74 protein-coding genes, 1 tRNA gene and 26 pseudogenes are annotated in these 102637 nt (G+C 64.5%); 53 read left to right on the top strand and 48 right to left on the bottom strand.

The genetic code is table 11. The annotated features are described in order from the left end of the window. A partial coding sequence (locus OWR21_RS05955) for an FAD-dependent oxidoreductase (RefSeq protein WP_332394788.1) occupies positions 1-199 on the bottom strand: 199 nt, incomplete at its 3' end. Between the two features lie 122 nt (positions 200-321). Here OWR21_RS05955 and OWR21_RS05950 point away from each other — a divergent pair. From OWR21_RS05950 to OWR21_RS05940, 3 genes are all read left to right on the top strand, one after another. Continuing rightward, a complete protein-coding gene (locus OWR21_RS05950; RefSeq protein WP_332394787.1) occupies positions 322-822 on the top strand; it encodes an Lrp/AsnC ligand binding domain-containing protein in 501 nt (166 codons plus the stop codon). 59 nt (positions 823-881) lie between these two features. Then, positions 882-2501: an alkaline phosphatase D family protein gene (locus OWR21_RS05945; protein WP_332394790.1), complete on the top strand. Its 1620-nt coding sequence runs from the start codon at positions 882-884 to the stop codon at positions 2499-2501. Positions 2502-2583: 82 nt separating this feature from the next. Continuing rightward, positions 2584-3708 (top strand): PA0069 family radical SAM protein, encoded by a 1125-nt coding sequence (locus OWR21_RS05940; protein WP_332394786.1) that lies wholly within the window; start codon positions 2584-2586, stop codon positions 3706-3708. On the opposite strand, the pseudogene OWR21_RS05935 reads toward OWR21_RS05940, so the two are convergent. The 4 genes and pseudogenes from OWR21_RS05935 to OWR21_RS05920 all read right to left on the bottom strand — a co-directional run bounded on the left by OWR21_RS05935 (position 3709) and on the right by OWR21_RS05920 (position 6316). After that, positions 3709-4184 (bottom strand): annotated as a pseudogene (locus tag OWR21_RS05935) (NINE protein). A gap of 167 nt (positions 4185-4351) precedes the next feature. Continuing rightward, a complete protein-coding gene (locus tag OWR21_RS05930; RefSeq protein ID WP_332394785.1) occupies positions 4352-4534 on the bottom strand; it encodes a hypothetical protein in 183 nt (60 codons plus the stop codon). Positions 4535-4659: 125 nt separating this feature from the next. Further along, entirely contained in the window at positions 4660-5049 is a 390-nt protein-coding gene (locus OWR21_RS05925) for a hypothetical protein (RefSeq protein ID WP_332394784.1), read from the bottom strand. 193 nt (positions 5050-5242) lie between these two features. Next, complete coding sequence (locus tag OWR21_RS05920; protein ID WP_442968602.1) at positions 5243-6316, bottom strand: PQQ-dependent sugar dehydrogenase; 1074 nt, start codon at positions 6314-6316, stop codon at positions 5243-5245. Positions 6317-6461: 145 nt separating this feature from the next. Between OWR21_RS05920 and rpsP the strand changes: the two genes are divergently transcribed. The 6 genes and pseudogenes from rpsP to OWR21_RS05890 all read left to right on the top strand — a co-directional run bounded on the left by rpsP (position 6462) and on the right by OWR21_RS05890 (position 10523). Next, entirely contained in the window at positions 6462-6716 is a 255-nt protein-coding gene (gene rpsP, locus OWR21_RS05915; RefSeq protein WP_012761578.1) for a 30S ribosomal protein S16, read from the top strand. Positions 6717-6847: 131 nt separating this feature from the next. Continuing rightward, entirely contained in the window at positions 6848-7399 is a 552-nt protein-coding gene (gene rimM, locus OWR21_RS05910) for a ribosome maturation factor RimM (protein WP_147214239.1), read from the top strand. Between the two features lie 23 nt (positions 7400-7422). Further along, a complete protein-coding gene (trmD, locus tag OWR21_RS05905) occupies positions 7423-8163 on the top strand; it encodes a tRNA (guanosine(37)-N1)-methyltransferase TrmD (RefSeq protein ID WP_332394782.1) in 741 nt (246 codons plus the stop codon). 120 nt (positions 8164-8283) lie between these two features. Then, a complete protein-coding gene (gene rplS, locus OWR21_RS05900) occupies positions 8284-8670 on the top strand; it encodes a 50S ribosomal protein L19 (RefSeq protein ID WP_012761581.1) in 387 nt (128 codons plus the stop codon). Positions 8671-8773: 103 nt separating this feature from the next. Continuing rightward, positions 8774-9476, top strand: a pseudogene (locus OWR21_RS05895) (CoA pyrophosphatase). Positions 9477-9610: 134 nt separating this feature from the next. Then, positions 9611-10523, top strand: a pseudogene (locus OWR21_RS05890) (CobD/CbiB family protein). Between the two features lie 35 nt (positions 10524-10558). Here OWR21_RS05890 and OWR21_RS05885 read toward each other — a convergent pair. The 3 genes and pseudogenes from OWR21_RS05885 to OWR21_RS05875 form a co-directional block, all read right to left on the bottom strand. Next, entirely contained in the window at positions 10559-10873 is a 315-nt protein-coding gene (locus OWR21_RS05885) for a hypothetical protein (protein WP_316888151.1), read from the bottom strand. Between the two features lie 30 nt (positions 10874-10903). Beyond that, positions 10904-11850, bottom strand: a pseudogene (rsgA, locus tag OWR21_RS05880) (ribosome small subunit-dependent GTPase A). After that, positions 11847-13105 (bottom strand): annotated as a pseudogene (locus OWR21_RS05875) (M48 family metallopeptidase). Before OWR21_RS05875 ends, rsgA begins: the two co-directional pseudogenes overlap by 4 nt. Before the next feature lie 76 nt (positions 13106-13181). Between OWR21_RS05875 and orn the strand changes: the two are divergent. Continuing rightward, positions 13182-13829, top strand: a complete 648-nt coding sequence (gene orn, locus OWR21_RS05870; protein WP_374220483.1) for an oligoribonuclease — start codon at positions 13182-13184, stop codon at positions 13827-13829. Here the strand turns inward: orn and mog are convergent, their stop codons facing one another. Both mog and yjgA read right to left on the bottom strand, forming a co-directional pair. Next, positions 13830-14477, bottom strand: coding sequence for a molybdopterin adenylyltransferase (gene mog / locus OWR21_RS05865; protein WP_147214141.1), 648 nt, complete (start codon positions 14475-14477; stop codon positions 13830-13832). Then, positions 14474-15091, bottom strand: a complete 618-nt coding sequence (gene yjgA, locus OWR21_RS05860; RefSeq protein WP_332394781.1) for a ribosome biogenesis factor YjgA — start codon at positions 15089-15091, stop codon at positions 14474-14476. The genes mog and yjgA overlap by 4 nt, the downstream gene beginning before the upstream one ends. A 93-nt stretch (positions 15092-15184) precedes the next feature. On the opposite strand from yjgA, the gene pmbA reads away from it, so the two are divergent. Then, positions 15185-16558 (top strand): metalloprotease PmbA, encoded by a 1374-nt coding sequence (pmbA, locus tag OWR21_RS05855; protein ID WP_316874197.1) that lies wholly within the window; start codon positions 15185-15187, stop codon positions 16556-16558. Between the two features lie 64 nt (positions 16559-16622). On the opposite strand, the gene OWR21_RS05850 is transcribed toward pmbA, so the two are convergent. Beyond that, a complete protein-coding gene (locus OWR21_RS05850; protein ID WP_332394780.1) occupies positions 16623-17126 on the bottom strand; it encodes a dihydrofolate reductase in 504 nt (167 codons plus the stop codon). Between the two features lie 4 nt (positions 17127-17130). Beyond that, the gene (locus OWR21_RS05845; RefSeq protein WP_332394779.1) at positions 17131-17925 is read right to left on the bottom strand and encodes a thymidylate synthase; all 795 of its coding nucleotides are present in this window, start codon (positions 17923-17925) and stop codon (positions 17131-17133) included. 217 nt (positions 17926-18142) lie between these two features. Between OWR21_RS05845 and OWR21_RS05840 the strand changes: the two are divergent. Beyond that, positions 18143-19143 (top strand): annotated as a pseudogene (locus OWR21_RS05840) (threonine dehydratase). Here OWR21_RS05840 and OWR21_RS05835 read toward each other — a convergent pair. Further along, a complete protein-coding gene (locus tag OWR21_RS05835; RefSeq protein ID WP_147214147.1) occupies positions 19140-19832 on the bottom strand; it encodes a TerC family protein in 693 nt (230 codons plus the stop codon). The pseudogene OWR21_RS05840 and the gene OWR21_RS05835 sit on opposite strands and share 4 nt — an antisense overlap. Positions 19833-20346: 514 nt before the next feature. On the opposite strand from OWR21_RS05835, the gene egtD reads away from it, so the two are divergent. Both egtD and OWR21_RS05825 read left to right on the top strand, forming a co-directional pair. Beyond that, positions 20347-21393 (top strand): L-histidine N(alpha)-methyltransferase, encoded by a 1047-nt coding sequence (gene egtD, locus OWR21_RS05830; RefSeq protein ID WP_316889195.1) that lies wholly within the window; start codon positions 20347-20349, stop codon positions 21391-21393. A gap of 67 nt (positions 21394-21460) precedes the next feature. Next, complete coding sequence (locus OWR21_RS05825) at positions 21461-22759, top strand: ergothioneine biosynthesis protein EgtB (protein ID WP_316888142.1); 1299 nt, start codon at positions 21461-21463, stop codon at positions 22757-22759. A 121-nt stretch (positions 22760-22880) separates the two neighbouring features. Here the strand turns inward: OWR21_RS05825 and OWR21_RS05820 are convergent, their stop codons facing one another. Further along, a complete protein-coding gene (locus OWR21_RS05820) occupies positions 22881-24746 on the bottom strand; it encodes a DEAD/DEAH box helicase (RefSeq protein WP_332394778.1) in 1866 nt (621 codons plus the stop codon). Positions 24747-25239: 493 nt separating this feature from the next. On the opposite strand from OWR21_RS05820, the gene OWR21_RS05815 reads away from it, so the two are divergent. Beyond that, positions 25240-25428, top strand: coding sequence for a hypothetical protein (locus OWR21_RS05815; RefSeq protein WP_012435166.1), 189 nt, complete (start codon positions 25240-25242; stop codon positions 25426-25428). 113 nt (positions 25429-25541) lie between these two features. Here OWR21_RS05815 and OWR21_RS05810 read toward each other — a convergent pair. Beyond that, positions 25542-25616, bottom strand: a tRNA-Arg gene (locus OWR21_RS05810). Between the two features lie 312 nt (positions 25617-25928). On the opposite strand from OWR21_RS05810, the gene OWR21_RS05805 reads away from it, so the two are divergent. Further along, positions 25929-26144 carry a hypothetical protein gene (locus tag OWR21_RS05805; protein ID WP_316874202.1) on the top strand — a complete coding sequence of 72 codons (216 nt, stop codon included), beginning with the start codon at positions 25929-25931 and terminating at the stop codon, positions 26142-26144. 132 nt (positions 26145-26276) lie between these two features. Then, on the top strand, positions 26277-27251 hold the full coding sequence (locus tag OWR21_RS05800) for a Kdo hydroxylase family protein (protein WP_316874203.1): 975 nt from the start codon (positions 26277-26279) through the stop codon (positions 27249-27251). A 60-nt stretch (positions 27252-27311) separates the two neighbouring features. On the opposite strand, the gene OWR21_RS05795 is transcribed toward OWR21_RS05800, so the two are convergent. Then, positions 27312-28223 carry an amino acid ABC transporter substrate-binding protein gene (locus OWR21_RS05795; protein WP_332394777.1) on the bottom strand — a complete coding sequence of 304 codons (912 nt, stop codon included), beginning with the start codon at positions 28221-28223 and terminating at the stop codon, positions 27312-27314. A 472-nt stretch (positions 28224-28695) separates the two neighbouring features. Continuing rightward, positions 28696-28902 carry a hypothetical protein gene (locus tag OWR21_RS05790; protein WP_206275766.1) on the bottom strand — a complete coding sequence of 69 codons (207 nt, stop codon included), beginning with the start codon at positions 28900-28902 and terminating at the stop codon, positions 28696-28698. Positions 28903-29075: 173 nt separating this feature from the next. On the opposite strand from OWR21_RS05790, the pseudogene OWR21_RS12585 reads away from it, so the two are divergent. From OWR21_RS12585 to OWR21_RS05750, 10 genes and pseudogenes are all read left to right on the top strand, one after another. Next, positions 29076-29909 (top strand): annotated as a pseudogene (locus OWR21_RS12585) (ABC-F family ATP-binding cassette domain-containing protein); the annotation flags it as partial. Between the two features lie 201 nt (positions 29910-30110). Further along, positions 30111-30422 (top strand): annotated as a pseudogene (locus tag OWR21_RS12580) (ATP-binding cassette domain-containing protein); the annotation flags it as partial. A 258-nt stretch (positions 30423-30680) separates the two neighbouring features. Further along, positions 30681-30986 (top strand): hypothetical protein, encoded by a 306-nt coding sequence (locus OWR21_RS12575; protein WP_410003868.1) that lies wholly within the window; start codon positions 30681-30683, stop codon positions 30984-30986. A gap of 169 nt (positions 30987-31155) precedes the next feature. Next, a complete protein-coding gene (locus tag OWR21_RS05780; protein ID WP_332394775.1) occupies positions 31156-33141 on the top strand; it encodes a DNA topoisomerase IV subunit B in 1986 nt (661 codons plus the stop codon). 16 nt (positions 33142-33157) lie between these two features. Beyond that, the gene (locus OWR21_RS05775) at positions 33158-34048 is read left to right on the top strand and encodes a lytic transglycosylase domain-containing protein (protein ID WP_147214156.1); all 891 of its coding nucleotides are present in this window, start codon (positions 33158-33160) and stop codon (positions 34046-34048) included. Positions 34049-34097: 49 nt separating this feature from the next. Next, a pseudogene (gene parC / locus OWR21_RS05770) lies at positions 34098-36439 on the top strand (DNA topoisomerase IV subunit A). A gap of 4 nt (positions 36440-36443) precedes the next feature. Then, positions 36444-37015 (top strand): annotated as a pseudogene (locus OWR21_RS05765) (chromate transporter). Next, positions 36997-37542: a chromate transporter gene (locus OWR21_RS05760; RefSeq protein ID WP_316888132.1), complete on the top strand. Its 546-nt coding sequence runs from the start codon at positions 36997-36999 to the stop codon at positions 37540-37542. Before OWR21_RS05765 ends, OWR21_RS05760 begins: the two are co-directional and overlap by 19 nt. 237 nt (positions 37543-37779) lie before the next feature. Then, positions 37780-39162 carry an amino acid permease gene (locus OWR21_RS05755; protein ID WP_332394774.1) on the top strand — a complete coding sequence of 461 codons (1383 nt, stop codon included), beginning with the start codon at positions 37780-37782 and terminating at the stop codon, positions 39160-39162. 47 nt (positions 39163-39209) lie between these two features. Further along, positions 39210-40529 carry an MFS transporter gene (locus OWR21_RS05750; protein WP_332394773.1) on the top strand — a complete coding sequence of 440 codons (1320 nt, stop codon included), beginning with the start codon at positions 39210-39212 and terminating at the stop codon, positions 40527-40529. A 3-nt stretch (positions 40530-40532) separates the two neighbouring features. Here OWR21_RS05750 and OWR21_RS05745 read toward each other — a convergent pair whose 3' ends face one another. Further along, complete coding sequence (locus OWR21_RS05745) at positions 40533-42365, bottom strand: ABC transporter ATP-binding protein (protein WP_332394772.1); 1833 nt, start codon at positions 42363-42365, stop codon at positions 40533-40535. A 515-nt stretch (positions 42366-42880) separates the two neighbouring features. Further along, on the bottom strand, positions 42881-44557 hold the full coding sequence (locus OWR21_RS05740; RefSeq protein WP_147214163.1) for an L-lactate permease: 1677 nt from the start codon (positions 44555-44557) through the stop codon (positions 42881-42883). Positions 44558-44828: 271 nt separating this feature from the next. Here OWR21_RS05740 and OWR21_RS05735 point away from each other — a divergent pair. The 3 genes and pseudogenes from OWR21_RS05735 to OWR21_RS05725 all read left to right on the top strand — a co-directional run bounded on the left by OWR21_RS05735 (position 44829) and on the right by OWR21_RS05725 (position 51692). Further along, positions 44829-47172 (top strand): annotated as a pseudogene (locus tag OWR21_RS05735) (patatin-like phospholipase family protein). A gap of 180 nt (positions 47173-47352) precedes the next feature. Beyond that, positions 47353-48534, top strand: a complete 1182-nt coding sequence (locus OWR21_RS05730) for an efflux RND transporter periplasmic adaptor subunit (RefSeq protein WP_442968601.1) — start codon at positions 47353-47355, stop codon at positions 48532-48534. Positions 48535-48536: 2 nt separating this feature from the next. Continuing rightward, positions 48537-51692, top strand: coding sequence for an efflux RND transporter permease subunit (locus tag OWR21_RS05725; RefSeq protein WP_332394770.1), 3156 nt, complete (start codon positions 48537-48539; stop codon positions 51690-51692). Positions 51693-51704: 12 nt separating this feature from the next. Here OWR21_RS05725 and OWR21_RS05720 read toward each other — a convergent pair whose 3' ends face one another. The 7 genes from OWR21_RS05720 to OWR21_RS05690 form a co-directional block, all read right to left on the bottom strand. Further along, positions 51705-52529 carry an alpha/beta hydrolase gene (locus OWR21_RS05720; RefSeq protein ID WP_332394769.1) on the bottom strand — a complete coding sequence of 275 codons (825 nt, stop codon included), beginning with the start codon at positions 52527-52529 and terminating at the stop codon, positions 51705-51707. Next, a complete protein-coding gene (locus OWR21_RS05715) occupies positions 52526-53812 on the bottom strand; it encodes an MASE1 domain-containing protein (RefSeq protein ID WP_332394768.1) in 1287 nt (428 codons plus the stop codon). Before OWR21_RS05715 ends, OWR21_RS05720 begins: the two co-directional genes overlap by 4 nt. Positions 53813-53901: 89 nt before the next feature. Beyond that, on the bottom strand, positions 53902-54543 hold the full coding sequence (locus tag OWR21_RS05710; RefSeq protein WP_027677818.1) for a glutathione S-transferase family protein: 642 nt from the start codon (positions 54541-54543) through the stop codon (positions 53902-53904). Between the two features lie 46 nt (positions 54544-54589). After that, entirely contained in the window at positions 54590-55780 is a 1191-nt protein-coding gene (locus tag OWR21_RS05705; RefSeq protein WP_147214170.1) for an aminotransferase-like domain-containing protein, read from the bottom strand. Between the two features lie 130 nt (positions 55781-55910). Further along, positions 55911-56381: a RidA family protein gene (locus OWR21_RS05700; protein ID WP_147214171.1), complete on the bottom strand. Its 471-nt coding sequence runs from the start codon at positions 56379-56381 to the stop codon at positions 55911-55913. A 45-nt stretch (positions 56382-56426) separates the two neighbouring features. Continuing rightward, positions 56427-57365 (bottom strand): DMT family transporter, encoded by a 939-nt coding sequence (locus tag OWR21_RS05695; protein ID WP_332394767.1) that lies wholly within the window; start codon positions 57363-57365, stop codon positions 56427-56429. Between the two features lie 8 nt (positions 57366-57373). Continuing rightward, on the bottom strand, positions 57374-58093 hold the full coding sequence (locus OWR21_RS05690; protein ID WP_332394766.1) for an alanyl-tRNA editing protein: 720 nt from the start codon (positions 58091-58093) through the stop codon (positions 57374-57376). A gap of 130 nt (positions 58094-58223) precedes the next feature. Here OWR21_RS05690 and OWR21_RS05685 point away from each other — a divergent pair, with 130 nt between their 5' ends. The 3 genes from OWR21_RS05685 (at position 58224) to OWR21_RS05675 (ending at position 62233) form a co-directional block, all read left to right on the top strand. Next, positions 58224-59702 carry an aminotransferase-like domain-containing protein gene (locus OWR21_RS05685; protein WP_316874223.1) on the top strand — a complete coding sequence of 493 codons (1479 nt, stop codon included), beginning with the start codon at positions 58224-58226 and terminating at the stop codon, positions 59700-59702. Positions 59703-59804: 102 nt separating this feature from the next. After that, positions 59805-61727: a molecular chaperone HtpG gene (htpG, locus tag OWR21_RS05680; protein WP_332394765.1), complete on the top strand. Its 1923-nt coding sequence runs from the start codon at positions 59805-59807 to the stop codon at positions 61725-61727. Between the two features lie 8 nt (positions 61728-61735). After that, positions 61736-62233, top strand: coding sequence for a DNA-deoxyinosine glycosylase (locus tag OWR21_RS05675; RefSeq protein WP_316901538.1), 498 nt, complete (start codon positions 61736-61738; stop codon positions 62231-62233). A 7-nt stretch (positions 62234-62240) separates the two neighbouring features. Here the strand turns inward: OWR21_RS05675 and OWR21_RS05670 are convergent, their stop codons facing one another. Then, a complete protein-coding gene (locus tag OWR21_RS05670) occupies positions 62241-63035 on the bottom strand; it encodes a type IV pili methyl-accepting chemotaxis transducer N-terminal domain-containing protein (protein ID WP_147214178.1) in 795 nt (264 codons plus the stop codon). Positions 63036-63060: 25 nt separating this feature from the next. Continuing rightward, a complete protein-coding gene (locus OWR21_RS05665) occupies positions 63061-63795 on the bottom strand; it encodes a type IV pili methyl-accepting chemotaxis transducer N-terminal domain-containing protein (RefSeq protein WP_332394764.1) in 735 nt (244 codons plus the stop codon). A gap of 433 nt (positions 63796-64228) precedes the next feature. Between OWR21_RS05665 and OWR21_RS05660 the strand changes: the two genes are divergently transcribed. The 3 genes from OWR21_RS05660 to OWR21_RS05650 all read left to right on the top strand — a co-directional run bounded on the left by OWR21_RS05660 (position 64229) and on the right by OWR21_RS05650 (position 66568). Beyond that, positions 64229-64738: a DUF1993 domain-containing protein gene (locus tag OWR21_RS05660; RefSeq protein WP_332394763.1), complete on the top strand. Its 510-nt coding sequence runs from the start codon at positions 64229-64231 to the stop codon at positions 64736-64738. A gap of 184 nt (positions 64739-64922) precedes the next feature. Continuing rightward, positions 64923-65681: a tetratricopeptide repeat protein gene (locus tag OWR21_RS05655; protein ID WP_332394762.1), complete on the top strand. Its 759-nt coding sequence runs from the start codon at positions 64923-64925 to the stop codon at positions 65679-65681. Positions 65682-65689: 8 nt separating this feature from the next. Beyond that, positions 65690-66568 (top strand): spermidine synthase, encoded by an 879-nt coding sequence (locus OWR21_RS05650; protein ID WP_332394761.1) that lies wholly within the window; start codon positions 65690-65692, stop codon positions 66566-66568. Between the two features lie 67 nt (positions 66569-66635). Here the strand turns inward: OWR21_RS05650 and OWR21_RS05645 are convergent, their stop codons facing one another. The 4 genes and pseudogenes from OWR21_RS05645 to OWR21_RS05630 all read right to left on the bottom strand — a co-directional run bounded on the left by OWR21_RS05645 (position 66636) and on the right by OWR21_RS05630 (position 69875). Continuing rightward, positions 66636-67034: a nuclear transport factor 2 family protein gene (locus OWR21_RS05645; RefSeq protein WP_332394760.1), complete on the bottom strand. Its 399-nt coding sequence runs from the start codon at positions 67032-67034 to the stop codon at positions 66636-66638. Positions 67035-67184: 150 nt separating this feature from the next. Beyond that, positions 67185-68357 (bottom strand): annotated as a pseudogene (locus OWR21_RS05640) (vWA domain-containing protein). A 16-nt stretch (positions 68358-68373) separates the two neighbouring features. Further along, positions 68374-68982, bottom strand: a complete 609-nt coding sequence (locus OWR21_RS05635; RefSeq protein WP_147214184.1) for a GNAT family N-acetyltransferase — start codon at positions 68980-68982, stop codon at positions 68374-68376. 12 nt (positions 68983-68994) lie between these two features. Further along, positions 68995-69875 (bottom strand): annotated as a pseudogene (locus OWR21_RS05630) (AAA family ATPase). A 309-nt stretch (positions 69876-70184) separates the two neighbouring features. Between OWR21_RS05630 and OWR21_RS05625 the strand changes: the two are divergent. Both OWR21_RS05625 and OWR21_RS05620 read left to right on the top strand, forming a co-directional pair. Beyond that, positions 70185-70550 carry a c-type cytochrome gene (locus OWR21_RS05625; protein ID WP_027677805.1) on the top strand — a complete coding sequence of 122 codons (366 nt, stop codon included), beginning with the start codon at positions 70185-70187 and terminating at the stop codon, positions 70548-70550. An 11-nt stretch (positions 70551-70561) separates the two neighbouring features. Then, the gene (locus tag OWR21_RS05620) at positions 70562-70960 is read left to right on the top strand and encodes a c-type cytochrome (RefSeq protein WP_316874231.1); all 399 of its coding nucleotides are present in this window, start codon (positions 70562-70564) and stop codon (positions 70958-70960) included. 67 nt (positions 70961-71027) lie between these two features. Here the strand turns inward: OWR21_RS05620 and OWR21_RS05615 are convergent, their stop codons facing one another. After that, positions 71028-71462 carry a DUF1841 family protein gene (locus tag OWR21_RS05615; protein ID WP_009238576.1) on the bottom strand — a complete coding sequence of 145 codons (435 nt, stop codon included), beginning with the start codon at positions 71460-71462 and terminating at the stop codon, positions 71028-71030. A gap of 131 nt (positions 71463-71593) precedes the next feature. On the opposite strand from OWR21_RS05615, the gene OWR21_RS05610 reads away from it, so the two are divergent. Further along, positions 71594-72511 carry a DMT family transporter gene (locus tag OWR21_RS05610; RefSeq protein ID WP_332394789.1) on the top strand — a complete coding sequence of 306 codons (918 nt, stop codon included), beginning with the start codon at positions 71594-71596 and terminating at the stop codon, positions 72509-72511. A gap of 79 nt (positions 72512-72590) precedes the next feature. Here OWR21_RS05610 and OWR21_RS05605 read toward each other — a convergent pair. Beyond that, a pseudogene (locus tag OWR21_RS05605) lies at positions 72591-74395 on the bottom strand (S10 family peptidase). Continuing rightward, a complete protein-coding gene (locus OWR21_RS05600) occupies positions 74367-74594 on the bottom strand; it encodes a hypothetical protein (RefSeq protein WP_332394759.1) in 228 nt (75 codons plus the stop codon). The pseudogene OWR21_RS05605 and the gene OWR21_RS05600 overlap by 29 nt, the downstream one beginning before the upstream one ends. 407 nt (positions 74595-75001) lie before the next feature. Here OWR21_RS05600 and OWR21_RS05595 point away from each other — a divergent pair, with 407 nt between their 5' ends. Continuing rightward, entirely contained in the window at positions 75002-75589 is a 588-nt protein-coding gene (locus OWR21_RS05595; RefSeq protein WP_147214188.1) for a malonic semialdehyde reductase, read from the top strand. 59 nt (positions 75590-75648) lie between these two features. On the opposite strand, the pseudogene nth reads toward OWR21_RS05595, so the two are convergent. After that, positions 75649-76292, bottom strand: a pseudogene (gene nth / locus OWR21_RS05590) (endonuclease III). A 13-nt stretch (positions 76293-76305) separates the two neighbouring features. Next, a pseudogene (rsxB, locus tag OWR21_RS05585) lies at positions 76306-77134 on the bottom strand (electron transport complex subunit RsxB). A gap of 140 nt (positions 77135-77274) precedes the next feature. Here rsxB and OWR21_RS05580 point away from each other — a divergent pair. Beyond that, the gene (locus OWR21_RS05580; RefSeq protein WP_147214191.1) at positions 77275-77970 is read left to right on the top strand and encodes a TetR/AcrR family transcriptional regulator; all 696 of its coding nucleotides are present in this window, start codon (positions 77275-77277) and stop codon (positions 77968-77970) included. 69 nt (positions 77971-78039) lie between these two features. Here OWR21_RS05580 and OWR21_RS05575 read toward each other — a convergent pair. Beyond that, positions 78040-79310 (bottom strand): annotated as a pseudogene (locus tag OWR21_RS05575) (polyhydroxyalkanoate depolymerase). Between the two features lie 202 nt (positions 79311-79512). Beyond that, entirely contained in the window at positions 79513-80709 is a 1197-nt protein-coding gene (locus tag OWR21_RS05570) for an amino acid aminotransferase (RefSeq protein WP_332394758.1), read from the bottom strand. A 334-nt stretch (positions 80710-81043) separates the two neighbouring features. Here OWR21_RS05570 and uvrB point away from each other — a divergent pair. Together uvrB and OWR21_RS05560 are read left to right on the top strand one after the other, a co-directional pair. Beyond that, positions 81044-83133 (top strand): annotated as a pseudogene (gene uvrB / locus OWR21_RS05565) (excinuclease ABC subunit UvrB). A gap of 160 nt (positions 83134-83293) precedes the next feature. Beyond that, a pseudogene (locus OWR21_RS05560) lies at positions 83294-85377 on the top strand (site-specific recombinase). On the opposite strand, the gene rbsK reads toward OWR21_RS05560, so the two are convergent. From rbsK to OWR21_RS05535, 5 genes and pseudogenes are all read right to left on the bottom strand, one after another. Continuing rightward, positions 85374-86339 (bottom strand): ribokinase, encoded by a 966-nt coding sequence (rbsK, locus tag OWR21_RS05555; RefSeq protein ID WP_316874239.1) that lies wholly within the window; start codon positions 86337-86339, stop codon positions 85374-85376. The pseudogene OWR21_RS05560 and the gene rbsK overlap by 4 nt on opposite strands. A 37-nt stretch (positions 86340-86376) precedes the next feature. Beyond that, positions 86377-87415 (bottom strand): annotated as a pseudogene (locus OWR21_RS05550) (LacI family DNA-binding transcriptional regulator). Positions 87416-87433: 18 nt separating this feature from the next. Continuing rightward, positions 87434-88440 (bottom strand): annotated as a pseudogene (locus OWR21_RS05545) (ABC transporter permease). Then, positions 88430-90007 (bottom strand): annotated as a pseudogene (locus OWR21_RS05540) (sugar ABC transporter ATP-binding protein). Before OWR21_RS05540 ends, OWR21_RS05545 begins: the two co-directional pseudogenes overlap by 11 nt. Before the next feature lie 29 nt (positions 90008-90036). Then, positions 90037-90989 (bottom strand): annotated as a pseudogene (locus tag OWR21_RS05535) (sugar ABC transporter substrate-binding protein). Positions 90990-91412: 423 nt separating this feature from the next. Here OWR21_RS05535 and iscR point away from each other — a divergent pair. The 9 genes and pseudogenes from iscR to iscX all read left to right on the top strand — a co-directional run bounded on the left by iscR (position 91413) and on the right by iscX (position 97436). Further along, complete coding sequence (gene iscR, locus OWR21_RS05530) at positions 91413-92006, top strand: Fe-S cluster assembly transcriptional regulator IscR (protein ID WP_332394757.1); 594 nt, start codon at positions 91413-91415, stop codon at positions 92004-92006. A 74-nt stretch (positions 92007-92080) separates the two neighbouring features. Beyond that, entirely contained in the window at positions 92081-93298 is a 1218-nt protein-coding gene (locus OWR21_RS05525) for an IscS subfamily cysteine desulfurase (RefSeq protein WP_316884612.1), read from the top strand. 61 nt (positions 93299-93359) lie between these two features. Then, positions 93360-93760 (top strand): annotated as a pseudogene (gene iscU / locus OWR21_RS05520) (Fe-S cluster assembly scaffold IscU). Between the two features lie 26 nt (positions 93761-93786). After that, complete coding sequence (gene iscA, locus OWR21_RS05515; RefSeq protein ID WP_027677785.1) at positions 93787-94107, top strand: iron-sulfur cluster assembly protein IscA; 321 nt, start codon at positions 93787-93789, stop codon at positions 94105-94107. Positions 94108-94117: 10 nt separating this feature from the next. Then, a complete protein-coding gene (locus OWR21_RS05510) occupies positions 94118-94318 on the top strand; it encodes a DUF3565 domain-containing protein (protein ID WP_147214200.1) in 201 nt (66 codons plus the stop codon). Between the two features lie 34 nt (positions 94319-94352). Beyond that, on the top strand, positions 94353-94892 hold the full coding sequence (gene hscB / locus OWR21_RS05505) for a Fe-S protein assembly co-chaperone HscB (RefSeq protein ID WP_332394756.1): 540 nt from the start codon (positions 94353-94355) through the stop codon (positions 94890-94892). 69 nt (positions 94893-94961) lie between these two features. Continuing rightward, a pseudogene (hscA, locus tag OWR21_RS05500) lies at positions 94962-96826 on the top strand (Fe-S protein assembly chaperone HscA). A gap of 46 nt (positions 96827-96872) precedes the next feature. Beyond that, positions 96873-97211: an ISC system 2Fe-2S type ferredoxin gene (fdx, locus tag OWR21_RS05495; protein ID WP_147214203.1), complete on the top strand. Its 339-nt coding sequence runs from the start codon at positions 96873-96875 to the stop codon at positions 97209-97211. 30 nt (positions 97212-97241) lie between these two features. Beyond that, positions 97242-97436 carry a Fe-S cluster assembly protein IscX gene (gene iscX, locus OWR21_RS05490; RefSeq protein ID WP_009238557.1) on the top strand — a complete coding sequence of 65 codons (195 nt, stop codon included), beginning with the start codon at positions 97242-97244 and terminating at the stop codon, positions 97434-97436. A gap of 82 nt (positions 97437-97518) precedes the next feature. On the opposite strand, the gene OWR21_RS05485 is transcribed toward iscX, so the two are convergent. The 4 genes from OWR21_RS05485 to prfB all read right to left on the bottom strand — a co-directional run bounded on the left by OWR21_RS05485 (position 97519) and on the right by prfB (position 101962). Then, positions 97519-98262 (bottom strand): glycine zipper 2TM domain-containing protein, encoded by a 744-nt coding sequence (locus OWR21_RS05485; protein ID WP_332394755.1) that lies wholly within the window; start codon positions 98260-98262, stop codon positions 97519-97521. A gap of 263 nt (positions 98263-98525) precedes the next feature. After that, entirely contained in the window at positions 98526-100070 is a 1545-nt protein-coding gene (gene lysS, locus OWR21_RS05480; protein WP_332394754.1) for a lysine--tRNA ligase, read from the bottom strand. A 24-nt stretch (positions 100071-100094) separates the two neighbouring features. Beyond that, positions 100095-100835, bottom strand: a complete 741-nt coding sequence (locus OWR21_RS05475; protein WP_332394753.1) for an SDR family oxidoreductase — start codon at positions 100833-100835, stop codon at positions 100095-100097. 25 nt (positions 100836-100860) lie between these two features. Beyond that, positions 100861-101962, bottom strand: a protein-coding gene (prfB, locus tag OWR21_RS05470; protein WP_332394752.1) for a peptide chain release factor 2 whose coding sequence is annotated in 2 segments (ribosomal slippage) — positions 100861-101880 and positions 101882-101962 — 1101 coding nt in all. Because the reading frame shifts where the segments join, the coding sequence is not laid out codon by codon here. Between the two features lie 181 nt (positions 101963-102143). Between prfB and OWR21_RS05465 the strand changes: the two are divergent. Further along, positions 102144-102637, top strand: a pseudogene (locus tag OWR21_RS05465) (nicotinate phosphoribosyltransferase); the annotation flags it as partial.

The following is a 102637-nucleotide window of genomic DNA, read 5'->3' as shown; positions in this document are numbered from 1 at the left end:
ACTTGATGGCCTTCAGCGGCACACCCGGGGCGGCCCACGGCGACGCGTAGCCCGGCGAGATCTGGCCAGCATTGGCGAAGCTCGTCTCCAGCGCCGGACCCGCTTCGCGGTCGACGACGGTGACTTCATGGCCCGCGCGGGCCAGGTAGTAGGCGCTGCTGACGCCAATCACGCCGCTGCCAAGAACGAGCACGCGCATGGTGATACTCCCCGGGGATGCATTTGCGATAGATGTCGCTATCGTATTCGTACAACTCCAGTAATTGTTTCTGTATATTTATCGGAAACAGAAACAATTTCGATTTTGAGGCGTTTTCGACCATGCGAACCCAGCGCAAGCCCGTCCGGGCACTCGATAAGCTCGACCGGCGCATTCTCGACCTGCTGCAAAAGGACGGGCGATTGTCGATGAAGGAACTGTCCGAGGCAGTCGGCCTGACCATTACGCCGTGCATCGAGCGGGTCAAGCGCCTGGAGCGCGAGGGCTTCATCCTCGGCTACTACGCGCGGCTCAATCCGGCCATGCTGGGCGCGTCGCTGCTGGTGTTTGTGGAGATCAGCCTGGGCAGCAAATCCGGCAACATGTTCGAGCAGTTCCGGCGCGAGGTGCTGCGCATCCCTGAAGTGCTGGAGTGCCACCTCGTCTCCGGCGATTTCGACTACCTCATCAAGGCACGCATTCGCGAGATGAGCGAATACCGGCGCTTGCTGGGCGACATCCTGCTCCAGCTGCCCGGCGCAGTGCAGTCCAAGAGTTACATCGTGATGGAAGAGATCAAGGAGACGCTCGCCATCGACGTCACGGAAGAGGGTGTGACGTAGCGTTGTCACGCAAACGCCTTACGCTGGCCGGCATCTTCATCGCCCACACCGGAGCCTACATGTCCGACCAGCCGATCTTCAAGCCGACCCGCCGCACGCTGATCAAGGGTCTTGTTTCCGCCAGCAGTACCGCGCTGCTGGGCTCGCGTATGGCCGAGGTGCTGGCCCAAGGCGCTGCACCGGCCGTGGTGACGTCCGAGCGCCTGCGTCCGCAAGTGCCGGGCGGCGTGATGAGCGGTGATATCACGGCTGACAGCGCCATCGTCTGGAGCCGCACCGATCGTCCGGCACGCATGCTGGTCGAATACTCGACGGACGCCGCCTTCAAGACCGTCGCGCGTCGCGTTAGCCCAGCGGCGCTTGAAAGCAACGGCCTGACAGCCCGCGTCGATCTGACCGGCCTGCCTGCCGGCGCAGATCTGTTCTACCGCGTGCGCTTCCAGGACCTCGTGCACGATAAGGTCTTCAGCGAGCCGGTTGCCGGTCGCTTTCGCACGGCGCCCGTCCAGGCCAATCGCCCGATCTGCTTCGTCTTCTCCGGCGACGAGGCCGGCCAGGGCTGGGGTATCAACGAGCGTTTCGGCGGCTATCGTCTGTACGAAGCGATGCGCCGTGAATCGCCCGACTTTTTCATCCACTCCGGCGATCAGATCTATGCCGACGGCCCGATCCAGGCCGAGGTGAAATTGCCCGACGGCTCGCTGTGGACCAACCTCGTTACCGAGGCCAAGTCGCACGTTGCGCAGACGCTCGACGACTACCGCGGCGCCTTTGCCTACAACCAGCTCGACAAGAACAAGCGCGCGTTTTCCGCCGAGGTGCCGTTCCTCGTGCAGTGGGACGACCACGAGGTGCGCAACAACTGGTACCCCGGCCAGCAGATCGGCCCGGAAGAGAAGCGCTATCAGGAGCGCAGCGCATCGCTGCTCGCCGCCCGCGCGAAGCAGGCGATGTTCGAGTACAACCCGTTCCGCTTCAATCCGGTCGACCCGGAGCAGATTTACCGCGCGTTCCAGTACGGCCCGCTGCTCGACGTGTTCATGCTCGACGAACGGAGCTATCGCGGGCGCAATTCGCCGAACCGCCAGACCCGGCTGGATGCCGATTCGGCCTTCCTCGGTCCGGCACAGGCGGCGTGGCTCAAGCAATCGCTCAAGCAGTCGAAGGCGACGTGGAAGGTGATTGCGAGCGACATGCCGATCTCGCTGGTGGTGCCGGATCTGAACCCCGATGTGCCCAAGGGCACCTACGAAGCGTGGGCGAATGCGGATGACGGTGCGCCCTCGGGACGCGAACTGGAACTGGCCGAGATCCTGCGTTTCATCAAGCAGGAAAACATCCAGAACGTGGTGTGGGTGACGGCTGACGTCCACTACGCGCAGGCGACGTACTACCACCCGTCGCGCGCCAAATTCACGGAGTTCAAACCGTTCTGGGAGTTCGTCGGCGGGCCGATCAACGCCGGCACGTTCGGGCCGAACGAAGTGGATCAGACCTTTGGGCCGGACGTGCGCTACGTCAGTATTCCCAAGGACAATCCGCAGAACCAGTCGCCCGCGGCGCTGCAGCAGTATTACGGCCGAGCCACGATCGACCCGGCCACGCGCACGATGCATGTATCGCTGCACGACCTCGACGGCAAATCGCTCTGGGAAGTGAAGCTCGACCCCGAGGCGTAGCCGGCGTCACCCACAGCGCGGTATGAGCGGATGCGATAGGATCAGCAAGCCCCCGCATCCACTCTGTTCCGCTGTGTCCGATATGTCCGACCGCCACGTCCCTCGCAAGGGACGCGGCGCCACTTCCAATCTGCAAGGCCGCTTCGAGCGCGACGAGCGCACGCGCGTCGATGACGGCTGGCAACCGCTTGTCGGGCATCTCGATCCGGATGAGGCGCCGCCGCGCATCGAGACCAGCGTCTCCATCGAGCGGGCGCGCTCGATCCTGAGCCACAACCAGTCGCCGGATATTCCGTTTGGGGTGTCGCTCAATCCGTACCGCGGCTGCGAGCATGGTTGCGTGTATTGCTTCGCGCGACCGACGCATGCGTATCTGGAGTTGTCGCCCGGGCTGGACTTCGAGACCAAGCTGTTCGCCAAGGCCAATGCCGCCGAGGTGCTGCGCGAAACGCTGGCCAAACCCAGCTACCGCTGCGAAGCCATTGCGCTGGGCGTGAACACCGATGCGTACCAGCCGATCGAGCGCGAACTGCGCATCACGCGCGATGTGCTGCAGGTGCTGCACGATTGCGATCACCCCGTCGGGCTCATCACCAAGTCGAGCTTGATTGAGCGCGACATCGATCTGCTCGCCCCGATGGCTGCGAAGAACCTTGTCGTAGCTGCCGTCACCATCACCACGCTCGACGCCGAGTTGGCGCGCAAGCTGGAACCCCGCGCCGCCACGCCATCGCGACGCCTGCGCACGATCCGCACGCTGGCCGAGGCCGGTATTCCGGTGGGTGTCAGCGTCGCTCCGATGATTCCCTTCGTCACCGACGACCACATGGAGCAGATTCTGGAAGCTGCGCGCGAGGCGGGCGCCACGTACGCGAGCTACATCGTGCTGCGCTTGCCAAATGAGCTGAACGCGGTGTTTCAGGACTGGCTGATGGCGCATTTTCCCGACCGCGCGCAACGCGTGATGAACCGCGTCCGCGATCTGCACGGCGGGCAGGACTACAAGGCGGATTTCGCCACGCGCATGCGCGGCACCGGCATCTGGGCCGACTTGTTGCGGCAGCGTTTCTACAAGGCCGCCGACAGGCTCGGCTTCAGCTACCACCGCTACAACGAACGGGTGCTCGACACCTCGCAGTTCAAGCCGCCCGCGGGTGCCATCAAACCGCGAAAGCCCGTCGACGAGCGCCAGGGCAGCTTGTTCTGATTACTGCGACAGCTCTTTCGCTGCCTGCACCTGCGTTTCGAAATAGGTCTGGAAGGTGATGGCGAGACCGGCCATGAGCAGGCCCGTGCCGATCATCAGCGTGAGGATGCTGAGCAGTACGACCGGCCAGCCCGAATGGGTGGCGTGCCGTCGGCATTGAACTGCGCGTCCCATTTCTCGTCGGGGCGCAGGCCGTAGACGAGCGCCGAGAGATAGCCCGCGAGCACCGAAGATCCGCCGATCACCGCGCAGACCCACCCCGGGACGCTTGCGCGCTGCGTCGTCCACAGCAGCGCCACGCCCACCACACCGAGCACCGTGGCAAAGACCTGCGACCATGCCCAGAAATCGCGTCCGCCCTTGAGATAGAAACGATGCGCGCCCACGCTTCCGAACAGGAAGGCGAGCAGCACGGTCAGCAGCTTGGATTTTTTGGAGAGCGGTCGTAGACATAGCGGGCGGCGAACACACGGCAAGACAACACAGCGCCGCGCATTCTACGCCCAACGTCAACCGCGGCGCAGCCAAACGGCGGCGCCGGGAGCGCGTCTTGAAGACGCATCAGCAACTTGGGGAAGCGGCCGTCAGGTTGGCCGGAGGCGCGCAACGCTGCGTAGCGTTAGCGGCGGGAGAGGCAGGGTCACTAAATCGGAACCGGACGCAGCGACGGCACGCTCATCGAAACCGTCGAATCTTGCTGCAGTCGAGGCGCTTGGTCGCGCAGGCTGACTTCGCCGTAGAGCAGGTGAGCGAGCATCAGCATAAAGGCTGTGGTCCAGATGAGGCCGAGGATAAGCCGCACGTGGCGGTGGAGAGGGAATGACATTGGAGCACCTGTTGTCGTTGTGATTGGTGTGATGGCACGGTCGCCTCAACCGCGCGTACGTGCCATCTAATCCGACTCAGGCGTGCCCGCCAAGTTCCGGGATGTGAAATTAGGAGCGACGCGCCTCAACCGCGGCGCGAGCCCCGCCAGTTGCCTTGGTCGCCGTTCCCTCGTTCCTGACGCATGCGTTCCTGCTGCTGCCAGTCCCCTCGGCCGCCGCCATCACGTGGTTGAATCCGGCCATTGAGGCGATCGTCGGCCCGGGCGCGCGCTTCCATCCGTTCCATTTGCGCGCGGATGCGGGCGGCCTGCTCGCCCCGGCTGTCAGCGAAGAACTGCGCTACCAGCGGGCGCTCCTGCGGCCTAGCCTGTGCCGCGTGCGTCCATTCGGGCATGGTGGATTCTGCGAAGGCGACGGCGGTTTGACGCGCCGATGCGTTGGCAGCCACAGCGCCCGCAGAGGCGACGATCAGAACGCCTGCCGCCAAGGTGCGAAGCAATGCGCGGATCGGCATGGCTATCTCCTGTCGGGCAAGGATTCGAAAGCGCCACGCGCCGCGTGCTTCTGGCATGTGCAAGGGAGATCGGCAGCGCGTGTTCATGCCTGTCAATGTAAGGCTTCACTCAGCGGGCATCCACTGTCCGAACGTTACCCATGTAACGAGATGTTTCGTGCACGCTTTGCCTGGGCGTTGGGCGACGTAGAGGTCATTTCCCGGTGTAGTGGATGCGATACACCGCGCCGGCCAAGTCGTCGGAAACCAGCAAGCTGCCGTCGGAGGCTACGAGCACATCGGCCGGGCGGCCCCACGCTTGGTCGCCTTGCAGCCAGCCGTGAACGAATGGTTCCTGCTTCGTCACATTGCCCGCGGCGTCCAACACGACGCGCATGACGCGATAGCCGACTTTCGATGATCGGTTCCACGAGCCGTGCTCGGCGATGAAGATGTTGTTCCGGTACTCCGCCGGAAAACTGCTGCCTGTGTAGAAGCGCATGCCTAGCGCCGCAACGTGCGCCCCGAGCTTCGCGGCGGGTGGGGCGTAGTTGCGGCACGAATGCCCCGCGCCAAACTCCGGGTCCGGAATGTCGCCCGCGTGGCAGAACGGATAGCCGAAATGCGGATTGGGTTGGGTGATGCGATTCAGTTCGTCGTCTGGCACATCGTCGCCCATGAGGTCGCGGCCGTTGTCCGTGAACCACAATTCGTGCGTGCTCGGATGCCAGTCGAAGCCGACCGTGTTGCGGATGCCGCGCGCCACGAGTTCCAGCCCGCTTCCGTCGGCGTTCATGCGCATGAGGTTGGCGTACCGGTTTTCATCGGGGCGGCAGATATTGCAGGGTGCGCCTACCGGCACATACAGCCTGCCGTCCGGGCCGAACGCGATGAATTTCCATCCGTGATGCGTCTCCGTCGGCAGCTTGTCATTGACGACAACCGGCTGCGGCGGCTTCTCGATCCGGCGGTCGATGCCGTCGAGCCGCACGACGCGCGAAACCGCCGATACATAAAGGCTTCCGTCGCGCCACGCCACCCCAACGGGGAGTTCCAGTCCCGATGCCACCACATGGATTGGCGCGTTTGCCGTCTGCAACCGCATCGCGTAGACCTTGCCCGCGCGGCTCCCCACATACAGAATGCCGGCCGGAGATAGCGCCATTTCGCGCGCTGCCGGCATCGCGTCAGAGAGGACTTCGACCTGAAAGCCCGGCGGTACCCGGAGCGACTCGATGGGAAGCTTGGCGAGCGCCGCCGGCCCCGTGCCAAGCCAAGCTGCGAGCACAACGGCCACCTTCACGTACCTCCGAAGCCACGCCCGCCATGGGCTGCACACCTTCGCCGGGCCTAAGTGTTTGTTTGGTCGGAGAAATTGCGCTATACTTGCGTGTTTCTCTGTACGCATACCCAGTTTTTCAAGGAAAAGATCCATGGTCGTGATCCGTCTGGCCCGCGGTGGCTCCAAGAAGCGCCCGTTCTTCAATATCGTTGCGACCGACTCGCGTAACCGCCGTGATGGCCGTTTCATCGAGCGCGTCGGTTTCTACAACCCGCTCGCCGGTGAAGGCGAAGAAGGTCTGCGCATCGTGCAAGACCGCCTGACCTACTGGGAAGGCGTGGGCGCGCAGCTGTCGCCGACGGTTGCCCGTCTGGTGAAGCAAAGCGCCAAGAAGGCTGCTGCCTAAGTTTTAGCATGCGTCGATCGACGGTGCCGTCCGAGCACATCCTGCTGTGACGCGCTGGATCGACACGGCCCGGTCCCGTGGCTGTTGCAACGCAGGCAATCTCGCAAAAGGTTGCCGAGCGGCTGCAAGCCATGCGCCCGGGCACGGGCTCCAATCCGACGCTCCCCGACGATCTCATCGAGGTGGGCTATGTGGGTGGGGCCTACGGTATTCGTGGCTGGATCAAGGTCCAGTTGCACGGCGACGCCGATGCGCTGCTGAATGCCCGCACCTGGTGGCTCAAGCCTGCTTCCGGGCCGGCGACGTCGGCGGACTGGCGGGTGTTTCCCGTCGGCACGTCGCGTGAGCACAGCGGCACGGTGGTGGCGGGTTCGCCTGCCGCGCCGGATCGGAATGTCGCGGAAGCATTGCGCGGCTATACCGTGTGGGTCAGCCGGGCCGACTTTCCTGAGCCTGAAGATGACGAGTTTTACTGGGTCGATCTGATCGGCGCGACGGTCGTCAACGAGCAAGAGGAAACGCTTGGCACGGTGGGCGGCCTGATCGACAACGGTGCGCATCAAATCCTGCGTATCGTTGGTGAAGGCGAGGTCGAGCGGCTGGTGCCGTTTGTCGAGGTTTACGTGAAGTCGGTGGATGTCGCAGGCAAGCGCATCGTCGTCGACTGGGGTCTGGATTACTGAACATGCGGCCGGAGAATTCGGCGATGCAGTTCGACGTCGTCTCGCTGTTTCCGGACATGTTCCGGGCGCTGACCGACTGGGGCATCACCAGCCGCGCAGCAAAACAGCAGGTGTACACGTTGCGCACCTGGAACCCGCGCGATTTCACGACGGACAACTACCGCACCGTGGACGATCGCCCGTACGGCGGTGGCCCAGGCATGGTGATGTTGGCCAAGCCGCTGGAAGCTGCACTGGACGCGATTCATGAGGCGCAAGCCCCGGCGGCGTCGCATGTGGTGCTGCTGTCGCCGCAAGGCAAGCCGCTGACGCACAAGCGGGTGATGGAGCTGGCGCAGTTGCCGGCGCTCACGTTGCTGTGCGGGCGCTACGAAGCGATTGATCAACGTCTGGTCGACCGTCGCGTGGATGAGGAAATCAGCCTTGGCGATTTCGTCCTCTCCGGCGGTGAGATCGCAGCGATGGCGATCATCGACGCCGTGGTGCGGCAATTGCCAGGTGTACTGGGCGATGCGCAGTCGGCGGTGCAGGACAGTTTCGTCAACGGTTTGCTCGACTGCCCGCATTACACGCGGCCCGAAGAGTACGAAGGTGTGCGTGTGCCCGATGTCTTGCTGGGTGGCCATCACGCCGAGATCGAGAAGTGGCGCCGCCAGCAGGCGCTGTTGAACACGATGCGCAAGCGGCCCGATCTGGTCGAGGCGGCGCGCAAGCAGGGTTTGTTGTCCCGCAGCGATGAGGTTTTCCTGCTGCCGCGGCGATAACGGCAAAGGGGTCAGAGGCTTCCAGTCCGGAAGGCTCGGCCAAGTGAAGTTCCCATCCTCTACCGGGGCCGCGGTCTACCGACCGGGCAAAACGCCGGCATGATGGTCAAGGAGAAAAAGATGAATCTCATCGAGCAAATCGAGCAGGAAGAAATCAAGCGCCTGACGGCCAACAAGACGATCCCCCCGTTCGCCCCTGGCGACACCGTGATCGTCAACGTGAACGTCGTTGAAGGCACCCGCAAGCGTGTGCAGGCGTATGAAGGCGTCGTGATTGCCAAGCGCAATCGTGGCCTGAACTCGTCCTTCATCGTTCGCAAGATCTCTTCGGGCGAAGGCGTGGAGCGTACGTTCCAGCTGTACTCGCCGCTGCTGGCCAGCATCGAAGTGAAGCGTCGCGGTGATGTGCGCCGTGCGAAGCTGTACTACCTGCGCGAACGCTCGGGCAAGTCGGCACGCATCAAGGAGAAGCTGACCTTCAAGCGTAAGGAAGCCGCTGCGGAGTAATCTGCGCGCGTTGCGAAAAGGCACCTTCGGGTGCCTTTTTCTCTTTTGCGGCGGAAGATTGACCACATGTATGTCTTCCTTCCACAACCATTCGTCCCCTCCGATGCGCCGTCCCGTGTTCGATCCTGAGCAGTTGCCGGTGGTGCCTACCGAGGCATCGTTGCCGGCGCTTGACGGCTCGCGGCTGACGGCGGAATTCGTGCGCGAGCGGCTGCAGAAGCAGCCCGACTGGCACCCGGAACAGACGGATGAATCCCGCCTGATCGATGCGTCGCTCAAGCTGCGCGAGGCGGCGGTGCTCGTACCGCTCGTACAGCGCGAGCCGGGGCTGACGGTGCTGCTGACGCAGCGCAATGCGTCGCTTAGTCAACATGCCGGCCAAGTCAGCTTTCCGGGCGGCGGACGTGAAGACTTTGATCGTGACATGGTCGACACGGCACTGCGGGAGACGATGGAAGAGGTCGGTATCAGCTCGGATCACATTGAGGTGATCGGGCGCCTTCCCGACTACATCACCGGGACGGGTTTCCACGTGAGCCCGATTGTCGGATTGCTCGCGCCCGATTTCACGCTGCAGCCGGACCCCAGTGAAGTCGCCGAAGTGTTTGAAGTGCCGCTGGCCTTTGATGGACCCGGCCAACCACCAAGTGCGCGAGCTGCGATGGGAAGACCGGGTGCGTCGTTTCTATGCGATGCCTTATCGACGGTCTGGGCGACCCGACCAGGCACCTGACGCCGGCCATCATTTCATCTGGGGCGCGACGGCCGGCATGCTGCGCAACCTCTATCACCTGCTGGCAGCGTAGCGTCGGCGCGAATATGGGCGGCCCTGTGCGCTGTTGCGCGCACGCTGTGTGCTATCGTCTTGCACATCGCATTCACGGCGTGATCCGCGCCTTCGCAACGCCCTTCCAATGACTTTTTCTCCGTACTCTGCGCGCTGATTCTCGAACAGTTCCGTGCGCTCAGCCGGGACAACCCGATCTACGACGTCGTGCGCGCTCTGGCAGCGCGGGCAGAAGAATGGTTCGATACCGGCCATCGTCGCGATGCCGTGCTCGCCTGGTGCGTGGTCACGCTGCCGGCCGTGGTGGTCGTGGCGCTGGTGCACTACCTGCTGTCGTCGATCAGCCTCGGGCTGGCGTTCCTGTGGAACGTGTTGATGGTGTACCTGACGCTCGGCTTCCGCCAGTTCAGCCACTACTTCACTGATATCCACGAGGCGTTGCGCAGCGATGACGTCGTCACCGCGCGCCTGTTGCTGAACGAATGGTCGGGACGCGACACCACCGACATGCCTGTCAATGAGATCGTCCGTCACACGCTCGAATGTGCGATCGTGGCGGCGCATCGTCACGTGTTTGGCGTGTTCTTCTGGTTCCTGGTGCCGATCGGGCCGGCGGGTGTGGTGCTGTATCGCGGTGCTGAATATCTCGCTCGCCACTGGAGCGATACGTCGACGGAACGCAGCCCGGCGCTTGGTCTCTTTGCCCGTCAGGCGTTTTTCATCATCGACTACGTTCCTGCGCGGCTCACCGCCGTCGGCTTTTCGATCGTCGGCAACTTTGAAGACGCCGTGTATGCCTGGCGCAACCGCGCTGCCAAGTGGAGCGACGAAGTGAACGGTATCCTGCTGGCTGCCGGCGGCGGGGCGCTCGGCGTGCGTCTTGGCACGCCTATCCCGCAGCGCGACTCGGCCGACAGCATTGCCGACGAGGATGGCGCCTATCCGATGGAAGTGGGGCAGGAGCCGAACGTGCGTACGCTGCAATCGGCTGTTGGGCTGGTGGCGCGCCGTGGTGCTGTGGATGCTGCTGCTGGCGATGTTGTCGATTGCCGTGTGGCTGGGCTGACGCACCAAGCCTAGGCGCCAAATCGATCACTCAAATCAGGCCGCATTCTCGCGGTCTTTACCGCAACGCCAGCACTGTGCGAACTGCGGCTCATGGCTCTCGCCGCAATGCACGCAACGCCATGTCGGCCCGGCCGGCGGGTGTTGCGCCTGATCGAGCAGTACGCGGGCCTGCGCTTCCTGCGCCGGATTCACCAGCCAGACCTGTGCTGCGCAATCCTGTGGCGGAACGTCACCCGCCACGCTGCTCAAGTAGATGTTGCGGAGTTCAGTGCGAATGCCAGCGGCAGACAGGACGTTCTGCCAGTGTGCCGCCATGCCCAGCGATGGACTGCTGATCAGCAATTTCATCCCGCCCTCCCGGAGCGTATGACAAAGCCCTTACCAGGGCTTCTGCTGTTCCGATTCGTGCAGCAATTGCGCGTAAAGCTGGTGACGGCGTGGATCGATCTTGCCCTCGGCCATCGCGCCCAGAATGCCACAGCCGGGTTCCTGCAGGTGCCGGCAGTTATAAAAGCGGCAATCGGTGAGGCGTGGACGAAACTCCGGGAAGGCGCGTTCCAGCATCCCTTCGCTGAGGTGATGCAGGCCGAATTCCTGGAAGCCCGGCGAGTCGATCAGTACGCCATCCTGGCCCCATTCTGCCGGGAGGTGATAAAGCCGCGTGAACGTGGTCGTGTGCTTGCCGGAGTCGAGCTTTTCGGAGATCTCGCGCGTTTGCGCGTCCACGCCGGGAATCAGCAGATTCAGCAGCGAGGACTTGCCCATGCCCGATTGCCCGATCAGGATCGAAGCCCGTCCCGCCACGTGTGGTTCAAGCGCGGCATGCGCGGCTTCCGGCGCGCCGTGCACGGTCAGTTCCACGATGGTGTAGCCCAGGTCTCGATAGAGCGCCAGGCGTGAGCGCGCCGTTTCCAGTCGCGCGGTCAGGTCGATCTTGTTGAGCAGAATCAGCGGGGTGATGCCGAGCGATTCTGCGGCGACGAGCGCGCGGCCGAGCAAGTCTTCCGAAAAACTCGGCTCGGTGCCGAGCATGATGATGACCTGATCCAGATTCGCGGCCAGCACCTTCGATTTGAACTGATCGGAGCGATAGAGCAGGTTGCGGCGCTCGTCCACACGCACCACGACGCCTTGGTCGACAGCGGTGGTTTCATAGACCACGCGATCGCCGACGGCGCACCGCTGCGCTTGCCCCGCGGGAAGCATTGCAGGAAACCGCCCCCTTCGCGTTCGACAAGGTAATGGCGCCCGTGCGCGGCGATGACGAGCCCATGTTCGCCAGTGGCAGCCTGCTTATGGGCGCGGCCCAGTTTGCCGCGCGTCATGCCGCGCGGGCCTGCACGAGGCGCTCCACGCGCTGCGATGCAGTCGGGTGCGAATAGTAGAACGTGGAGTAGACCGGGTCCGGAGTGAGCGTCGATGCGTTGTCCTGGAACAGCTTGACCAGCGCCGAGACAAGTTGATTGGCGTCGGCGTGCTCAGCGGCAAAGGCGTCGGCTTCGTACTCGTCCTTGCGCGACGACAGGCTCGCCAGCGGGGAGACGAAGAACGTGAATACCGGCAGCACCAGGAAAACAGCATCAGCGCCAGCGCATGGTTGTCGGAGAACAGGTTGGGCGCCACGCCCAGGCCGAGGTAGAACCACGTGCGCGTCATCAGCCAGCCGAGCAGCGCCAGCGCACCGAGGCTCAGCACAAACGTCACAGCGATGCGCTTGGTGATGTGATGGCGCTTGAAATGGCCCAGCTCATGGGCGAGCACCGCTTCCATCTCGGACGGGTTCAGGCGCGCGAGCAGCGTGTCGAAGAAGACGATGCGCTTGGTTGCGCCAAAGCCGCTGAAGTAGGCGTTGCCGTGGGCGCTGCGGCGGCTGCCGTCCATCACGAAGAGGCCCTTGCTGGCGAAGCCGCAGCGCTTGAGCAGGCTTTCGATGCGCGAGCGCATCTCTTCGTCCTGGAGCGGGGTGAACTTGTTGTAGAGCGGCGCGATGACGTTCGGGTAGATGGCCTGAACAAACAGCATGAACGCCATCCACACGACCCAGGTGTACAGCCACCAGTGGGCGCCCATCTTGTTCATCAGCCAGAGCACCGCCAGCAGCAGCGGCAGACCCAGCACGGTACCGATGGCCAGGCCCTTGAGATTGTCGGTCAGCCAAAGCTTGAACGTCATGCGGTTGAAGCCGAAACGCTCTTCGACGACGAACTGCGCATACAGCGAAAACGGTAACTCAATCACGCTGCTGATCGCGATGACCGACGCGATGAGCGCCACGCCATACGCGTAGCCGGGGCCAAACACGCCCAACCAGGCCTGGTTGATCCAGTTCAGCCCGCCGAGCAGCGTCAGCGCGATCAGGAGGGCTGCCTGAACCGGTACTTCGAGCATCGCCAGACGCGTGCGGGCGATGGTGTAGTCGGCTGCCTTGCGGTGCATGTCGAGCGTGATGGACTCGGCAAACTGCGCGGGCACGGCATCGCGGTGACGTGCGACGTGACGGATTTGCCGCGCCGCCAGCCACAGGCGCGTGGCGGACATCAAGACAAGGGCGACCAGGAAGACAACGGTAAAGGCGGGCATGTGGGGAAACACCTATCAGATATGCGAAAATTATAGCCTTCAGTCATTTTCTCAAGGCCCTTGAGTGAGCACCCCAGTGAGTACCCCTGTTTCCCCGTCCGCCGCATCCCCCTCGACCCCGAACCGTGTTGCTGCCAAGAGCGACAACAACCTGGTCTGGCTCGACATGGAGATGACCGGTTTGAGCCCCGAGAACGACCGCATCATCGAAGTGGCCGTGGTGGTGACGGATTCGGAGCTGAACATCCTGGCTGAAGGCCCCGTGCTGGTGATCCATCAATCCGACGAGCTGCTCGACGGCATGGACGCGTGGAACAAGGGCACGCATGGCCGCTCGGGCCTGATCGACAAGGTCAAGGCATCGACCACGACCGAAGCGGAAGCGGAAGCGGAACTCCTGGCGTTCCTCAAGAAGTGGGTGCCGAAGAGCAAGTCGCCGATGTGCGGCAACTCCATCTGCCAGGACCGCCGCTTCATGGCGCGCTACATGCCCAAGCTGGAGGAGTACTTCCATTACCGCAACCTGGACGTCTCCACGCTGAAGGAACTCTGCAAGCGCTGGCAGCCGGCCATTGCCAAGGGCTTTACGAAACACCAACGGCACACGGCGTTCGCAGACATCATCGAGTCGATCGAAGAGCTGCGCTACTACCGCGAGCACTTCATCCGCGACGTGCCGCAAACGCCCGACGCTGAGGCGCTGGCGTCTTCTGTCGCCCCGTAATCAGACCTGCAGCGGTTTTGCGCGCACAGCGTGTTTGGGCCGCCAGGCCTTGACCACGCTGTCGTGCGTCTCGACATAGGGGCCGCCGATCAGGTCGATGCAGTACGGAACGGCCGCAAAGATGCCCGGCACCGCGGCGCGGCCCTCTACATCCTTCAAGCCCTCAAGCGTTTCCTTGATGGCGCGCGGCTGACCCGGCAGGTTGATGATCAGCGCAGCGCGTGAGGGCGTCTCGCGGATCACCGCCACCTGACGCGACAAGATCGCCGTCGGAACGAAATGCAGGCTGATCTGGCGCATCTGCTCGCCAAAACCCGGCATTTCCTTGGTGGCGACGGCCAGCGTGGCCTCGGGCGTCACATCACGGCGCGTCGGCCCGGTGCCGCCCGTGGTGAGCACCAGATCGCAGCCGGCATGGTCGACCAGGTCGATCAGTGTGTCGGCAATCGTGGCCTGATCGTCCGGAATCAGCCGTTCCACCCCTTGCCACGGCGAAGACAGCGCGGCGACAAACCAGTCGCGCAGCGCCGGAATCCCTTCATCCTGATACGTGCCGGCCGAGGCGCGGTCCGAAATCGACACAAAGCCGACGATCAGTTCGTCGGCGTGGCGGCGGGTGATCGGCGCGGAGGGGGCAGGGGCTGTCATGCTTCGTCGTCTTCGGCTTCGGGTTGATCGGCGTCGTCCTCGTTGCGGTCGTTGCCGGACAGGGCGTGCTTGACCATCTGGAACAATTCGCGCGACGACTTGGGCGGCTTGGCCAGCTGCGCTTCCTTGCGCGCATTGCGCACGAGCGTACGGAGCGCCTGCACATCGGAATTCGGGTGCGCTGCAATGAACTCGGTGATGGCGTCGTCGCTGGCGATCAGGCGATCCCGCCAACGTTCGATGGCATGCAGGCGTGCGGTCTCGGCCTTGGAGGCGCCGACGAAGGTGGCGAGGACGCGGCGGATGGCCTCGACTTCCTCGTCGGTCAGCGCGCGCATCAGCTTGCCGATGTACTGCATCTGGCGGCGCTTGCCTTCATGCGCGGTGGTGCGCTTGGCCTCGCGCAGGGCGTCGACCAGCTTTTCGGGCAGCGGCACCTTGGCGAGTTTGTCCTTGGGCAGCGCTTCCAGCGCCGCGCCCAGGTCTTGCAAGGCGTTGACCTCGCGCTTGCGCTGCGATTTGCTCTTGGGCGTATCCGGATCGTCCTCGTCACCGATGTCGGTGCGCACGACGGGTTGCAGATACGTGGGGTTATGTCGGGATGCTCGGCTCATGGCGCGCATTGTATCTTGCTATGATGGGCGCTTTCGCCAGTTCTTGCCCGCTTTTGGCAAAATCGCGGCGCCCGTTTCTCCCCTCCATTGCCTATGTCTCAAACGCTCGATTCCAAGACCGCCCCAGTGTTTGCCTACCGCCGCGAACAGCTCGAAGAGATGGCCACCGATGTGCTGCGCATTGCACGCGAACTCGGCGCCACCGATGCCGCGACGGAAATCTCCGAAGGCCAGGGCCTGTCGGTCACGGTGCGCAAGGGCGAGATCGAGACCATCGAGCAGAACCGCGACAAGATCGTCGGCGTGACGGTCATGCTCGGCAAGAAGCGCGGCAACGCCAGCACGTCGGACTTTTCGCCGGCGGCATTGCGATCCACCGTCGAGGCCGCCTACAACATCGCGCGCTTCACCGCCGACGATGACTGCGCCGGCCTGGCAGAAGAAGAACTGCTGGAGAAGCACCCGCAAGACCTGCAGCTGTATCACCCGTGGATGATCGATGCCGAGGCCGCTGTGGAAATCGCACGCGCCGCGGAAGCCGCTGCCTTTGCCGTGAGCCCGAAAATCCGCAACAGCGATGGCTCGAGCATCTCGGCGCAGCATTCGCACTTCGTGCTGGCCACGTCGCGTGGTTTCATGGGCGGCTACCCATATTCGCGTCACTTCATTTCGGCCGCGCCGATCGCCGGTTCGGGCGCGCATATGCAGCGCGACGACTGGTACTCATCGAAGCGCTCGCCCGATGATCTGGCCGCGCCCGAAGCGATCGGCAAGTACGCTGCGGAACGCGCGCTGGCACGTCTGGGCGCCCGCAGGCTGACCACGCGCAAGTGCCCGGTGTTGTTCGAGGCGCCGCTTGCGGCGGGCTTGCTGGGCGCGTTCGTGCAGGCAGTGTCGGGTGGCGCGTTGTACCGCAAGTCGACGTTCCTGCTCGATACGCTGGGCAAGGAAGTCTTCGCACCGCATGTGCAGATCAAGGAAGACCCGCATGTCCTCAACGGGATGGGCAGCGCGCCCTTCGACGAGGAAGGCGTCCGCACGCAGCGCCGCGATGTGGTGAAGAACGGCGTGGTGGAAGGCTATTTCCTGTCGACGTATTCCGCGCGCAAGCTCGGCATGCAGACCACCGGTAACGCGGGCGGCTCGCACAACCTGACGCTGTTCTCCGACAAGACCACGCCCCAGGATGACTTTGCCGGCATGCTGCGCCGCATGGGTACGGGCCTGCTGGTGACCGAACTGATGGGCCAGGGCGTGAACTACGTGACGGGCGACTACTCGCGCGGTGCGTCGGGCTATTGGGTCGAGAACGGCGTGATCCAGTATCCGGTGGAGGAGATCACGATTGCCGGCAATCTGGGCGAGATGTTCCGCCAGATCGTCGCCATCGGCGCGGATGCGCTGGTGCGCGGTACGAAGGAAACGGGCTCGATCCTCATCGAACAGATGACGATTGCCGGCGAATAAATCGCCCTAGCGGACATGAAAAACGCGCTCGAAATTGAGCGCGTTTTTTATTGCCTGCCGCCGGTTACTGCTCGTTCGATGGCGGGCGTTCGTACGTAACGAATGCGTAGTCGAAATCGTTGGGCGCTGCCGCGTGGTGCGTCTCGCGGGAGACTTCGCGCCAGACCTTGGGGTCCGGCGCGGGAAAGTGCGCATCGCCTTCGAAATCGGCGTCGATTTCGGTCACGATCAGGCGATCCGCGCTCGGCAGGGCATCCGCATACAGTTGCGCGCCGCCGATCAGGAAAATCTGCTCGGCGCCCACACACAGGCGCTGCGCGTCTTCCATCGAATACGCGATTTCGCAGCCGGGCAGTTCGAGCTTGGCATTGCGCGTAACGACAATGTTGCGACGGCCCGGCAGCGGCCTGCCGATCGAGTCGTACGTCTTGCGGCCCATCACGATGGGCGCGCCCATGGTCGTGCGCTTGAAGTGCGCGAGATCTTCGGGCAGGCGCCAGGGCAGGGTGTTGTTGCGGCCAATCACGCCATTGCGGGCGCGCGCGACGATGAGCGTCAGGATGGTCATACGGTTACACGGCCACCGGCGCTTTGATCGCGGGATGGCTCTGGTAGCCGACGATCTCAAAGTCTTCGTACTGATAATCGAAGATGCTCTCGGGCTTGCGCTTGATGATCAGTTTCGGCAGGGGCAGCGGTTCGCGCGCGAGTTGCGTCTCCACCTGTTCAAAGTGGTTGTTGTAGAGGTGGCAGTCGCCGCCGGTCCAGACGAAATCGCCCACATCGAGGCCGGTCTGCTGCGCAATCATGTGCACCAGCAGCGCGTAGCTCGCAATGTTGAACGGCACGCCGAGGAAGATATCGGCGCTGCGCTGGTAGAGCTGGCATGACAGCTTGCCGTCGGCCACGTAGAACTGGAAGAACGCGTGGCAGGGCGGCAGCTTCATGCGCGGGATGTCGGCCACGTTCCAGGCAGAGACGATCAGCCGGCGGGAATCGGGGTTGCGCTTGATCTGCGCAATCAGCTCGGCGATCTGGTCAATGTGTTCACCGTTGGGCGTCGGCCACGAGCGCCATTGGGAGCCGTAGACGGGGCCCAGTTCGCCATCGGCGTCAGCCCATTCGTCCCAGATGGTCACGCCGTTGTCTTGCAGCCAGCGCACGTTGGTCGAGCCCTGGAGGAACCACAGCAGTTCATAGACGATGGACTTGATGTGCACCTTCTTGGTGGTCACCAGCGGAAAGCCGTCCTGCAGGTTGAAGCGCATCTGGTGGCCGAACACGGAGCGCGTGCCGGTGCCGGTGCGGTCGGCTTTGTCGGTGCCATGTTCGTAGACATGGCGCATCAGGTCGAGATAAGGCTTCATGCGAGCGCGGGGCGAAGAGGCGGGGCGTCGGAAATCGGGGTGAGCCGCATTGTAACGTGAGCGGCCCGGCGTCGACTGTACCGGTAGTGTTCGCAAACTGGCCCGTTCAGATGACCAGAACGGCTGGGCCGGGAAAGTGCAGGATTGTCGATGGTGCAAGGGGCGGCGGGGCTGGCAGGATGGCGCCATCGTTTCAACTGTCTGACGGAGAAAGATCATGTCGACCATTGCTACCTCCGCGTCGCTGGACTGTGCCAATGAGCTGCGCCATCTGCGCGCAGCGGCCAGCATCGTCCATGCGGTGATTCCGCCGACCGCGCGATACTGCTGGCCGTTGCTCTCCCAAGCCATGGGCGCAGCGGTGTGGGTGAAGCATGAGAACCACACCGAAGTGGGTGCGTTCAAGCTTCGGGGCGGCCTGACCTATCTGCATGCTCTGCGCCAACGCGAGCCACAGGTGCGCGGTGTGATTGCCGCCACGCGTGGCAATCATGGTCAGTCGATTGCATGGGCGGCCCGTCGCAACAGTGTCGCTGTCACCATCGTTGTGCCGCATGGCAATAGCGTGGAGAAGAACGCCGCCATGCGCGCACTCGGCGCAGAGCTGATCGAAGCGGGCGATGATTTCCAGGCCAGCCGCGAGGCGGCCGATCAACTCGCCGCTGAACGCGGTTTGCACTTTGTCCCTTCGTATCACCCGGACTTGGTCGTCGGCGTAGCAAGCTACTGGCTGGAGTTCTTCGAGGCCACGCCGCTGGATGTGGTCTATGTGCCCATCGGCATGGGCTCCGGGATCTGTGCCGCGGTGCGGGCGCGCGATGCGTTGGGGCTGTCGACACGCATTGTCGGTGTGGTGTCGGCACATGCGCGATGCTACGAGCAGTCGTTCAAAAGCGGTACGGCGGTGTCGGCGCCAGTGTCGACGCTGCTGGCCGACGGGCTGGCGTGCCGTACCCCGATGCGAACGCGCTTGAGGTGGTCCGCGCCGGTGTCGAAGAAGTCATTGCGGTGACGGACGATGAAGTGGCGGAGGCCATTCGCCTGTATTTCTCCACCACGCACAACGTGGCCGAGGGCGCTGCCGCCGCGGCCCTGGCTGGGGCATGGCAGCAGCGCGGGCAGATTGCCGGCCAGCGCGTCGGCCTCCCGCTGACGGGCGGCAACATCGATCGCGCCAAGCTGGCGCGAGTCCTCGCCGGTCAGCCGATCCTGGCTTAGGCGGGTTGCTGGCGGCGACGTTGCACCAGCCAACCGCCGCCCAGCACGACCAGGAACACCACCACATACACGGCCCACTTCAGCGGCGGCTGCGCAGCAAAGAACGCCTTGAGGACCGGTTCGGCAACGATCATGTGCGCGGCCGTATAAGCCAGCACTGCCGCGCCGCCATAGATGATGATCGGGAAGCGTTCGATCAGACGCAGTACCACGCCGCTACCCCATACCACGACGGGCACGCTGATCAGCAGACCCAGCACCACCAGAAGGAAACTGCCGTGCGATGCGCCGGCAATGGCAAGCACGTTGTCGATGCCCATCACCGCATCGGCGATGATGATGGTCTTCATGGCGCCCATCAGCGTGGTGCTGCCCGCGCCGTGTTCGTCGCCGCCCTGGCCGTCGTCAGCCAGAAGCTTCCATGCAATCCACACCAGCGCCAGACCGCCGACGAGCATCAGGCCAGGAATCTTCAGCAGCCACACCACCGCCAGCGTCATCAGTGCACGCACAACGATGGCGCCCGCAGCGCCCCACAAGATGGCTTTCTTCTGCAGCTCGGGCGGCAGGTTGCGCGCCGCCAGCGCGATGAGGATGGCGTTATCGCCCGCAAGCACGAGGTCGATCACGATGATCGATGCCAGCGCGGCAGCAAACTGCATGGTGAAAATGTCAGACAACCATTCCATGGTGGCTCCAGGTCAAACAACAATGAAAACCGGTTGACCGAACTGCATGGAGTGCTGGGGCGAGACGCTTTGCAGACCATGAAATCCGGTTGCAAAGGTCTTGCTCGACACGAACAGGTTGGGAACCTGCCGGTGCCGGCACGACCGGAAGCGTGCGCTTCGTCATGACGATCGTGCCTGGGGCTGAAGAACCCCGAGCTACTCCCCTTTGAGGAAGTCCGCATTATATCGCAGCAGGCCGATTGTGCGCTGCAAAAACGCAACATGGCATGCGGGCGCGCTATGCGCGGTTTTTTCAGCGGCGTGGGTGATTTTTACGAACGGCGAGATGGTGCGTTGTGGCCGCCTCCGGCGAAAGAACGGTGGCGCTGACACAAAGCGGCGTCTACGCTGCAATTTCATCCGCGCGCCACGGGCCTGCGGTGATGGCATAGGCGCCATGGCACATTTCTCGCTGTCGACAGCCCTCATGACCATGCAGCACCGCGCCGTTCCACCCACAACGGGAGACACCATGCAGGCCACCAAGCCGTCCGCCGATGCCTATGCCCGCCGCGCGCTGGCTCGACTGATCCAGCCGCAGCCCACGGTCGACGCCGTCGGCGCAGGCTTGACCTTCTACCAGCTCTTTACGGAAGACGACGCCGCACTGCGTGCCGAGGCCGAAGCCGGCTTACTCGCACCGGCAGCCAGCATCAGCCCGAAGTTCTTCTACGACGCCCTTGGTTCGCGTCTGTTCGAAGCGATTACCGATCTGCCCGAGTACTACCCGACGCGCACCGAAGCGGCCATTTTCAGCTTGCATGCGGCCGAGATCGCGCTGCGTGTGGGCCGCGGTGCCACATTGATCGACCTGGGCGCCGGCAACTGCGAAAAGGCCGCGCGCCTGTTCCGCACGCTGGCACCGTCGCGGTATGTGGCGATCGATATCTCGGCAGATTTCCTCCGCGATACGCTGCGTGGGCTTGCGCGTCAGCATCCGCAATTGCCGATGGTCGGCATTGGCGCCGATCTGTGTGCGCCGCTGGTGCTGCCCGATGCCGTCGGCGACGGGCGCCGCGTGTGGTTTTACCCCGGTTCGAGCCTGGGCAACTTCACGCCGGAAGAGGCGGGGGCATTTCTGTCGCGCCTGCACGAAGCTTCGGCACCCGGCGACAGCGTGCTGATCGGCATTGACCTCATCAAAGACGCGCAACGGCTCGAAGCCGCTTACGACGATCCGCTCGGCGTGACGGCAGCCTTCAACCTGAACGTGCTGCGCAACCTGAATCGCCTCCTGGGTGCGAATTTCGACGTGCGGGATTGGCGCCATGTCGCGCTGTACCGCGCAGAGGCGCACCGCGTTGAGATGCATCTGGAAGCGCGTCGCGACGTCACGGTGCGGTGGGGCAAGCACGCGCGCGCCTTCGCGGCGGGTGAACGCATGCACACCGAGAACTCGGTCAAATACGACCTGCCGAGCCTGCAAGCGATGTTTGCCGACGCCGGCTTCGAAGACCTGCATGCCTGGACCGATGTCAGCGGCGACTTTGCCGTCTGCCACGCGAGCGTAGGCCGCTAGGCCCGGCGGCAGAACACCATGCGGGCCGGTGCGATAATGGATCGATTCCCGCCCGAGGTGTGCCGCGATGGCTGAATTCTTCATGCTTCCTGATCCGACCTTCATCGGATCGCTTCCCGACTGGACCGACGGCCGGCGCCTGCCGCGCCAGGGCATCGCGCACAGCCTGGTCGATGCGCGCAATCGCACGCTGGCCTTGTTGTCCGCGTTTGGCGACACGCAGCGCGGCTGGCAGATTGAACGCGTGGAGCATCACGCCCCGCCGCTGTGGACGCTGGGCCAGCTCGCCTGGTTTGCTGAATTCTGGTGCCTGCGCGAGCCGCGTCGCAACGGCAGCGACACCATTGAAGACGGCGCCGGAACCGAGTGGGATCTGGCGCGTTGGCAAGCCACGCTGCCGGCCGCGCTCGATGGTGCCGATACGTTCTTCGACATGGACCGCATGCCGCCGGAGGCCTGCTGGGAACTGACGCTGCCCGGCATCTCGGCGATCAAGCAGTACGCGCATGACGTGCTCGACCGCGTGCTACGTAAGCTCGCCACGCTCGGCACCGATGACGATGCAGCGCTGGAGCCGTTTCGCTGGGCGGTTTTTCACGAAGACCTGCGCGCCGAGCATCTGCACGGCCTGCTGCAGGTGCTGGGCCTGCAACCCGCCGGGCAACCGCCGCTGGCCGCCGTGGCCGTGCCGGCTGCGCAGACATTGTCGTTGCCCGGTGGCCGCTTCCAGATGGGCTGGCCCGACGCCGACGGATTCTTCTTCGACAACGAATGTCCGCCGTATCGCACTTATGTGCCCGCGTTCGAAATCGATGCGCAGCCCGTCACGAATGGCCAATACCTGGAGTTCATCGAAGACCGTGGTTACGACCATCCGCAATGGTGGTCGCCCGCCGGCATGGAGTGGCTGATGATGCAAGAGCGTTCGGCGCCCCAAGGCTGGCAGCGGGATCCCGCCACGCGCACCTGGCAGGCACTGCGCTACGGTCAGGCGCGCACGATCAACCGGGATGAAGCCGTGCGCCATGTGAGCCTGTACGAAGCGCAGGCGTGGTGCCGCTGGGCGGGCCGTCGCTTACCGACGGAAGACGAATGGGAGATGGCGGCGGTGCAAGGGCGCGCCGGTTTCCATTGGGGGCAGGTGTGGGAGTGGACGTCATCGCCGTTCGAGCCGTATCCGGATTTCGTGCCGGGCATGCCGCGCGGCCGTGTGGCGAGCCTGTCGGCGCCGCACTTCCAAACGATGCAGACGGTGCGCGGTGCTGCCGCTCATACGCCGCAGCGCGCCCGTCATCCGCGTTTCCGGGGCTTCTTGCTGCCGGAGCGCGATGACGTCTTTGTTGGCTTCCGAAGCTGTGCGCTTTGACGGAAGCTTGTTGGACAGGATAGGCAAGTCGAATGCCCAAACAAAAACCCCACGCTGTTAGACGTGGGGTTTTTTGTTGGCTATCTGCTGAGGCCATCCGGAGGGGATAGCCCGTCATCGATCAACGATCGAAGTCGCGCGAACGGCCCTTGCTGCCGTAGCTGTCACGGTTGCCGTCGCGGTTGCCGTAGCTGCGACGCTGCGCGCCGTTGCCACCGTCACCGAAGCGGCTGCCGCCGTTGTTGTCGCCGAAGCGACGCGGGGCGCCTTCGCGGTTGCCGTAGCTTTCGCGGTTGCCGTCACGACTGCCATAACCGCCAGCGTTGCCGCCGGTGGTGTTGCCGTAGCCACGGCTGCCGTCTTGCGTACGGGCGGGGCGCTGTTGCCAATCGCCACGGTTTTGCTGGCCTTGGCCGTACGACTGACGCGGAGCGCGGTCGTCGCGGTTCCATTCACGTTGGCCACCTTGGTAGCCGCCGCCGTTACCGTTGCGATCGTCGCGGCGCGGAGCAAAGCCGTCGCGGTCGCCGCCGAAGCTGCGCTGGAAGCGGCCTTCGCTGTTGCCGCCATTGCCACCCTGGCGTGCGCCGTAGCCTTCGCGCTGGCCGCGATAACCGCCGCCATTGCCACCGTTTCCACGGTAGCCGCCACGGTCGCCACCGGCACGCGGGCCGCCGGTACGCGGCTTGGGCGAGCGCTTCGGCTCCAGGCCTTCCACCACGGAGGCGTCGATGCGGCGATCAACGAAGCGCTCGATGCGGCGCCATTGGAACGTGTCGTTGTGGTTCACCAGGTTGATGGCGATACCGCTGCGGCCGGCACGGCCCGTACGGCCGATGCGGTGCACGTAGTCTTCGGCTTGCTTGGGCAGGTCGAAGTTGACCACGTGCGTGATGTCCGGCACGTCGATGCCGCGGGCGGCCACGTCGGTGGCCACCAGCACGCGCAACTGGCCGCGGCGCAGTGCCGTCAGCGTGCGGTTACGCGCGCCCTGGTGCATGTCACCGTGCAAGGCGCCGGCGGAGAAGCCGTGCTCGGTCAGGCGTTCGGCCAGCGAATCGGCATCACGCTTCGTCGCCGTGAAGACGATGGCTTGCTTGAGCGACGCATCGCGCAGCAGGTGATCCAGCAATTGCTGCTTGTGCGACATGTCGTCGGTGAAGTGCAGGCGCTCTTCGATGTTGCTTTGGTCGATCTTCGCGGCGGCGATTTCGATACGCTGCGGCTCGCGCATCATGCGCTCGGCCAGTTGCTCGATGCGGCGGTCCATCGTTGCCGAGAACATCAGCATCTGACGCGTGGTCGGCGTGGCGCCGACGATGGCTTCGATGTCATCCGAGAAGCCCATGTCCAGCATGCGGTCGGCTTCGTCAAAGACGAGCATGTCCAGAGCCGACAGGTCGATGCGGCCCGAGTCGATGTGGTCGAGCAGGCGGCCCGGCGTAGCGATGATGATGTCCGGCATGCGTGCCAGCATATCGAGCTGCTTCGGGTACGGCATGCCGCCCAGGATGCTCGCGCAGACGATGCGGCGCAGATGGCGGCCGTATTGTGCGGTGGCGGTGGTCACTTGCAGGGCCAGTTCACGCGTGGGCGTGAGCACCAGCAGCGACGGCTTGGCCGGCGCCGGGCGAGGGCGGCGACCCTTCATGCGTTGCGGCGGGCCGTCCATGCGCGGACGCTGCGGCTCAGGCTGCTCGCTGATGCGCTGGATGGCCGGCAGGATGAACGCGGCGGTCTTGCCCGAACCGGTCTGGCTCGTGACCAGCAGGTCGCGGCCCGACAGGCACGCCGGAATGGCTTGCGCCTGCACCGGCGTCGGTGTGGTGTAGTTCACTTCGCCCAGCGCGCGGACGATGCGGTCGTCCAGGCCCAGCGCAGCAAAGGCGCTGGCACGGGTCGCGGCTTCGGCGATGAGGTTTTCGGTATTGGTGTTGATGGTTTCAGCGTGCGCAATGGCGCCGCTGCCGTCTTGAGGCTGCGTCATGTCGAATAGGTAGTAAGGCTGCCGCGCCGCTACATCAACGGATGCAGACGACGGAAATGGGATACGGCGACCGGTTAATCACGGGCGTCGGCGCCAATCGGATAAGGCCGGTTCGACAGACGGGCTGCAGAACGGACAAGGCGGGGGAGTGGGCCGGCCTCAAGCTGAACAGGTCAGCGAGGTGGGGCGGCGGTCCCTTCGGCGTGATGTGAATCCACGCGGGAGATCGGAGACGATGCCAAGCACAATGGCAATCGGCTGCGCATGCATGCAACGGGCGGGGATTCGGACGATGCGCGCCGGTGGGAACCAGCACATCGGCCAACCGCGGACCGAAAAATACGGCAGTAAGCAGCCAAGCCACGGACTATAGCACGAATTTTTGCAGTGCGCAAAATTCCGCTGGCGCCGCGTGTGTCGGCGCCGCCGCTTGCCGGATCGAACGTGCAGCCTATACTCCAGAGACCGGCCACGCTCGGCCGGAAAGGGGCGGATGATGGAATTCCCGATGGCCTTCTCCAACCTATATCTGTTGCTCGCCGTTTGCGTTGCGGGCGTGATTGGACTGGCGTCTGCGCCACTGGTGATTCGAGGCGCGCGAGTAGGGATTCGCGTGCTGCTGACGATCATCGGGGTGTTGATCGGCCTGCTCGTGCTCGAAGCGCTGCCGGTGCTGACCTAGATGGCCCGGGGCCATCCGCAGCCATAGGCCCGCCCGCGTGTGGCGGGCCTCATCGTTTTGTGCGAGCAAGAAAAAGAAAAGCCAGGCTGCTTGCCTGGCTTTGTCGCGTCTGCTGGTCCCGCCGACAGGAATCGAACCTGTATCTCACGCTTAGGAGGCGCGTGCACTATCCATTGTGCTACGGCGAGAGACCGACCCCGGGTGACGTGAACGGCCGCCCGAGCGAGCCGCGATTCTACGCAATTTGCAGAGCCAAGACCAGTGAAGCACGGGGCTGGAAGGCGCTCCTCGGCCAGCAGTTACAGGCCTCACATGAAACGGTGATGACGGCGCCGGTTCTGTGGGGAGCCGCCTACAGTTCAGACGCAGTTGTGACGAAGCAAACGCTAAAGCGAACGAACGATCGGTCAAAGAATCAGATTTAAGTATTACGAACTTTGCACGATTGTTCACGGAAGTTATGCTTCATCACCCCTTTTCAGAACCCCTAGGCGACCAACATGCTGACATCCGAAGAACGGGACGATCCGTGGACGGTGGAGCCGTCGCTGGAAAGCCTGCTTCCCAAGCATCGGTCTGGCACGATCGATCGACCGATCTATTTCCGTCACACCGATACGCCCGACGGCCACGTCATCAAGCAGTTTCCTGACGGCTCGCGCCAGCTCGTGCGCTTTGTCGGCCTGGAAGAGCAGGTCGTCAAACACTTTCTCTGACTCCGCTTCCTGCGCTGGCGAGCGGCTTCGTGCACATCTCGTAAGACATGATGTGTTGTGTTTCCTGACGATGCACTGACGTGATCAGCGCACTATCATTCGCAAATATTTACGTAAGCGATTGATAAGTTCATGGGAAGTATGCAAGGGTTTGCGCCTGCCACGCCGTCGGCGCACGACCATTACTCCGGAAAGCGATCCCTGGGTGAGCCGCGCGCCATCGACATGGTTGTGCCGTGTCCGGTACGCGACTGGACGCCTGCCGTCACGTCTGATGAAGCCGCTGCCATGCGTTCCGCGCTGGAACGCGGCAATGTGCTGCATTTTCCCGGGCTCGACTTTCCACTTGATGTCCGAGAGCAGCGTTTTCTCGACGCACGGTGGTCCGACGGCAAGACGAAGAACATCAACCTGCGGGCCACCGAGACGCGCGTGCGTGGCGCCGTCGGGCAGCCTGCAGACCTACGCGATCTCGCTACCCTGATCGAGCGTTACGCCGGTGCAGCGGAGCGCCTGGTGCTGGCGTTGTTTCCCGACTATGGCCCGCACTTGAAGCGAGCCGGGACATCGTTGCGGCCGGCCGAGATTGCGGGGCGCCCGGTCAGCTGGCGTAAGGACGATACGCGCCTGCACGTCGATGCATTTCCGTCGAACCCGCTGCATGGCCAGCGGCTCTTGCGTGTGTTCCACAACGTCGATCCGGATGCCCCGCGCGTCTGGCGCATCGGCGAACCGTTTGCCGACTTCGCCGAGCGGTTTGTGCCGAAAACGCGAGGGCTGCTGCCGGGACAATCGTGGCTGATGCACAAGCTGCATATCACCAAGCGCCTGCGCTCCGAATACGATCACCGCATGCTGCAGCTGCATGACCTCGCGAAAGCGGATCTGGTCTATCAACGCACGGCGCCGCAGCAGACGTTCGAATTCGCGCCGGGTGCGACGTGGGTAGTCTTCAGCGATCAGGCGCTGCATGCGGCGATGCGCGGTCGCGCGATGATGGAGCAGACGTTTTATCTCGACCCAGCGGCCGTTGCCGATCGGACCCATTCGCCCGAAGCTGTCCTGTCGCGCATCCTGAATAGGCCGATGCTGCCGGCCCAGCGCTGACCGCACAAACAAAAACGCCGCCATGCATGACGGCGGCGCTGATGCTCCGCGCAGTTCTCTTTAATCAGCGACTTTGTCGCTCGGATACTTGAACGAGTCGCGCAGCAAAAAGCTCATCGGGATATCCAGCTTGGCACTGTGCGGCGGAATCGGTTGCTGGAACCACTTCTTGTAGAGCTTCTCGGCGTCGTAGTCGAGGATGATGTTCGTCATCGCGCGATCGACCAGCCGCTTGAACTCGGCGTCGTCCTTGCTCAGCATGATCGCGTAAGGCTCGACCGTCAGCATGTCGCCGACGACGGCGTAATCGCTCGGGGTCTTGGTGTTGGCGCGGAAGCCATAGAGCAGCACGTCGTCCATTGCAAAGGCGTCGGCCTTGCCCGCTTCGACCATCGCGAAGGATTCAGCGTGGTCCTTGGCTTCGAGAAACTTCATGTTGAGCACGCGCACGTCGTTCATCTTGCGCAGTTCCGCCACGCTCGTGGTGCCCTTGGTGGTGACGACGGTCTTGTCGCGCAGATCATCCCACCGGCGAATGCCCGACGAACTCTTGACGATCATGCGGATGCCCGCGATGTAGTGCGGGATCGTGAACGCCACCTTCTCGCGGCGTTCGCGGTTGTTTGTGGTCGAGCCGCATTCGAGGTCGGCTTTGCCTTCCATGATGGCCGGCATCCGCGTGGAGGGCGTGACCATCACGTATTGCACTTTCAGGTCGGGCCGCTTGAGGTCGGTGCGCAGCTTGTCGACCACGCGCAGGCACAGGTCGACGGCGTAGCCGACGGGCTTTTTATCGGCGTCGTAGAACGAGAAGGGCACGGAGCTTTCGCGATAGGCGACGCGGACCGTGCCGGTATCGCGGATGCGGTCGAGCACCGGCGTGGAGGATGCCAGGGCAGTGCCTGGTACGAGACTGGACAGCGAAGCGAAGAGCAGCGCTGCAGCCGGCAGCGCGCGCTTGAAGAACGGCATGGTTGTATCCCCCGGAAAGAATCGGCGGCCCACGTTATCGTTATGCCCGGCTCGTGACCGGAGGGCCTGCCGCATGATACGGCGCGGCGTCGCAGCCTGCAGGCCTGCGCTTTTCGGGTGTTGTAAGCAGGCTGCAAGAGTGGATTTCGCCCTCTAAAAGTCGGCCTGTGGCGGGTGCGTTGCAGTGGTGCGTGGCGCACACGCGGTGTGCGCCACGCACTGTCCCAGCTGTGCGGCCGGTGCAAGGGACACCCCCTGAGGTGCACGCTTGACGCGGCATGCGTTGCTGCGGTGCGAAGCCGCACCGGGCCTAGCGTTAGGCGTTTTTCCCTACCGGGTTTGTCCCGACTGCCCGAGACGGACCAGGGGCGCTATGCTCCGGCCATGTCTTGTTCGCAAGGCATCGAGGAGAGACTCTTCCGGCCCGCCGAAAGCGGGCCGTTTTCTTTGCCGCTTTCGCGTTCGAGCTCGCTCAGTTCTGATTCGGCAGCACATTGCCCGGCTGAGGCGCCTGCCGTGGCCAGTTCGAGAACGCGAAAATCCACAGCGCTACCAAGTTCACCACCGGCACCAGCACAAGCAGGGCCCACCACGGTGAGAATCCGGTCCGCAGCAAGATCTGCCGCACCGGAATGCCTGCCACGATCAAGATGATCAACACCCCGAAGAGTCCGCGCATCGTCGTTCCCTTTCGTAACGGTATGGATGGCGCGGCCGGAAAAAGCGAGTCCGGCGGCACAAGCGTTATAGCACCGGCATCTGCAAGCGCAATGCCGCCGATGGAAGACGCCCGGGGCGACTACAATACGCGCCTTCCGGCCCGTACGCGGCCTGCACCTTTTTCACTCCAGCATGGCCCTGTTTTCCATTACCGATGCGCAACTGGCGTTCGGCCACGTGGCGCTGCTCGACCACACCGATTTCTCGCTGGAGGCCGGCGAGCGCGTTGGCCTGATCGGCCGCAACGGCACCGGCAAGTCGTCGCTGCTCAAGATCGTGGCGGGGACGACGTCGCCGGATGACGGCCTGATCGCCCGCCAGAGCGGCGTGACCTCAGCCTATGTGCCGCAGGAGCCCGAATTCGACCCGGGACAGACCGTGGCCGAAGCCGTGGCGATGGGCGTGCCGCATGCCGCCGGCCTGCTGGCTGAATACGAGGCGCTGATCACGTCGATGGGCGATTCCCACGATGAGGATGCGCTGCACAGGCTGCAGGCGCTGCAATCCCAGTTGGAAGCGGCAGACGCGTGGCAACTGCGCACGCGCGTCGAAACGACGATCGCCCAGTTGGGCCTGCAGCCCGGCGCGCGCATCGGTTCGCTTTCGGGCGGCCTGACCAAGCGTGTGGCGCTCGCCCAGGCGCTGGTGGGCGCGCCCGACATCCTGCTGCTGGACGAACCGACCAACCACCTCGACTACGACTCCATCCGCTGGCTCGAAGACTTGCTGCTGGCTTTCCGCGGCAGCGTGTTGTTCATCACGCACGACCGGGCGTTTCTCGACCGTGTGGCCACGCGCATCATCGAGCTCGATCGCGGCAAGCTGCGCTCGTACCCCGGCAACTTCACGGCGTATCAGACGCGCAAGGCGCAGGAGCTGGAAGCCGAAGCGCTGGAAAACGCCCGCTTCGACAAACTGCTCGCGCAGGAAGAAGTGTGGATCCGCAAGGGTGTGGAAGCGCGCCGCACACGCAGCGTCGGCCGCGTTGCGCGGCTGGAACAGATGCGTGTGGAGCGCCAGGCGCGCCGCGAAGTGCAGGGCAACGTGAAGCTGGAGGTTTCGCAGGGCGACCGCTCCGGCAAGATCGTCGCCGAGCTGATCGACGTGACCAAGCGCTATGGCGACAAGACCGTCGTCGACAACTTCACCGCCACCATCATGCGCGGCGACAAGGTCGGCATTCTCGGCGCCAACGGCGTCGGCAAGACCACGTTGCTGAAGTTGATCCTGGGCGAACTGGCGCCGGATTCGGGCACGGTGCGCAACGGCACCAACCTGCAGGTCGCGTACTTCGACCAGATGCGCGCGCAATTGGACCTGAACCGCTCGCTTGCCGACACCATCAGCCCGGGCAGCGACTGGATTGAAGTCAACGGCCAGCGCAAGCACGTGATGAGCTATCTGGGCGATTTCCTCTTCCCGCCCGAGCGCGCGCGCTCGCCGGTGGCGTCGCTCTCGGGCGGTGAGCGCAACCGGCTGCTGCTGGCGCGGCTGTTTGCCCGGCCGGCCAACGTGCTGGTGCTCGACGAGCCGACCAACGATCTGGACATCGACACGCTGGAGCTGCTGGAAGAACTGCTGCAGGAATACAGCGGTACCGTTTTCCTCGTTTCGCACGATCGCGCGTTCGTCGACAACGTCGTGACTTCGGTGATTGCGGCCGAGGGCGAGGGCCGTTGGCGCGAATACGTGGGCGGGTTCTCGGACTGGCAGACGCAATCGGCACGCGCGGCGCAGATGGCGCAAGCCGCCAAGCCCGTCGCCGAGGAGAAGAAGCCCGAAGCCGCCAAGCCGCGCGAGCGCGCCACTGTCAAGCTCAGCTACAAGGAGCAGCGCGAACTGGACGCGCTGCCCGCCACCATCGAGGCGCTGGAGGCGGAACAGAAGCAGGTCGGCGGCGAGCTGGAGGACGGCACGATCTACGGCCGAGACCCGGAGCGCGCGCAAAAGCTGGCCGAGCGCCACGAAGCTATCGAACTGGAGCTGCTGGAGGCGCTGGAGCGCTGGGAAGCCCTCGAAGCCAAGCGCGCCGGCACGGTGTGACGCTGCAGTAACGACGCAATATGTCGGCGGGATGTCGGGCGAATGTGAGTTTTCGCGCGCATCCCGACGCTGACGATCCCTCCGCATTGTTGAGGACAGCCTTTACAATGCGCGCTGCATTCCCGGTGCTTGGCGACAGACCCAAGCCTGGTCAGTTTTTCCGCCTTCCATGAGCAAAACCTCCCAATACAGCGAATCGTCGATCAAGGTCCTCAAGGGCCTGGAACCGGTCAAGCAACGGCCGGGCATGTACACGCGCACCGACAATCCCCTGCACATCGTGCAGGAAGTCATCGACAACTCCGCTGACGAGGCGTTGGGCGGCTACGGCAAGCTCATCGCCGTGACGCTGCACAAGGACGGCAGCGTAAGTGTCGAAGACGATGCGCGCGGCATTCCTGTCGGCATCCACCCCGAAGAGGGCGTGCCGGTGGTCGAGATCGTCTACACGCGCCTGCATGCCGGTGGCAAGTTCGACAAGGGCCGCGGCGGCGCATATGCGTTCTCCGGCGGCCTGCACGGCGTGGGCGTGTCGGTCACGAACGCGCTGTCGACGCGGCTGGAAGTGACGGTCTGGCGTGACGGCAATGTGTCGACGCTCGCGTTCTCCGGCGGCGACGTGATCGAGCCTCTTGCCACCCGCAAGGCCGAACGCGGCGAAAAGAAGAGCGGCACACGCGTGCGCGCATGGCCCGACGCCAAGTATTTCGATTCCGACAACATCCCGCAGGCCGAACTGCAGCGCCTGCTGCGCAGCAAGGCCGTGCTGCTGCCGGGCGTGAAGGTCACCCTCACGCTGGAAAAAACCGGCGAGACGCTCGAATGGCAATACGACCAGGGCCTGCGCGGCTATCTGGTCGAATCGCTTGCGCAGGGCAGCGGCGCCGAGCCGGTGATCCCACTGTTCGAAGGGGAGCACTTTGCCGACCCCGACAAGCCTGGCGAAGAAGGCTTTGCCTATGGCGAAGGCGCGTCGTGGGTGGTGGCCTGGACGGAAGAGGGCTCGCCGGTGCGCGAGTCGTACGTCAACCTGATCCCGACGCCCGCTGGCGGCACGCACGAATCCGGCTTGCGCGAAGGCCTGTTCCAGGCCGTGAAGAGCTTTGTCGAGATGCACGCGCTGCTGCCCAAGGGCGTCAAGCTGATGCCAGAAGATGTGTTTGCGCGCGCTTCGTTCGTGCTGTCGGCCAAGGTGCTCGACCCGCAATTCCAGGGGCAGATCAAGGAACGCCTGAACAGCCGTGACGCGGTGCGGCTGGTATCCACCTTCAGCCGCCCGGCGCTGGAGCTGTGGCTGAACCAGCACGTCGATCACGGCAAGAAGCTGGCCGAACTCGTCATCAAGCAGGCGCAGGCGCGCACACGTGCCGCGCAGAAGGTCGAGAAGAAAAAGGGCTCCGGCGTTGCCGTGCTGCCCGGCAAGCTGACCGACTGCGAATCCGACGACGTCACCCGCAACGAACTCTTCCTGGTGGAAGGCGACTCGGCCGGCGGCTCGGCCAAGATGGGCCGCGACAAGGAATTCCAGGCCATCCTGCCGTTGCGCGGCAAGGTGCTGAACACCTGGGAGACCGAGCGTGACCGCTTGTTCGCCAACAACGAAGTGCACGACATTGCAGTCGCCATCGGCGTGGACCCGCACGGTCCGAACGATGCGATCGACCTGTCGGGCCTGCGCTACGGCAAGATCTGCATCCTGTCCGATGCCGACGTGGACGGCGCGCACATCCAGGTGCTGCTGCTCACGTTGTTCTTCAAGCACTTCCCGCAATTGATCGATCGGGGGCACGTATGCGTGGCCCGTCCGCCGCTGTATCGTGTCGATGCGCCGGCGCGCGGCAAGAAACCCGCGCAGAAGCTCTACGCGCTGGACGACGGCGAGCTGGAAGCCATTGAAGACAAGCTGCGCAAGGACGGCGTGAAGGAAGGCGCTTGGCAGATCTCCCGCTTCAAGGGCCTGGGCGAAATGAGCGCCGAGCAGCTCTGGGAAACCACCATGAACCCCGACACGCGCCGCCTGCTGCCCGTGGCGCTGGGCGAACTCGGCCAAGACCAGACCATCAACATGATGAACATGCTGATGGGCAAGGGCGAAGCCGGTGCGCGCCGCACGTGGCTGGAAGCGCGCGGCAACGAAGTCGAAGCCGATATCTGACCGCAAACCGACAACGATGAAGCTTTCCGTACGTTTCGCATTCGCATTGACGGCGCTGGCCCTGTTGGCCAGCCAGCCGGCGCGCGCGGACGTCTACGGCTACATCGATGAAAACGGTCTCGCGCATTTCGCTGCCGAACGGCTGGACGATCGCTACGTGCTGTTCATGAAAGGCGCCGCAGTGGCGGGCAAGGGCGACGACAAGGCGAAGGACGACAGCGCCATCGCCCTGCCGGCGACCGAGCTGCCCGATGCCGACGCCTATCTCAACGCCAGCAAGCGCGATGCGCTCGACAACGCCGCCGGCATGCGTCAGCGCCTGGTGCGCGCGGTGCTGCAGCATCCGAACGTGCCGACGGTGGAACCGCTGATCCGCCAGGCCGCGAGCAAGCACGGTATCGACCCCGCGCTGGTGAAGGCGGTGATTGCCGCCGAATCCGGTTTCAACCCGCAGGCCGTGTCGCCCAAGGGCGCGATCGGGCTGATGCAGGTGATTCCGGACACCGGCGCGCGCTACGGCGTGACAGGCGACGCCCGCCGCACCGCCGCGCAGAAGCTGGCCGACCCCAAGACCAACATCACCACCGGCGTGCGCTACCTGAGCGATCTGCTGCGCATGTTCTCGGGCAACCTCGAACTCGTGCTGGCCGCCTACAACGCGGGCGAGGGCGCGGTGCAGAAGCACGGCAATGACATTCCGCCCTACGCCGAGACACAGAACTACGTGAAGACGGTGCTGCAGTTCTATCGCTACTACAACCCGGTCGCCGCCGTGCCCGGCTTGATGAACGTGAGCGGCAACGGCGTCATCGCCACGCGCAAGCCGGGCCGCACGGGCCGGCCCGCACGCATCGAACTCGTATTGGACCCGGCCACTGGCGTGGCCACGAACCTCCCCCAACATTGATCCTGGCGGCGCCGCCACGTTGAAGCGCGCCGCTTTCGCTTGAGCCTCCATGGAACAACAAGACATCCTCTTCGACCCCAGCGAGCCGGCCGAAGCGCTCACCCTTGGCGCCTATGCCGAGCGCGCTTACCTCGACTACGCCATCAGCGTGGTCAAGGGCCGCGCACTGCCCGAGGTGGCCGACGGCCAGAAGCCGGTGCAGCGCCGCATCCTGTTTGCGATGCACGAGATGGGCCTGCGCGCCGACGCGAAGCCCGTCAAATCCGCACGCGTGGTCGGTGACGTGCTCGGTAAATATCACCCGCACGGCGATCAATCCGCCTACGACGCGCTGGTGCGCCTGGCGCAGGATTTCTCGTTGCGTTATCCGCTGATCGACGGCCAGGGCAACTTCGGCTCGCGCGACGGCGACGGTGCGGCGGCGATGCGCTACACCGAAGCGCGCCTCACGCCCATCTCGCGCCTGCTGCTCGAAGAGCTGGACCAGGGCACGGTGGACTTCATCCCGAACTACGACGGCTCGATGGAAGAGCCGAAGCTCCTGCCGGCGCGCCTGCCGTTCGTGCTGCTCAACGGCGCATCGGGCATCGCGGTGGGGATGGCCACGGAAATCCCGTCGCACAACCTGCGCGAAGTGGCGAACGCCACCGTGGCGCTCATCCGCGACGACAAGCTCACCAGCACCGACCTGATGCAGTACATGCCGGGTCCGGACTTCCCGGGCGGCGGCCAGATCATCTCGTCTGCGGCTGACATTGCGCAGGTGTACGAAAGCGGTCGCGGCAGCCTGAAGGTGCGTGCGCGCTGGAAGATCGAAGAACTCGCGCGCGGCCAGTGGCAACTGGTGGTGAACGAGTTGCCGCCCAACACCTCGTCGCAGAAGGTGCTGGAAGAGATTGAAGAGCTGACGAACCCGAAGGTGCGCACGGGCAAGAAGTCGCTGTCGCCGGATCAGCTCACCATGAAGCAGACCATGCTGGGCCTGCTCGATGCCGTACGCGACGAGTCCGGCAAGGACGCCCCGGTGCGCCTCGTGTTCGAGCCTAAGAGCAAGAACATCGACCAGCAGGAATTTGCCAACGCGCTGCTGGCACACACATCGCTGGAATCGGGCGCGGCCATCAACCTGGTGATGATCGGCACGGATGGCCGGCCGCGCCAGAAGGGCCTGGCTGAGATCCTGCGCGAATGGATCGCCTACCGCTTCGCCACGGTCACGCGCCGCACGCGCCATCGTCTGGGCAAGGTCGAAGACCGCATCCATATCCTCGAAGGCCGTCAGTTGGTGCTGCTGCGCATTGAGGACGTGATCCGCATCATCCGCGAGAGCGAGGAGCCCAAGGCCGCGCTGATCCAGGTCTTCAACCTGAGCGATCGTCAGGCCGAAGACATCCTGGAAATCCGCCTGCGCCAGTTGGCTCGCCTGGAAGCCATCAAGATCGAGCAGGAGCTGAAGAACCTGCGCGAAGAACAGGGCGAGCTGGACGTGCTGCTGAAGTCCGAGACCATGATGCGCCGTCGCATCATCAAGGAGATCGAAACCGACGCGAAGCAATACGGCGACGACCGCCGCACCTTCATCCAGGAAGAGCGCCGTGCCGCTGCCGAAGTGAAGGTCGTCGACGAACCCGTCACGGTGATCGTCTCGCAGAAGGGCTGGGTGCGCACGCGCCAGGGCCATGGCCACGATGCCACGCAGTTCGCCTTCAAGGCGGGCGACACGCTGTACGACACGTTTGAATGCCGCACCACCGATGCGCTGCTGATCTTCGGCACGCGCGACGACAAGGGGACGGGTCGCGTCTATTCCGTGGCCGTGGCGAACCTGCCTGGCGGCCGTGGCGACGGCGTGCCGCTGACGACGCTGATCGAACTCGCACCGGGCACGCACATCGCCCACACCTTCGCGGGCCATGCCGAACAGAACCTGGTGATCTCCACGCGCGGCGGCAACGGCTTCCTCGCCAAGGTGGGCGACATGGTCGGCCGCCAGAAGGCCGGCAAGGCGTTCCTGACGCTGGACGAGGGCGATCAACCGAACAAACCGGCGCCGGTGCCGGCGGACGCTTACGGCGTGGCGTGCCTGTCCGAAGGCGGCCGCATGCTGCTGTTCCAGATCAGCGAGTTGAAGACGCTCGCCAGCGGTGGCCGTGGCGTGATCCTGATGGAGCTGGAGAAAACGAAACGCTGCTCCAGGCGGTGGCCTTTGGCGCAGCGGGCTTTGTGCTCTCGGGCACCGGTCCGCGCGGCGGCAAGGCAGTCGAGCAGACCCTGACGACGCGCGCCCAGGAGCCGTACGCCGGCAAGCGCGCACGCAAGGGCAAGACGCTGGAGCCCAAGCTCCGCGATCCGAAGCTCTCGTTGCCCAAGCCCGCGCCGGACGCCGCCTGAACCCATGAGCGATCCGACCGCCGCGCCTGAAGCCAACATCGCAGCAAACATCCCGTCCTGCAGCAAACTCTTCACCGAGTTTGCGCGGATGGGCCTGTCGGGCTTCGGCGGCGTGCTGCCCTTGCGCGCGCCGGCATTGTCGATCGCAACCGCTGGCTCTCCAACACCGAGTTCGCTGAACTCCTGAGCCTGGGCCAGGTGTTGCCTGGCCCGAATGTGGTCAACCTTTCGGTGATGCTCGGCTACCGCTTTCACGGGGTGCGCGGCGCCGCGGCCGCCATGGCCGGTCTGGTGCTCACGCCCGCCGTAGTGCTGTTGCTGATCGTCATGCTGTACGACCACTTCAGCGCGCTGTCGGTGGTGCAGAACCTGCTCAAGGGCATGGCGGCGGTGGCAGCGGGGCTGGTGCTCTCAACGGCCGTGAAGCTGGCGCAGGGGCAGTCGCGCACCTGGCGTGCGCTCGGCATCGGCCTGGCGGTTTTCCTGACGATTGGCGTCCTGCAGTGGCCGTTGCTGCCGGTCATGCTGGTGCTGATTCCGCTCGCACTCGTGCTCGAATGGTGGGCAATGCGATGAGTTATCTCACCACCGTCTTCGACCTGTTCTGGCACTTTCTCGTGCTGTCGTTTCTCGCCATTGGCGGGGCCAGCTCGACGCTGCCCGACATGCACCGTTTCCTGGTCGACACTCGGCATTACATGACAAGCGAGCAGCTGAGCGCCATGTATGCCATCTCGCAGGCGGCGCCGGGCCCCAACGTGCTGTTCGTGGAGTTGTTCGGCTGGCAGGCGGCGGGTCTGGGTGGGGCGATTGCCTCGCTGGTCGGCATCTGCGGGCCATCGTGCGTGATTGCTGCCGTCATCGCGCGCGTCATGGACCGCAAGCCCGACGCGCGCTGGATTGCACTGGTCCGCCGCGGCCTCGCACCGCTGACGATCGGCCTGCTGTTCTCCACCGGCTGGGTGCTCGCACGCGCCGCAGACAGCAGCTTCAGCACCATCGCGCTGACCGTGGCGACGGTCGTGGCGTGCTCCTTCACCCGTGTCCACCCGCTGGTGCTGGTTGGGTTGGGGGCATTGGTCGGCGGCATGGGTTGGGTGTAGCGCTCGTGCCGCACGGCCAGCGAAATCCAAGGCGGACGCATGTCCGCCTTTTTCTTGACCCGCTCGCCATCGAGCCGGGCGCGCAGCCCTCGGGAATACCCCAATGCCGCTCATGATGTATATACAACAACATATCGATCAAAGCGATGTTGTCTGTATGTGAATTCCGGTCCGCTTAGCGCATGCGTCAAGCCCCGATCTGCACGGACAGCCTCGCCGACATAAAGAGGAGACAGTTTGGAACACCTTCAACGCAACCTGCGCGCGCGGCATATCCGCTTTCTCGCGCTCGGTTCGGCCATCGGCACGGGCCTTTTCTACGGCTCTGCTTCGGCCATCCAGCTGGCCGGGCCGGCCGTGATCCTCGCGTACATCATCGGCGGCGCGGCCGTCTACATGGTCATGCGCGCGCTCGGCGAGATGGCGGTGCGCCAGCCGGTTTCCGGCTCGTTCGGGCGTTATGCGCGCGACAACCTCGGCCCGCTCGCCGGCTTTCTCACCGGCTGGACGTACATCCTCGAAATGGTGATCGTCTGCCTGGCCGACGTGACCGCCTTCGGCATCTACATGGGCTTCTGGTTTCCCGAGGTCCCGCAATGGATCTGGGTGCTCGGCATCGTCATGCTCATCTGCGGCCTCAACCTCTGCAACGTCAAGGTGTTCGGCGAGATGGAATTCTGGCTCGCGCTGATCAAGATCGTGGCGATCGGCGCCATGATCGTCGGCGGCACCGTCATCCTGTTCCTCGGCGTGAAGATGAACGGCGAGCACGCATCGGGCCTGAGCAATCTCTGGTCGCACGGCGGTTTCCTGCCGCACGGCGTGGGCGGCCTCGTGGCGTCGTTTGCCGTGGTGATGTTCGCGTATGGCGGCGTCGAGATCATCGGCATCACCGGCGGCGAGGCGCAGAACCCCGACAAGGTCATCCCCAAGGCCATCAACGCCGTGCCGGCGCGCATCCTGTTGTTCTACGTGCTGACCATGTGTGTGCTGATGGCGATCTTCCCGTGGACGGGCATCGACGGCCAGGGCAGCCCGTTCGTGCAGATCTTCTCCGGACTGGGCATCCAGTCGGCGGCGGCCATCCTCAACCTCATCGTCATCTCGGCCGCCATCTCGGCCATCAACAGCAACATCTTCGGCGCGGGCCGGATGATGTACGGCATGGCCGAGCAGGGCCAGGCGCCGCGCATCTTTGCCGCCACGTCGCGGCACGGTGTGCCCTGGGTGACGGTGCTGTTCATGGCGGGCGCGCTGCTGTGCGGCGTGGTGCTGAACTACCTGATCCCAGAGAATGTCTTCGTGATCATCGCGTCGATCGCCACGTTCGCCACCGTGTGGGTCTGGCTGATGATCCTGCTGTCGCAGGTGGCGATGCGCCGTCGCCTGTCGGCCGAAGAAGTGCGTGCACTCAAGTTCAAGGTGCCGCTGTGGCCCGTGGGGCCGGCCCTTGCGATCGTGTTCATGCTGTTCGTGATTGGCGTGCTGGGCACCATGGAAGACACGCGCGTGGCGCTGTACGTTGGCGCAGGCTGGGTGCTGCTCATGTCGGTCGCATGGTATCTGCGCGTGAAGCCCAACGCAGCAGCCGTTCTGGCGGAAGAGGCCAGCGGGGCGTAAGCCCGGCCCGCCCCCGCAAATAAGAAGACAAGTTCCGGAGACAACCCATGTCGAACCACACCTCTGCGCCGTCGTACGCCGGCCGCGCCGGCGCGCAGGCGACCGTCCACGCGCAACCGCTGTCACGCACGCGGGCCATTGCCGCCATCACCATCGGCAACGGCCTGGAGTTCTATGACTTCGTGGTCTACAGCTTCTTTGCCACGCTGATCGGCCGGCTGTACTTTCCGGTCGGCAATGCGACCGGTCAGTTGCTGATGTCGTTCGCCACCTTCGGCGTGGGCTTCCTGATGCGTCCGCTCGGCGGTCTGCTGATCGGCATGTACGCCGATCGCGCAGGCCGCAAGCCCGCCGTGGCGCTCACGTTGTGGCTGATGGGCCTGTCCTCGCTCGTCTTTGTCGTCACGCCCACCTACGCCCAGATCGGCATCGTCGCGCCCATGCTCGTCGTGCTGGCGCGGTTGGTGCAGGGCTTTGCCATCGGCGGCGAAATGGGCGCTTCGACTGCGCTGCTGCTGGAATACGCCGACGACCGCTCGCGCGGCTTCTATACGAGCTGGCAGCCGTTCAGCCAGGGGCTGGCCGCGTTGTTTGGTGCGCTGGTTGGCCTGCTGCTGAGCAACGTGCTGGCGCCTGCGGCGCTGGAGTCGTGGGGCTGGCGCCTGGCGTTCGTGATCGGCATTCTCGTCATCCCGGTCGGTCTGATCATCCGCCGCCGTCTGGAGGAAACTGCCGCACCGCTCAGCACGCGCGAAGCCGACGCCACGCTGCCGCTGCTGCGCGAACATCGTCGCGCGCTCGTCGCCAGCATCCTGCTGATGGTCGGCGTGGCCTCGTCCACGTACATCATCGTCTACTACCTCAGCAACTACGCCGTGAGCGTGCTGCACATGCCGCTGTCGCTCGGCATCTGGGCGGCGTGCATTGCCGCGCTGGTGCAGGTGGTGCTGTCGCCGTTTGCAGGGCGGCTGGCCGACCGCGTCGGGCGCCGCAAGGTCGTGCTGTGGTCGCGCGTTGCGCTGCTGGCGATGATCTATCCGGCCTTCGCACTCATCAACGCAGACCCCTCGCTCGCCCGCTTGCTGATCGTGGTCGGCTGCTTGTCGGTGCCAATGTCGATGACCTCGCCGGCCTCGATGGTGCTGGTGAGCGAGGTGCTACCGCAGCGGCTGCGCGCCACGGGGTTGTCGATTGCCTACTGCGTGGCCATCGCCATCTTCGGCGGCTTTGCGCAGTTCTTCTCGACCGAACTGATCCACCTCACGGGCAATGCCAACGCGCCGGCTTTCTACGTGATCGGTTGCGGCCTCGTCTCGCTGATCGGGCTGGCGATGGTGCCAGAGACGCTCGGCCGCCGCCTGTCGTAACGCTCAGTCCACCCCAACGAAACCACCGGTCTGGTGCGCCCACAGCCGCGCATACAGGCCGCCGTGTTCCAGCAGCTCCGCGTGCGTGCCGCTCTCGACAATGCGCCCTCCATCGAGCACAACGAGCCGGTCCATGCGCGCGATGGTCGAGAGCCGGTGCGCGATGGCAATCACGGTCTTGCCCTGCATCAGCGTTTCCAGGCTTTCCTGGATGGCGGCTTCCACTTCCGAATCCAGCGCGGACGTGGCTTCGTCCAGGATCAGGATCGGCGCGTCCTTGAGCAGCACGCGCGCAATCGCGATGCGCTGCCGCTGACCGCCCGACAGCTTCACCCCGCGTTCGCCCACCAGCGCATCAAAGCCGCGTCGCCCTTGCGCATCGGATAGCTGCGGGATGAACTCGTCGGCGCGCGCACGGTGGACGGCCTGCATCAGCTCGGCCTCGGTGCTGTCGGGTTTGCCGTAGCGCAGGTTGTCGCGAATGGAGCGGTGCAGCAGCGACGTGTCCTGCGTGACCATGCCGATCTGCTCGCGCAGGCTCTCTTGTGTCACCGCTGCAATGTCCTGACCGTCGACGAGAATCCGGCCGCGCTCCACGTCGTACAGGCGCAGCAGCAGGTTGACCAGCGTCGATTTGCCCGCACCCGACGGGCCAACCAGGCCGATCCGTTCGCCAGGGCGCACCACGAGGTCCAGCCCTTCGATCACGCCGCTGCCCTTGCCGTAGTGAAAGCCGACGTGCTCGAAGCGCACTTCGCCGCGCGTCACGTGCAGCGGCTTGGCATCGGGCTGGTCGATCACGGCGCGCGGCAGCGCGATGGTCTGCATGCCGTCCTGCACCTGCCCGACGTTTTCAAAGATGCCGTTGACCACCCACATGATCCAGCCCGACATGTTGTTGATGCGGATCACCAGCCCCGTCGTCAGCGCGATGGTGCCGGCGCTCACACGGCCCTCGCTCCACAGCCACAGCGCGAGCGCCGATGTGCCGACAATCAGCAGGCCGTTCATGGCCGTGATGGTGAAATCCATGCCGCTGATCATGCGGCCGGACAGGCGCGTCTTGTCCGTCTGCTCGGCCATGGCGTCGCGCGCGTAGCTTTCTTCATGCTGCGTATGCGCGAACAGCTTGAGCGTGGTGATGTTGGTGTAGCCGTCAACGATGCGGCCCATCAGCTTGGAGCGCGACTCCGTGGCGATGACCGATCGCGCCTTCACGCGCGGCACGAAGTAGCTCAGCGCCGCGACGTAGCAGCCAATCCACACCAGCAGCGGCACCACGAGCCACCAGTCGGCCTTGGCGAACAGCACCATCGCACTGATCGCGTAGATCACCACATGCCAGAGCGCATCCACGGACTGCACGGCGGAATCGCGCAATGAAAACCCGGTCTGCATGATCCGCTGGGCAATGCGGCCCGCAAAGTCGTTCTGGAAGAACGTCAGGCTTTGCTTGAGCACGTAGCGGTGGTTCTGCCAGCGGATCAGGTTCGACAGGTTGGGGTTGATGACCTGATGCACGAGCACGTCGTGCAGCCCGAAGATGACCGGCCGCGCGATCAGCGCCACAAAGGCCATCCACAACAACTCGTTACGGTGGCGGCCAAAGAACGCGGGGCCGGGTGTCGCTTGAATCATGTCGACGATGCGGCCCAGGAAGTCGAACAGCGCGACTTCAATCAGCGCACCCAACAGCCCCACGACCAGCAGGAACGCGAAGACGCCGCGCACTTCGCGCAGGAAGTAGGCGTAGAAGCGCCAGACGTTGGCCGGAGGCTGTGTGTCGGGCAGGGGACGGAACGGATCGATGAGCTTTTCCAGGCGGCGCAGCAGCATGTCGGGTCGGGGGTGAAGAGGAGACCGACGCCCCAGGGCGGGACGTGCGCGGAAGAGCTGCCCATGATACGCGCGTGAAAGTGCCCTTGTTGGCGGGGTGGCTTACGGCGTGCAGGGCTCGGCGGGTGGAGCTCAGAGCTCGGCGCTTGAGGCTTTTTGCTCGGCGGTTGGAGCTCGGAGCTCGGCGCTTGAGGCTTTTTGCTCGGCGGTTGGAGCTCAGAGCTCGACGCATGAGGCTTTTTGCTCGGCGGTTGGAGCTCAGAGCTCGGCGCGTGAGGCTTTTGCTCGGCGATTGGAGCTCAGAGCTCGGCGCGTGAGGCTTTTGCTCGGCGGTTGGAGCTCAGAGCTCGACGCGCGAGGCTTTTTGCTCGGCAGGTGGAGCTCGGAGCTCGACGTGCGAGGCTTTTCGCTCGGCAGGAGGAGCTCGACGTGCGAGGCTTTTGGTTCGACGTGTCGGGTTCGCATGAAAAAAGCCGCTCGATTGAGCGGCTTTCGGGTTCCGTCGGGAGCGGGGCTCAGTGCACCACCATCCGCGTGAACGGCTCCACATAGGCCTGCAGGGTAATCATCAGCCCCACCAGGAAGGCGAGCGCCAGCGAGTGGAAGAACACGTAGCGCAGGATGTCGCCCTCGTGGCCGTACCACTTGGTGGCCGTGGACGCCACGACGATGGACTGCGCGTCGATCATCTTGCCCATCACGCCGCCCGAGCTGTTGGCCGCCGACATGAGGATCGGCGACAGGCCAAGCTGCTCGGCCGTGGTCTTCTGCAGGCCGCCGAACAGCACGTTCGATGCCGTATCCGAGCCGGTCAGCGCCACCCCCAGCCAGCCCAGCATCGTGCCGAACAGCGGGTACAGCACGCCCGTGTGGGCGAAGGCCAGGCCCAGCGTGGCGTCCAGACCGGAGTAGCGGGTCAGGTAGCCGATGCCGAACATCGCGCAGATCGTCAGCAGCGAATAGCGCGTGAGCTTGATGGTGTTCCAGTACTCCTTGAGCATGCGCGGCAGCGAGTAGCCCATCAGCAGGCCGCCCACGAGGGCCGACACCAGGATGCCCGTGCCCGCCATCGACAGGACGTTGAAGTTGAAGACCGCGCCTTCGGCAATCACCTTGGGCACCACCGGCGGGCCCTTGAGGACCATCTTGTCGAGGCCCGGGATGGCGAATTTGTAGGCCCACAGGCCGTCGGCAAACGCCTTGAACTGCGGTACGCCCCAGATGAAGACGAACACCGTGAGGATCACCCACGGCAGCCATGCCTGCACGCGCGTGATCTTGCCGTTGGTGGCCGTGGTGGCTTCGCGCGCCTCCGCGGCGGCTTCGGGGTCGACGCGGGAGTTGTCCTCACGGTTGCGCAGGGCGGTCGACGTCCAGATCGTCTTGGGCTTCCACACCTTCAGGAACAGCGTGAGCGTGCCCATCGACACCAGCGCAGCAATCACGTCCACCAGCCACGGGCCGTGGAAGTTCGACACCAGGAACTGCGGAATGGCAAACGACACGCCCGCCACCAGGATCGCCGGCCAGATCTGCAGCATGCCGCGGAAGCCCGCAAACGCCCAGATCAGCCAGAACGGCACGAGCACCGAGAAGAACGGCAACTGGCGGCCGACCATCGCGGAGAGCTGCAGCAAGTCCAGCCCCGTGACCGACGCCAGCCCGATCAGCGGAGCCCCCAGCGCGCCGTAGGCCACCGGCGCGGTGTTGGCGATCAGCGCCAGCCCAGACGCGGCCAGCGGCGAGAAGCCCAGGCCGATCAGGATGGCGCCCGTAACGGCCACCGGCGTGCCGAAGCCCGCGGCGCCTTCGAAGAACGCGCCAAAGCTGAACGCCACCAGCAGCAGTTGCAGGCGGCGGTCTTCGGTAATGCCGGAAATCGAGCTCTGCAAGACCTTGAATGACCCGTTCAAGGTGGTGAGCCGATGCAGGAAGATGATGTTGAGAACGATCCAGCCAATCGGGAACAGGCCGGAGACGATGCCCAGGCCCGCTGCCTTGCCGGCCATTGCGGTCGGCATGCCGAACACGAACGAGGCGATCCCCACCCCGACAATCAGCGCCAGGCCCGCGGCCAGATGCGCCTGCATATGGAAGAACGCCAGCGAGCACAGCAGCACCGCTACCGGTATCCCGGCTGCGATGGTCGACCACACGGCACTGCCGAGCGGGTCATAGACTTGATTCCACATCTTGATCTCCTCCTGTTTGGGCGTTTCAGTTCTTCTCGATACCGAACGTCTTCTGTCGCCCCTTTTTTAAGGGGCAAACGCGGATTGTAGGAACAAGCGTGTCCGGGTCCCGGCAATATTCTGTCACTTTCGCCCTGAAAAGTATTCATCGGCGCTGGCGCGTGGTATGGCGCGGGGTGCGCAATTGCACCGGGTAAATCCGGGTTGTGGAATCATTGCGCCTGCAGCGCAGCCCACCCAACCCGCACCCACTCCAATTCGCCTTCCATCCATGGCTTCTCTGACGGCCTTCCTGTCTCGCCGCCGCGGCGCCCGTTTGGCTACCGCCGTGCTCACCGCGTTTGCGGCAATGGCAATGCTGTCGCCCGCCGTGCATGGCCAGAATGCGGCAGCGCCAACGCAACCGAATGCAGAAGCGACGCGGCCGCGTATCGGTCTGGTGCTCTCTGGCGGCGGGGCGCGCGGCTATGCGCATATCGGCGTGCTCAAGATGCTGGAGCGCATGCGCATTCCCGTGGACGTGATTGCCGCCACCAGCATGGGCGCCGTGGTGGGCGGCCTGTACGCCAGCGGCATGCGTGCGGACGCGCTGGAGCAGAAGCTCTCGCAGGTGGACCTGAGCGACATCGCCTTCGATCGCAACGATCGGGCCAAGCTGCCGCAGTCGCTGCGCGAGGATGATTTCCAGTATCCGATCGGCCTGTCCGCCGGCTATGGCGACGGCAGGCTCAAGCTGCCCACCGGGCTGGTGCAGGGCAACCGCCTGCTTGCGCTGCTCAAGAACTGGACGGCGCAGTGGCCCGACAACATCGCGTTCTCGCACCTGCCGATTCCCTTCAAGGCCATGGCGACGGATCTGGCCACGGGCGACGGGGTGATTCTCGACCACGGCTCGCTGCCGCTGGCCATGCGCGCCAGCATGGCGGTGCCCGGCCTGTTCGCGCCCATCGAAGTGGGCGGCCGCACGCTGGTGGATGGCGGCCTGGTGAGCAACCTGCCCGTGCAGCTCGCGCGCGACATGGGCGCGGACATCATCATCGCGGTCAACATCGGGTCGGATTTGCAGCGGCCGGAAGATCTGACCTCGCCGGCGGCGGTGACGCAGCAAATGATCACCATCCTCGTCGGCCAGAACGTGCGGGCGCAAGGCGCTGCTGCGCGGCAAGGATGTGTTGATCGAGCCGCAGCTCTCGGAGCTTTCATTCACCGATTTCGCCAAGGGCCCGCAGGGTGTGCGGCAGGGGGAGCGCGCGGCGCAGGGCGCGGAGGCGAAGCTCGCGACGTTGTCGCTCTCGCCGCAGGCGTATGCCGCGTACCGCGCTGCCCACGAGCCGCAGGGCACGTTGGTGGCCGGCGCGCGCATCGACGCCATCGATGTGACCACCAGCGGCCGTGTGCCGCCCGCGCGCGTGCGCCAGTTGATCAAGGTGCGCGAAGGCGACGCATATGACGCCGAGGCGCTGAATCGCGAACTGTCGGCGCTGGCCACCACGGGCGACTTCGAAACCGTGACGCAGCAACTGGTGGAACAGAACGGCGTGCATACGCTGAAGATCGACGCCCGTGAAAAGTCCTGGGGCAACCAGTTCTTCCTGTTCGGGCTGGGCATGTCGACCAACTTCGACGGGCGCGGCGCGTTCAACGTCAATCTCGGCCACCGGTATCCGTGGCTCACGCAGAGCGGGCTGGAATGGCGCAATGACATCGTGCTCGGCAGCAACCGGGCGAGCATCCATACCGAATTGCGCCAGCCGCTCTGGCAGGCGCGCGGGTTCTACGTGGCGCCGTATGCCGAGTATTCGCGCCGCCGCTTCGACCTCTACTTTGACGACCAGGCGCCGACCAAGGAGGCCAAGGCGTTCAACAGCATCACCATGGAGACCGCGCGTGCCGGCGTCGACCTCGGCATTCCGCTCGGCCGCAAGGGCGAACTGCGGCTGGGCGTGAACTACATGAGCAAGAGCGCGGCGTTCAACTATCTGGCGTTGACGGACGAAGGGGCGCTGGATCTGCCGACGCTGCGCGCCAAGCAGCCGGCCTTCCGCGCGCAGCTGACGCTGGACCAACTGGATGACCCGCTGTTTCCGCGCAGCGGCTATTACTTCTACAGCAGCGTGGAAGCCGGTTTTGGATCGCTCGACAAGAAGTTCAACACCGCCCAGGCCAAGGGCCTGTGGGCGACGAGCTACGGCCGCCACACGTTCAATGTGGCGCTGGAGGGCGCCGGCCAGTTTGGCGTCAACAGCCCGACGCGGGAAAACGGCGGCAACACGGGCAATGGCGCCAACGAAGGCTTCTTCCTGGGCGGCTTCCAGCACCTTTCGGCGTACGCGCAGGATCAGTTCAACGGCCAGTACATGCTGTACGGCCGCCTGACCTACCTGTACGACCTGCGCATCGACGATCTGCTCGGCCTGCGCGCGCCGGTGTTCGGCGCCAGCGCGGAGGCCGGCAACGTCTGGCAGCTGCGCAACAACTTCGGGCGGGGCCCTTACCTGAAGAGCGGCAGCGTATTCGTTGGCGGCAACAGCCCGATCGGGCCGCTGTACTTTGGTTTTGCGGTGGCGCCGCAGGGCGTGTGGAACGTGTACCTGCAGCTCGGCCGCGTCTTCTGACCTGACGTTCTGAAACCGCAGCAGGCGGCAGCAGGCTTGCGCGCGCGGCGGCAATGCGCGCTTCGTAAGGTCTTGATCAGACTGGGAAATCAATCGGTCAGGTCGCGGCGGACGTGCGTGCTAGCCTTCCGCTTCGCTTCGTTCAAGACCTCGGGCGCGGTCGCGCCCAGCCCCTTTCTCATGATGTTCTCCGTGTTGTTCCGTCGTTACCGTTCGTCCCGGTGGTTGTTGTGCGCGTGCGCCCTGGCTGTGTTGCAGGCGTGCGGCAAGCATGCGGATGAGGCCGCCAAGCCCGCTGGTCCGCCGGAGGTCGAGTTTGCCGTTGCACAGCGCTCCGATGCGCCGCTGGTGACCGAATTGCCGGGCCGGCTTGAGCCGTATCGCGCGGCGGAAGTGCGGGCGCGCGTCGACGGCATCGTCCTCAAGCGCGCCTACGAAGAAGGCCAGGTGGTCAAGGCCGGCCAGGTACTGTTCCGCATCGATCCGGCGCCGCTCAAGGCGCAGGTGGACGCCGCGCAAGGCGCGCTTGCCCGTGCGCAGGCGCAACTCGCCATCGCCCGCGACAAGGTGGCGCGCTACAAGGGACTGGCCGCCACGCGCGCCGTGAGCGAGCTGGAATACGCTGAAGCGCAAGCCGCCGAGCGCCAGGCCGCCGCAGACGTGGTCTCCAGCCGTGCCGCGCTGGAAACCGCGCAACTGCGCTTGGGCTACGCCACCGTCACGGCCCCGATTGCCGGGCGCTCGCGCCGCGCGCAGGTCACCGAAGGTGCGCTGGTCAAGGAAGACGCTGCCACGCCGCTCACCACCGTCGAGCAGATCGATCCGATCTACGTGGACTTTGCGCAGCCCGCCGCCGAAGTGCTGGCCCTGCAGCGCGCGCTCAAGAAGGGCCAGGCCGCCGCATTGAGCGGTCAGGACATCGGCGTGCAGGTCATCCTGAGCGACGGCGTGGCGTACGAGCGCCCGGGCAGGCTGCTGTTCTCCGACTTGGCGGTGGACCGCGCAACGGACAACGTTTCGATGCGCGCCGTGCTGCCCAACCCCGACGGCCTGCTGCTGCCTGGCATGTACGTGCGCGTGAAGCTTTCGCACGCCGTCCAGCAGGGCGCGGTGACGGTTCCCAAGGGCGCGTTGCAGCGCGACCGCCAGGGAGCATCGGTGTTTGTGGTGCAGGCCGACAATACGCTGGCCGTGCGTCCCGTGGCTGCGCAAACGTTGGCCGGTGACCAATGGCTGGTGACCAGTGGGCTGTCCGGCGGAGAGCGCCTCGCCATTCCGGGCATGCAGACGCTGGAAGCGGGCATGGCGGTCAAGCCGGTGCCCGCAGCACCGCGTGCTGACACCAAGCCGAAGAAGGGCTGACCATGGCGCGCTTCTTTATCGACCGCCCGGTCTTTGCCTGGGTGATTGCGCTGGCCATCATCCTGGCCGGCGTGCTCGCGCTGCCCAAGCTGCCCGTGGCGCAGTACCCGAACATTGCCCCGCCCAACGTCAGCATCTCGGCCAACTATCCCGGCGCGTCGGCGCGCACGGTGGAGAGTGCCGTCACCGCCATCATCGAGCGCGAGATGAACGGTGCGCCGGGGCTGCTGTACATGTCGTCGTCGTCCGATGCGGCGGGCAATGTGTCGATCAACCTGTCGTTCACCCAGGGCACGAGCCCCGATCTTGCGGCGGTGGAGGTGCAGAACCGGCTGAAGATCGTCGAAGAACGCCTGCCTGAGGTCGTGCGCCGCAACGGCATCCGCATCGAGAAGGCGGCCGAGAACTACATGATGTATCTGTCGCTGACGGCCGAGCGTGGCCGCTTTGACGGCATCGACCTGGGCGACCTCGCTTCGTCAGATTTGATTCCGCAGTTGCGCCGCGTGCCGGGCGTTGGCACCGCGCAGTTGTTCGACGCGGAATACGCCATGCGCATCTGGCCCGATGCCGACAAGTTGACCGCATTGGGCCTGACCGCCGGCGACCTGAGCGACGCCGTGCGCCGCTACAACGCGCGCATCACCGTGGGCGAGATCGGCAGCGGCGCCGTGCCGGGCAGCGCGCCCATCAACGCGAGCGTCACCGGCGACGATGGGCTGACCACGCCGGATGCATTCGGCCAGATTCCGCTGCGTGCGGACGCGCAGGGCCGCATGGTGTTGCTGCGCGATGTGGCGCGCGTGGAGCTGGGCGGCAGCGATTACCTTTACCTCTCGCGCATGAACGGCAAGCCGGCAACGACCATCGGCATCAAGCTTGCCCCTGGCGCCAACGCCGTGGGCGTGGCCAAGCGCGTGCGCGCGGTGCTGGACGAAGCGCAGGCGCATTTCCCGCCCGGCGTGCGCTACGAGGTGGCGTACGACAGCTCGCGCTTTGTCGGCATCGCCATCGAGCAGGTGGTCAAGACGCTGCTCGAAGCCGTGGTGCTGGTGTTCCTGGTGATGATGCTGTTCATGCAGAACCTGCGCGCGACGCTGATCCCGACGCTGGTGGTGCCGATCGCGCTGCTGGGCACGTTTGCGGTGATGCTGCCGATGGGTTTTTCCATCAACGTGCTGACGCTGTTCGGCCTGGTGCTGGCCATCGGCATCCTCGTCGACGATGCGATCGTGGTGGTGGAAAACGTCGAACGCGTGATGCACGAAGATGGGCTCTCGCCGCGCGAGGCGACGGCCAAGGCAATGCGGCAGATCAGCGGGGCCATCGTCGGCATCTCGCTGGTGCTGACGGCGGTGTTCGTGCCGATGGCGTTCTTTGGCGGCGCGGTGGGCAATATCTACCGGCAGTTTTCGCTGTCGCTGGCGGTGTCGATGGTGTTTTCGGCATTCCTGGCACTGACGCTTACGCCCGCGCTTTGCGCGACGCTGCTCAAGCCGGTGCAGGCTGGCCACGGTGTGGAGCGCAAGGGCTTCTTCGGCGCATTCAACCGGGGCTTTGCGCGGTTGACGGCACGCTACCAAGGCGGCGTTGCCAGGCTGCTGAACCGCACGGGCCGCGCGCTGGTGGCGTACGGCGCCGTCGTCGGTGTCGTGGTGCTGCTGTTCACGCAACTGCCGACGGCCTTTCTGCCGGAAGAAGACACCGGCGAGTTCATGACCGTCGTCATGCTGCCGACCGGCGCCACACAGGCGCAAACGCTCGACGTTGTGCGGCAGGCCGAGCAGCACTTCATGACGCAGGAGCCGGCGGTGGCGTCCACGCTGGCCATCACGGGCTTCAGCCTGTACGGCAACGGGCAGAACGCGGCCATGCTGTTCCTGACGCTCAAGGACTGGAAGCAACGCAAGGGCGCTGACCAGCACGTCGACGCCGTGGTCGAGCGCGCCAACGCGGCGTTCGGCAAGATCAAGGGCGCGATGGTCATGGCGATGAACTCGCCCGCGCTGCCGGAGCTGGGCAGCAAGCCCGGCTTCGACCTGCGTTTGCAGGACCGCGGAGGCGCCGGCTACGAGCGCCTCGCGCAGGCACGCGACCGCATGCTCGCTGAGGCCGCGAAGCATCCCGCGCTGTCGGAAGTCACGTTTGCGGGCCAGGGCGATGCACCGCAGGTGCTGATTGATGTGGACCGCAAGAAGGCGCTGTCGATGGGCGTGTCGATCGAGGACATCAACCGCACGCTGGCTGTGATGTTCGGCTCCGATTACGCAGGCGATTTCGTCTACCGCAACCAGGTGCGCCGCGTGATCGTGCAGGCCGACGGCAAGCAGCGCGTCTCGGTCGAGCAGCTTGGCCGCATGCATGTGCGCAATGCGGCTGGGGCGATGGTGCCGCTCTCGGCGTTCACCACGACGAAGTGGATCGTCGGGCCGCTCAAGCTCGACCGCTACAACGGCTTTCCGGCCATGACGATCACCGGCGCGCCCGCGCCGGGTCACAGCTCAGGCGAGGCCATGGCGGCGATGGAGTCGATCGCGCGAGGCCTGCCCGAAGGCTTCGGCTACGAGTGGACGGGGCAGTCGTTCGAGGAGCGGCTGTCGGGCGCGCAGGCGCCGGCGCTGTTTGCGTTGTCGATCCTCGTCGTGTTTCTGTGCCTGGCGGCGCTGTACGAGAGCTGGTCGATTCCGCTGGCGGTCATGCTGGTGGTGCCGCTGGGCGTGTTGGGCGCGCTGCTGGGCGCCACGCTGCGCTTCCTGCCCAACGACATCTACTTCAAGGTCGGGCTGATTGCCACGATTGGCCTGTCGGCCAAGAACGCGATCCTGATCATCGAAGTCGCCAAGGATCTGGTGGCGCAGGGCATGGGCCTGATTGAAGCCACGCTGGAGGCCGCGCGGCTGCGCTTCCGGCCGATCGTGATGACGTCGCTGGCGTTTGCCTTTGGTGTCGTGCCGCTGGCGATTGCGACCGGCGCGGCATCCGCCAGCCAACGCGCCATCGGCACGGGTGTGCTGGGCGGGATCATCGCGGCAACGGTGCTGGCAGTGTTCCTGGTGCCGGTGTTCTTTGTGGTGGTGCGGCGCGTGTTCAAGGGCAGCGAGCGGCAGCGCCGGCTGGACGCGGCGCACGAGCACGAGACTGCGGGGCCGGCGGCCTGACCGGCGTCGTGATCAATCTGCGGCGGCTGGGCCCTTGCGCCTGGCCGCTGCGGGGTCGAAACCGAAAAAGCCGAGGACCTCGGCGGCGACCTGATCGCGATCGTTGTCTACGCAGATCATGTGGTAGCTGTTTTCGAGCACGACGCTGCGCGCATGGGGCAGGGTCGCTTGCAACGTTTCAGCGGAGCGCAGGCTGGTGAGTTCGTCTTCACGGGAGTGGACGACCAGCGTCTGGCACTGCGTCTCGGGCGCGCCAGCCAGCGCCCAGCGTCGCAGCCGATCCACCTGCCGAATGCAGGCCAGCGGCACCCACGGGTAGTGGAAGCTGTCGCCGCGCGCAAGCTTCGCCTTGATGATCCGCCGCAATAGCGGGTTCTTGATGCCGAACGGCTCGTCTTCTTCCACGCGCATGCGCGCCGCCATGCCCGGGATGCGATAGACCACGTGGCGCAGATCCCGATACCACGGCGTCGACCAGCCATCGATATGGATCGGCGTGGCGAGCAGCGCCAGCCTGTCGTGCGGGCGTGCAATGCCATGCCGAACCCGGTGCGCCAGCACCAGTGCCAGCAATGCGCCCATGCACATCCCAGCGATATGCACGGCGTCGTGCTCGGCGATGAGCTGCTCATACGTTTGCGTGAGCGTTTCAAGCCAGGCCTCGGCGGGCATGTGGATCAGGTCTTCGGGGCGCGTGCCGTGGCCAGACAAGGTTGGCACGTGCGTGACCGCGCCGGCATTGCGCAGCGCTTTCTGCAGCACGCCCACGTCGTAGGCGGTGCCGCCCAGACCATGGATCAGCAGCACAGCCGTGCTGCCGGATGCCAATGCCGTCACAGTGCGGTCTCGACCGACCAGGTACCGGTGACGAGCGCCATGTTGCCGACGGCATCCATCAGCGGGCCACCGGTATCCACCACGGTGTGCAGCGTGCCGTCGCGTGCGGTGATGCGCAGCGTCTGGCGGCGCGCGGGCATGGCGGCCCCGTCGTCCAGCGCGGTTTCTCCGAGCCAACGTGCGCGCAGCGCGTCGCGGTCATCCGGATGCACCAGTTGCAGGACGGTCGAGATCGACGCCATGCTCGCCGCGTCGTGTCCGAAGACGAGGACCACGTCGCCGCCCCAGTCGATGCGGCCACTGGCCGGGTCGATGGTGTAGACGAGCTGGCCCGATGTTGCCAACGCCAGTTCGACGCGGTTCTGCCACTGCGCGCTTTGCTCGTGCAGTTGTTCGCGCGTGGTTTTGAGCGCGCTCACCAGCAGCACCAGCAGCGCGGCGATACCCAGGTACAGCTGCGCTTCCAGCAGCGACTGGCCATAGTGGTGATCTAGCACGGCGAATGGGCCGTCGCCCTCGGCGGTTTGCGTCAGCGCCACGAGCGTGAGCAGCAGCACGGCCATGGAGCCGCCGCGGCCGCCCCACAGCAGGGCCACCACCACGGCAAAGAACAGCGGGACGTAGGTCAGCGCAAAGCCGATGCCGTCGCCAAACTTGGCATCGCTGTTGCCATCGAAGATGACGTACGCCGACAGCGCCAGCGCAATCGCGGCCGCCAGGCCCAGCAGGAAGTCCGTGCGGTCCGTGCCGCCCGAGCGGAATGCGCGAAAGCGCGACCATGCGGCCAGCACCGGCGTGACGATCAGCACGCCCAGGAAATCCGACGCCGCCCAGATGCGCAGGACGTGCCCGAATGCGCCACCCTGGGACCACGCAAACCATGCCGCCCCGAACAGCGCCCCGAGCAGCGCGCTGACCGCGCCCGCCACCAGCATCGCACGCACGAAGTACAAACCTTCGAGCGGTACGCGCGCGAGCCTCACCAGGGCCACGGCCAGGGCCGCGCTCCCCGCCTCGTCGAGCACGAACAGCATGGCGTGCGCGGGGTTGGTGTGTTCAATCGCGGCCAGCGCCAGCTGCGCCACGGCAAACGCCGCGCCCAGCCCCGGCCATTCGCGGTACGGCCGCAGCATGAACGCGGCCATGGTCACGCCTGCCGGCAGCCAGATGTAGCCCGTCATGTCGACCGGGCCATTCAGCCGGTGCGACACGATGGCGGCAACCAGGTAAAGCGCGCCCCAGAGGATCGTGGCGACGGTGGTGGAAGGTCGGTTCAATGGCATCCGGGTTTCCCTCGGTGAAAACAAAAAACCGCGCCGGCTTGGGTGCCGTGCGCGGTTGGTGATGCTACCGCAACCGGTTTCGGGCGGGCTTAGACGACAGGCAGCGCCAGGACTTCCCGTGCGGCGCGCCGGTCGCGCAACTCGGCCATCCACCGCTCGAGGTTCGGGCGCGCCGGGCGGTCCATCGGCAGGCCGAGCCAGCGGTGTGTGGCGCAGCCGCAGACGATGTCGGCCATGGTGAAGCGGCGGCCGGCCACGTAGGGCTGCTTGGCCAGCACGGCTTCGAGGACGGCGGTGCTGCGCTCCGCGGCCTGGCGCGAACGTTCAATGCGCGCGGCGTCGCGCTGGTCTTCCGGCGTACGCACAAGCTGCATGAACGCATCCACCATCGACGGGCTGTACGACGTGGTCTGCCAGTCCATCCACCGGTCGGCATCCGCGCGCTCGTGAAGCTCGAGCGGGTAGAGATTGCCCGGGCCATAGCGCGCCGAGAGATAGCGCACGATGGCGTTGGACTCCCACAGCACGAAGCGCGTATCGCCGGCATCGTTCAGGCCGTCTTCGATGACGGGGATCATCCCGTTGGGGTTCATCGCCTTGAATTCCGGCGTGTCGACGCCGCCGAAGGCGCCGCCGACGTCGATGCGCTCATGGTCCAGCGACAGCTCGCGCGCGCACCAGACCACTTTCTGAACGTTGACCGAAGAGAGTCTTCCCCAGATCCGCAGCATCGACGACGGCTCCTTTCTCGAATGAATGAATGGACAGTTAGGTAATTTAGGCGGCCTTCGGCGTGAGCGCAGCGATTTCCGCGCGGATCAGCTCGCCCAGCACGGCGATGCCTTGCTCGATGCGCTCCGGTGCCACCGTCACGAACGCCAGGCGCAGGGTATTGCGACGCGGCGCATTGGCATAGAACGGCGCGCCCGGCACGAACGCCACGTTGCGCGCGACGGCCTTTTCCAGCAGCGACATCGTGTCGATGCCTTCCGGCACTTCCACCCAGATGAACATGCCGCCTTCCGGGCGGTTCCAGTGCACGCCGGCCGGCATGTGGCGCGTGAGCGAGTCGAGCATCGCTTCGCATTGCTTGCCGTAAAGGTTCCGGATGCTGGGGATGTGCGTGTCGAGCAGCCCGGTCTTCAGCACCTCGTACGCCACACGCTGGGTGAAGCTCGGCGTGTGCAGATCCGATGCCTGCTTGGCCTGCACGAGTTTGAAGTGGATATGTTCGGGCGCGATGATGTAGCCCAGGCGCATGCCCGGTGCCAGGATCTTCGAGAACGAGCCCATGTAGACCACGCCGTCCGGATTCAGCGAGCGCAGCGAGGGCAGGGCGTCGCCGGTGTAGCTGAGCTCACCGTACGGGTCGTCTTCAACAAGCAGCACGCCGAGTTCCTTCGCGCGGGCGACCAGGGCTTGGCGGCGGTCCAGCGGCAGGCGGCGGCCGGTCGGGTTCTGGAAGTTCGGGATCGTGTAGAAGAAGCGCGCGCCGGCAGCCAGTTCCGGCGTGAGCGCGTCGGGCAGCAGGCCCTTGTCGTCGGTGGCGATGGACGTATAGGCCGGCTCGAACAGCGAGAACGCCTGCAGCGCGCCGAGGTACGTCGGCGTTTCGACCAGCACCTTGCTTTGCGGGTCGATGAAGATCTTGCCGAGCAGGTCCAGCCCCTGCTGCGAGCCCGTGGTGATCAGCACGCGCGAGGCGGTGGTGCCATGACGCTGGGCGATCCACTCGCGCAGCACCGACAGGCCTTCGGTCGGGGTGTACTGCAGCGAGGCCTGCGGGTTGTCGGCAAACATGCGGGCGCACGCCGCCTGAATCGCTTCGACCGGGAAGGTGACCGGGGCGGGCAGGCCGCCGGCAAACGAAATGACCTCAGGACGTTCGGTGATCTTGAGGATTTCCCGGATCGCCGAGCTGGTGAGTTTCTGAGCGCGGCTGGAGAAGGTACAGGCGGTGTGGTCCATGGTGTGGTCCTAGTGTTGCGGCGCCCACCTCGTGAGCGAGCGCCGTGGGTGGGCAAGACGGTGAGAATAGCAGGCAACCGGCCCGTCTAACACTGGCCGGCTGCCGGTGGCACAGCAGCAAAAGCGTCGCTCAGGCGACTTCCGCAATCAGTTCGATCTCGACGCATGCGCCGAACGGAATCTGTGCGACGCCGAAGGCGCTGCGGGCGTGCTTGCCGGCGTCGCCAAACACCTCGACGAACAGTTCGGATGCGCCGTTGGTCACCAGGTGCTGCTCGGTGAACTCCTGGGTGGAGTTGACCAGGCTCATCACCTTGACGATGCGCTTGACGCGGCTGAGATCACCGCCCAGGTGCGTGTTCAGCGTAGCGATCAGGTCGATGGCGATGGCGCGTGCGGCTGACTTGCCTTGCTCGGTGGTCATGTCGGCGCCCAGCTTGCCAACCCACGGCTTGCCGTCTTTCTTGGCGATGTGGCCGGACAGGAAGACCTGGTTGCCGGTTTGCGCGGCCATGACGTAGGCGGCAGCGGGGGCGCCTGCGGCGGGCAGTTCGATGCCGAGTTGCTTGAGCTTGGCCTGAGCGTCGTGCGGGGCGGTCATGAAGACTCCTTGGTAAGTGCGGTCAACAAAAGAGGGAAAACGTTGCTATCGGCGGACCGACGTGCGCCGGCCGATGCCGACCACGGCAATGACGGCCAGCGCAAACAGCACGGTCGGCGCATCGAGCGGTTCGCCCAGCAGCAGCCAGCCGCCGATCAACGTCATGAAAGGTTGCAGCAATTGTATCTGGCCGACCCGCGCAACACCGCCCGCAGCCAGGCCGGAATACCAGAACAGGAAGCCGATGAACATGGAAAAGGCCGACACGTAAGCCAGCCCCATCCAGGCCCTGGACGACGCATGCGCGAGCGCCTCGGCCTGATGTGTGGACGGCAGCCAAGCCAGCGCGCCCACCAGCGGCAGCAGCACAGGCAGGGAGACGACCAGCGCCCAGGCAATCGTCTGCGTGCCGCCCAGTTCGCGCGCGAGCCTGCCGCCGGTCGCATAGCCGAGGGCGCCCGTCACCATGGCGGCGAAGAGGAGCCAATCGGCGCGGTGGAGGGCGCCCGCTCCCTGCAGCAGTGCAAATGAAACAACGAGCACGCTGCCAATGACCGCGCACAGCCAAAACCCGGCAGACGGCCGCTCGCGCCCGAACCACGCGGCAAAGATGGCGGTTGCAAGCGGCAGCAGGCCGGTGATGATGGCGCCATGGGCGGCCGGCACATCGCGCATCGCCAGCGACGAGAACAGCGGAAAGCCGACCACCACGCCCATTGCCGTCACCGCCAGTTGCCACCATTGATTGCCGCGCGGGCGCTTGCCGGCCGAGAACGCGCCCGTGGCCGTGAGCAGCACGAGCGCCAGAACGCTTGCCAGCACCGCGCGCGCCAGCGCCACGAAGGTGGCATCCAGTTCGGCGACGGCCATGCGCGTGAACGGCAGCGTCTGGCTGAAGATGGCCACGCCGATGAAGCCGAGCAGCAGGCCGCGGCGTTCGGCGTGGTCAACGGGTGCCATGGGCAGGGCGACGGACTTGTTCATGGCGGCGCTCAATCTGCAAACGCCACGGCGACGCGTCGGTTCTGGCGGCTTTTCTTTTCGATCTTGGTGACGACCACGCGACCGATTTCGCCGGTGGCGCGCACATGGGTGCCTCCGCATGGCTGGCGGTCGATGCCGTCAATGTGGATGATGCGGATGGCCGAGGCGCCCGCCGGCGGCGCCGCCCCGATGGTGCGCACGAGTTCGGGCTGGGCGGCCAGTTCTTCCGGCGTGATCAGGTCGACGCGCACCGGCGTATTGCGGCCGATGAGTTCGTTCAGCTGCGCGGTCAGCGTGTCGCGGTCGAGCGTCGATTCAGGCAGGTCGAAATCGATGCGGCCAGCGTCTGGCGAGATGCCGCAGCCCGTGACCGGCACGGGAATCAGCGAGCCCAGCAGGTGCAGGCACGTATGCAGCCGCATCAGGCGGTGGCGACGGTCCCAGTCGATGGTGGCCGTGACCGGCGTGCCGGGCGCGAGCAGCGAGACGTCTGCGCTGTCGGCAGGCACATGCAGAACGGTTTGGCGATCGGCGCTGTAGACGGTGTCGGCAATCGCAATGGTGTGCCCATCGGCCAGGACCAGCGTGCCGGTGTCGCCCGCCTGGCCGCCGCTGCGGGCGTAGAACACCGTGGCGTCCAGTTCGACGCCTTCCGAATGCACGGCGACGACGGTGGCGTCGCAGGTGGCGCGGTAGGCATCTTCGTCAAAGCGTTTCAACGTGGGCATGGAGCAGTCTCCGAGTTCGCTGGGGGCGGAATTCTGACCTTGATCCTACCGAACTGCGTCTGTACAGTACCTGTACACTTTGTCGTGGCGCCTTCTGTACAGTTTTCTGCCCGCTTGAAGCCTACCCGTCATGAATTCCACCTCCCCCATCATCAGCCTGGACGCCCGCCGCGCGGCCGCCCGCCCGGCGGCGGAGCAGTTGCCCGACCCCATTCCGTCGGCGCAGATGACGCTGGTGGATCAGCTCACCGAATGGGCGCGCATGCGCATCGACGAGCGCGTGTTTCGTGCCGGCATGCGCATGCCGTCGATCCGGCAGCTGGCGCAGGAGAAGAGCATTTCGCGCTTCACCGTGGTGGAGGCGTACGAGCGGCTGGTGGCGCAGGGGTATCTGGAGTCGCGCCGCGGTTCGGGCTTCTACGTGAAGGAGCGTCAAGCGCTGCTGCCCGAGGAGCCGGTCGCGCCGCCGCCGACTGCTGCACGCAAGATCGACGTGACGTGGCTGCTGCGGAACATGTTCCATTCTGCGGAGCCACGCAAGGCGCCGGGTGTGGGCTTCTTGCCCAACGGGTGGCTGGACGGCGAGCTGATCGCCAACGCGATGCGCTCGCTGGGGCGGCTGAACGGCAACCAATTTCTGTCGCTGGGCACGCCGCAGGGCTTCTTGCCGCTGCGCCAGCAACTGCAAACACGGCTGGCCGAGCTGGAAATCGGCGCGCGACCCGAACAGATCGTGGTGACCTCCGGGATCACCGCTTCACTGGACCTGATTGCGCGTCAGTATGTGCAGCCTGGCGACACGGTGCTCGTGGGCGATCCGGCGTGGTTTCTGATGTTCGGCCGCTTTGCCGCGCAGGGTGCGCAGGTGATCGGCGTGCCCTATACCACCGAGGGGCCGGACTTGGTCGCGCTGGAAGGGTTGGTACAGGCGCGTCGCCCCAAGCTGCTGGTCATCAATTCCATCCTGCACAACCCGACCGGCACGTCGCTCTCGGCTGCCAAGGCATTCCAGTTGTTGCGGTTGGCTGAGCAGTACGGCTTTCTGATCGTTGAAGACGACATTTACGGCGATCTTGCACCGCCCGGTTATCCGGCGACACGCCTTGCAAGCCTGGATCAGTTGCGCCGGGTGATTTACCTGAACAGCTTTTCCAAGACGCTGGCGGTGAATTTGCGCGTGGGTTTCATTGCCTGCCATCCAGAACTGGCCAAGAACCTGACCGATGCCAAGCTGCTGACAGGGTTTGCTACGCCCGAGATCAACGAACGCGTGCTCTACAAGATCCTCACCGAAGGCCAATATCGCAAGCACGTCGAACGCGTGCGCGGCCGCCTGGACCGTGCACGCGATGCCGTTCAGCGCAACCTCGAGCGCATGGGCCTGAAGCTGTTTGCGCAGCAGGGCGCGGGCATGTTCCTTTGGGCCGATACCGGCCAGGACACCAACGCCATCGCCCGCGCCGGGCACGAGCAGGGCTATGTGTTTGCGCCGGGGAGCCTGTTCTCGCCGTCCCAGATGCCATCGACGTGGATGCGCTTCAACATCGCGACCAGCGCGGATCCGGACATGCTGCGGTTCCTGGCGGAGCAGCTCGATCGCGGGTCTTGAAAAACGGCCGCCACGCCCTATCTAGCCTCACAAATTCATGCGGGCGCACGCGCAAGGTGTAGCCCGCTTCTCTTTCCACTTCCCAGACTTTTTATGCACACCATGAGCGCACCGCACGAGAAGATGGCTTTCCAGGCAGAAGTGAAGCAGCTTCTGCATCTGATGATCCACTCGCTGTACAGCAACAAGGAAATCTTCCTGCGGGAGCTGGTTTCCAATGCGTCGGATGCGGTGGACAAGCTGCGCTTCGAGGGCATCGCCAACCCGTCGCTGCTGGAAGGCGGCGGCGAGCTTGGCATCCGCATCGGCTTTGATGCTGCCGCGCGCACCATCACCATTGCCGACAACGGCATCGGCATGAGCCGCGACGAGGCGATCCGCAACCTCGGCACCATCGCCCGGTCGGGCACGCGCGAGTTCTTCAGCCAACTGTCGGGTGACCAGCAGAAGGACGCCGCCCTCATCGGGCAGTTTGGCGTCGGCTTCTACTCGGCGTTCATCGTGGCCGATCGCGTGACGGTGGAATCGCGCCGTGCCGGCGTGGCCGCCGAGGAAGGCGTGCGCTGGGAAAGCACCGGCGACGGCGAATTCACCGTCGACACGATCGAACGCGCCGAGCGCGGCACCACCATCACGCTGCACCTGCGCGAGGGCGAGGACGATTTCCTCTCCACCTGGCGGATCAAGTCAGTGGTGCAGAAGTATTCGGACCACATCTCCCTGCCGATCCAGATGCGCAAGGAAGCGTGGGACGAAGAGAAGAAAACGATGGTCGCCCAGGACGAGTGGGAAACCATCAACCAGGGCAGCGCGCTGTGGGCACGTCCGCGCGCTGATGTGACGGACGATCAGTACATCGCGTTCTACCAGCACATCGCGCACGAAAACGGCAAGCCGCTCGCCTGGACGCACAACCGCGTGGAAGGCCGCAGCGAATACACGCAGCTGCTGTACATCCCGACCAATGCGCCGTTCGACCTGTGGGACCGCGAGCGCCGCAGCGGCCTGAAGCTGTACGTCAAGCGCGTCTTCATCATGGACGACGCCGAGCAACTGCTGCCGGGCTACCTGCGGTTCGTGAAGGGCGTGATCGATTCGGCCGACCTGCCGCTGAACGTGTCGCGCGAAATCCTGCAGGAAAGCCGCGACGTGAAGGCCATCCGCGAGGGCTCGACCAAGCGCGTGCTGGGCATGCTGGAATCGATGGCCGAGTCGGATGACGCCGCCGAGAAGGAAAAGTACGCCACGTTCTGGCAGAACTTCGGCCAGGTGCTCAAGGAAGGCATCGGCGAAGACCACGCCAACAAGGACCGCATTGCGAAGCTGCTGCGCTTCGCTTCCACGCACAACGAAGACAGCGCCCAGACCGTCTCGCTGGCGGATTACATCGGCCGCATGAAGGAAGGCCAGGACAAGATCTACTACGTGACGGCCGAAAACTGGACGGCCGCCAAGTCGAGCCCGCATCTGGAAATCTTCCGCAAGAAGGGCGTCGAAGTCCTGCTGCTGACCGACCGCGTGGACGAGTGGATGCTCTCGTTCCTGCACGACTTCGAAGAGAAGGAACTGGTGTCGGTGGCGCGTGGCGATCTCGACCTGGGCGCCTTGGAAGACGAAGCCGAGAAGGCCGAGCACGCCAAGGTGGAAGGCGAGTTCAAGCCGCTGGTCGAGCGCGCCAAGGCTGTGCTGGGCGAGAAGGCCAAGGACGTGCGGATCACGCATCGCCTGACCGATTCGCCGTCGTGCCTGGTGGCCGATGAAGGCGACATCAGCGGCACGCTGGCCCGTCTGCTGAAGCAGGCCGGCCAACAGGCGCCTGACAGCAAGCCGGTGCTGGAGCTGAACCCGACGCATCCGCTCGTGCGCAAGCTCGCGCTGCTGGAAACCGTGACCGGCAACGAAGCCGACCGCGCCGCGTTCGAGGATCGCATTCACGTGTTGTTCGATCAGGCACTGCTGGCTGAAGGCGGCGCTCTGACCGATCCGGCGGCTTACGTCCAACGCGTGAACCGCCTGCTGGCCTGACGACGAGCGTGACGCTCAAGCGATGCTTCCCGCCTGTGGTCGACGCGCGCACGCGCGTGCTGATCCTCGGCAGCCTGCCCGGTGAAGCCTCGCTTGCGCAATCGCAGTACTACGCCTACAAGCACAACCAGTTCTGGCGCCTCGCCGGCGAGGTGATCGGCGAGGACTTGCCGGGCATGGAATACGCCGCGCGCTTGCAGGCGCTGCTGGCACATCGCATCGGCTTGTGGGATGTGGTGGCCGAAGCAAAGCGCGAGGGCAGTCTCGACAGCAAGATCCGGGACCATGCCGGTAATGACCTTGCCGGCTTGATTGCCTCACTGCCGGAACTGGCAGTCATCGCCTTCAACGGCGGTACCGCTGCGCGTATCGGCATGAAGGCGCTGGGCGAGGTCGGCGACCGTCACACCATTCTCAAGCTCCCTTCCAGCAGTCCGGCCTATGCAGCCGTGCCGTATGCCCAGAAGTTGGCGGCGTGGCAGGCGCTGCGTGAATGGCTGTCGTAACGTCCTGCTACCGGCCGAGCCCCTCGTACAGGCCCGTCACGTCATCCATGACCTGAAGGATGCGCTCGCTGGTTGTGGCAACGTTGCGCAACTGCTCGGCGCGCGTTCCTTCCGTTTGCTTGAGGGCTTCTGCAAAAAACAGCCATTGCGTGTTGGCCAATTGCAGCTCACTGCTGATCGCCCCGGAGTTCTGCGGCGCAGACGTGAGAAATGCCTGGGCAGCGGCAAATTCCTTCATGGCTGAGTCCAGATCCTGCGTCATCTGCGCGGAGGTAATGTCCCACGCGCGGAACATGCTCAGCTTGGCGATGCGCTGCGACAGCATCCGCTGGCGGCCGGCCACGTTGATCAGCTTGCCCGTCGCCGTGCCCGAGTATTTCTCCAGCAGTACCGTGCCCTGTTGTGCGAATTTCAGCACGTCTTCACTGGCCTGAGCGATCTTCCTCGCGTTGTCGATGTTCGGTTCACCGCCCGTGAGCAATCGCCTGTAAACGATCCACATCTGCTCAAGCTTGGCGTAGGTGTCCTTGATCTCGGGTGTGGGCGCGAACGCCTTCAACTCCGTGAGTTGTTGATCGAATAGCGCGACGGACTGTTCGAGAATCCTCTTCGATCGCTCGACCTCGACGCCCAGCCCGATCTGGCAATACGCCTTGGCCATGCGTTGCGACAGCATGCGTTGGCGGCCCGCCTTGTTGATGGCCGAGTTGATCGTCAGCGGTTGCGCGCAGGCGCTTCCAATCAGCCCCGACAGCAGGGCGGTGCAGAGCAGCAAGCGGATGAATTGCAGGTAAGGTTTCAAGTAGCGCTCCGTCTCAATCTCATGCTCAGCGCAGCGAAATGTGCCCGAAGGTTGGCGATACGGGCGTCGATGGCCGGCGCGTGCCCGCACCGGACTGCGCGTCGTTCGTGCCGACGACGTTGCGGATCAACTGGTCCATCTCCTGGATGATGTCTGCCAGCACCGTGGTGATGACTGAAAACTCGCGCCCATATGGCCCCGCCCGCGCTGCCGAGACGCGCGCGTTCATGGCGACGATGTTGGCCTGCATCGAGATGCGTCCAAGGTGCGCGGCGATGTCTGCCTGGCGCTTGCGCTGTGCGACCTCGCACACGTGCATCTCGTCTTGATAGGCCTGCGTGATCGTCTGCAGCAGCTCCAGCATGGGCGTGGCCTGCGCCACGAGCGCATCCAGCGACGGGTTGCGTTGCGTCGTGCCGGACGACAGCGTCTCGATGGCGCTCTTGGCCAGCACGATGAACTCGCGCACACGCGCATCGCCGCGCAATTTGCCGGAGTACACCTGACGCAATGCTTCGGAGAATGCGCCGGGCAGCCGCGCATTGCCCTCGACAAGATCGGTGTGTGCCGCCGCGAATGTCGCCAGGCATGACTTCGCGATATCGAGCGCCGTGGTGTGGCCCTGCGCCGCCAGCACCATGTGCAACACGATCCGCTGCGACAGCATGCGCTGGCGTCCGGAAAGGTTGATCAGCTCGCCAATGGTCTCGACGGTTACGTCGGCCGTGGAACCCGAACCCCGGGTGGTGGAAGCGTTCATGTCATGCCTTGCTGATGGTGTTGACGCTGACGCAGTCGCGCTGGCCAGAAAAAGCGCTCCGAAGCGAGATGGCTACGCACCGGTTGCCCGGGTCATGCCATGTCGCCTCGGAGCGCCGTTGCCCTGAACGCTCCGCTGCGGAGCGTGTCATTGCGATGTGCCAAGGTGGATCAAGGCCGCCGTTGGCCTTGTCCTTGCCCATGCAATAGCCATGCCACGGGAGAGATATCGACGTGCCCGTTGATCTGCACGCGGTAAAGGGCTCAGCCGCACTAATCTCGTGCCAAATGCCTCATGACGAGGCGTGCGCGTGCGCCATGCACCGGCCAGATCGCTGGCCTACACTGTGCCCTGCGCGACAAAGCGCGGCGCCGGCAGACCGGACAGATGATCGCCGGCGGCCACAACGATGGATACCAAGGACATCATTTCCATGACGACACCTTCGATGTACGAGTTTCTGGTCCCGACCGTGAATCGCATGCTGGGCAACCTGTCGGCGCTGCTCGACAAGGCGGCCGCCCACGCAGAAGCGAAGAAATTCGACCCGGCTAACTTGATGACGGCGCGTCTGGCGCCGGACATGCATCCGTTCACGCGGCAGGTGCAGATCGCCTGTGACCAGGCCAAGGGCGGCGCGGCGCGTCTGTCGGGCAACGAGGTACCGTCGTACCCGGATGTGGAGACGACCATTCCTGAGCTGAAGGCGCGCATTGCCAAGACGCTCGAATTCGTCAACAGCATCGACGCTGCGGCATTTGCCGGCAGCGAAGATCGCCAGATCACCCTCAAGAGCCCGGCGCGAGAGCTGCAGTTCACGGGCATCGATTACCTGCGCGGTTTTGTGCTGCCGAACCTGTATTTCCATGTCACCACGGCCTACGCGCTGCTGCGCCATAACGGTGTGGAAATCGGCAAAATGGATTTCCTCGGGCGCCCCTGAGAGCCGCCTGGCGCAGAGAAAACGCCGGTCGCCTGATGAGGGCGCCGGCGTTTATGGGTGGATCGGTCGTCCCCGGGGCAGGCAAACGTTATGGGCGCATCCCGCCCTTGCCGCGGCGCATCTGTCACAATCGCGCCCGTGGCCGACGCGGGGGCGTCGGTGCATTTCACTATCGGGCCTTCACATGCCGTTTCTCGGAATCGGGTTTCACGTCATCGTCGCGCTGTTCTTTGCGGTGCACGTCGTACGCAACAACCAGAACATGTACTGGTTGTTCATCCTCTTTGCGTTTCCGTTGCTGGGCAGCGTGGTGTATTTCTTCGCGATCTATCTGCCGGAGATGCGCCACTCGCGCGGCGCCCGTGTCGCCAGTCGCGCCGTCACGCAGCTGATCGACCCGAACCGCGCCGTACGCGAAGCGCGCAACGATTTCGATCGCGCGCCGACCGTGCAGCATCGTCTGCGCCTGGGCGAAGCACTGCTGGAAGCCGGTGATGCAAAGGAAGCTCGCCAGCACTTCGAGCAGGCGGCCACGGGCCCGTTTGCCGGTGACCCGGCCGTGCTGCTGGGCCTGGCCCGCGCGCAGTTCGCCACGGGCGATGCGGCGCTCGCCAAGGGCACGCTCGACACACTGTTCGAAGCGCATCGCGTGACGCGCCAGCAGCCCGAGCCGACATTGCTTTACGCACGCGCATTGGCTGCGACGAACGCGCCGAATACGCGCGCGGCGTTCGAGCAGGCCCTGACCTGTGCGAACGATGCTGCTGCCCGTTGTTTCTTCGGCGAATGGCTGCTCGCGCAGAACAACGATGCCGACAAGCAGCGCGCACAGGCCCTGTTTGAAGAGATCCTGCGCGACGCCAAGCACTGGACGCGCTATGCCAAAGACCACAATCGCGAGTGGCTGCAGCGCGCGGCTGCCGCTCAGTCTTCTTCCCGTTGATCCGCTTTATGACGCTGTTGAAACGTAAATCCATCGAGGCCGTCGCCTCGCGACGACCTGCCCGCGCCAAGCGCGAAGACCGCCAGAGCCACGATGACGAACCGAAGCGCATGGCCCTGCGCTTCGCGCCCGTCACGTTTTCTGAACTGGCCGGCGTGCGCTACCTGCACTTCGGTACCGAATGGGTGCAGGGCGCCATGCGCCTGTCCAAGCCCGACGCCATCGAACTGGAATACGCGCAGCAGATGATGGCGTGGCTGTTGTTTCTCGATCCGGCTGCGCCAGGCGCGGACTTCCACGTCGTGCAGCTCGGTCTCGGCGCGGCCGCGCTGACCAAGTTCTGCCATCGTCAACTCGCGCCCGCGAAGGTGACCGCAGTGGAGTTGAATCCGTCGGTAATCGTCGCAGCCCGCAGCATGTTCGGCCTGCCGTTTGACGACGCGCGTCTGAGCGTGCTCGAGCAGGATGCCTACGACTGGGTGATGGACGCCAGCCACCACGGCACCGTCGATGCACTGCAGATCGACCTGTACGACGCCACCGCGCGCGGCCCGGTGCTCGATACGCCGGCGTTCTACAAGGCTTGCCGCCAGGTGCTGCGCTCGCCGGGTGTGATGACGATCAATCTGTTTGGCGACCACACCAGCTTCCCGCGCAATATCGAGCGCATCTGCGACGCGTTCGACAATCGCGTGCTGGTCTTCCCTGAAGTGCACGACGGCAATGTGATCGCGCTTGCGTTCAATGGGCCGCCGCTGCACGTCAGTTGGGAAGATGTGCAGGCGCGCGCCGCCGCGCTGCAGGCCTCGCTCAAGCTGCCGACCAAAGGCTGGGCTGAGGGTTTGCGTAGCGCCAACGCCGGCCAGGAAGACGCGCTGTCCATCTGATCGCTGCCGCGTGACGCCCATGCAAAACGCCCCGACTTTCGGGGCGTTTGCTTTTGTGCGGAGGCGCTCAGGCGGCGTCGCCCATGCCAGGCATCTGGTCGATGAAGCCGGTCACCGCGTGCATGCGGTCGCCTTCGATGCGTACGAAATCCGTGCCCTTGACCAGCGCTTGCCCCTCGGGGCCGAGCGTCCAGCGGAAGCGGATCGTGTCCTGCACGACATCTGCGCCGCCGTCGCGCGCAAAACGGAAGCCAGGGAACTTGGCCTGCACGCCGGCAATGAGCGCGTCGATGCCGTCATGGCCGGCGCCCTGCATCAGCGGGTCGACATACGTGGCGCTCTCAGTCCAGGTTTGCGCGACGAGGGCGCGGCGTTGCGCAGCGTCTGTTGCGTTCCACGCGGCAATGTAACGGTCGACCAGCGTATCGGCGAGCGTGTCGTTGGCGGCGAGTTGGGTGGCTGTCATGGCGTTTCTCCGTTCGAAGTGGGGAGCTTGCCCAGCGCGGTGATGGATCGATTGCGCTGGATGGCTTCATCTTCGGCACCCGCGTGGATGGTGTCGATTACGCGTCAGGTAATCGCCGTGTCCACGCCTGGAGAAACGCCGGGAGGCGCGTTACTTCGACAACAACCGCATCGCCGATTCCAACCCCGCAATCGTCACCGGATACATCCGCGTCTTCACGATCTGATTGATGACCGAGATGGACTGGCGGTATTCCCACAGGCCTTCCGGCTCGGGGTTGAGCCAGACAAATTTCGGGAACTGTTCGATCAACCGCTTGAGCCACGTGGCGCCGGCTTCGGCGTTGTTGTATTCCACCGAGCCCCCGCCTGCAGGATCTCGTACGGGCTCATGGTCGCGTCACCCACGAAGATCAGCTTGTAGTCGGGCGGGTATTTGCGGATGACATCCCAGGTAGAGAAGCGTTCTGCGTGGCGGCGCCGGTTGTTCTTCCACAGCCATTCGTAGACGCAGTTGTGGAAGTAGTAATACTCGAGGTGCTTGAACTCGGTCTTGGCGGCGGAGAAAAGTTCTTCCACGCGTTTGATGTGGTCGTCCATCGAGCCGCCCACATCCATCAGCATCAACACCTTGACGTTGTTGTGCCGCTCGGGGCGCATCTTGATGTCGAGCATGCCGGCGTTGGCGGCGGTGGAGTGGATGGTGTCGTCGAGGTCCAGCTCGATGTCGGCACCATCACGCGCGAATTTGCGCAGGCGGCGCAGCGCCACCTTGATGTTGCGCGTGCCCAGTTCGACGGTGTCGTCGTAGTCCTTGTACGCGCGTGCTTCCCACACCTTGACTGCCGTGCGGTTGCCCTTCGATGGCCCGCCGATGCGGATGCCTTCCGGGTTGTAGCCGCCGTGCCCGAACGGCGACGCCGCCGGTGCCGATCCACTTGTTGCCGCCTTCGTGACGCTCGTGCTGCTCATTCAGCAGTTCTTTCAGCCGCTCCATCAGCTTGTCGAGACCGCCCATGGCCTCGATCTTGGCCTTCTCCTCGGGAGACAGTTCGCGCTCCAGCTTCTTGGTGAGCCAATCCAGCGGAATGTCTGCGCGCCAATCGACCGCGCCTTCCACGCCCTTGAAGTAGGCGCCGAACGCCTGGTCAAACTTGTCGAAGTGCTTTTCGTCCTTCACCAGCGTCATGCGCGCGAGGAAGTAGAACTCGTCGAGCGACGGCGCGATGACCTGCTGCTTGAGCCCTTCGAGCAGCGTCAGGTATTCCTTGACCGAGACCGGCAGCTTGGCGTGCCGCAGCGTGAAGAAGAAATCGATGAGCATGGTGGTCCTCCGGCGCTCAGGCGCGCGGTTGCTCGAGCTTGTATTGCAGATGGCGTTTCACGGTCAGCCATTCCGATTCAATGATCGAAAACACGACCGTGTCGCGGAAGCTGCCATCCGGCATGCGTTGGTGGTTGCGCAGCACGCCGTCCTGCTTGGCGCCGAGCCTGGCGATGGCGGCTCGGCTCTGGTGATTCATCCAGTGCGTGCGGAATTCCACGGCAATGCAGCGCAGGGTTTCGAACGCATGCGTGAGCAGCAGCAACTTGCATTCCGTGTTGACGGCCGTGCGCTGTACCGATTTGGCGTACCACGTGTGGCCGATTTCGAGCCGGCGGTTGGCTTCGTCGACGTTGAAGAGGCGCGTGGCTCCGACCACTTTGCCGGGCCGTCCATCACGCATCTCTCGCACGACGAACGGCATCGCGCCGAGCCGTTCGCGCATGTCCAGCGCAATGGCCAGCCACTCGCCGGTCTTGTCGGGCGACGGGACGGACGTGTACCAAAGCTTCCACAGCTCGCCATCAGCGGCCGCGGCGCGCACTTCGTCCTCGTGCTCCGGGCCGAGCGGCTCCAGCCAGGCGTGCTGGCCGGACAGCGTGACGGGCTCGATCAGGCGCGGCATGGTGGGGCACGCTCAGCGATTGGCGCGGTTCATGAACACCAGGCGCTCGAACAGGTGCACGTCCTGTTCGTTCTTGAGCAGCGCCCGTGCAGCGGCGGAATCGCGGCGTTCTTGTCCTGGCTGCGCAGCGATTCCGGCGGAATGTCTTCGGCCAGCAACAGCTTGAGCCAGTCGATCAGCTCGGACGTCGACGGCTTCTTCTTCAGCCCCGGCAGGTTGCGCATCTCGTAGAACGCATCCAGCGCAGCCTTGACCAGCGTGGGCTTGATGCCCGGGTAGTGCACATCGACGATGGCCTGCATCGTCTCGGCATCCGGAAACTTGATGTAGTGGAAGAAGCAGCGGCGCAGGAACGCGTCGGGCAATTCCTTCTCGTTGTTCGACGTGATGATCACCAGCGGACGATGCTTCGCGCGGATGGTTTCGCGCGTTTCGTACACGTAGAACTCCATGCGATCCAGCTCGCGCAGCAGATCGTTCGGGAATTCGATGTCAGCCTTGTCGATTTCGTCGATCAGCAGCACGACAGGTTCATCCGCCTCAAAGGCCTGCCACAGCACGCCCTTGACGATGTAATTGCGAATGTCGTGCACCTTGTCATCGCCGAGCTGTGAGTCGCGCAGGCGCGAGACGGCGTCGTATTCGTACAGGCCCTGCTGGGCCTTGGTGGTCGACTTCACGTGCCACTGCAACAGCGGCATGCCCAGCGCGGCGGCCACTTCCTCGGCCAGCATGGTCTTACCCGTGCCCGGCTCGCCTTTGATGAGCAGCGGGCGCTGCAGCGTCATCGACGCATTGACGGCGAGCTTGAGGTCATCGGTGGCGACGTACTGGTCGGAGCCCTCGAAGCGGGTGCGCTGGTCGGATGGGGCAGGCGAGGTGGTGGTGTTCATCGTGCAAGCCTACTGAGCGGTAAAAGATTTGGAAACGGCCAGTATAAGAGCATTTGGGTGTTTGACGCCGGGTGTCAGCGGGGCGGGCCGGGAGGGCGCGCGCCGTGCCATTCATCGCTGTCAAGTCACGGGAGCCCTAACTGGACTGGAAAAAGCGGTGCGGTACAATGCGCCGGTTTGACGCACCTCAAATGACCGTCTTCTGGCTTGTTGCCAACGGCGGGTGAATGCGCCCAGCGAGACAGCCGGCTGAGACGAGCCAAGCCGGCAGGGCGAGCAGGATTCTGAAACTCCACGCTTAAGAACGAGATGAAAAAGATCCTCACCATGGTGGCCGCACTGGGCACTTTAGGCGCACTGGCCGCAGCCAACAGCGCCGCCGCTGCCGATGTTCAGGGCAACGCTGCCGCCGCCGAAAACAAGGTCGCCATGTGCATCGGCTGCCATGCCATCCCCGACTACAAGACGTCGTTCCCCGAGGTGTATCGCGTGCCCTATCTGGGCGGCCAGAACGCCAAGTACATCGAAAGCGCGCTGCATGCGTACCAGAAGGGTGACCGCAAGCACCCGACGATGCGCGCCATCGCCGGGTCGCTGACCGACCAGGACATCGCCAACCTGGCCGCCTATTACGCGGCGCAGACGCCTGCCACCCAAAACAATCCCCAGAAGTGACGAGGAAGAATATGAAGAAGATCTCGCTCGCAATCTCGTTCAATCTGGGCGCGCTGATGCTGGCAGCAGCCGTGTCGGCACAAGCTGCCGATATTGAAAAGGGCAAGCAGTTGGTGGAGAAGGGCGCGTGCGCGGCCTGCCACGGGGCGGGCCTGAATGCCCCGATCTCGCCGGACTATCCGAAGCTCGCCGGCCAGCACGGCGACTACATCTATCACGCGCTGCTGGCCTATCAGACCAGCAACAACCCGCTGGTGGGCCGCAGCAACGCCATCATGGCGGGCCAGGTCAACAGCAACCCTGCCACGATCGGTGCCGACGGCAAGCCGCGTCCGTTCACGCAGGCTGAGCTGAAGGACATTGCCGCGTACATCGAATCACTGCCGGGCTCCCTGGTGCTCAAGAAGTAATGCGGCGTCGCCGGTAAATAAAACCGCTCTTCGGAGCGGTTTTTTTGTTGGCGTCAGAGCGTCAGATTCAACGGGCCGTGGCGCGCTTGCGCACGCATTCGATGTAGGCGTCGCCGTCGGGCGGCAGGCCGGTGCGCTGCGCTGTCCACAGCATCTGGCCCAGGCATTCCATCACCTGATGCTGGGCTTCATGCGGGGAGTCGAGCCGCTGCGCCAGCGCCTCATAAGCGGCGCGAATGCCGCGCGGTTGATCCACCGACACCTGCTCGCTGATCGACAGATGCATCGACAGGTGAAGAAACGGGTTGCTCTGGCCGCTTTCCGGCGTGTAGTCGCGGGCGAGCGCTTCTTCACCGGCTTCCAGGGTGTCGTGGTATTCGGGATGCTGCAGCATCCAGTCGAGCGCCATGGCTTCGAGCGGCGTAAGGATTTCTGCCTGGCGGTGCTTGCGCCACGCGCCGCAGAAGAATTGACGGACTTCGTCGCGGGAGGGATTGAACATGATCCCGGCATTGTACCGGCGCACCTGGATGCCTGCCGGGCAGCGCCACGAGACCGCGACGCTACAATGGCGCCCGCCCCGCAGAGGCCGATTCCAACAAAAACGCCGCCCCTCATGAGACAAGCCGCCGAATCCCCCTCGCAGCACGCGCCGCCGACAAGCTCCTCGGCGTGCTGCTGATCGCCGTGTCCGCCGCATCCTTCGGCGCGATGGCCATCTTCACGCATTACGCCTATGCGAGTGGCGCCAACGTGGTCGGTCTGCTGATCGTGCGCTTTGTGATCGCAGCCGCGGCGCTGATGGCCGTGATGCGTGTCCGCCGCATCGGCATACCGCCGTGGTCGCGCGTGGCGGGGCTGGCGGCAATGGGCGGCATCGGTTACGCAGGGCAGTCGTTCGCGTTTTTTACGGCGTTGAACTACGCGCCGGCCAGCCTGGTAGCGCTGCTGCTGTATCTGTATCCGATGTTCGTGACGGTGCTGGCGGCGATTTTCCTGCGCGAGCGGCTGACCACCACGGCGATCATCGCGCTGGTGCTGTGCTCGGTCGGGGCGGGGCTGACGGTGGGCGGTGCGGGCCTGTCGGGCGGCAGCCTCCTCGGCATCGGGCTGGGTGTGGCCTCGGCGGTCATTTACTCGATCTACATCACGGTCGGCGCACGGGTCACGCGCGGGCTGGATCCACTGGCGTGTACGACCGTCATCTGTACCGCTGCGGCTGTCGTGTATACGGGGATGGCGTTGCTCGGCGCGCCCGCACATCTGCCCGGCACGTTCAGCGGCTGGGCCGCGGCGCTGGCCATTGCAGGCTTGTCGACGGTGGTGGCCATCCTGACGTTCTTCGCCGGCTTGCAGAAGTTGGGGGCCGCGCAGGCGTCGATGCTGTCGACGCTGGAGCCGGTGGTGACGGTGCTGCTGGCGGCATTGCTGCTCGGCGAGTCGATCACGCCCATGCAGATGACCGGCGGCGCGTTGATTCTGGCGGGCGTGCTGTGGCTGACGCGTGCGGATGCGAAGCCCGCCGGCCACGGCGCGGACGACATGGCCTGAAGCCGAATCCTCACTTCAAGCGACAAACGAAAAAACCGCCCAGCGTGAGCTGGGCGGTTTTGCTTTCTGCCTGAGGCGATTACTTCTTCTGCCCGCTCGGCAGGCGTTGCAGGCTCTGCACCCGCATCAGGGCCGGACGATCGGCCATCACGCCGTCATAGAACGAAGCCAGGTCACCCTTGAGCGCGGTGCGCGACGCATCGTTCAGATAGATCATGTGGCCCGACGGGTAATTCTTGATCATCAGGTTCTTCGCCTTCAGCGTCGGGTCGAGCGGCATTTGCGCCAGCGTCAGCTCGGTCTGGTGGAACGGCGTGACGGCGTCGAAATAGCCGCTGGCCTGCAGCACCTTCAGGTCTGGGTTCAGGCTCATCGTCGAGGCGAGGTCGCCGGCGGTGTACAGCGTGTTGCCGCCGCCCTTGTTGGCGCCAGTCGGGTCGATGTGGCTGAAATCCCAGTTGTTGAACACGGCGTCGTTCAGGTCCACGAACGACGAGGTCGACGTGTACTTGAGCTGGGTGTTCAGGTAGCTGTTCCACAGCACCGTGTACGCGCCGCCGATGTTCGAGATCGACGGATCGTTGCTGCCCGAGTTCGGCAGGATGAACGGCGCGATGCCCTGGCCCGTGTAGTTGGCGCGGCCGTCATACTGGCCGATCTGGATGCCCGGGTTGAGCGTCAGGAAGAACGTGTACGGCGGGTTGTTGTTCTGCGACGGCACGTTGCCCAGCGCCGCCGGATTGCCGAATGTCTGGATCAGCGAGACCGGATCGGTGCCGATGTACGAACCCATCGTCTGCGCCGTCGACAGGTTCAGGTTCAGGCGCACGTTCACGAAGCCGCCGTCTGCGGCGCTCGGAGCCTGCGCCAGCGGTGCGAGCGTGTTGTCGGCGTAGTTGCGTGCCAGGGCCATGTAGCTGTCGAGGTCGGTCGGTGCCGGGTTGAGCGTCGTCTTCTTCCAGTAGAAGGCATCTGCGGCCAGCGTCGGGAAGGTGCCGACGGCCGAGAGCGCATTCGCGTAGTCGAGGATCGACGATTGCAGCGTGATCCCGTTCAGCTCGATGCCATCCTCATGCAGCACCCACGACAGCACCGCACTGCGCGCCGTGCCATACGACTCGCCGTACAGGAACTTGGGCGAGTTCCAACGCGAGTTCTTCGTCAGATAACGCTGGATGAAGCGGTCGATGGAGCGCGCGTCCTGGTCGGTGCCCCAGAAGTCTTTGTTCTTGGCCGGTGCGATGGCCGCCGAGTATCCGGTGCCCACGGGATTGATGAACACGAGATCGGAGCGGTCGAGCAGGCTGTCCGGGTTGTCGGGCAGTTTGTACGGCGCCGGCGGCGTGAAGTTCGGGAACGACGACTGCAGCCGCTTCGGCCCGAACGAGCCCAGCAGCAGGAACACCGACGACGACCCCGGGCCGCCGTTATAGAAGAACGTCACCGGACGTGGCTTCGACGGATCGGGATTGTCCTGCGTGTACGCCACGTAGAACATCGTCGCGTTGGATTGGGACGTGACCGGGTCGATGGTCGTCAGGTGGCCAGCGGTGGCGGTGTAGGCGATGCTCTTGCCGCCGATCGTTACCGTGTGGTGCGTGATGGCCGCGCTTTCGCCCGGATCGGCGGCGAGCGCGTCGTTGGGCCCGGTGCCGTAGACGTTCGGGTCGACGTAAGGCTGGTCGGGCGGCACGGCGGCCGTCACCGGTTGCGTGGTTGCGTTGCCGGCGTTGGTGGCAACGCCGCTGGGTTGGCCGCGGCGGATGAATCGCCGCCGCCGCAACCTGCCAGCAGCACCGCGGATAGCGCTGCGGCCGCAAACGATACACCGAGGGTTCGAGACAATCCTGCAAAATCACTGGTCGATAACCTGGATTTTTTCATGGCGATAATGGCCTTTTTCAGGGTGACGAACGCCATCACTTAAAACGTGTGGTTTTAAGTGGGCTCCATATTCGATTTGCGTTTTGTAATTTCTCTGCGACGCGAAACGAATATTCTGATTTCCCGCCTTGCCTGCGGAAATGAATGCAGTCGGTTTTTGTTTGGTAAAAGAAGCCCCTGAAATCCGATCGGATTTCAAAAATGGAACGGCTCTGGAGTCAAGCCCGCAACGCGTTTGCGCAAAGTCTGCAACGGTCCGTGCAAAAGCGTTGGGATGAATGCGGCTACGCGCCTGATTTAACTCAGGCGCGAATCCGATACGTCCAACTCTGCGGGTAATGCAATGACGAACGAAAAAGTAGTTCGTAAGGAAACCGTTGTAAAGGGCTCTTTTTCATTGCGTGCGATGCGCTGTAAAAATGACCATGCCAATACGATGGCGCGTCGCAATAGGTGCGATTAAATACAAACGAGGCATGACGTTTTTTCTAAAGTCGGTGCGCCCCTCACGTGTGCCGGATGCCCATCCCGTGTGTGCAGGTGTCCCGCGCGCGCGGATACGGCGCATTACAATGCGCTCCTCAACTTTTTCCGGAGCACCCCGCAATGCCGATGCTTGAACCGTCCGCGCTGGACCAACTGTTCCGCGCAGCCCGTACGCACAACGTGTGGCTGGACAAGCCGGTCGATGACGAACTGCTGCACACGTTGTACGACACCGTAAAGTACGGCCCGACCGCCGCCAACAGCACGCCGGCCCGCTTCGTGTTCGTCAAGAGCGCTGCCGCAAAGGAACGCCTGATTCCGTGCATGTCGGCCGGCAATCAGGAAAAGACCCGCCAGGCGCCCGTGGCCGTGATCGTTGCGTATGACACGCAGTTCCATGAGCAACTGCCCAAGCTGTTTCCGCACACCGATGCGCGTTCCTGGTACGCCGGTGACCAGGCCAAGATCAACGCGGCTGCGCTGATGAACGGCTCGCTGCAGGGCGGCTATCTGGTGCTCGCCGCGCGTGCGCTCGGCCTGGACTGCGGCCCGATGGCCGGCTTCGATGCCGACAAGGTCAACGAGACGTTCTTCCCCGATGGCCAGTGGAAGGTCAACTTCATCATGAACATCGGCTACGGCGACGCGGAAAAGCTGCACCCGCGCAACCCGCGTCTGTCGTTCGAAGAGGCGTGCAAGATCATTTAAGCCACGGTCGGTCACGCAGGAAAACGGGGACGCGCATCGGAAGGTGCGGTCCCCGTTTTTCATTCCTTCGGCGCCGGTGTCTTCGGCCTGAATTCGCACAGCGGCTCGATGGCGCAATGCCAGCACTCGGGCTTGCGGGCCTTGCATACGTAGCGCCCGTGCAGGATCAGCCAGTGGTGCGCGTCCTGCCGAAACTCTTCCGGCACCACTTTCAGCAGCTTCAATTCGACTTCCAGCACGTTCTTGCCCGCCGCCAGCCCCGTGCGATTGGCCACGCGAAAAATGTGCGTGTCGACCGCGATTGTCGGCTCTCCAAACGCCGTGTTCATCACCACGTTGGCTGTCTTGCGGCCCACACCGGGCAGCTCTTCGAGCGCGGCGCGGTCGCGCGGCACTTCACCGCCGTATCGGTCGAGCAGGATGCGGCAGGTCTGGAGGATGTGCTTGCACTTCGTCCGATACAACCCGATGGTCTTGATGTACTCGGTGATGCCTTCCTCGCCCAGCGCCAGCAGCTTGGCGGGCGTATTGGCCACCGGAACAGCTTGCGCGTCGCCTTGTTCACACCCACGTCGGTCGCCTGTGCGGACAGCAGCACCGCAATCAGCAGCTCGAACGGCGTGGTGTATTCAAGCTCGGTGGTCGGCGTCGGGTTGTTCTCGCGCAGGGTCTCGAAGATGGCGTGGCGCTTGGCGGGGTTCATCGTCGGGCAGGGTTCAGGGTGTGTCTGCGTCGGGCTTGGTGCTGTCTTCGATCTGGCTGGCGATGCGCTTGCGGCGGGCTTCAGCTTCGTCAATCTGGGCTTGCACGTCCGCCGACACGTTGGTCACGTTGCGTGGACCTTGCCCGCGCGGCCATCTCGGCCTGCTTCTGGCGTGCCCGTTCAATCGCGGCCTGGATGATCCCCTTCTTGCGCGCCTGCGCGGCGAGTTCAGCGTCGTCGGCCGGTTGCTCGGCGCTCACGGCTGCGAGCTTGGCCGCGGCCTTGGCGGCGAGGCGCGCTTCGTTCTCGGCTTGCTCGCGCTTCAGTCGTGCGTTGCGGAAGACGTAGCGGTCTCGTGCGACATCGGCCTGCTCCTGGCTCCAGGCATCCCAGCCCGTGCGTTCGCCGGTGACCGGGATCATGTCGATGCAGTCGACGGGGCAGGGCGGCACGCAGAGGTCGCAGCCGGTGCACCAGTCTTCGAGCACGGTATGCATCGCCTTGGGCGCACCGACGATGGCGTCGACGGGGCACGCCTGAATGCACAGCGTGCAACCGATGCAGCGCTCCGGGTCGATGACGGCGATGGCGCGAGGCTGTTCGATGCCGTTGGACGGGTCCAGCGGCAGCAGGTCGCCCGTGCGGCCAAGTGCGTCTGACAGCCGGCGAATACCTTCCGCGCCGCCGGGTGGGCAACGGTTGGGGAGCGCCTCGCCGCTGGCCATGGCTTCCGCGTAGGGGCGGCAGCCGTTGTAGCCGCACTTGGTGCATTGCGTTTGCGGCAGGAGGTTTTCGAGCCGGTCGGCCAAGGATGCGGTGGTTGCGGAGACCAAGGAAACCACGATGGGACTTGTCGTTTGAATAGCCTGCCATTATCGCCGATTTGGCTGCGGCGCAAGGCGTGCATGCCCTGAGATCGCACACGGCGGCCATGTCTTGACCCTATGACATAATTCCTGCGTTCTAAACGGACCGAGGTGCCATGCCGTCTCACCCAGCCGCGCCGCTCGCCGACATCGAAGCGGATGCTCATGGCGAATCCGCCGCACCCCGCACGCGTCGCGACCCCGCCGGCACGCGTCGGCGCATCCTTGCTGCGGCCACTGAAGAGTTTTCGCGCGGCGGCTTTGCCGGTGCCCGCGTCGATGCCATCGCCCGCCGCGCCGAAACCAACGAGCGCATGCTGTATTACTACTACGGCAGCAAGGAAAAGCTCTTCCTGACGGTGCTCGAGAACATGTATTTCCGCTTCAAGGAGGCGGAAGAGCAGGTGCAGATCGAGTCGTCGGATCCGCGTGAGGCGGTCATCCAGCTTGCGCGTTTCGTCTGGGATTTCTATTACGAGAATCCCGAATTCATCCGCCTGCTCAACAGCGAAAATTTGCACGAGGCGCGGCATCTGAAGACGTCGCCGCACTTGGTGGAGCTGGTCAACCCGGTCATCGACGTGCTGCGCGGCGTGGTGGAGCGCGGCCAGCGCAGCGGCATCTTCCGTGACGATGTCGATGTGTCGCGCCTGTATCTGACGATCTCGGCGCTGGGCTATTACGTGCTGTCCAACCGTTACACGATCAGCGCTGTGGTCGGCCGCGACATCGCCTCGGCCGATGAGCACGAAGCCTTCGCGCAACTGCATATCAAGATGCTGCTGGCGTATCTGGACCGGCCCAAGAACTGATCGGCGAACGGATCGTCGCCACAACAAAAAGCCTCGCAACCGCGAGGCTTCTTCTTGGGTGCTTCCGGCTCAGGCGACAGCCTTGATGCGCGGAGCGTTCTCTTCGTAGCGGCGGATGAAGTCCCGCAACTGCGGATACACCTGCTCGCGCCAGCGGCGACCCGAAAAGATGCCGTAGTGGCCACACTTGGGCGCCGTCAGGTGCTGCTTGCGCGCATTCGGGATGCCGGTGCACAGACCATGCGCCGCTTCGGTCTGACCGCTGCCGGAGATGTCGTCCAGCTCGCCTTCGATGGTGAAGAGCGCGGTGCTCTTGATGTCCTGCGGGCGCACCGGCTTGCCTTCCACCACCCACGTGCCGTTGGCCAGGTGGAATTCCTGGAACACGTCGCGGATGGTCTCGAGGTAGTACTCGGCGGCCATGTCCAGCACGGCGTTGTACTCGTCGTAGAAGCGCACGTGCGCTTCAGCGTCTTCCGTGTCGCCCTCGATCAGGTTGAGGTAGTAGTCGTAGTGCGACGACAGGTGGCGGTCCGGATTCATCGCCACGAAGCCGGCGTGCTGCAGGAAGCCCGGGTACACCTTGCGGCCGTGGCCCGGATAGTTCGCCGGTACCGTGTAGATCACGTTGTTCTCGAACCAGCTGTGCGACTTGTTGGTGGCCAGCGAATTGACGGCGGTCGGGCTCTTACGGGCGTCGATCGGGCCGCCCATCATGGTCATGGTGCGCGGCGTCTTCTCGCCGTCCGAGGCCATCAAGGAGATGGCGGCCAGCACGGGCACGGTCGGCTGGCACACCGAGATCACGTGCAGCTTGTCGGCGCCAATGTGATTGATGAACTCGCGGATGTAGTTGATGTAGTCCGACAGGTGGAAGGCGCCTTGCTCGGTCGGCACCATGCGAGCGTCGATCCAGTCGGTCACGTAGACCTTGTGATCTTGCAGCAGCGTGCGCACGGTGTCGCGCAGCAGCGTCGAGTGGTGGCCCGACAACGGGGCGCACACCAGCACGATCGGCTCGTCCTTGAGCAGCTTGATGGTCTCGGCGTCGTCGGCGTAGCGCTTGAAGCGGATCAGGCGGCAGAACGGCTTTTCGATGATGGTCTGCTCGACGATCGGAATGTCGCGGCCGTTGGACTTGACGGAGCGGATGCCGAATTCCGGCTTTTCGTACTCCTTGCCCAGGCGATACAGCAGCTCGTAGCCCGCGGCGTAGCGTTGCGCGCCGGGCATCAGGGACAGCGGGCTCAGGGGTTTGTGAAGGTCTTGGCGGTCGCCTGGGCCCAAGCCGTCATGGGGCTGAGCAGGGCGCGCTGGAATTCGTGAAGCTGGTAAAGCATGGCTGGACCGGTCTCTGGTGGCGAAGGCGACGCGAATGATTATGCACCTGGGTGCACGTTACTGCGATGCAGCATAAACCCTGATAACAGAGTGGCATCGCTTGTATGATGCGCCCGTGTCAGTCTAGTCCGATGCAGCAAAAAAGCGGCCGAAGCCGCTTTTCTTTTGCAATTGCACCTGAGGCGTGACGCCTACAGCACCTTACAGAACATCAGCGATGGCGTTCACCACAGCGTCGATGTTGTGCGTATTCAGCGCGGCCACGCAGATGCGGCCCGTCGAGACGGCGTAGATGCCGTGCTCGGTACGCAGGCGATCCACTTGCGCGGAGGTCAGGCCCGAGTACGAGAACATGCCGCGCTGCGCCTTCACGAACGAGAAGTTCGTCTTCACGCCCTTGGCGGCCAGCTTGTCGACCAGCGCGTTGCGCATCGACTTGATGCGGTCGCGCATTTCGCCCAGCTCCTGTTCCCACATCGCGCGCAGCTCGGGGCTCGTCAGCACGCTGGCGACGATCGTGCCGCCGTGCGTCGGCGGGTTCGAGTAGTTCGTGCGGATGACGCGCTTGACTTGCGACAGCACGCGCGTGGCTTCGTCCTTGCTGGTCGTCACGATCGACAGCGCGCCGACGCGCTCGCCGTACAGCGAGAACGACTTCGAGAACGAGCTGGAGACGAAGAACGGCAGGCCCGATTCAGCAAACAGGCGCACGGCCAGGCCGTCTTGCTGGATGCCGTCGGCAAAGCCTTGGTAGGCCATGTCGAGGAACGGGATCAGGTTCTTGGCCTTGATGACTTCCACGACCTGCTTCCACTGCTCGGTGGTCATGTCCACGCCGGTCGGGTTGTGGCAGCAGGCGTGCAGCACGACGATCGTGTTCGGCGCGTAGCTGTTCAGCGAATCCATCATGCCGGCGAAGTTCAGGCCGTGCGACGGGGCATCGTAGTAGGCATAGTTGACCACTTCGAAGCCGGCCGACTCGAACAGCGCGCGGTGGTTTTCCCAGCTCGGGTCGGAAATCGCGACCTTGGCGTTCGGGTACAGACGCTTGAGGAAGTCGGCGCCGATCTTCAGTGCGCCGGTGCCGCCCAGGGCTTGCGCGGTGACCACACGGCCTTCGGTGATGAGCGGCGACTCAGCGCCGAACAGCAGTTTCTGCACGGCCTGGTCGTAGGCGGCAATGCCTTCGATCGGCAGGTAGCCGCGCGGGGCAGCGGCAGCCAGGCGGGCCTTTTCGGCTTCCTGTACGGCGCGCAGCACCGGAATTTTCCCTTCGTCGGTGAAGTACACGCCCACGCCCAGATTCACTTTGGTGCTGCGGGTATCGGCGTTGAAAGCTTCATTCAGGCCCAGGATGGGGTCGCGCGGGGCCAGTTCGACGGCAGAGAAAAGCGACATGAGATGTCTCGATCGGTTGGTTCGGAATTCGGTGGGATCTTGCAGGCGGTGCGGCGCGGACCGGGGCGGCTCGCCCGGCGCCAGATGTACAACGAGGCGCGCACGAAGATGGATTGTACCGAATACACGCTCTAATCGCCCGAAAAATCCTTGCAGAACAGGCGCCTAAAGCGTTTCAACGGCCGGTACAGATCTGCGGGCCCGGTCGTCCAAACGATTGCCCGGGCCGCACGCTACACTAGACGATTGGTTGCAATTGCCGCTGCCGTCCTCATTTGCTAAGGGCGTGCGAGTCACTTTGTCGACTTTCTGCGCTGCCATCCTGCCCCCCGCCATGACCGATCTGAGCCAAGTCCCCAGCCCGCACGACGAGTCGAAATTCGTGACTTTCGAGGGCTCCCCGTTCCAGTTGTACCAGCCGTACCCGCCGGCCGGCGACCAGCCGGAGGCGATCCGCCAGCTCGTCGAGAACATCGAAGACGGCCTGTCGTACCAGACACTGCTGGGCGTCACGGGCTCGGGCAAGACGTTCACCATGGCGAATGTGATCGCGCGCGTAGGTCGTCCGGCGATTGTCTTTGCGCCGAACAAGACGCTGGCGGCGCAGCTGTATTCGGAGTTCCGCGAGTTCTTCCCGCGCAATGCAGTCGAATACTTCGTCTCGTACTACGACTACTACCAGCCTGAGGCCTATGTGCCGCAGCGCGACCTGTTCATCGAGAAGGATTCGTCGATCAACGAGCACATCGAGCAGATGCGGCTCTCCGCCACCAAGAGCCTGCTGGAGCGCCGCGATGTGGTGATCGTGGCCACCGTCTCGGCCATCTACGGTATCGGCAACCCGAGCGAATACCACCAGATGATCCTGACGCTGCGCGCAGGCGACAAGGTCAGCCAGCGCGACGTGATCGCACGCCTGATCGCCATGCAGTACACGCGCAACGAGACGGATTTCCAGCGCGGGACCTTCCGCGTGCGCGGCGACACGGTCGACATCTTCCCCGCCGAGCACGCAGAAATGGCCGTGCGCCTGGAGCTGTTCGACGATGAAGTCGAATCGCTGCAACTGTTCGATCCGCTGACGGGCCGTGTGCGGCAAAAGATTCCGCGCTTCACGGTGTACCCCTCGAGCCACTACGTGACGCCGCGCGAGACCGTGCTGCGCGCCATCGAAACCATCAAGGCCGAACTGCGCGAGCGGCTCGATTTTTTCTACAAGGAAAACAAGCTGGTGGAAGCGCAGCGGCTGGAGCAGCGCACGCGCTTCGATCTGGAGATGCTGCAGGAGCTGGGCTTCTGCAAGGGCATCGAAAACTATTCGCGGCACCTGTCTGGCTCCGCGCCGGGCGAGCCGCCGCCGACGCTGGTCGATTACCTGCCGCCGGATGCGCTGATGTTCCTGGATGAATCGCACGTGCTGATTGGCCAGCTCAACGGCATGTACAACGGTGACCGCGCGCGCAAGGAGACGCTGGCTGAATACGGCTTCCGCCTGCCTTCGGCACTCGACAACCGGCCGCTCAAGTTCGCCGAATTCGAGACCAAGATGCGGCAGGTGACGTTCGTGTCGGCCACGCCGGGGGATTACGAAAAGAAGACGGCCGGCACGGAAGTCGTCGAGCAGGTCGTGCGCCCCACGGGCCTCGTCGACCCGATCATCGAGGTGCGCCCGGCCACGACGCAGGTCGACGATCTGCTGTCTGAAATCCATGTGCGTGTCGAGGCTGGCGAGCGCGTGCTGGTGACGACGCTCACCAAGCGCATGGCCGAGCAGTTGACCGAGTTTCTGTCGGAGAACGGCATCAAGGTCCGCTACCTGCATTCGGACATCGACACCGTCGAGCGCGTGGAAATCATCCGCGACCTGCGACTGGGCACCTTCGACGTGCTGGTCGGTATCAACCTGCTGCGCGAAGGTCTGGATATTCCTGAGGTGTCGCTCGTGGCGATCCTGGATGCGGACAAGGAAGGTTTCCTGCGCGCCGAGCGTTCGCTCATCCAGACCATCGGCCGGGCGGCGCGCAACGTGAACGGTACCGCCATCCTGTATGCGGATCGCATGACCGATTCGATGAAGAAGGCGATCGACGAAACCGAGCGCCGCCGCGCCAAGCAGATCGCCCACAACGAGGCGCATGGCATCGCGCCGCGCGGCGTCGTCAAACGCATCAAGGACATCATCGATGGCGTGTACAACGTCGACGACGCGCGCGCGGAACTGAAGGCCGCGCAAGAGGCCGCCAAGTACGAAGACATGAGCGAGAAGCAGGCGTCCAAGGAAATCAAGCGCCTGGAAAACAGATGCTCGACCACGCCAAGAATCTCGAATTCGAAAAGGCGGCGGCGGTGCGCGATCAGCTTGCCAAGCTCAAGTCGCAGCTCTTTGGGGCGAGCGGCGAAGACCACATCGTTCCGGCCGCCTGAATCGCGCGGCCTCCGCTTGAAACCCCGCCACCTCGTTGCAGGTGGCAGGGGTTGCTGTTGACATCATTTCAGATCAAATTCGGCCCGTGCGCGTCGCCTGACCGGGGAGCCGGCACCTGCTGCAGCGCTTGCTGCACGCGTCTGCCATCAAGGGAGTTCGATGTTCGATTTTTTGCTTAACCCGTGGCGCAAGTGGCGCGCGTCCCGGCACGCCAGCCATCAACTCGATGCCATCCTGGCGCAGTTTGAGCCCACGCGCAGCCTGGCCGAACGCAATGAATGGCTGATCGAACTGGGCTACTGGCTGCGCCGCGCGGACAGGCCTGCGGGCGCGGCCTCAGAGTCGTGGCGTTATGCCCGCCTGCGTTATCTGCTGCAGGTGCTGGAGAACAATCCGGCCTTGGCAGAGCGCGTCGGGCAGACATTGCGCAGCATCGTGCAGGACAACGATCCGGTGTCGCTGTTATGCGATACGGGGTTGTCGTCACGCTCGGGTTTCTGGAGCGAATTGATCGACCGCTGGCAGGCGCGCTGGCTGCCGCCCGCCCCGAATCAGGCGCAACTGGCGACATTGTTTGCACTGCTGTTTGTGGGGCCGACCGACGCGCAGTGGGTCGACGGTCTGGACGACGAACTGGTCACGCGCCTTTATGGGCTGTTCCGCGCGGGGATGAGCGATGACGAGCACGCTGTAGGCCAGACACGACTGGAGCGCAGCCTCGGTATCAGCATCCAGATCCTCATCAGCCAGGTGCGCGCGGCCGGGTTGTCGCGCGGCATTCGCAGCCGCATGGACCATGCGGAACTCACCGATTCTCCGTTTTACTTGCTCGCCGATGCGGCCAACGCGATCTTCCTGGAGCGGCCCAACACGGCGCCGGCAAGCCCCGAGCGGTTCCTGCAGGAACTCAACTATTTCCGCGCCGTGCTGGACCGCTGCCGAACGGCGACGGCCAGCGTGTATCAGCACCTGGACGAGAACGGCGTCTCGGTGGAAGTCGTCTTCCAGGTTGAGCGCATGAAGGCGTGGCTGGGCCGTATCGATTTGCTGCTGACGGCATGGGCGGACACGCAGGGCTGCGTCGCTTCGTGCATATGACGGCCGAGCTGGTATCGGCCAGCCAGCATCGCCGCAGCGTGGGGTATCTGATCCGCTCCACGTTCGCTGATCTGGCGCGCAAGGTGGTCGAGCGGTCTGCCGAGAGCGGCGAGCACTACATCACCCGCGACGGCAAGGAATACGGGGCGATGGTGAAGGCCGCAGCGGGCGGTGGCGTCATCACGGCGGCCACGGTGTACATCAAGTTCTTCATCACCGGAGCGCATCTGTCGCGCTTTACCGAAGGGCTGTTCGCGTCGATCAACTATGCGCTCAGCTTTCTCGGCATCCATTTCGCGCATTTCACGCTGGCCACCAAGCAACCCGCCATGACGGCGCCCGCGTTGGCGCATCGGCTGGACCAGGTGGGGCGCCAGGAAGGGCTGGACCGCTTTGTCGACGATACCGTCGCCATGATTCGCTCCAACGCTGCGGCCATTGCAGGCAACCTTGTGGCAGTGGCGCCGGTGGCTTTTGTGGTGCAGTGGCTGGCCGGGCGGTTCTTCCATGCGGATCTGATTTCGGCAGCGAAGGCGATGGCGACCATCGAGTCGTTTTCGATTCTCGGGCCGACACCGCTGTACGCCATCTTCACGGGTGTGCTGCTGTGGGCCTCAAGCCTGGCGGCGGGTTGGGCCGACAACTGGTTTGCGCTGCATCGTGTGCACGATGTGATTGCCTATCACCGGCGCCTGCGCTTCATGGTCGGCACCCAGGGCGCACAGCGCATTGCCAGCTTCTGGAAGCGCAATCTGTCGGGCATTGTCGCCAACGTCTCGCTGGGATTCATGCTCGGGCTGGGGCCGGAGATCCTGTCGTTTTTCGGCCCGCATATGGAGGTGCGACATGTCACGCTGTCGACGGGTGCGGTGGCGACGGCCGTGGGCGTGCTTGGCCCCAGCGTCATGCACACCGCGCCGTTCTGGCTTGCCGTGGCCGGCATTGCGCTGATGGGCGTGCTGAACGTTCTGGTGTCGTTTGCGTTGGCCTTCAACATGGCGATGCGCTCGCGCAACCTTCGCGGCGTCGATCGCAAGCGCGTGACGGGCGCCGTGTGGCGGCGCATCTTGCGGGATCCGCTGTGCCTGTTGGTCCCACGTGCCCCGACTGCGAGCACGCCGCCCGGCACCAGCACACCGGTCTAGTGCGGTGCGGGCGCGACAGGTGCGCCCAACTCGCTGCGGAACGGAATGGACGGCTGTGCGCCAAGCCGCGTGACCGACACGGCCGCCGCGGCCTGCCCAAACTCGATGGCCGCAGCGGGGGCCGCATCTTCCGCGAGCGCCGCAGCCAGTGCGCCAACGAACGTATCGCCGGCCGCTGTGGTATCGATGGCGTGCGCTGTGGGGGCCGGCATCAGCACGCGCGAGTGTGCATCCACATAGGCAACGCCGCGCGCGCCCAGCGTGACAATCACGTGCCGCGCACCTTGCGCGTGGAGATCAGCAGCCGCATCCAGCGCAGCTTCGGGCGAATCGACGGGCCGGGCCGTCAGCAGCGCGGCCTCTGTTTCGTTCGGGATCAGGTAATCGCAGGCGGCGAGCCACGGGGTAGGCAGTGGGCCGATTGCAGGCGCCGGGTTCAGGATGACCGTCTTGCCAAGCCGCTGGCCCAGCTTCAGCGCGCATTCCACCGCATCCGGCGGCGATTCCAACTGACAGACGATCACACGCGCGCGCTCGAATGCGGCACGCTGCGCTTCGATCATGGCGGGCGTCAGCAATTCGTTGGCGCCGGCCACGATGACGATGGTGTTCTGGCCGCTGTTGGCCACGGTCACGCACGCGATGCCGGTGGCTGCCCCGGCGTGCACCGACACCATCGATGTGTCCACGCCTTCGCGGCGCAGGCCGTCGCGCAACGCGGTGCCGTACGCGTCATCCCCCACGCAGCCGAGCATGGCGACGCGAGCCCCCAAGCGTGCGGCTGCCACGGCCTGGTTGGCGCCCTTGCCGCCGGGAATGGTTTCCAGCGCAGGGGCTGCAACCGTTTGCCCGGGACGCGGCAAGCGGGGCGTGCGGATCACCAGATCCATGTTCAGGCTGCCGACGATCAGCACGTCGGCAGCGGGGTGCGCGGAAGAGGCGGAAGGGCGCTTGGCCACCATGTCGGGACTACGTTGAAAGCGTGAAAGGAATGCGGAATCAGGCGGCGCGGGCCGGGCGCTCGGGTTCGGCGGTCGACTCCCGCAGAGACAGGCGCGGCGGCAGCACGATGCGGCGCGCACGCGGCTCTTCCACGGGATGGCGCAGGGCGTTGTCGCCGAGGTGCTCGAGCAGCGTCTGCGCAGTGGTCTCGCCGAGTTGGCGGATCGACTGGCCGACGGTGGACAGCGCCGGATAGACGTAGCGGCTGAGCTCGATATCGTCAAAGCCCATCACGGAAAGCGCCTTCGGCACGGGAATGCCAAGCTCGGCCGCAGCCCGCAGCGCACCGATGCCCATCAGGTCATTGCCGGCAAAGATGGCGGTGGGCATCTCGCCTTCGGTCAGCAGCTGGCGCGCGGCGCGGTAGCCGCCAGGGCTCGTGAAATCGCCTTCGGCAATGCGGGCGGAGGCTTCCGGCACGCCGGCTTCGCGCAGCGCGGTGGAAACCGGCCAGGCGCTCTGCCGTCACGCTCAGCGCCGACGGCCCGCTGATGCAGGCGATGCGGCGGTGGCCGAGTTCCAGCAGATGCTTGGTCGCCATGTACGCGCCTTCTTCGTGATCCACCTGCACCTGATCGGCCTGGATGCCTTCGGTCGGGCGGTCGACCATCACGATGGGCAGGGCGGATTCCCCGAGCGCTTCCACCAATGCCGTATCGGGCCCGGCGCTGCTGACGATGATGCCGTCGACGCGTTTTTCCATCAGCACGCGCAGGTAGTCGCGCTGCTTGCGCGGGTCGTCGTCGGAGTTGCAGAGGATGACACTGTAGCCGGCAGCGGCGCACACGTCTTCAATGCCCCGCGCCAGCTCCGCAAAGTACGGGTTGGTGGCGGTGGGCACCAGCACGCCGATCGTGCGCGTGGTGCGGTGCTTGAGCGAGCGCGCCACGGCGCTCGGCACATAGCGCGTGGCCCGGATGGCTTCTTCCACGCGCTTGCGCGTTTCGGCGTTGACCGGTCTTGTGTTGTTGATGACGTGCGAGACGGTGGTGAACGAAACTCCGGCCAGTGCGGCCACGTCCTTGATGGTTGCCATGACGATCTCCTCTGTCTCTCAATGGTGCTTGCTGCGGTTGCGCTTGCTGCGATAGGTATCCATGACCACGGCTGCAACGATGACCGCGCCCGTGATGATGCGTTTGGTAGGCTCGGAGGCGCCGATCTGCGCAAGGCCCGATTCCAGCACCGAGATGATCAGCACGCCGAACAGCGTGCGCACGACCGAGCCACGCCCGCCCATCAGGCTCGTGCCGCCGATCACTACGGCCGCGATCACCTGCAGCTCCATGCCCACGCCGGCGTTCGGATCGGCGGCTTCCAGGCGTGATACCTGGAACAGTGCAGCCAGGCCGGAGAGCAGCCCCATCAGCGCGAACACCGCAATCTTGTAGGGGCGGGGTTCACGCCCGCCAGCCGCACGGCTTCTTCATTGGTGCCGATGGCCACCAGGTAGCGGCCGAACACGGTGCGCACCAGTACGATCTGGCCAACTACCGTGATCGCAATCGCAATCAGGAACGACGGCGCAATGCCCAGCGCGATGGGGTTGGCCAGCCAGTCGACCGCGCTGCCGATGTACACCGTGCGCGAATCGGTGAGGCTGTAGGCGAGGCCGCGCGCCATTTCCAGCACGCCCAGTGACACAATGAACGACGGAATGCCCCAGTGGACCGTGACCGCGCCGGTCAGCATGCCGGCCGCCGTGGCCAGCGTCACGCCCGCCAGCGCTGCGGGCAGCAAGCCCCACCCGAACTTGGTCATGGCCACGGACAGCACCGAAGCCGACAGCGCCAGCACCGAGCCCACCGACAAATCAATCCCGCCGATCATCAGGATGAACGTCATGCCCACCGCCATCACCAGCAGGTCGGGGATCTCGTTGGCGATGGTTGTGAACGTGGGCAGCGAGAAGAACGTAGGCGACAGCGTGCCGAACAGCACCAGCATGGCGACCAGCGCAGCGAGCAACCCGCCGATGGTGCCAAGCGACATGCCGAGCGCCGCGCGCGTGCCGGCGGTCCCTGCGGGCGGTGCCGGGGGCAGGGTGGAATCAGAGCGCATCAGCGGTCTCCGAGGGGATTGGGGTGCAGGTGACTCGGCTTCTTCCGATTCACCGAAGGCGGCGGCGAGCAGGGCGTCCTGGCTCCAGCCACCGCGTTGGAAGATGTGCGTGAGCCGCCCGGCGCGCATGACGCCGATGCGGTCACACAACTGCATGAGTTCGCGCAGATCGCTCGACACCACGACCAGCGCCTTGCCGCGCGCCGCCAGGGCCTCGAGCAGCGTGTAGATGTCGAACTTGGCGCCCACGTCCACACCTCGCGTGGGCTCATCGAACAGCAGCACGGGCGTGTCGCGCTCCAGCCAGCGGGCGATGGCCACCTTCTGCTGATTGCCGCCGGACAGTTCACCCACCGGCTGCTCCGGACCCGCGCACCGGACCCGCAGGGCGCCGATGTGCCGCTGCGCCAGCGCACGCTCTTGCGCGGGTTGCAGCCAGCCGCGCTTCGTGACGCCAGGCATGTTGCCCAGCGCGATGTTGGTGGCGATGGGCAGGCTCAGCATCAGCCCTTCGTCCTTGCGGTCTTCGGTGAGCAGGCTGATGCCGTGGCGTACCGCATCGCCGGGCGAGCGGATGCGCGCAGGTGCCAGCGGCGAGCCCACTTCGACGGTGCCAGTGTCTGCGCGGTCCGCACCGAAGATCAGCCGTAGCAGTTCCGTGCGCCCCGCGCCGACCAGCCCCGCGATGCCAAAAATTTCCCCGGCGCGACGTCAAAGTTCACATCGCGCACGGCCGGCGCACGCGTGAGGCCGGTCACGCGCAACGCCGGTGAGCCGTCACCGGGCCACGGCGCGCGCGTGGTGCGTTCTGTTTCGGATGCGGCGGCCACGTCGCGACCGACCATCGCCTGGATCAGCGCATCCTGCGTGACGGTCGCAGCCGGCGCATCGGTCACGAGCTTGCCGTCACGCAGCACGACGATGCGATCCGCAATGCGCGCGAGTTCGTCCAGGCGGTGAGAGATGTAGATGATCGCCACGCCTTCGCGGCGCAGCGCGTCGATGCGCTCGAACAGCGTGGCGCTCTCGTGCGCGCTCAGCATTGCCGTCGGCTCGTCGAGAATCAGCACACGGCATGCGCTCGCCAGCGCGCGGGCAATCTCGATCATCTGCCGGTGGCCGATGCCGAGCGTCTGGACGGGCGTCCACGGGTCGAGGTCCAGGCCGACGCGAGCGAGCGCCTGTTCGGCCCGATGGCGCAACGCAGAGCGATCCACAAAACCGAGCCGGCGGGGCAGGTCGCCCAGGAACAGGTTCTCGGCCACCGTCAGCGTCGGCACCATGCTCAGTTCCTGCAGCACCATGCGTACGCCCAGCGCTTCGGCTGCGTTGCGTGACTCGGGTGCGTACAGCGCGCCGGCCAGCGTCATCGACCCCGAAGTCGCCGTCTCCAGCCCGCAGAGGATCTTGGAGAGCGTGCTCTTGCCGGCGCCGTTCTCCCCGTAAGCGCAAGCACCTCGCCCGCGTGCACGTCGAGATCGATATCTCGCAGCACGGGGGCGGCGTAGTGCTTGCTGAGGGCGGAGACGCGCAGCAGCGGCGTGCGCGGTTCGTAAGCGGCAGACATGGCTGGCGGCGGCTGGCCGGTCTGTCGGGTCAGGAACGCGTGACGAGGTTGACCGGTGTCTCGACGACACCCGACAGCTTCGCCTGCGGCGTCTTGGAGGCCAACGCCTTCAGGGCGGTCTCGATGCCATAGACGGCTTGCTGATCGGCGTGCTGATCGGCCGTCGCAACGACACGCCCGTCAGCCAGCATGGCCTTGATGGCGTCGATGTTGTCATAGCCGCCAATCAGCACCTTGCCCAGCTTGCCGGCAGCGCGCACCGCCGATACGGCGCCGATCGCCATGTTGTCGTTGCCGCACAGCAGCGCCTTCAGGTTGGGCTCGGAGCGCAGCATGGCGGCCGCCACTTTGTTGCCCTTGTCGATTTCCCACTCGCCCGACTGCACGCCGGCGATCTTCAGCTTGGCGGCTTCGGCCGCATCCTTGAAGCCGGCGGTGCGCTGCTGGGCATTGGTGGTGGTCGGAATGCCCTCGATGATGCCCACGGCATCGCCCGGCTTGAGCGACTTGGCAACAAAGTCGCCCACCAGTCGCGCACCCTTGCGGTTGTCCGGCCCCACGAAAGGCACGTTAAGGCCCTTTTCCTTGAGCGCCGCCGGGTCGAGCCGGTTGTCGATGTTGATGACGAGAATGCCCGCGTCCACCGCCTTCTTGACGACCGGCACCAACGCCTTGGAGTCGGCCGGCGCCAGCACCAGCGCGTCCACACGCGCGACGAGCATCTGCTCGACCAGGCGAATTTGCCCGGCGGTGTCGGTTTCGTCGCGAATGCCGTTGGTCAGCAGCGTGTACTCCGACGCGTGGTCCTTCTGATGCTTGCGCGCGCCGTTCTCCATGGTGAGGAAGAACTCGTTGGCGAGCGATTTCATGACCAGCGCAACCCTTGGTTGGCGGCATGCGCCAGCGAAAACGGGAACGGCAGAGCAGCAGCGACGGCAGAGCCCACGCCAAGGTGCAGGGCGCGGCGACGGCGGATATCCATGGTGTCTCCTCCAGGAAGAGGCCTGTCTGGGGCGGGGTGGGTGCGGGCGTCGCTGCCGTGTCACGCCGTAAGGCATTCCTAAGGGCAATCGCGCCTCGCTCTTCGCAAACGTTTGCGTATCTGACAGTCTCGGCTACCGCGTAACAGAAGTCAATGAAATTGCGCTTTTCACCGCATAAGGAAAAACCCGCAGTGACGCGGCGTTCGAGACGGATATCCAAGTTGCGTTGCGGGAGTGGCTGGATAGCCCTATCGGACGTGGTTGATTGTTTTAGTCCACAATACGGCCTGCCGCGTGGCCCCCCGTTTTTCGGGCTCTGCAAATCCCCTTGCTGCGACGCGGAATCCCCCGACACCTTAGTTGACCGATTTTGTCGGGTTCCTTTATACTTGAGCAAAACGATCAGGTATTTCCCCGACGCCATGAGATTGACCACCAAAGGCCGCTTCGCGGTCACCGCCATGATTGACTTGGCGCTACGCCAGGAGCAGGGCCCGGTCACGCTGGCTGGCATCAGCCAGCGTCAGAAAATTTCGCTGTCGTATCTGGAGCAGCTGTTCGGCAAACTGCGCCGCCACGAAATCGTGGAGAGCGTGCGCGGTCCGGGCGGCGGCTACAGTCTCGCGCGCCGTGCCGACGACGTGACCGTTGCCGACATCATCATTGCCGTGGATGAGCCGCTCGATGCGACCCAATGCGGCGGCAAGGGCAACTGCGGCGGCGAAGAGCATGTCGGCGGCCATACGGGCCGCTGCATGACGCACGACCTGTGGGCCACCCTCAATCAGAAGATGGTCGAGTATCTCGATTCGGTGTCGCTGCAGAACCTGGTCGATCAGCAACGCGAGCGCCAGCCCGAAGTGATTCAGGACATGCGTGAAGCGCGTCCGGCACGCCGTGAACGTGCTCCGGCACGGGCGCGCGCCGTCGACGCGCCGCCCGCCACGTCGGTCGCCGCCGAACCGGTCAAGCGCGCCCCGCTGGTCAACTCCGTTTTCAGTCTGGCGCAGTCGTAATTGCGCCAGCGTGAGGCTGGCCACGACGCCGGCGCCACACAAGAACATCGCCCCCCATATAAGGCAGACAAGATATGAGCACCCTGCAGCTTCCCATCTACATGGACTATTCCGCGACGACGCCGGTGGATCCGCGCGTGGTCGACAAGATGATTCCGTATCTGCGCGAGAGTTTCGGCAATCCGGCCTCGCGCAGCCACCCGTTTGGTTGGGAAGCCGAAAAGGCGGTCGAGACTGCGCGCGAGCAGGTTGCCGCGCTGGTGAATGCCGACCCGCGTGAAATCGTCTGGACGTCCGGCGCCACCGAATCCGACAACCTGGCCATCAAGGGCGCTGCAAACTTCTACAGCAGCAAGGGCAAGCACATCATCACCGTCAAGACCGAGCACAAGGCTGTGCTGGACACGACGCGTGAGCTGGAGCGCCAGGGCTTCGAAGTGACGTACCTGGACGTAAAGGACAACGGCCTGATCGATATCGACGTCTTCAAGCAAGCGATCCGCCCCGACACCATCCTCGCCTCGGTGATGATGGTGAACAACGAAATCGGCGTCATTCAAGACATCGAAACGCTGGGCGAAATCTGCCGCGAGAAAGGCGTGATCTTCCACGTCGACGCCGCGCAGGCGACGGGCAAGGTAGAAATCGACTTGCAGAAGCTGAAGGTCGACCTGATGTCGTTCTCGGCGCACAAGACGTATGGCCCGAAGGGTATCGGCGCGCTGTACGTGCGACGCAAGCCGCGTATCCGCATCGAAGCGCAGATGCACGGCGGCGGCCACGAGCGCGGCATGCGTTCGGGCACGCTGGCCACGCACCAGATCGTCGGCATGGGTGAGGCTTTCCGCATCGCCAAGGAAGAAATGGCGACCGAGAACGAGCGCATCCGCATGCTGCGCGATCGCCTGTACCGCGGCCTGAACACGATGGAAGAGGTGTACGTGAACGGCGACATGGAAGCCCGTGTGCCGCACAACCTGAACATCAGCTTCAACTTTGTCGAAGGCGAGTCGCTGATCATGGCAATCAAGGATGTCGCCGTGTCGTCGGGTTCGGCCTGCACCTCGGCCTCTCTGGAGCCGTCGTACGTGCTGCGCGCCCTGGGCCGCAACGACGAACTGGCACACAGCTCCATCCGCTTCACGGTGGGCCGCTTCACGACCGAAGAAGAAGTCGATTACGTGGTCGAGCTGCTCAAGAGCAAGATCGGCAAGCTGCGCGACCTGTCTCCGCTGTGGGAGATGTACAAGGACGGCGTGGATCTGAACAGCATTCAATGGGCGGCGCACTGAGCGCGGCGTTTGACGAATAACAGGCGCCCCCGCGCCAGCCAACGATTGAAAGAGGTGTGAAATGTCTTACAGCAACCAAGTTCTGGACCATTACGAAAACCCGCGCAACGTCGGTTCGTTCGAGAAGGGCGACGACACGGTCGGTACCGGCATGGTCGGCGCGCCGGCTTGCGGCGACGTGATGAAGCTGCAGATCAAGGTCAACGAGCAGGGCGTGATCGAAGACGCAAGTTCAAGACCTACGGCTGCGGTTCGGCCATCGCTTCGTCGTCGCTGGTGACGGAATGGGTGAAGGGCAAGACGCTGGACCAAGCGCTGGAGATCCGCAACACGGCCATCGCTGAAGAGCTGGCCCTGCCGCCCGTGAAGATCCACTGCTCGATCCTCGCTGAAGACGCCATCAAGGCGGCCGTGGCCGACTACAAGGAAAAGCACGGCTCGGCCGAGCAGAAGGCTGCTTGAGCCCGTTTGGATAGAAAGGACGCAGCATGATCACCCTGACCGACAAGGCCGCGCAGCACGTTTCCCGCTACCTGACCCGCCGTGGCAAGGGCGTGGGCCTGCGCGTGGGCGTGAAGACCACGGGCTGTTCGGGCCTCGCCTACAAACTCGAATACGCAGATGAGATTGCCGCCGAAGACCAAGTCTTCGAATCCAACGGCGTCAAGGTGATCGTCGATCCGAAGAGCCTGCCGTACATCGACGGTACCGAGCTGGACTACGCACGTGAAGGACTGAACGAAGGTTTCCGCTTCAACAACCCGAACGTTAAGGACGAATGCGGTTGCGGCGAGTCGTTCCGCGTGTGAGCGGGGCAGATTGAAGCAAGCGATTGTCGGTTTCGAGCGGGACGAGGAGGGCCACTGGGTCGCCCGTCTCGCTTGCGGACATGGGCAGCACATGCGTCACGATCCGCCCTGGCAGCTGCGACCCTGGACGGAAACCGAAGCCGGGCGCGCCAGCAAGATCGGCGTGGTTGTGGAATGCCTGAAGTGCGATCGGGGTGAACCGGTCGAATGAGGAACACGAGGCGGCGCGGCCGCTTTTTTTATTCATGAATTCCGGCTTGTCAGCGAACACGACGCATTTTTCCCTCTTCGGACTGCCTGAAGACTTTGAGGTTGACGACGACGCGCTGAACGCTGCCTACCGCACCGTGCAGTCGCAGGCGCATCCGGATCGCTATGCCCACGCGGGTGATGCGGAGCGCCGCGTTGCCATGCAATGGGCCACGCGCGCCAACGAGGCCTATCAGACGTTGCGTGATCCGCTCAAACGGGCGACGTATCTGCTGCACCTGCGCGGTATCGACGTGCAGGCCGAGAACAACACGGCCATGCCGCCCGCGTTTCTGATGCAGCAAATGGAGTGGCGCGAGGCGCTCGGCGACGCCAAGGCCGAGCGCAACGTGGATGCGCTGGACGATTTGCTGGCCATGCTGCGCAAGGAAAAACGCACGCGTTATCAGGCGCTGTCCGGCCTGCTCAATGGCGATGGCAACACCGCTGCGGCAGCTGATGCCGTGCGCCAATTGATGTTCATCGAAAAGATCGAACGCGACACCGCCGAGGCCATCGACCGGCTGGAAGACTAGAACCCAGAATTTGCGACAATGCCGGGTTTGCCCCGGCAGGCAGCCCACCCGCGCAATCGAGACATCCCCATGGCTTTACTGCAGATTTCCGAACCCGGCGAATCGCCCGCACCGCACCAGCGTCGTCTGGCGGTCGGTATCGATCTGGGCACGACTAACTCGCTGGTGGCCTCCGTGCGCAGCAGCGTGCCGGAAGTGTTGCCCGACGATCAGGGGCGCCCGCTGTTGCCCTCGGTCGTGCGCTATCTGCCCACGGGCGGCGCCCACATCGGCTACAAGGCCCAGGCCGAAGCCGTGCGCGACCCGAAAACACCATCATCTCGGTCAAGCGTTTCATGGGGCGCGGCCTGAAGGATGTTGCCCACATCGAGAACACGCCGTACGACTTCGTCGATGCGCCCGGCATGGTGCAGTTGAAGACCGTGGCCGGCGTGAAAAGCCCGGTGGAAGTGTCGGCGGAGATTCTCGCCACGCTGCGCCAGCGCGCGGAAGATACGCTCGGCGATGAGCTTGTCGGCGCCGTCATCACCGTGCCGGCGTACTTTGACGATGCGCAGCGCCAAGCCACCAAGGACGCCGCCAAGCTGGCCGGCCTGAACGTGCTGCGTCTGCTGAACGAGCCGACCGCGGCCGCCATCGCCTACGGCCTGGACAACGCCGCCGAAGGCATTTACGCCGTCTATGACCTGGGCGGCGGTACGTTCGACATCTCGGTGCTCAAGCTCACCAAGGGCGTGTTCGAGGTGATGTCGACGGGCGGCGACTCCGCGCTCGGCGGTGACGATTTCGACCAGCGCGTTGTGTGCTGGATCGTCGAGCAAGCCGGTCTGCAACCGCTCTCGGCCGAAGACACGCGCCTGCTGCTGAACAAGGCGCGCGCCGCCAAGGAATGGCTCTCCACCGCTGACAGCACCGAGATTGACGCGATGCTCTCCACCGGCGAGACCGTGCATCTCGTGCTGACCGCCGAGACCTTTGCCGAACTGACCGCCAATCTCGTGCAGAAGACGCTGTCGCCCGTGCGCCGCGCCCTGCGCGATGCGGGTGTGACGGTCGAAGACGTGAAGGGCGTGGTGCTGGTCGGTGGCGCCACGCGTATGCCGATCATCCGCCGTGCCGTGGGGCAGCTGTTTGGTCGCACGCCGCTCACCAATCTCGATCCGGACCAGGTGGTCGCCATTGGCGCTGCCATGCAGGCCAACCTGCTGGCCGGCAACCGTGCGCCGGGCGAAGACTGGCTGCTGCTTGACGTGATCCCGCTGTCGCTGGGTGTCGAGACGATGGGTGGCCTGGTTGAAAAGATCATCCCGCGCAACAGCACGATTCCCGTCGCGCGCGCGCAGGAATTCACTACGTTCAAGGACGGCCAGACGGCCATGGCGATCCACGTTCTGCAAGGCGAGCGTGAACTGGCGAGCGATTGCCGTTCGCTGGCGCGTTTCGAGTTGCGCGGTATCCCGGCAATGGTGGCCGGCGCCGCGCGCATCCGCGTGACGTATCAGGTGGACGCCGATGGTTTGTTGTCGGTGTCAGCACGCGAAACGGTGTCGGGCGTGGAAGCGTCGATCGCTGTGAAGCCGTCGTACGGTCTGGCCGATGACGATGTCGCGCGCATGCTGCAGGAAGGTTTCCAGTCCGCCGAAGACGACATGCGCCGCCGGGCGCTAGCGGAAGAGCGGGTTGAGGCCGAGCGCCTGCTGGAGGCGCTGTCGCAGGCGCTGGCGGCCGATGGCGATTTGCTGTCGCCCGAGGAGCGCGCCGCCATCGACGCCGAGATCGCCGCGCTGCGCACCACCATGCAGGGCGAAGACCACCGCGCCATCAAGGACGCCGTGGATGCCCTGTCGCATGGCACCGACGAATTCGCCGCGCGCCGCATGGACCGCGGCATTCGCAAGGCGCTCGCCGGCAAACGCATCGAGGAGCTCGGCTGATCGCCGATCGCATCTCCCAAAACACATTTATCGAACGAGTTTCTTCATGCCACAAATCGTCGTCCTTCCTCACGTCGAATACTGCCCGGAAGGGGCCGTGATCGAAGCCAAGCCCGGCACGACCATCTGCGATGCGCTGCTGGGCGCTGACATCGAGATCGAGCATGCATGCGAGAAGTCGTGCGCCTGCACGACCTGCCACGTGATCGTGCGCGAGGGCTTCAATTCCCTGGATGAGGCGACCGAGAAGGAAGAGGATCTGCTCGACAAGGCCTGGGGCCTGGAGCCGAACTCGCGCCTGTCCTGCCAGGCCAAGGTGGCGGAGACGGACCTGACCGTCGAGATTCCGAAGTACACGATCAACCACGCCAAGGAAAACCACTGAGCCGACCGGCCAGCGGTGGAGGAGCCCATCATGAAATGGAACGATATCCAACAGATCGCGGAAGCGCTGTACGACAAATACCCTGACGTCGATCCCACGCGCCTGAACTTTGTCGACCTGCACAACAAGGTCGTCACCCTGGAAGGCTTTGACGATGACCACAAGCGTGGCGGCGAGAAGTTCCTGGAAGCCATCCAGCAAGCCTGGATCGACGAAGCGGAATAAGCGCGTAGCGTCAATCAAACGCATGCGCATGAAAAAACCGGCCCGAAGGCCGGTTTTTCTTTTGGGCGACGGCGACGCCGGATTAACCGGCCACCAGCGTCCCGTTCTCGACATGGACACGTTCGCCTGCCTGGAAGCCCGGAGCAGCCTTGTACATGAAGCTGCGCGTCGTACCGTTGTCCATGCGGACGTTCACGCGGTATTGGGTATCGCGGCTGTAGTAGTTTTCGGCCACATGGCCGCCGTAGCCGCCTGCCACTGCGCCGCCGACCGTCGCCAGCGTACGGCCATTGCCGCGGCCAATCTGGTTACCCAGCAGCCCGCCCACCACCGCGCCCCCGATCATGCCGAGGCCCGTTTCCTTGCCTTGCGTGGTGATCGGCGTGACCGACGTCACACGGCCGGCATACGGGCTGGCCGACTGGCGCGGTTGCGTTTGCGCATAGCTCGGATTGTTCGACGACGGGCGTTCAGCGTACGACGGCTCACGGGCTCGCGCCGGAGCGGGTGCCACGTTCTGTGCCGGATACGGAGCGGCCTGATTCGGTTGTGTGGTCTGGCCCGGCGCCGCCAGCACCATCGGGGCCGATGCGCCCGGCATGGCCGCTGCCGATTGCGCTGCGACGTTCGGGTCCGTGCTGCCCTGCGTCGCCTTCGAGGTGGGCAGCACGCCGGTAATGGCAGCCACCGCCGTCAGGCTGGCGATGATCACGGCCACGGCAGCCGTCGTCATCAGCGGATGCATGCGTCGCGACGACGACGGGACTTGGCCCGGCGACGTGCCACCGTATTGCTGACCTTGGTTCGGTTGGATGTTGTTGTTCATCTTCGTTCTCCTGCGGCCCGTGATTGGTTCATGTTGCGGCCTTTCGATGATCACAGTGTGGTTCATCGCCCAAACGGATGCCGTTTTAATTTGTAAGCATCTGTACCGAGGTTTTTCCTTTAGAAATCAAGTATTTGGCGCGGTTTGATACATATTGTGGAAACGAGGCGATGTTACAAATAGCGGGGTGGGCGCGGGTTTTGCGCATTCGCAGGCAACAAAAAACGCCCCCGAGGTTTTTCGAAGGCGATCGACCGAACCGATCAGTCTTCCCGGCGCAGGTGCGGAAAAAGGATCACGTCGCGGATGTTCGGGCTGTCGGTGAGCAACATCACCAGACGGTCGATGCCGATGCCGCAGCCACCGGTCGGGGGCATGCCGTATTCCAAGGCGCGGATGTAGTCGGCGTCATAGAACATGGCTTCTTCGTCGCCGGCGTCTTTCTGTTCGACCTGCTTGCGGAAGCGCTCAGCCTGGTCTTCCGGGTCATTCAGCTCGGAGAAGCCGTTGGCGATTTCGCGGCCGGTGATGAACAGCTCGAAGCGCTCGGTGATGCCGGGCAGCGTGTCGGAGCCGCGTGCCAGCGGCGACACTTCGACCGGGTAGTCGATGATGAACGTCGGCTCCCACAGTTGCGATTCGGCGGTCTCTTCAAACAGCACAAGCTGCAGGGTCCCCACGCCAGCGTTCAGGAATTGCGGCGCGTTGGTGTCGATCTTGAACTTCTTCAGCTCGGCGCGCAGGAAGTCGACATCCGCCAGTTGCGCGTCGGTGTATTGCGGCGCGTACTTCTGGATTGCCTGGCAGATGGTCAGGCGATGGAACGGCTTGGCCAGATCCAGCTCGCGGCCCTGGTAAGTGAGCGTGGCGGTGCCTGAGGCGTCGATGGCCGCCTGGCGGATCAGCTGCTCGGTGAAGCCCATCAGCCAGCGGTAGTCCGTGTAGGCCGCGTAGAACTCCATCATCGTGAACTCGGGGTTGTGTCGCGGCGACACGCCCTCGTTACGGAAGTTGCGGTTGATCTCGTAGACGCGCTCGAAGCCGCCGACGATCAGGCGCTTGAGGTACAGCTCGGGCGCGATGCGCAGGAACATCTGCATGTCCAGCGCGTTGTGATGCGTGATGAACGGCTTGGCTGCCGCGCCGCCCGGAATCGGGTGCAGCATCGGCGTCTCGACCTCCATGAAACCGTTGCCGGCCATGAAGTTGCGCAGCGAGGCCATCGCCTTGGTACGGGCGCGGAACGTGTCGCGCGTTTCCTTCGAGACGATCAGGTCGACGTAGCGCTGGCGGTACTTCTGTTCCTGGTCGGCCAGGCCGTAGTAGTCGCCCGGCAGCGGCCGCAGGCTCTTCGAGAGCAGGCGCAGCTCCGTCACCGCCACCGACAGTTCGCCGGTCTTCGTCTTCATCAGCGTGCCGCGTGCGGCCACGATATCGCCCAAGTCCCACTTCTTGAAGCTGGCGTAGACGTCTTCGCCCACGGCGTCGCGGCTGATGTAGAACTGGATGCGGTCGGAGCTGTCCTGCACGGTGGCAAAGCTGGCCTTGCCCATCACGCGCTTGAGCATCATGCGGCCGGCAATGGCCACCTGCACCGGTTCGGCTTCCAGCGCGACCTGGTCCAGCTCGCGGTACTTGGCTTGCAGATCACCGGCATGGTGCGTCGGCCGGAAATCGTTCGGGAACGCGACGCCTTGCTGGCGGATTTCGGCCAGCTTCTCGCGGCGCTCGGCGATGATCTTGTTGTCGTCCTGCGCCGGCACGGCGGCCGCGGTATTCGATTCGGCCGGGTTGTTCTGTTCGGTCATGATGGTGATGAGAGGAATGTCGGTTCAGGCGATGTTGCGCAGGTCGTCCAGCTCGATCGCGCCAAAGTCGGGGCGGACGAGGTAGGCGGCGATGCGCGCGGCGGCGTCTTGCGGCGAGACCAGCTCGCCGTGCGCGTGCAGATCGCGGAAGCGCTGCACGCCGGCAAAGTCGGCGCCACGGATGGTGCGTTGCATGTCGGTGTCGATCACGCCGGGGGCCAGCGCCACGGCGCGCACGCTGGCGTCGCCATCGGCGTTGATGGCGCGCACGAACATGTCGAGCCCCGCCTTGCCGGTGCAATACGCGGCCCAGCCGGCGATCGGCCGGCGCGCTGCGCCCGACGAGATCGCCAGCACACGGCGCTGCGCGTTCCACGCGGCGGTGCCGCGCAGCAGGGCAGCGGTCAGCGCCATCGGGCCGGCCAGGTTCAGCTGCAGGTGCGGCAGCAGCGTATCGGCACGCAGCGTGTCGATGGTGCCGATCGGCTCGACCGCGCCGGCGTTGAGCACCAGCGTTACGTTGGCAAAAGCGGGCAGGGCGGCGAGCGTCTTGGTCATCCAGGCCTCGGCGGCATGCGCGTCGGACAGATCGACCTGGTGCCAGTCGAGCGTCACGCCGGCGGCTGCCGCCTGCGCGCGCAATTCGGCGTTATCGCCGCGTGCCGCGCAGAGGAGGCGGTGACCGGGCTGCATGAGCGCCCGGGCCAGCGCGGCGCCCAGGCCGCGCGAGGCACCGGTCAAGATGAACAGGGACGTGTCAGACATGGCAGTCGCTCAGATTGGGCGCGGATCAGACGCCCTGTTTCAGGCTGGCCTGGATAAACGGGTCCAGATCGCCGTCCAGCACCTTCTGCGTGTTGGAAATTTCCACGTTGGTGCGCAAGTCCTTGATGCGGCTTTGGTCCAGCACGTACGAGCGGATCTGATCCCAGCCCACGTCGGTCTTGGCGGCTTCCTGCGCGTCGGCAGCAGCCTGACGTTTGCGCAGTTCGTGCTCGTACAGACGCGACTTCAGCATGGTCATCGCTTCGGCGCGGTTGCGGTGCTGCGAGCGGTCGTTCTGGCACTGCACGACGATGCCGGTCGGGATGTGCGTAATCCGCACGGCCGAATCGGTCTTGTTGATGTGCTGACCGCCCGCGCCGGAAGCGCGATAGGTGTCAACGCGCAGGTCCGCCGGGTTGACCTCGATTTCGATCGAATCATCGACTTCCGGATACACGAAGATCGACGAGAACGACGTGTGGCGCCCGCCCGCCGAGTCGAACGGCGACTTGCGCACCAGGCGGTGCACGCCGGTCTCGGTGCGCAGGAAGCCAAAGGCGTATTCTCCTTCGACCTTGATCGACGCGCTCTTGATGCCGGCCACGTCCCCTTCGGACTCTTCCAGCACTTCGGTCTTGAAGCCCTTGCGCTCGCAGTACTTCAGGTATTGGCGCAGCAGCATCGACGCCCAGTCGCACGCTTCGGTGCCGCCGGCGCCGGCCTGGATGTCGATGAAGCAGTTGGCAGCGTCCATCGGGCCCGAGAACATGCGGCGGAATTCCATGTCTTCGACAATGGCGCGCATGCCAGCGGTATCGGCCTCGATGGCTTCGATGGTGTCGTCGTCGCCCTCTTCGCGGGCCAGCTCGAACAGCTCGGCGCCGCCGGTGAGGTCTTCGTCGAGCTTGGTCAGTGCCAGCACGACGGTTTCAAGCGACTTTTTCTCGCGGCCCAGTTCCTGGGCGCGTTTGGGATCGTTCCAGACCTCGGGGTTTTCGAGTTCTTTATCGACTTCAACTAGACGTTCAGATTTGACGTCGTAGTCAAAGATACCTCCGAAGGTCGTCGGCGCGCGACTTCAGGTCGGCCAACGTGTTCTGGATGGCATTGAGGCGTTCTGCTTCCATGGTGCAAAAATCCGGTCGGAAACCGGAAATTATAGCGGAATCAAGGGGTTTTCCGTCCGCGTAGACCGTCAAAACCGCCATTTTCCGGAGGGGCGCGCCGGGATTTCTGTAGCGGCCACAGGCGTCCCGCCTCGCTTCGGTTAGCATGGCGACCAGTCCACATGGCTTTTGGCGCTGTCCGATGATCATCCGCTCGCTGCTTGATACCGATCTGTACAAGTTCACCATGATGCAGGTGGTGCTGCATCACTTTCCCGGTGCGCACGTTGAATACCGCTTCAAGTGCCGCAACGCGGGCGTCGATCTGGTGCCGTTCATCGAAGAGATCCGCGCCGAGATCCGCCACCTTTGCACCCTGCGCTTTACCGATCCGGAGCTGGATTACCTGCGCGGCATGCGCTTCATCAAGAGCGATTTCGTCGATTTTCTCGGCCTGTTCCATCTCAACGAGAAGTACATCGACGTGCGCCCGCACCGAGCAACGACGGGCAGATCGAGATCGTCATCGCGGGGCCGTGGCTGCACACGATCATGTTTGAGGTGCCGGTTCTGGCCATCGTCAACGAGGTGTTCTTCAGCCGCACGCAGACGCACCCGCAGTGGGAGGAGGGCAAACGCCGCCTGACCGACAAGCTGGCGTCGCTCAAGCGCCCCGGCCTGGAAGACTGCCGCATT

It is taken from the genome of Ralstonia sp. 1B3 (genome assembly GCF_036631435.1).
The sequence above is the reverse complement of the archived record's forward strand: the minus strand, read 5'-3'. Positions and strand labels throughout refer to the sequence as shown.

Coding starts and splice junctions, on each gene's coding strand:
- OWR21_RS05740 (WP_147214163.1), bottom strand. CDS start 44,557: ATGTGGAATCAAGTCTATGACCCGCTCGGCAGTGCCGTGTGGTCGACC.
- OWR21_RS05660 (WP_332394763.1), top strand. CDS start 64,229: ATGACGACACCTTCGATGTACGAGTTTCTGGTCCCGACCGTGAATCGC.
- pmbA (WP_316874197.1), top strand. CDS start 15,185: ATGTCTCAAACGCTCGATTCCAAGACCGCCCCAGTGTTTGCCTACCGC.
- rimM (WP_147214239.1), top strand. CDS start 6,848: ATGCGCCCGGGCACGGGCTCCAATCCGACGCTCCCCGACGATCTCATC.
- yjgA (WP_332394781.1), bottom strand. CDS start 15,091: ATGAGCCGAGCATCCCGACATAACCCCACGTATCTGCAACCCGTCGTG.
- OWR21_RS05775 (WP_147214156.1), top strand. CDS start 33,158: ATGAAGCTTTCCGTACGTTTCGCATTCGCATTGACGGCGCTGGCCCTG.
- OWR21_RS05525 (WP_316884612.1), top strand. CDS start 92,081: ATGAGCACCCTGCAGCTTCCCATCTACATGGACTATTCCGCGACGACG.
- OWR21_RS05725 (WP_332394770.1), top strand. CDS start 48,537: ATGGCGCGCTTCTTTATCGACCGCCCGGTCTTTGCCTGGGTGATTGCG.
- OWR21_RS05760 (WP_316888132.1), top strand. CDS start 36,997: ATGGTGGGCAATGCGATGAGTTATCTCACCACCGTCTTCGACCTGTTC.
- OWR21_RS12575 (WP_410003868.1), top strand. CDS start 30,681: ATGGCGCAAGCCGCCAAGCCCGTCGCCGAGGAGAAGAAGCCCGAAGCC.
- OWR21_RS05665 (WP_332394764.1), bottom strand. CDS start 63,795: ATGAACGCTTCCACCACCCGGGGTTCGGGTTCCACGGCCGACGTAACC.
- OWR21_RS05685 (WP_316874223.1), top strand. CDS start 58,224: ATGAATTCCACCTCCCCCATCATCAGCCTGGACGCCCGCCGCGCGGCC.
- OWR21_RS05780 (WP_332394775.1), top strand. CDS start 31,156: ATGAGCAAAACCTCCCAATACAGCGAATCGTCGATCAAGGTCCTCAAG.
- OWR21_RS05580 (WP_147214191.1), top strand. CDS start 77,275: ATGCCGTCTCACCCAGCCGCGCCGCTCGCCGACATCGAAGCGGATGCT.
- iscR (WP_332394757.1), top strand. CDS start 91,413: ATGAGATTGACCACCAAAGGCCGCTTCGCGGTCACCGCCATGATTGAC.
- lysS (WP_332394754.1), bottom strand. CDS start 100,070: ATGACCGAACAGAACAACCCGGCCGAATCGAATACCGCGGCCGCCGTG.
- OWR21_RS05885 (WP_316888151.1), bottom strand. CDS start 10,873: ATGAAATTGCTGATCAGCAGTCCATCGCTGGGCATGGCGGCACACTGG.
- OWR21_RS05835 (WP_147214147.1), bottom strand. CDS start 19,832: ATGGAATGGTTGTCTGACATTTTCACCATGCAGTTTGCTGCCGCGCTG.
- OWR21_RS05485 (WP_332394755.1), bottom strand. CDS start 98,262: ATGAACAACAACATCCAACCGAACCAAGGTCAGCAATACGGTGGCACG.
- OWR21_RS05715 (WP_332394768.1), bottom strand. CDS start 53,812: ATGCCATTGAACCGACCTTCCACCACCGTCGCCACGATCCTCTGGGGC.
- OWR21_RS05615 (WP_009238576.1), bottom strand. CDS start 71,462: ATGTTCAATCCCTCCCGCGACGAAGTCCGTCAATTCTTCTGCGGCGCG.
- rbsK (WP_316874239.1), bottom strand. CDS start 86,339: ATGGTGGCCAAGCGCCCTTCCGCCTCTTCCGCGCACCCCGCTGCCGAC.
- OWR21_RS05845 (WP_332394779.1), bottom strand. CDS start 17,925: ATGAAGCCTTATCTCGACCTGATGCGCCATGTCTACGAACATGGCACC.
- OWR21_RS05705 (WP_147214170.1), bottom strand. CDS start 55,780: ATGGACCACACCGCCTGTACCTTCTCCAGCCGCGCTCAGAAACTCACC.
- OWR21_RS05655 (WP_332394762.1), top strand. CDS start 64,923: ATGCCGTTTCTCGGAATCGGGTTTCACGTCATCGTCGCGCTGTTCTTT.
- OWR21_RS05800 (WP_316874203.1), top strand. CDS start 26,277: ATGGGAAGTATGCAAGGGTTTGCGCCTGCCACGCCGTCGGCGCACGAC.
- trmD (WP_332394782.1), top strand. CDS start 7,423: ATGCAGTTCGACGTCGTCTCGCTGTTTCCGGACATGTTCCGGGCGCTG.
- OWR21_RS05745 (WP_332394772.1), bottom strand. CDS start 42,365: ATGCTGCTGCGCCGCCTGGAAAAGCTCATCGATCCGTTCCGTCCCCTG.
- mog (WP_147214141.1), bottom strand. CDS start 14,477: ATGACAGCCCCTGCCCCCTCCGCGCCGATCACCCGCCGCCACGCCGAC.
- iscA (WP_027677785.1), top strand. CDS start 93,787: ATGATCACCCTGACCGACAAGGCCGCGCAGCACGTTTCCCGCTACCTG.
- OWR21_RS05690 (WP_332394766.1), bottom strand. CDS start 58,093: ATGCCCACGTTGAAACGCTTTGACGAAGATGCCTACCGCGCCACCTGC.
- OWR21_RS05925 (WP_332394784.1), bottom strand. CDS start 5,049: ATGCCGATCCGCGCATTGCTTCGCACCTTGGCGGCAGGCGTTCTGATC.
- OWR21_RS05945 (WP_332394790.1), top strand. CDS start 882: ATGTCCGACCAGCCGATCTTCAAGCCGACCCGCCGCACGCTGATCAAG.
- rplS (WP_012761581.1), top strand. CDS start 8,284: ATGAATCTCATCGAGCAAATCGAGCAGGAAGAAATCAAGCGCCTGACG.
- hscB (WP_332394756.1), top strand. CDS start 94,353: ATGAATTCCGGCTTGTCAGCGAACACGACGCATTTTTCCCTCTTCGGA.
- OWR21_RS05645 (WP_332394760.1), bottom strand. CDS start 67,034: ATGACAGCCACCCAACTCGCCGCCAACGACACGCTCGCCGATACGCTG.
- OWR21_RS05625 (WP_027677805.1), top strand. CDS start 70,185: ATGAAAAAGATCCTCACCATGGTGGCCGCACTGGGCACTTTAGGCGCA.
- OWR21_RS05635 (WP_147214184.1), bottom strand. CDS start 68,982: ATGCCGCGCCTGATCGAGCCCGTCACGCTGTCCGGCCAGCACGCCTGG.
- OWR21_RS05730 (WP_442968601.1), top strand. CDS start 47,353: ATGATGTTCTCCGTGTTGTTCCGTCGTTACCGTTCGTCCCGGTGGTTG.
- OWR21_RS05695 (WP_332394767.1), bottom strand. CDS start 57,365: ATGAACAAGTCCGTCGCCCTGCCCATGGCACCCGTTGACCACGCCGAA.
- egtD (WP_316889195.1), top strand. CDS start 20,347: ATGCAGGCCACCAAGCCGTCCGCCGATGCCTATGCCCGCCGCGCGCTG.
- OWR21_RS05940 (WP_332394786.1), top strand. CDS start 2,584: ATGTCCGACCGCCACGTCCCTCGCAAGGGACGCGGCGCCACTTCCAAT.
- OWR21_RS05750 (WP_332394773.1), top strand. CDS start 39,210: ATGTCGAACCACACCTCTGCGCCGTCGTACGCCGGCCGCGCCGGCGCG.
- OWR21_RS05475 (WP_332394753.1), bottom strand. CDS start 100,835: ATGTCTGACACGTCCCTGTTCATCTTGACCGGTGCCTCGCGCGGCCTG.
- htpG (WP_332394765.1), top strand. CDS start 59,805: ATGAGCGCACCGCACGAGAAGATGGCTTTCCAGGCAGAAGTGAAGCAG.
- OWR21_RS05620 (WP_316874231.1), top strand. CDS start 70,562: ATGAAGAAGATCTCGCTCGCAATCTCGTTCAATCTGGGCGCGCTGATG.
- OWR21_RS05790 (WP_206275766.1), bottom strand. CDS start 28,902: ATGCGCGGACTCTTCGGGGTGTTGATCATCTTGATCGTGGCAGGCATT.
- iscX (WP_009238557.1), top strand. CDS start 97,242: ATGAAATGGAACGATATCCAACAGATCGCGGAAGCGCTGTACGACAAA.
- fdx (WP_147214203.1), top strand. CDS start 96,873: ATGCCACAAATCGTCGTCCTTCCTCACGTCGAATACTGCCCGGAAGGG.
- OWR21_RS05825 (WP_316888142.1), top strand. CDS start 21,461: ATGGCTGAATTCTTCATGCTTCCTGATCCGACCTTCATCGGATCGCTT.
- OWR21_RS05820 (WP_332394778.1), bottom strand. CDS start 24,746: ATGACGCAGCCTCAAGACGGCAGCGGCGCCATTGCGCACGCTGAAACC.
- OWR21_RS05700 (WP_147214171.1), bottom strand. CDS start 56,381: ATGACCGCCCCGCACGACGCTCAGGCCAAGCTCAAGCAACTCGGCATC.
- OWR21_RS05570 (WP_332394758.1), bottom strand. CDS start 80,709: ATGTCGCTTTTCTCTGCCGTCGAACTGGCCCCGCGCGACCCCATCCTG.
- OWR21_RS05710 (WP_027677818.1), bottom strand. CDS start 54,543: ATGCTGCGGATCTGGGGAAGACTCTCTTCGGTCAACGTTCAGAAAGTG.
- OWR21_RS05815 (WP_012435166.1), top strand. CDS start 25,240: ATGATGGAATTCCCGATGGCCTTCTCCAACCTATATCTGTTGCTCGCC.
- OWR21_RS05795 (WP_332394777.1), bottom strand. CDS start 28,223: ATGCCGTTCTTCAAGCGCGCGCTGCCGGCTGCAGCGCTGCTCTTCGCT.
- OWR21_RS05805 (WP_316874202.1), top strand. CDS start 25,929: ATGCTGACATCCGAAGAACGGGACGATCCGTGGACGGTGGAGCCGTCG.
- OWR21_RS05595 (WP_147214188.1), top strand. CDS start 75,002: ATGCCGATGCTTGAACCGTCCGCGCTGGACCAACTGTTCCGCGCAGCC.
- OWR21_RS05850 (WP_332394780.1), bottom strand. CDS start 17,126: ATGACCATCCTGACGCTCATCGTCGCGCGCGCCCGCAATGGCGTGATT.
- OWR21_RS05950 (WP_332394787.1), top strand. CDS start 322: ATGCGAACCCAGCGCAAGCCCGTCCGGGCACTCGATAAGCTCGACCGG.
- OWR21_RS05930 (WP_332394785.1), bottom strand. CDS start 4,534: ATGTCATTCCCTCTCCACCGCCACGTGCGGCTTATCCTCGGCCTCATC.
- rpsP (WP_012761578.1), top strand. CDS start 6,462: ATGGTCGTGATCCGTCTGGCCCGCGGTGGCTCCAAGAAGCGCCCGTTC.
- OWR21_RS05650 (WP_332394761.1), top strand. CDS start 65,690: ATGACGCTGTTGAAACGTAAATCCATCGAGGCCGTCGCCTCGCGACGA.